We start from the raw sequence: 90,602 nt of genomic DNA, 5'->3' as shown, positions 1-90,602 counted from the left end.
CGCAACCCGCTACGAAAAGACCGATGCTTGCTTTGCCGGGTTCATCAGCCTCGTCGCCGCTTTCTTCGCTATCCGCTGATTGTAAACAGGCCCTAGAGCCGATCGTCATGCAGTCTTTCTCGCTCGCTTCCATTCCTGAAATCGTCTTCGGCAATGGCCGTCTTTCCGATCTGCCTGGCCGGATGACAAGCCTCGCCGGCAAGAATCAACCGGTGATGGTCGTTGCCGATCCGGCGATGACCTCCTTGGGCATCACGGCAAAGCTTGCAGCGCTTCTGGCCGCGGCCGGCCATGAGTCGAAGCTCTATGACGGCTTCAGTGGCGAGCCCAAATCGGATGACGTGGACCGTGCCGCGTCCCTGGCGCGCGAGGTGAAGGCGAAAGCGGTGATCGGGCTCGGCGGCGGCACGGCGCTCGACACGGCGAAGCTCGTCGCGGCCTGCACGGTCTCGGGGCGGCCGGCCGAAGCCTATCAGTTCTGCGAGACGCCCTTGCCGGCCGATCCCTTAACCCTCATTGCCGTGCCGACGACGGCGGGAACGGGTGCCGAGGTGACCCGCACCGCGATCTTCACCAATGCCGGGCATCAGAAGGTCTGGGCCTGGGGCGATGAGCTCAAGCCCCGCCTCGCTCTGCTGGATCCGGAACTGACGGTGGGCGTTCCGCCGGCGGTGACCGCGGCGACCGGCCTCGATGCGCTTGTGCATGCGATCGAGGCCTCGACCAATCGCAACCGCAGCGACGCCAACGATCTCTATTGCCACCGCGCCATCAGCCTGATCTCGGGTGCGCTCGAGCAGGCGGTGAAGGCGCCGCGGGATCTCGCCGCGCGCGGCAGCCTGTTGCTGGGGAGCTGCTATGCCGGCATTGGCATCGACAATGCCGGCACGGCGCTGGCGCATAATATCTCGCATGCCATGGCCGAATTGGCGCCGGTTCCGCATGGACGGGCGACTGGCCTTGCGATGCTCGCCACGATCGAGTGGGTGAGGGACGGCAACCCGGAGGCCTTCGCCAAGGTGGCCGGTGCCATGGCGAGTGCCGCCGACGTCGCCGCCGCCTATGAGAGCCTGGTGCGGCGGTCGGGCATCAAGATCAATCTCAGCGGTGATGGGCTCGATCTCGCCCATCCCCATCGCCTCGCCGAGCGCATGGCCTCGCCCGCCCATGCGCCGATGCGCCGGAACACCGTCCGCGAGATCAGCGACAATGACCTTCTCAGCCTGGCCGAACGCGTCTATGCGCTAGGCTAGCCATGACCAAAGACGCAGCGCCGATCTTCCGGCTGATCGAGCAGATCGATCATTATCTGGCCGACCTCACGGGGAAGGGCTTGGCTGAGGTGCGCCAGGGCATTCTCCGTTTCGGGGAAGGACCGGCGCGGGAAGGGCCGGAGCCCGCCTCGCCCGCTTGCGGCCATCTCGATGCGGCGCTTTTCTGCATGAACGGCGCCGATCCCTTGCGCCGGGCCATCAATGAGGCGAGGGCCGGGCTGCGCTGGGTCACCTATGGCGCCTATCCGCCGGAGATGATCGGCCGGCGCTTTCCGGTGGCGCATGCCTTTGCGAGCCTCATTGGCGGGGAAGGCCTCCTCCCGGCCGATGATTTCGAGCTCGGCCTGTTCCTCATCGCGCCCAAGACGCTGTATCGCGATCACCGCCACAAGGCGCCCGAGCTCTATGTGCCGTTAACCGGCCCGCACGAATGGCGTTTCGGTGCGGGTGAAAGCTGGACAGAATATCGGCCTCACACACCCATCTGGAACGAGCCGATGCAGGTCCATGCGACATTGGTGCGCGACATGCCCTTCCTTGCCCTTTTCGCCTGGACGCGCGATGTGACGGCGGATGCCGAGGTGGTCCCCGCGGCCGATTGGGCCGAGATCGAGGCCGGGCTTTGAACGACGAAATCTATGGACCGGCGACATGGATCATCGATGCGATCCGCCGATCGCTGAAGGGCGAGCACGCCCAGCATGTGAAAGCGCGCCTGGCCGAGCAGGACCTCTCGCCTTCGGCGGTGGTCGAGCCTTTGCCGCTGAGGCTGCCCGCCACGCGCTATCTGCCCGAATGCGTCGCCGCCTCGATGTTCATGAGCCCCGACGTTGCGGCAGCCCTTGCCGAGGTCGAGGAGTTCCTGCACTGGCGGCAGAATCCGAATTATTCGGATGCACTGCTGGGGGCAGGCTATATGGACAACTATGCCTACACGGAAATCATCGGCCCCAACGGCTTCTTCGCCGGCGACGATTTCCTGATGGGATTGCTGCTCTTGGGGCCTGGCGTCCATTACCGCGACCATCATCATGCCGCACCCGAGCTCTATTGGCTGCTGACGGGGCCGAGCGAGTGGCGCCGCGGCAATGGAGATTTCGAAATGCACGAGGCCGGAGACGTGATCTGGCATGAGCCCCATGTCGTCCATGCGACGCGCACCGGTGCCAGCCCGCTCCTGGCCGTCTGGGCCTGGACACGGGATGTGAGCGAGCCCGCCCGCCTCGCGGAGGTGCCATGAGCTTCGACATGGTCTCGAGCCTGCGCGCCGTCCTGGTCTTTGCCGTCGCGGCTTACGTCTTCATTGCCGCCTTCATGTATGTGACCCAGCGCAGCCATCAATATTTCCCCGGCAACCAGGGCCTCGCGGCGAACGCGGTCGGGCTCGAAGGGGTCGAGGACGTCAAGCTCGCGAGCCAGGATGGCGAGACCTTGCAGGCCTGGTATTCGCCGGCCAAGCCCGGCAAAGCGACCATTCTTTATCTCCACGGCAATGGCGGCGAGATCGCCGACCGCGCGGAGCGCTTCGCCGCCTATCAGGCTCAAGGCTTCGGCGTGTTCTTCTTGTCCTATCGCGGCTATGGCGCCTCGACCGGCTCGCCCAGCGAAACGGGTTTGGTGAATGATGCGCGCGCCGCCTATGACTGGCTGACGGCGCGAGGCGTCACCCCGCAAGAGATCATGCTGGTGGGCGAATCATTGGGGAGCGGTGTCGCGGTGCAGCTTGCCGCCGAGCGGCCGGTCAAGGCGCTGGCGCTCGAAGCGCCCTTCGCCTCTGCCGCCAATGTCGCGGCCGCGGCCTATTGGTGGCTGCCCGTGCGCCTTCTGATGAAGGACAAGTTCGATTCCTTCGCCTATATCGGCAAGATCAAGGCGCCGCTTCTCATCATCCATGGCGACCTTGATGGCGTCGTGCCTTTGAGCGAAGGCCGCGCTCTCTTCGCAGCTGCCAATGAGCCCAAGGAGATGATCGTCATTCCCGACGGCAACCATGGCTCGATCTTTTCCGCTGACACTTGGCTGCGCGAGATGCAGTTTTTCGATCGATACATGACGCGATAGGGGGCAAAAAAAGCCCGCGAGCTTGCGCTCGCGGGCTCTGGTCATGCCAGTAGAGCGACTATGCCGGCGCGATCGCCAGCGTCTCGCCGAAGATGTAGAGCGTCGGATGGATCTGGAAGCCCTGGACGCGCTTGTCGTAAGCGGCATAGACCGACCGCCACAGAGGCTGCGTGATCGGGCCGTCTTCCAGCATGATCGCTTCGAGCTCGCCCAGGATCTCGCGGCGCTTGTCGACGTCGAGCGTGCCTTCGGCCTTGCCGAGCAATTCGTCGAACTGCTTGTTCGAATAGCGCGACTCGTTCCACGGCACGCCGGTGCGATAGGCGAGCGCCAGCACCATGAAGCCGAGCGGCCGGTGCGTCCATTCGGTGAAGCCGAAGGGCACTTCCGTCCACAGTTCCCAGAACTTCGCCGATGGCAGCACGTTGATCTTGGCGCGGATGTTGCCGGCCTTCCACTGTTCCGCCATCGCCTCGACCGCCGCCTGCTCCCATGAAGGATCGGGCTTGCAGTTGATCTCGATGTCGATGCCGTCCGGATAGCCCGCTTCGGCGAGGAGCTTCTTCGCCTCGTCCGGCTTGTAGCCGAGCGGCTCGATCTTCTTGTAGTCGGGATGGACGGTGCAGACATGGTGATGCTCGGCCGGCTCGCCGACACCCTTATGCGCGATCTGCAGGCACTTCGCCGGATCGGTGGCGAGGCGCACTGCTTTGCGCACTTTCGGATCGTCGAAGGGCTTCTGCGTCATCTGCATGCGCGCGACCGCGGTCTGCGCCGTCACCACCTGGTGGATGTCGACATGCGGCAGGCCCTTATAGAGGTCGAACTGCTCGATGTTGCCCTGATAGATGCCGTCCACCTGCTTCGAGGCAAGCGCCGCGGCGACCGCCGCCGGATTGTCGCCGAGATCGATGAACTGCAACTCATCGAGATAGCCCGGCGCATCGGGACGGCGCTTGAACACCGCCTTGCGGCCGACTTCGAGCTCGACGAGCTCAAAGGATTCCGTGCCGTTCGAACCGACCTGGAAGTCGCCGTTCTCGGCCGGGTCGAGCATCAGGAACGGATAGTGGAAGAGATGCTCGGGCACCGCGACCTGCGGCTGCTGGAGATTGAGGACCAGGGTCTTCGGATCCTTGATCTCGATCGCATTGGCATCCCACAATTCGGTGGTCATCACCGGATTGCCCTTGTCGTCCTTGGTGCCGGTGTCGACCTCTTTCAGCATGTAGCCCTTCATCAGGCCGACGACCGAGGAGCCGACTTTCGGATCGAGGCAGTGCTTGATGTTCCAGGCGGCCTGTTCGGCGGTGAAGTCACCGCCCTTGTGCCACTTGGCGTCCGCCTTGATATGCAAGGTCCAGGTCTTGAGGTCTTCCGAGGCCTCCCACTTTTCGACGAGATGCGGGCGGGTCACGTTGTCGACGCCGGTGCGGGTGAGATAGCCGCAGACCTGGCGCACGACATTCGAGTCATAGACCCAGGAGAAGGTGTGCGGGTTCTGCACCTTGGGGATGCGCTGGGCGATCTTGAGAGTACCGCCTTTCGGCATGTCCTGGGCCATGGCGGGTGGTGCCAAGGGCTCACCAGTGATCTTGCCGGCCCACATATAAGCGGCGCCCGACGACATGCCGAGCAAGCTCGCATAGCGAACGAATTCGCGCCGGTCGATCTTCTTGTCCGCAAGCTGCTGCTTCAGCTTGGGAATCCAGATATGCTCTTTGTCTGACATTGGTCTTCTTCCTCCCTCCCATTTGGGGGTTTTCCAAAAGATGGTTGTGGCGCCCGTTGATCGGGCGTCTTCATTCTCAGCCGTCTGCGTACTTCTTGGATGCTATCACCGTCAAATTAATACGCAAATGGTGAATGGAATTTACGCATTGCCGGGACGTCGGGTTGCATATTTGCGGCTAGGTATGACGGGGAGGCGGCACGAAGCTGTAATAATCGCGCTCCAGGAGCTCGGCGAAGCGCAAGCTGGTCAGGTCGGCGAACTGCCGGGTGATGATCTGGACCCCGGCCGGGAGGCCCTGGGCGGTGAGCCCGATGGGGGCCACGGTCGAGGGCAGGTAGAAGCCGCCGGAATAGCCGGCCCAGAAAAGCTGATCCGTCGTCGGCACTTGCCGGCCATTGACCAGGATCGTCCGGTCATGGCGTTCGCCCTCCTGGTCATGCGGGAAAGCGGCAGAGGCCGCGGCCGGGCAGATCATGACGTCCCAGTCGTCGAAAAAGCGGTCCCACAGGAGCCGCATCTGGTGGCGGCGCTCATTGGCCATGAGCCAGGAACGGTGCGGCAGCACATTTGCCCGTGTCATGCGGGCGAAATAGCTCTCATCAGCGGGCCTGAGCTCGCTCACCCGCTTGAGATTCAGGGCAAAATCCGCATCGCTCTGGCGCCGGCTGGTCGCTGCGCGCAGCAGCTTGACATAGACGTCCATCGCCTCGACCGTGGTGAAGGCCGGCCGGGCGTCGGTCGAGAGCTTCTTCACCCGCTTGGAGAGAAACCTGACAAGCTGGCCGAGGAGATCCTGCACCGGCTGGTCGACCTCGCTCACGGGATCGCTCAGCATCACCGCCACTCGGAAGGCCTTGAACGAGGCCTCTGGCGCCGGCGGCAGCCTGAGCGTCGTCGCCCGCGCCTCGAGTGCGTCGGGCCCCGCCAGGAGCTTGAGCATCGCGGTCAGGTCCCTGGCGCTTCGCGCCATGGGGCCGGCGACGGAAATGTCGCTTCCCGCCACGATGCCGGGCAGGAACTGGCCGCGCATCGGCACGATGCCATAGGTCGGCTTGTGGCCGTAGACGCCGCAATAATGCGCCGGGTTGCGGATCGAGGCGCCGATGTCGGAGCCGACTTCGAGCGCGCTCATGCCGGCGGCGAGCGCCACGGCCGAACCGCCCGATGAGCCGCCGGGCGCGCGGGTCACGTCCCAGGGATTGTTCGTCGTGCCGTAGACGGCATTGAAGCTCTGCCAGTCGGCCAGCATCAAGGGCACGTTGGTCTTGCCGAAGATGACGGCACCCTCATCGGTAAGGCGGGTCAGCGCCACGGCATCGGATTTGGCGATGTTCGACGCGAAGCGCGGATCGCCCCAGGTGGTGGGCGTCCCGGTCCAGTCGAAGCTCTCCTTGATGGTCATCGGCACGCCGTCGAAGAGGCCCTTGGGCTTGCCCGCCTTGAGGCGCCTGTCGGCGGCGGCCGCGGCCTTGCGAGCCCGGGCGATGTCGCTGACGATGACCGCGTTGAGGGCAGGGTTGTGCTTCTCGACCCTGGCCCAGCAGAGATCGAGAAGCTCGCGAGCGCCGATCTTGCGGGTGCGCAGGAGCCGCGCCTGCTCGAGCGCCGGTCTGAATTCAACGGGAAGCTTGGCGGTCATGATCGGAAGGCTAATGTTTCGCTGTCGCCTCGGCCGCGGGGGTGGTGTCGTCGGGATCGTGCCGGCCGACCTTGATCACCGGCTCCATCGAGCGCAGCACATCGTCCGGCAAGTGGCACATGATCATATGGCCGTTGCCCATATCCTTGTTGGGCGGCATCTCGGTCTCGCAGATGGCGCCGATCTTGCGCGGGCAGCGCGTCTGGAAGGGGCAGCCCGAGGGCGGGTTCATCGGCGAGGGCAACTCGCCCTTGAGCACGATATGCTTCTTGGTGACCGATGTATCGGCGATCGGCACGGCCGAGAGCAGCGCCTCGGTATAGGGATGATAGGGCGGCGAGAAGACCTGCTCGGTGGTGCCCTGTTCCATGATGTGGCCGAGATACATGACGACGATGCGGTCGGCGAGATAGCGCACGACCGAGAGGTCGTGGCTGATGAAGACGAGCGTCGTGCGCTTCTTGCGCTGGATGTCGGTGAGGAGGCCGGTTACCGCCGCCTGCACCGAGACATCGAGGGCCGAGACCGGCTCGTCGGCGATGACGACGGCCGCCTCGCCGCCGAAGGCACGCGCGATGCCGATGCGCTGCTTCTGGCCGCCCGAGAGCTGGCGCGGCTTGCGCTGGGCGAATTCGCGCGGCAGCTTGACCATGTCGAGAAGCTCATAGGTCTTGCGCTCCGCCTCGTCGCGGTCCTTCGCCACGCCGAACTTGCGCAGGACGCGGGCGATCTGGGCGCCGACCGAATGGCTCGGATTGAGCGTCTCGAAGGGATTCTGGAACACGATCTGCAGGCTCGATATGAGGCCCGCCGGGCGCTTGCGCACCGGCATGTGGCCCACTTCGAGCCCGTTCACCAGCACTTCGCCGCCCGTCGATTCCTCCAAACCCATCAGCACTTTGGCGAGCGTGCTCTTGCCGCAGCCCGATTCGCCGACGATGGCGACGGTCTCGCCTTCGCGCGCTTCGAAATCGAGCTTCTCATTGGCTTTCACGAAGCGCGTTTTCGTGCCGGAGATCATCGCCGCGATCGAATTGTCGCGGATCTCATAGTACTTCTTCATGTTCCTGATCTGCAGCACCGGCGGCCCGGGCTCGATCGGCTCGGCCTCGAGGCCCTTGGGCCGATACTTCTTCCAGTCGATCTCGTCATAACGCACGCAGCGCGCTTCGTGGCCCGGATCGCCCTTGATGTCGAGCATCGGGATCGGCTTGTCGCAGCGCCCGGCCTGGAAGAAATCGCAGCGCGGCCCGAAGGTGCAGCCTTTCGGCCGGTCGCGCGGCAGGGGCAGTTGCCCGCGAATGGGCACCAGGGGATGGGCGAAGCGGTCGGCCCCCGGCAGCGGGATCGAGGAGAACAGCCCCCGCGTATAGGGATGGCGCATATGGTCGAAGACCTGCTTCACATTGCCGACCTCGACCGCCTGGCCCGAATACATGACGCAGATGCGGTCGCAGGTCTCGAGGATGAGGCCGAGGTTGTGCGAGATATAGATCATCGACGTCCCGAAGCGCTGCGAGATGTCCTTGATCAATTCGACCACGCCCGCCTCGACGGTCACATCGAGCGCCGTCGTCGGCTCGTCGAGCAGGAGCAGCTTGGGATTGGAGAGCAGCGCCATGGCGATGACGACGCGCTGCTGCTGGCCGCCCGAAAGCTGGTGCGGATAGGAATTCATGATGCGGTTGGGATCGGGGAGCCTGACCGCGTCCAGCACCTCGACGGCGCGCTTATAGGCGGCGTCCTCGCTGATCCCTTCGTGGATCTCGAGCACTTCAGTCAATTGGGTGCGGATGAGGAGCGAAGGATTGAGCGACGCCATCGGCTCCTGATAGACCATCGAGATCTGCGAGCCGCGGATCTTGCGCAGTTCCTCTTGCGACATGGTGCGCATGTCGCGGCCCATGAACTTGATCTCGCCGCCGGTGATGGCGCCGTTCCTGCCCATATACTGCATGATGGCGAGCGCCACGGTGGATTTGCCGCAGCCCGATTCGCCGACGATGCCGACCGCTTCGCCGGGCATGACGGTGAGGTTGAAGTCATAGACCGCAGGGACCGCGCCGGCGCGCGTGTAATAGGAGATCGAGACGTTCTTGCATTCGAGCACCGGTGTCTGGGCAGTGGTCATGGTCTCATCCTCAGTCACGCAGTGAGATTTCGCGCAAGCCGTCGGCCAGGAGATTGAGGCCGAGCACCAGCGAGCAAATGGCCAGGGCGGGCCAGACCATCGCATTGCTGGCCATGGCGCCGAAGCCACGCACCTCGGCAATCATCTTGCCCCAGTCCGGATAGGGCGGCGGCAGGCCGAGGCTCAGGAAGCCCAGCACGGCGATGGCGATGATCACATAGCCGAGGCGCAGGCAGGCATCGACGATAAGGGGGCCGCGCGCATTGGGCAGGAGCTCGACCAGCATGATGTAGAGCGGTGTCTCGCCGCGCACTTCGGCGGCGGCGATATAGTCGCGTGTCTTGAGGTCGAGCACCAGGCCACGCACGATGCGCGCCACTTGCGGCGCGGTGCCGAAAGTAATGGCCACGATGATGATGATGCCCGACACGACGGTACTGCCGACGCCGAGACTGCCGATATACTGGCCCATTGGGGAATTTGGACCGAAGTTCGTCAGGATGACGAGGAACAGCACCATCGGCGGAAAGGAGAGAAAGACATTGCCGATGAAGGAGATCACCTCGTCCCACCAGCCGCCGCGATAGCCGGCCATGACGCCGAGCAGCATGCCGACCGCATAGGCGACCACAGTGGCCAGGATCGACCAGAACAACACCAGCCGCGATCCATAGATGAGGCGCGAGAGAATATCGCGCCCCTTGTCGTCGGTGCCCAGCCAATACAGGCCACCCTCGGGAGCCGGCGACATGGCCGGCTTCAGAAGGTCCGGCGCCGATTGTGCCAGGGGATCGCGCAAAGGCATCAGATCGGCGCCGAGCGCCATGAGGATCCAAAACAGCACCAGGACGGCGCCGACCATGGCGATATAGGATTCACGCAGGAGCGCGATCGCTTTGATGAACCTCATGAGGCCGCTGGGCCTCTTGGGCATCTCGCTCGCCGGTGCTGTCACATCGCTCATGCGTCACGTCCTCAACTGAAGCGAATGCGCGGATTGAGATACGTATATCCGACATCCGAGATAAACTGTGACAGGACCGCCACAAAGACCGCCACCATGGCGCAGGCCGAGACGACATAGGTGTCGCCGAACAGGGCGGCATCGTACATGGCCTTGGCAAATCCGTCATAGGCGAAGAACACCTCCGTCACCACGATGCCGGAGAGCAGGTAATTGAGCTGCAGGATCATGACGGTAAAGGGCGCAATCAGCGCATTGCGCAGAGCATGCTTCACCACCACGCTCCGGGGCGGAAGACCCTTGAGAACGGCGGTCCGCACATATTGCGAGGTCATGACTTCAGCCATGGAGGCACGAGTCATGCGCGTGTAGTAGCCGAAGTTGAATAGCACGAGCGCGGTCACCGGCAGGACAAGTTCCTTCACGCTGAAGCCGTTGCTGAAGGACGATGAGCCCGGGAACCAGTCAAGCCAGTAGACGAAGATGGCGACGAGGAAGGTGCCGGAAGCAAACTCCGGGAACGAAGTCGTGACGACGGAGGCGATCGAGATGATGCGGTCGCGCAGTCCGCCTTCATTGATGCCGGCAAGTACGCCGAGGATCAGCGAGATGATCGCCGTGATCACGAAGACGCACAGACCGAGTATGGCGGTATTGGCGAGACGGGGCGCCAGGAATTCGAGCACCGGGCGGTTGAACTGGGCGGAAACGTTCCAGTCGCCGGTGAAGAAGCCGAACAGCCAGGTGATGTAGCGCACCGGCAGCGGGCGATTGTAGCCATTGTCCTCGAGCCACTGCAGGCGGCCTTCCATCGGCGAGTACTGACCGAGAACCCGCGCCGCAAGCGCCAGCTTGTCGCCCTCGAAAGCGAGGAACAACAGGAGCGAGATCACGATCATGATCAGGATCATCGACGCGAGGCGTCGGCCGGCCAATAACAGCATCCCTCACCCTGTCTGTTCTTGTTCTAGTTGCGAGGATGATAGAATCATTCAAAGGAGCGAAGCAAGCATTAGCGACACTCAACAGCTTAAAAGCGAAACGGCCCCGCAAATTGCGAGGCCGTCTTAACGTCAGAGCGGAACGGAAACGTCAGATCGCTTCCTTGAGCTCCTTGGCGGCGCGGAAGGCAACCTTCTTCGACGCCTTGATCTTGATGGCTTCGCCAGTGGCGGGGTTGCGACCCATGCGCGCCGGACGCCGACGGACCTGCAGGATGCCGAGGCCGGTCACGCGCACCTTGTTGCCCTTCTTCAGGTGCTTGACGACGAGATCGACGAAAGCGCCAAGGAATTCCGTGGAGGCCTTCTTCGACATCTCGTGCTTCTCGGCGAGTTCCGCTGCCACTTTCGACAGGGGAATCGTCACGACTTTCACCGCCTTATCATCAGCCATATATTTGCTCCTTGCTTGCTGAATTCGGTAAAGCGAGCCCTAGCGCATGCTTTGATTCGTGAAAACCCTTATTTTCAAGGGTTTTTGCGCCGCACGCGCTGAAAAACGCCCATTTGGCGGGCTAAATCCGCTCCTCCTCCCTCCAAGCCGGCCCTGAACCGGCCTTGCGTTCCTCGGACTCAGCTCTGGAAAAGCAGGGAAATCAGGCAAAAAAACAGCAGGGTGGAGACTATCCACCCTGCTTTCGGCACTTCGGTCGCAGGCGTGAACGGGTGATTACACCCAGGGGCAGTTGGAATTGCGGTCGCCGAAGGTCTTGCCCTGGGCGAAACGGGTGAAGGCGAAGGGCGCCAATTCGGGCACCGGCTCGCCCGAGACGAGGTGACGGGCGACCAGCTTGCCGACCCCGATCATCTTGTAGCCATGGTTGGAGTCGGCGATCATGTAGCCGTTGTCGGCGACCCAGTCGAAGATCGGCACCGAGTCCGGTGTGAAGGCGCCGATGCCACCATTGCGCCGCTGCTTGAACTGGCTGCCATAGTTCTTGAAGCGGTCGAACAGATAGGCGAGCGTCGCCATGTAATAATCCTTGAACCACGGATCCGCCTGATAGAGGTCGTTGGCGTGGCCGTAAGGATCGAGCACCGCCTTGGGGCCCATCTTGATCGGGATGGTGCCGCCCTGGACGCCAGGCGCCCCGGCGCGCTCGGCGGCATAGCGCACATACATATAGAAATGCTGGTCGGGGAACTGGTGGCCGTCCTCGGTGATGACCGGCGTGTTCATCAATTCCACATGCAGGACGGGCGGATCCTTGTCGTCGCCGGTGCGATACTTGTCGCCGTCCTTCATCAGCACCTCGCCTTCGAGCAGACGCCAGTAGGTCCACATGTCGGCGTCCTTGACGACGCCGCCGTCGGGATAGCGCATGTCGAGCTTGTCGGGGAGGCCGAGCCAGTCCCAGTGCTTGGTGATCCAGGCACCGGCACAGATCACCACCGCATCGGCCTTGATCGTGCCTTCCGAGGTGATGACGCCGGTGATGCTGCCGTTCTGCTTGTCATAGCCTTCGACCGAGATGCCGGTGAAGGAACGCACGCCCCACTGGTCGCATTTCTCCTTGAGCGCCCTGACCGCGGTATGGGTGCCGGCATAGCCCGAGGGAATCTCATGCAGCACGACATCGGCGCGCTCGACATTGAAGTCCGGCCAGATCTTCTTGAGAAAGCTCTTCGCTTCCTTGCCGACATACATGTCCGATTTGTAGCCGGCGGCATTCTGGCTCTTGTGCATCTTCTCGTAATCGGCCTGCTGGTTGCCTTCGCCGACCGACACATAGCCCACTTGCTGGAAGCCGAAATTGACCGGATCCGACTCCCACACATCGACCGAATGGCGCAAGATGTTGTGGATGGGCGAGGTCATATAGAGATTGCGCACGCAGCCGCAGGCGATGCCGGTGGCGCCGGCGCCCGGCCCCACCTTGTCGATGAGCACCACGTCCGAGCCTTTGCCCTTGCCGGATTTCTCGAGTTCCATCGCCAGGTGCCAGGCGGTCGACATGCCATGCATGCCCATGCCGACGACGACATAGGCGGCCGATTTCGGTAGATGCGCGGTGGTCATTGTTCTCTCCGTGGACTGAATAAGGTGATCACTTGATGAGGGGATGGGCGACGGGCTCTTTCGGCCGGAAGAAATAGCGCCGGAAAATCTCGCCATAGCCGTTCATGCGGTAGCCGTTGTTCTTGTCGATGAGCGCGTCGCGTTCCGAGCGGTAATAGGCCGGCAACTCGTACCAGGGCAGCCTCGGCCTGGTATGATGGGCGACATGCAGGTTGTTGTTGAGGAACAGCAACGCCCAGAAGGGCGAGGCCTCGACGATGATGGTGCGCTCGCCTTCCTTCTCGGCCGCCTGGTGCTCGCAGAAGGAGCGCACCAGCATGAGGGCGACACCCGGATAGGCGAGGAACAGCACATATTGCCAGAAAGGTATGCCGCATACCCAGAGCGCGTAGAGAAGCGTGACGGCACAGGCCGGCATATGGAGCAGCCAGGCCCGGATGATGTCGCGATCGCCCTTGATCATGGCGAGCGCCTCCGACGACCAGAAGCGGATCGAGGCGATGATCGGCCCCATGATCATGCGCCCGGCGAGCGTGTTGTTGAGCGTATAGAGCTGTTTCAGAGGCGTCGGCAGCCCGGCCCAGCGATCGGGCAGGAGGTAATAGGATTCGGGGTCGAGGCGCGGATCGGTCAGATGCTCGTCATTGTGATGGGTGAGATGCAGCTTGCGATAGCGCTGATAGGGGAACCAGAGGCTCGGATTGATCGACACCAGGAGTTCGTTGACGAGCCGGTTGCGGGTCGGATGGCCATGCAAAGCTTCATGCTGCAGCGAGCCGTGAAGGGCGATGAGATAGGCGCCAATGGGGCTCGCGACCCACCAGGGCAGGCGGGTGAAGGTCCACATCAGGAGCGCCAGGAGCGTATACATCAGGGCGATCAGCGCCACCGTCGGCCACTCTATTCTGAGCGGCTTGGCGGTTTCGATTTCGCGGGGCAGGGCCATGGATTTTTTATAGCTGCATTGGGCTTTACGGCCTATGCGATTATGCGCATAATCTGTTTATTCTGATACGCATCCGCGACTTTTGGTGACGATTGTAAACAATGCAGAAGCGCGACACCTCCGACATCTTTCGCCAGCGGCTTCTGGCGCTCATCGAGCGCTCTGGCCTGTCACGGGCACAGTTCGCGACGCGGGCGGGGCTGGATCGATCCACGCTTTCACAACTTCTATCTGACGTAAACGTAAGATTACCCAGAACCGAGACCATCGCCCGGATCGCCGCCCGGCATACGGTGTCCATCGACTGGCTTCTGGGACTTTCCCAGCAGGATCAGGTCGCCGCCGACATCGTTTCGCAACTCGCCATCGAGCCGGATGCCGGGAGCCCTGCCGATGAGCGGTTGCTGCGCTGGCATGAGGAAGCGCGGGGCTTCAAGATCCGCTATGTGCCCGCGACCTTGCCCGATCAGGTCAAGACCGAGGCGGTGATCGCCCATGAGACGGGCAGGCTCGAGGAGACGGCCGCCAAGGCCTGGGCCGGCATTGCCCGTGCCCGCATCATTCATGCCAAGCGCAGCGAGCACGAGATCGAGGTCTGCTCGGCCGTCCAGGGGCTCGACGGCTTTGCCCGGGGCGAGGGGATCTGGCGCGGCCTCGCGGCGGCCGATCGCCTGGCTCAGCTTGAACAGGCGGCACAGCTCACCAATGAACTCTATCCCGCCTATCGCTGGTTCCTGTTCGACAATCGCGAGCGCTTCTCGGTGCCCTATACGGTGTTCGGCCCCTTGCGCGCGGCGATCTATGTGGGCGACATGTATTTCGTCTTCACCTCGACCGAGCATATCCGCGAGCTCTCGCATCACTTCGACAATCTCATCCGCAATGCCCGTATCCAGCCGCATGAGACGAGCCGCTATATCCGCAAGCTGATGGACGAGGTGCGATGATCGTTTCGCTGCCCATGTATGACTGGCCGGAGATCGGCGAGGCGACCGATGCCTTCGCGCAAGGCGTTCTCAGGCATCTGGGCGGCGAAAGCCCGAGGCTCGACCGCAATCCGGACTATTTCGCGCTCTGGCGCCGGCCCGACCTCGTCTTCAGCCAGACCTGCGGCTATCCCTTCACCCATGAATTCCGCGGGCGGCTCTCCTATGTCGCGACCCCGCATTATGCCGCGCCCGGCTGCGCGGGCGCGCAGTATTCGAGCTTCGTCTTCGCCCGCGAGCGGCGCCCGCTCGCCCAATTTCGCGCCAGCCGTGCCGCCGTGAACAATCCCGATTCCATGTCGGGCATGCTGGCGCTGAAGCTCGTCTTCGCGCGCCATGCCGAGAACGGCCGCTTCTTCTCGCACGTGGTCGAAACCGGCGGCCATGTCGGCTCGATGATCGCGGTGCGCGATGGTAAAGCCGACATCTGCGCCATCGATTCCGTCTGCGTTGCGCTGGCGCGACGCTATCGTCCGGACTATCTCGAGGGCCTCGTCGAGATCGCCCGCTCGCCGATGGTGCCGGGACTTCCCTTCGTGACCGCAGCAGGACGCGATCCGGTGCGCTTGCGCCTTGCGCTCGCCAGGGCTTTTGCCGATCCCGAACTTGCCCCAGCGCGAGAGGCGCTTTTCCTCGATCGCCATTCGATCCTTGCCGAGGGCGCTTATGACCTTATTCTGGAACTCGAACGGCAGATGGAAAAAGCGGGAGGCCTGAAGCTCTCATGATCGATCTCTATACCTGGAGCACGCCCAACGGCCGCAAGATATCGATTGCGCTCGAAGAGATGGGGCTTCCCTACACGACGCATCCGATCAATATCGGCAAGGACGAGCAGTTCGCGGCCCCTTTCCTCAAGATCTCGCCCAACAACAAGATCCCCGCCATCATCGATCGCGACAACGATCAGAGCATCTTCGAGTCGGGTGCCATCCTCATGTATCTCGGCGACAAGACCGGAAAGCTCTATCCGAGCGAAGCCAAGGCGCGCATCCGCATCCATGAATGGCTGATGTGGCAGATGTCGGCCGTGGGTCCGTTCCTCGGCCGCGCGCATTATTTCCTGCACTTCAATGCCGGCAAGGCGCCCTTCGCCGATGCCTGGTTCGAGACGGAAGCGAACCGCCTTTACGGCGTGCTCGACCGGCTGCTCGAGACCCAGGACTTCATGTGCGGCGATTATTCCATCGTCGATATCGCAACCTTCCCGTGGATCGCCCGCTTCGAATGGCAGCGGATCGACCTTGGGAAATATCCCAATGTCCGACGCTGGTACCGCGCCCTCGTCGCCCGACCGGCGGTGATCAAGGGCTACAAGGTGCCCGATGCCAAGGCCGAGATCCCGCAGGCCTGATCGAGCTTAAGGCTTCGCCGGCATGAATTCATCGGGAGCAGGCCGCGTCTCGATGAAGGCATCGAGCGCTTCGCAGCGTTCGTTCAGGCGCTCGAGATTGGGATAGAGGCCCGGCGGGAAGGCTTCCGTCAGGCGCAAATTCAGATAGCCGGCGAGGCAGCCCAACGTGATGTCGGCCTGGGTGAATTTCCGGCCGAAATACCAGGGATCGCCGGCATGGGCGTCGAGATGAACAAGAGCGCCGGAGAGCTGCGCCATGCAGCGCACCGTCCATTCATGGGCGATGGTGTGGGCGGAATGGAAGCGGCGTTCATAGACGACGGCGATTGCCTTATCCATGGCGCCCGTCGCCAGCGCCAGGACCTGCAGCACGCGCCGGCGCTCATCGCCCGACCTCGGGATCAGGGCCTTTTGCGGGCCGGCCAGCTCGTCGAGATAGTCGATGATGGCGTTGCTGTCATAGAGCGTCTCGTCGCCGTCGATGATGAGCGACGGCACCCGCATCAAGGGATTGATCTCGACCATGCCGGGATGGAAGGCCGACAGCCGGTTGCGCTCGAAGCGCAAATGATAGTGATGCAGCGTCACCGCCACCCGGCGCACGAAAGGTGAGTCGAATTGACCGACGAGGATCATCAGGCAGCCTTGTCATCTGCGTCCCGGACGTCGATCAATAGCTTTTTTCCCAGCACTTCGAAAGCATGTTCGATCTTGGCGAGATTGGTTGCGTGATTGAGGTCGAGAATGCGGTCGACCTCTTGCTTGTGAATCGACATGCGCCGCGCCAGCTCCGCCTTGCGGATGCCGCTTTCCAGCATGGACCGATAGAGCAGGACCTTGACCGATGCCTGCACGGGCAGGGCCACGCGAATATCCTTTGCTTTGCCTTTTGACGGTGCAGGAATTTCTTCGCGATCCGAGATACGCGCCTCGATGGCTTCCTCGAAAGCACCCAAGGCATGAGCGAGCGCCTCCTCGCGCGTCTCCCCGAACGTGGTGAGCTCGGGAAAGTCCGGCGATGTCACAAGGAATGTGCCATTGTCGTCGGGCTTGAGGTGAACGCGATATGAGATCATTTCAAACCGAGATCTTTCTTGATCTTGTGAACGAGGCCCGTGCCCAGTTCTTTGCCCTTGCCATGAGCGGGCAATTGCGATTTTCGGTCTCCCAATCTGACGGTAATATGACCACTACCGCCTTTGTGTGTCTCAAAAGTGCAGCCTTGTTTCACTAACCAACGGCGGAACTCTGAATAATTCATCTCCCTCTCCAGCCTTAGGCCAACATTTCTGAGTGTTCTTCATTTCTGACCCACTTGGCTGAACATTAGAGATGGACGCGAATTCTCCGGCTCAGCACCCCTTAAAAGGCGCCCAAGACACAGTGTAAATCCACCTGGAAAAGCAAGTCAACATAAATGTTGACTCTCAGTTGGTGCTGAGTCTTTCCACAACTCGCTCCCGCCCGATGAGCGGCAGGAGGAGCGCGAGCTCGGGCCCGTGGTCGAGGCCGGTGAGCGCCAGGCGCAGCGGCATGAAGAGCGCCTTGCCCTTGCGGCCGGTCTCGGCCTTCACGGCTTCGGTCCAGGCTTTCCATGTATCGCCTGTCCATGGCGCCTCGGGCAGGAGGCGGGCCGCCGTCTTGATGAAGTCGCGATCCGCTTCGGCGACGATCGGCGTCACCATCCCTGAGACGATATTGTGCCAATATTGCGCATCGGCGAGGGTCGAGAGGTTGCCGCGCACGGCGAGCCAGAAGGCTTCGTCGCCGAAAGCGAGCCGGTCCTTCACCGCCGCATAAGGCAGCATGTGCAAAAGCCTGGCATTGAGACCGCGCAACTCATTCTCGTCGAAGCGGGCGGGCGCGCGCGACAGCTTGTGGAGATCGAAGCCGTCGATGAGCTCGCGATAATCGGCGCAAGGATGGATGGAATCGGAAGTGCCGAGGAGGGCGGCATGGCTCACCACCGCCATCGCCTCGAGGCCCTGCTCGCGCAAGGAGGCGATCGACAATGAGCCCAGACGCTTCGACAGGCCCTGGCCGTCGGCACCGGTCAGGAGGCTGTGATGGGCGAAGTTCGGCACCTTGCCGCCGAGCGCCTCGAAGAGCTCGATCTGCACGGCGGTGTTGACGACATGGTCCTCGCCGCGGATCACATGGGTGATGCCGAAATCGATATCGTCGACGACCGAAGGGAGCGTGTAGAGATAGGTCCCGTCCTCGCGCACCAGCACCGGATCGGAGAGGTTGGTCGTGTCGATATGCTGCGCCTTTCGAATGAGGTCGTCCCATTCGACGATGCGATGCTCGAGCTTGAAGCGCCAATGGGCCTTGCGTCCCTGCGCCTCGAGCGCTTGGCGCTCCTCCACGGTGAGCTTGAGGGCGGCGCGGTCATAGACGGGCGGCTGATGGCGGGCGAGCTGGCGCTTGCGCCTGCGCTCCAGCTCATCCGCCGTCTCATAGCAGGGATAGAGCCGGCCCGAGGCTTTGAGCTTTTCAGCCGCGGCATCATAAACGGCGAAACGCTTAGACTGATATTCGACCCGGTCCGGTGCGATGCCGAGCCAGTCGAGATCCTGGGCGATGCCGTCCGCGAATTCCTGTTTCGAGCGCTCGAGATCGGTGTCGTCATAGCGCAGCACGAAGCTGCCGCCGGATTTCCGCGCAAAAAGCCAGTTGAGGATGGCGGTGCGGCTGTTGCCGATATGAATGCGGCCGGTGGGCGAGGGCGCGAAGCGAAGGACAGGGGTCACGTCAGCCTTGATCCCGGAAACCGTTGACGATTGGATAGCGCCGGTCGCGGCCGAAATTGCGCCGCGTGATCTTGACTCCGGGTGCTGCCTGGCGGCGCTTGTATTCCGCCACGTAGAGCATGTGCTGAACGCGCTTCACCAGGGCCTCCGGATGGCCGCGCTTGACGATGTCGGCGACCGGCATCTCCGCCTCGACGAGGCAGGAGAGGATGTCGTCGAGCGCGTCATAGGGCGGCAGCGTGTCCTGGTCGGTCTGGTTCTCGCGCAATTCGGCGGTCGGCGCCTTGGTGATGATGCGTTCGGGGATGAGGTCGCGCTCAGGGCCTTTCAATCCTGCGGGACGGTTCTTGTTGCGCCATGCGGCCAGGCGATAGACCTCGGTCTTGTAGACGTCCTTGATCGGGTTGAAGCCGCCGTTCATGTCGCCATAGAGTGTCGCATAGCCGACCGACATTTCCGACTTGTTGCCGGTGGTCAGCACCATCGATCCGAATTTGTTGGAGATCGCCATCAAGATCACACCGCGGCTGCGCGACTGGATGTTCTCCTCGGTGGTGTCGCGGTTCCGGCCGTTGAACATGGGCTTGAGCGCCGAGAGGAAGCCTTCGACCGGCTCCTTGATCGGCACCACGTCGTAGCGCACGCCGAGCGCCTTGGCGCAGGCTTCCGCGTCGACGAGGCTGTCCTTGCTCGTATAGGCATAGGGCAGCATCACGCAATGAACCCGCTCGGCGCCCAAGCCGTCGACCGCCATGGCCGCGACCACGGCCGAATCGATGCCGCCCGAGAGGCCCAGCACCACCCCGGGGAAGCGGTTCTTCTCGACATAATCCTTGAGGCCGAGCACGCAGGCGAGCCAGGTCTCTTCTTCCTTTTCCGGCAGCCGGGCGATGTCGCTCTTCTCCATATGCCAGCCGCTCTCGCCGCGCGCCCATTGAGTGATAGCGATCGCCTCACCGAACATCGGCATCTGCAGAGCGAGGCTCCTGTCGGCATTGATGACGAAGGAGGCGCCGTCGAAGACGAGCTCGTCCTGTCCGCCGACCTGGTTCAGATAAGCGAGCGGCAGGCCGGTTTCGGTGACGCGCGCCACCACCAGGTTGAGCCTTGTGTCGTCCTTGTTCTGCTCGAAGGGCGAGCCATTGGGCACGAGCAGGAGCTCGGCGCCGGTCTCGGCCAGGGTCTCGCAGGATTCTTCCGTCCAGATGTCCTCACAGATCGGCACACCGAGGCGCACGCCCTTGAAGCTGATGGGACCGGGCGCCGGGCCCGCGGCGAAGACACGCTTCTCGTCGAAGACGCCGTAATTCGGCAGATCATGCTTGAAGCGCAGCGCCTCGACCTTGCCGTTGTTGAGGAGGGCGACGGCATTGTAGACGGACTTGCCTTCGCGCCAGGGCGTCCCGACCAGGATCGCAGGTCCTTCCCCCGTGTCGCGCGCGAGGTCCTCGACGGCCTCACGGCAGGCGGCGACGAAGGACGGCCGCAAGACCAGGTCTTCCGGCGGATAGCCGCAGATATAGAGCTCGGAATAGAGGACGAGATCGGCGCCCTTGTCCTTCGCTTCCTTATGGGCGAGCCTGGCCTTGGCGAGATTGGCCGCGACCGCGCCCACGGTCGGGTTGAGCTGGGCCAGGGCGATGACGAGACGGTCGGTCATGCGCCCGCTATTAGCGCAGCTCAAGAGGCTCATCAATTGATCTCGATGCGCTTCCGGCATGCTGAATCTCGTCCAGTTTTCCCCCTCTCCCATCCTTCGGACGGGAGAGGGGGGATAATCCGTAAGGGCCGGGAGGGGATGACTTATGACCAGAATCTGTGTTTTCGGCGCCGGCGCGATCGGCGGCTTTGTCGGGGCGAGGCTCGCCAGGGCGGGCGAGGCGGACGTCTCGCTGATCGCGCGCGGGCCCCATCTGGAGGCGATGAAGGCCAACGGCCTCAGGCTCAGCGAAGGCCATGAAGACCATGTCGTCCATCCCCGCGTGACCTCCGATCCGCGCGAGCTCGGCCGGCAGGATTTCATCATCCTCACCCTCAAGAGCCATGCCTTGCCCGGTGTTGTGGATGCGCTCCAGCCTTTGATCGGCCCCGATACGGCGATCCTCTTCGGCCAGAACGGCCTGCCCTGGTGGTATTTCTACAAGCAGGGTGGGCGGTTCGATGGCCGGCATCTCGAAAGCGTCGATCCCGGCGGCCTCTTGTGGAAGAGACTGGGTCCCGAGCGGGCGCTGGGCTCGGTGATCTGGCAGGCGGCCGAGATCAGAAGACCGGGCCATGTCGTTCATGTCTATGGCGATCGCATGCCGCTGGGCGAGCCCTCGGGCGAATTGACCGACCGGGTCAAGAGCTTGAGCGGACTGCTGATCAAGGCCGGGATCAAGAGCCCGGTGAAGCCTGATCTGCGCGATGAGATCTGGCTCAAATTATGGGGCAATCTGAGCTTCAACCCGGTGAGCGTGTTGACCAATGGCACGCTCGAGGGACTTGCACGCGACGAAAGCGCCAGACGCGTCCTCCGCGCCATGATGGTGGAGGCGCAAGCCGTCGGCGAGGCCTTGGATGTGCGCTTTCCCGTCGATGTGGAGGAACGGATGGACATGGCCGCCAAGGTCGGTGCCCATCGCACCTCGATGTTGCAGGACATCGATGCCGGCCGGCCGATCGAGCTCGATGCCCTTCTGGGCGTCGTCATCGAATTGGCGCAAATGACAGGCATCGCGACTCCGGCGCTGAAACTGGTATATGATCTGACTGGGTTCCGCGCCCGGCTAGGCGCTTTGGGACCATCCGACAGGAGGCAGGTGACGACATGAAACTCGACAATGAACGGCCCAGCGACAATATCGAGGATCGCCGTGGCCAGGGAGGCGGTTTCGGCTTTCCGCGCGGCGGAGGCGGTGGTGGCTTCCAGATCCCGATGGGCCGGGGTGGCGGCGGCATCAGCCTGCAGACCATCATCCTTATCGTGGCGGTCTATCTGATCGCCAAATTCGTCTTCGGTGTGGACCTCATCCAGATGATCACCGGCGGCGACCAGGTGCAGCCGCCGCCCGGGCAGCAGCAGAGCGAAACCCAATTGCCTTCCCCCGGAGGGCAATCCACCACCCAGAACAACCAGACGACCGGCAGCGGCCAGCAGACCGGGCAGCAGCAGACGACGGATGTCACGGGCGATGCCGGCAAGGACTTCGTATCCCGCGTCCTGGGCTCGACCGAGCGGGTATGGACCGACAAGTTCCAGCAGATGGGCCGGCAATATCAGAAGCCGACCCTCGTGCTGTTCAGCGGCTTCGTGCAGTCGGCCTGCGGCATGGCGCAATCGGCCATGGGTCCCTTTTATTGCCCGGGCGACCAGAAGGTCTATATCGATCTCTCCTTCTATCAGGACATGAAGAACAAGCTCGGTGCTCCCGGCGACTTCGCCCAGGCCTATGTGATCGCGCATGAAGTCGGCCATCACATCCAGAATCTCCTCGGCATCGCCGCCAAGGTGCAGCAGGCGCGCATGCAGTCCTCGCAGGAGGAGGGCAATCAGCTCTCGGTCCGCATGGAGCTCCAGGCCGATTGCCTGGCCGGCGTGTGGGCGAAGACGGCCAACGACACGAACCGGATTCTCGAGGAAGGCGACATCGAAGAGGGCCTCAATGCCGCAGCCGCGATTGGCGATGACCGCTTGCAGCGTCGCTCGCAGGGCTATGTCGTCCCCGAATCCTTCACCCACGGGTCGTCCGAGCAGCGCGTGCGCTGGTTCAAGCAGGGCATGCAGACGGGCGACATGAACTCCTGCGATACGTTCGGCACCAATCAGCTGTGAGCGGGCGCCTTCTGTCCAAAACAAAACGGGCGCCTACGGGCGCCCGTTCGCATTTTGATGGAGACTCGATCAGGCTTTGCTCATCGAATTCTTGATGAGGCCCGCGATTACCTGGAGGACTGCGCCGCCGACGCCGCCACCGACGACATTCTGAATGATGGCGCCGATGCCGCCCGTAGCGGCCGCTGCCGCCGCCGGATCAGCAGGTGGGACAGCACCCCCGGTGAGCGAGCTCAGAATCTGACCGAGAACGATGCCGCCGATGGCGCCGACGATCGAGTTGCCCGTCGAGCCGAGGCTTGAATTCTTGACCACGGCACCGCCGACATTGCCACCCACCGCACCCAAAACCAACTGAATGATAAGGCCGATCCAATCCATGACTTGACCCCTCTAATAGTTGCCCAGAGCTGCGTTACCGCAGCTGGTGGGAGTCTATACCTCTCCCGCCTGGGGTAAAGAGCGAATATCGACCCTGTGCATGAGGGGCCAAAACCTCAATAGGCGTTCTGGGTCTTAAGCAGCGCCAGCGGCGTCTTGGCGAGGATATAAAGATCGAAGCCGAGCGACCACTGGTCGATATAGTCGAGATCGTGCAGCACGCGTTGCTCGATCTTTTCCTTGGTGTCGGTCTCGCCGCGCCAGCCATTTATTTGCGCCCAGCCGGTGATGCCGGGCTTCACCCGATGGCGGGCAAAATAGCCGTCGACGACCTGCTCGTAGAGGGCGTCCTGGGCCTTGGCCTGGGTGGCATGCGGGCGTGGTCCGACGAGTGAGAGCTGACCGGTTAAAACATTGAAAAGCTGGGGTAATTCGTCAATCGAGGTCTTGCGGATAAAGCGCCCGACGGGGGTCACGCGCGGGTCGCCCTTGCTCACCAGCCGGATGGCGTTGGCGTCGCTTCGATCGGCATACATCGAGCGGAATTTATAGACCTCGATGAGCTCGTTGTTGAAGCCGTAGCGGCGCTGCTTGAACAGGATCGGTCCCTTGCTGTCGAGCCTGACCGCGAGCGCCGTCAAGGCGAGGATCGGTGACAGGACCACGATGAGGAGGACGGCGAGGCCCCGGTCCATCGTCGATTTGAGGAACGATCCCCAGCCGGTGAGCGGCCGGTCGAAGACCGCGAGCAAGGGCAGGTTTCCGAGCTGGGTATAGGCGCGCGGGCTCAATTTGAGCTTGGAGGCCTGGCCACTGATTCGGATGTCGACGGGGAGCTCCCACAGCCGTTTCAGGATCTGCAGGAGCCTCGCTTCGGCGGAGAGGGGGATGGCGACGATGATCAGATCGACCCGATGCTCGCGCGCGAAAAAGGCGAGCTCGCTGATCGAGCCTAGCTTCTTGTGGGTACCGATCGATTGCGGACTGCGGTCATCGAAACGGTCGTCGAAGAGCCCGACGATGTCGATATCGAGATCGGGCGAGGCTTCGAGCGTGGCGATAGCTTCCTCGGCTGCTTTGCCGCCACCGACAATGGCGATGCGGCGACGGAAGCGGCCGGCGCGATCGAGAGGTGCCGCCCACAAAGCGGCGATGCCGCGAGTCGCGGCAAAGTAGAGCGCGGTGAAGAGGGCCCAGGCGGTAAACCATTGCACGGGCAGATCGAGAAGCCCCGTAACCTTCGCCACGAGATGATTGAGCGCGCCGCAGACGAGACAGACGGCGAGCGATAGGGCGATGGATCTGAAACCGCTGCGCAACGAGGCAATCTCGTAGAGACCGAGGCTGCGCAAGGCGAGCATGCTGAGCAGCACCAGCTCGAGGCAGAAGAAGCCGACAAGCGCGTCGTTGTCGGGTGCAGAAGCGAGACCCGCGGTGTCGAACGTGATGGCGAGCGCGCCGAGGCCGAGGATGATGAAGTCGAACGCCTTGAGCAGGCGTTGCGCCACTTCCACATCGATATAGGGCGAGCGCGGCGTCCCCGGTCTTTCGATCATGTGATGCCCCCATTGACCTTCCTCGCAAAGAGGAATCGGATCTATCCGCGCCATATCACGACGAAAAATAAGCCGAGGTAAAAGCCTAGCGCACCGGCGAATGTCTGCGGCTCGGATGGTTCAAACGGTCTTAACGGCGGAAGCGCCGGGCCGCCAAAAGAAAGCCCCGCGAAGCGCGGGGCAAATGAAAGTCAGGTGCTGTCAGGAGACGGGGAGAGAAAATATCGGGGGGTCGATCGGCCGTCCCATCTCGATCGGCAACGTATCATTTCATGACGGGTGATTCACGTTAATCAGCCGTTAGCCTTGATGGGTTGTTAACGCATTGCGTGCGATTTTAGTGAAATCGGCGCCCTCAGGCCTCACACCTTTCGACCGATTAACACTGGGGTGAAAAGGCTCTAGTCTATGTGCCGCAGTCTTGCCATGTGGGCATGCAGTGCTTGGGGAAAAGTGTCTGAGGAGGAACAAATCGTGTCTGGACCAGCCTTAACGCGCCGTCATTTTATCGGCGGAGCCCTGGCGAGCTGTGCGTCCGCGCCGGTGAGCCTTTCCACCACGGCCGCCTGGGCCGACCAGGACCTGGACGATCCCTATCCGCTGCCGCCTTTCGACGAGAAGAAGCTGCCCAAGCAATATCGCCGGGCCGTCGTTCCCTACCAGACCCGGCATTGGCCGGGCACGGTGATCGTCAACACCGGCAGCCGCCAGCTTTTCATCGTCCTCGAAGGCCAGCAGGCCCTGCGCTTCGGCTGCGCCGTCGGCCGCGACGGCTTCCGCTGGGCGGGCCTCGCCGATGTCGGCCGCAAGGTGATGTGGCCGCGCTGGACGCCGCCCAAGGACATGATCGAGCGGAGCCCGGAAAAGGCGAAATGGAAGAACGGCATGCCGGGCGGCCCCGAAAACCCGCTGGGCGCCAGGGCGCTCTATCTGTTCCAGAACGGCAACGACACGCTCTACCGCATCCACGGCACCAACGAGCCGATGTCGATCGGCAAGAATGCCTCTTCCGGTTGCATCCGCATGCTCAACCAGGACATCATCGAGCTCTATCGCCGCGCCCCCGTCGGCAGCCGGGTCGTGGTCATGGCGGAGGGCTGGTGATGCGGAAGCCCTTGAGCGCAGTTCCCGGCTGGGCCGCGGTCGTCTTGGCCGCGGGCCTGCTTGCCGCCTGCAGCTCTTCCGACAAGAGTGTCGACACGGGGACCGGGCCGACCGTCACCGAGCCGCCGCCGACGACCGTTCCCACGGGCCCGATGAAGGCCGGCGATATCATGCGCGTCCTGTCGGGCAACAGCTTCCGCTACACCCGCCCCGTCAACCGCACCGGGACGACGACCTTCAACAGCGACGGGACCTTCAGCTACCAGGAGAGCGGCAAGGGCGAGGGGACCGGCATCTGGCAGGCGAGCGATGGATCGCTGTGCGAGGCGTTCAATCCCACGAGCTTCCTGCCCAGGGGAACCCGCACCGAATGCCATCCGTTCAAGCAGACCGCGCAAGGGGCCTATTCGGCCGGCAGCGCCACCTTCGAGCCGATGTAGGGTCGCCCTAAACCCGGCTCAATAAGCTTTGCGGTCGGCAGGTGCTTTGCAATAGCGGCGCAAGGACGGCTCCCGGCTATAGACCAGGACAATCACGGATGCGTTCATGACAGGACCACTGAGCCGGTCCGTTCCCTGCCGCAAAACCTGCTGATGTAGGTAAGGCGCCGTCCATCCAGCCAGTTCACTTCGACCACCCCTTGCGTTTGCTTTTCAATGAATGGAGGAGCGTGAACAAACCGCCGCTCGGTATACACAAACAACAATTTCCTGCCGATCAGACTGCCGTTTTCGCCAAAGAATCTGCGCAGCGATGCCGATGAAATGTCGGCGCAGCGGAACGTTCTTCCCGGGTTGGTGAAGCGGGTGGCCGCTTCATATTGCAGCCTCTTCACCGGTAGAGGCACATTCGGGAACTCTGCAAAATAAACTTTAAGACTCGGGGCGGGAACGGGAACCGTGTACATGCCATATCCTCCGAGCCGCCACGGATTTATCTGGTCAGTTGCGACCAGACGCAGGTGGATTCCGATCCAGACAGTGTGAAGGGCCAGCAGACCGACGACAGTCCATTTCCGCCACTTTGTGCTATGCAGCATAGCTCAGCACCATGTTTAGAAGGTTGGATAGACGGTAAACATCGACGGCGAGAAGGATCACGCTACCGACGAGCAACCACAAGGGCATGCCAAAGCGGAAAACGATGCAAAGCAGGGCGATGTTCAGGATCTGAAAATTCATCTCATCGGCATAGACTCCGGCTCCCAGAAGAAAACCGATCTCGATGGCGAGAAAGACGAGTGAATTCAATCCAAGCAGCAGAAGAATGCCGACAGCAAGCTGCCAGACAAGTATGAATATCGAGATCGCTCGATAATATATGCAGGGAGTAGTCGAAGTGCCGTCACACAGAAATGAAAACAATCTCTCGGTCGTTGAGCCGCCCGTGCTGAGCCACGCAATGAATGAGCCATCTACGTAGCTGCCTGCCAAGATTTTCTGGGAAAACGCGGCAAGCATCACTATCCCAAGAGTTATCCTCAGATAATAAGCATAGAGATCCGACGTCCACCAATCTTTGAACAGGAGTGCGATTGGTATGGACCAGAGTGCAAGATAGGTGTGATTGGCGAGCATGGCCCAATCCGGCAGGATCGCAAGCGCTGCTATGGCGATAAAGAGCCCGACCGCCAATCTGCTTGTGCGGGCCCATGCGGCGAGCACGGAAGACAGTACAAGCCCCGCGCCCAACACGTCGAGAGTAAACCGACCGTACAAATGCACTTTGACATATGAGCCAATCCAGAGCGGGTGTTCCTGAAAGGCCACTGATAGAATAGCCACGGTCAGCGGCACACGATATCTGGCTCCGCTCGCTTCATATAATTGTGAAAGCTTTGAAAAATACGGATTGGTTTTTGGCATTTCATCGTAGCGTTGATCTACGGTGCGGATAAACCGGCTATCCATGTTTCGCCTCAGCAATGAGGTCCTCCCAGGAACCTCGTCAATTAACCGAGAAAGACTCAACAGAGAAACACGCACGAATTGGAATGACCGACACCTCCCCTCAGTCCGATCCAGAAAGCCCGGCGGGAGGGGAGATGAATGAATGACAATGGCTGTCTTCTATTGCCGCTTGCCTGGCAATTGATATCGGCTTCTCGCGCATTCGTCCACGAGCTTATCGGGCCGGATGCTCTAACGAAGCCAATTTAACCGCGCATGCCGGTTCACATCCTTGTAGAGAAGGTAGCGGAAGCGCCCCGGTCCGCCGGCATAGCAGGCTTGCGGGCAGAAGGCCCTGAGCCACATGAAATCGCCGGCCTCCACTTCCACCCAGTCCTGGTTCAGCCGATAGACCGCCTTGCCTTCGAGCACATAGAGGCCGTGTTCCATCACATGGGTCTCGGCGAAGGGAATCACCGCGCCTGGCTCGAGTGTGACGATCGTCACATGCATGTCGTGCCTGAGATCCCGAGGATCGACAAAGCGCGTGGTCGCCCATCGACCGTCGGTGCCGGGCATGGGGTCGGGCTTGATGTCGCGCTCATTGGCGACAAGGGCCTCCGGTTTTTCGAGGCCCTCGACCGCCTCGTAGGATTTGCGGATCCAGTGGAACTTGGCGGGGCCTGAGGCCTCGTTGCGGACCGACCAACGGGTGCCCGGTGGAATGAAGGCAAAGAAACCGGGCGTCATCTCATGCCGCTTGCCTTCGATCGTCAACGCCAGGCTGCCCTCGACGACGAACAATCCCGCTTCCGCATTGCCGTCGGTTTCGGGCCGCGTGCTGCCCCCGCCGGGACCGACTTCCATGATGTATTGCGAGAAGGTCTCGGCGAAGCCCGAGAGCGACCGCGCGATGATCCAGGCCCGGGTCTTTTCCCAGAACGGCAAGGCGCTCGCCACGATATCGCGCATCACGCCTTTCGGAATGACGGCATAGGCTTCCGTGAAGGCCGCGCGGCCGGTCAGAAGCTCGCTCTGCGCCGGGTGGCCGCCGAGCGCGGAAAAGTATTTTCCGGAGGTCATTGGGGTTTGCTTTGAACGAGATCGCCAAGGGCGGTCAGAAGCGGGGCGAGCTCCGTCTCATAGCGCCGCCAGCGCTCGACCGAGCTGCTATAGATCGGGTTCCTGACCTGCTGCCGGCTGAAGGTGCGGACCGTTCGTCCCGCTTCATGGAACTTGAGGCAGGCGTCGTCCCACGGCAGCCCGATGAAGTCGATCAGCTTCCTGGCTTCGTTCTCGAAGTCCGCCGTGAGCTGCTCATAGTTCAGCTCATAGATTCTCAGGGGCACCACCGTTTTCCAATGATCCATGAGCCGCTTGTATTCGCGATAATAGAGGCCCAGATCCGTAAGGTTCCTGCTGTAGCCGTGAGCTTCATTGAGCGGATTCTGGAAGCATGACCAGCAGGTATCGACCGGATTGCGCGAGCAATGGACGATGCGCGCCTCGGGACACATCAGAGCCAGGAATGCCAGATTCTCGAAATTATGCGGTAGCTTGTCGACGACACGTTCCGCCTTGGGGGCGTGGAACTTGAGCAGGTCGACGTAATTGTCGCCCATCTCGCGCAGGCCCTTGTCCCCCAGAGCGCCGAGCGACGCCATGAACTTGCTGATATCGCGGCGAGGACCATAGTCGAGCCGATTGACGAACAGCCCGATTCGCAAGAGCTCGCCAGCTCCGCCCGCCCGGCCATGGCTGGCGATAATCTGCTCCGTGAGTGTCGTGCCCGAGCGCGGCATGCCGACGACAAGGACAGGGAGCGGGCTTGGATTTCCAACGGCGGAGCGTTCGCGGAAAAAGCCCGGAGTGACAATCTCGATGAGCCTGTCCACCCAGGCGCGGTATTTTCCGATGTCAAAACTGCCCGTGGACAGCCGGTTGGCCTGGTCGAAATGCGAAAAGGCCAGGGGATAGTTGCGTGCCCTCTCGTGAATGAAGCCGAGGGCGGTGTGGAGCCGGCTGCGTCCCTCCTCTTTGAGCTTGTCGTTTGCCAAAAGCTGCTCGATTTCGGCGGTGATCGCGGCATCCCCTTCGGGGGGAGGGTTTCGCGAGAAATAGTAATATGATCCGATGCGGTTGTTTGATCGCGACTGCCGTAGCTCTTGATAGAGCACGCTCGCCGCATCACCCTTGCCGTGGGCATCGAGGCTCTCCGCAAGCTCCCGCTTCACGTCGCTGTCACCCGGCATGATCTTGTGAAGACGCTCGAGATAGGGCAGCGCCTTTTCGGCCTTGCCGACCTCATTGTAGTATTTGCCGATAGCGAGAAGGGCCGCCGAGAGATCGGGCTTGATCGCCAGCGCCTTGTGAAGGAAAGGCAGAGCCAGTTCGATGAGATGAAGATCGATATAGAGACGCCCGAGATTGTTCAGATAATGCGCATTCTCCGGCTCCGCCTTGACGGCGAATTCGAAATGGGGAACGGCCAGTCTATTCTTGTCCTGTCGGACATAGGCGACGCCCAATATGTTATGGACGTCGGGCCTCCGCGGATTGGCCTTGAGGAGTTTGAGGGCTTCGGTCTCGGCTGCGGCAAGATCGTTACGCTCCATCAGCGAACCGATCCGCCGGATCTCGGCCACGACCGGATCCGGCCTCTTATAGGAAAACTGCGAGCCCAATTTCATCTTCATTGCAGACCGATCCGAAACCCTTGCGCGTGATGCCGGCTCCATAGAAGCCATCACGCTTTAGCAGGAGCAACCCTGTAGTCCAATCCGGAAAAAAACCAAAGGCCCCTGCAGTGATGCAGGGGCCTCTGGTAGGAGATCGGAACTCAGGAATGAGAAGCAGGAACGACCACTCCTGAGCCCGCAATCCTCAACTGCTGTTACGGGAACCGCAGATAGGTGCCGAACCACACCTGCAAGCTGTCGCCATCGTCTTCGATCCCAGCGGTGCTGCCGGGGGCATTCACGAAGTCGTTGAACTCGACATAGGTGGCGCCGAAGCCCAGCGTAACCTGGCTGACCGGATCCCAGAAGATGCCGCCGTTGAAGCCGAGCGCTTCACCACCAAGATCATAGTCTTCGTAGCCGAGGCCCAATTCCAGCCGGGTATCCTCGGACACATTGGCGATCACGCCGCCGCTGGCGCCCCAGAACTCGTCATCCGTGGTGACCGGCGAGACGTTGTTCGCATAGGACGATGTGCCTTCGCCAACCACCGCAGCCGCGTAGAAGGTGAAGCTGTCGGCGATGCCAATGGTGGCGCCGCCGCCGACCGCCCAGTCGGTCGACCCGAATTCGTCGTCCTGAAGGAGGCCGACGACCTGAGCCGTGAAGGCGTCAGACGAGTACATCAAGTAAGCCTGGAGATTCGGGATGTCCGACTTGTCTTTCTCCGTTGTCGAAGTCGTCAGCACCAGGAATGTGCCGGTGTTGCCGACGCCGTCGGTGGTCGTCACGGTGGCGACGCCGGTCTTCACGGTCGTGATATTGTCCGGATCTTCGACGGAGATCGCGAAGGCCAACGGGCCGCTCGTGAAGGTGAGGCGGAACTGCTCGTTGTTGACGTTCGACGGACCGACCGTGCGGACCGGGAGCGAGCTCACCATCCAGTCAAGGCTGGTCTGCAGAGCGCCGGTATTGTCGTTATAGCCGGCCATCAGCTCCCATTCCGGAGCGAATTTCCACCAGCCATAGGCCTTGTTCATATTGGTGGATTCGGAATAGTCCGAGAAGTTGCCGCCGCCCGAGGCTTCGAGACGGAAATAGCCGCCGACTTCGCCGACCGCCGTGTCGACCTTGCCGCGGATAAAGATACGGCCGCGATTGGCCACATCAAGCGTATCGTCGCTGTGCTTGTCGTCGATATCGGTATAGACCAGGGCGGTGCGGATTTCACCGGACACCGATACTTCCGCGACCGGAGCCGCGTCAGCCGTCGGCATGACCGAGAACGTGATACCCGAATCTTCACGCACGCGATCACCATAACGCTCAGGCAGGATACCTTCGAAGGTTCCCTGGCCGTCACGGAAGGTCAAAAGGCTGTAGCCCGACGGCGCCGACGCCTGCGGCTGAGCCTCGAGCTGCGACACTCGCGTCTGCAGAGCCTCGATCTGCGCCTTGAGATCGGCGAGATCGTCGGCTCGGGCAGCAGTGGCAGTCACGGCCACAGCCGCACTACCGAGAAGCGCCCACTTCATCATCTTCATTATGTTTCTCCCACTTCTTGGAGTGTTCAAAGCGGCCCCCCGATCCCCTACAGAAACTGGCTTGGAAGGCTGCACGACTGAATCGTGCATGGCGCTACATTCTTCTCGCTGGTCTCCAGCGTCAAGTAACCTGGGCCGCACTATGGCAGAATCTCGACAGGTGTTGCCGGTTTGCCACATATATGGATGGAGGGATTGGCAGGAGATTCCTGATTTGTTTCACTTTGGGGCGACGCTCCTAGCCCTTATCAGGCTTAAGAAATACCGAATTTAACTATGAGGAAACACCGTCGGAGGCGGGAAAAGGCCGAAGGCAGACGGCGGCCGGAATAAAACCCGTTCGGGCTAGCTTGCTGGAGCCGAAGCTCACGGTAGAGAGGCCTGCCTACGCCCTTCGAGCCCCGGCGCGGCGCGGCCTGAACCTCAAGCTGGCTCGATTCTTGACTTTGCCGGGCCTAGGACCCTATATCGCGGCACTCCTGAATAGGGCGATTAGCTCAGTTGGTAGAGCACTGTGTTCACATCGCAGGGGTCACTGGTTCGAGTCCAGTATCGCCCACCAGCCTTCGCTCGCGAAGCGTGCGAAGGCTGCCGCGCCGAAGCCCGAAGGGCGAAGGCGGGCCGGTTGCCGCGAGCTTCGGCTCGGCAAGCCAGCCCTAAGGTTCAAATGGTCTTCGGATCGGCAAGCCAGCCCTAAATTTAAAATGATCTATGTCTATGAAGTTGCGCCTGTTTTCACGAGCTTGGGCTCGGCAAGCGCCGCCCGAATCGGCTCATAGGCCTCGGAAAAGTGGCTGATCAGGGCGTCGGGCTTGAAGCTCTGGATGGGCAGGGCGGTGTAGCCGAAGGTCACGCCCAAGACCGGAACCCCGGCGGCCCTGGCCGTCAGCACGTCGGTCTCGCTGTCGCCGACGAGGAGGGAACGCGCCGTCTCGGCCCCCATCCGGCGCAGCGCCTCGCGATAGGGGGCGGGATCGGGCTTGGCGATGCCGATCGTGTCGGGGCCGACAATGGCGCTGAAATAGGTGCTGAGGCCCAGGGCATCGATCAGCTTGACCGACAGGCCTTCGAGCTTGTTGGTGCAGATGCCGAGGCCGATGCCGTCCGCCTTGAGCCGGTCCAAGAGCGCGACGCAGCCCGGAAAAGGCACGCTTTCCCTTGCGATATGGGCGCCATAATAGGCGACGAATTTCTCATAAAGGGGCTCGATATCCTGAGCGTCGAGCGGGCCTCCCGTCGCCGTGAAGCCGCGGGCGATGAGCTTGCGGGCGCCATAGCCCACGAATGCGCGCACCTGGCCGAGGGTTACTTCGTCGCGGCCGGCGCTGGTGAGGACATGATTCGTGGCGCGCCACAGATCGGGAGCGGTGTCGACGAGCGTCCCGTCGAGGTCGAAGATAACGGCTTTGTGGGTCATGATCGGTCTGGGCGCCCGGATATAGCCGTGCTCTCCCGGTCCCGGCAAGACTGTGCGTCCTGCTGCGCGCCCATGGGGCGCTTCGCAGGACTGGAGGGGAACCCTCCGAAGCTCGAGCTAGCGAAGGAGGGCACGGCAGCCATGAAAACCGCCTTTTTGCGGTTTCGGGCGCCTGTGCTAAGACGCCGCCGGCGAAAGCGTCAGGCGCTTCACAATTTACCGAACCTTCCCTAATGGCGCTGCATTGACAGGCCGGGAAGGCTCCAAAGGACAGGAGAGAGGACCCATGGATATCCACAAGACCCAGGCACTGCGCGACATCCTCAAGGACAAGTCGCTCCTCAAGGAGAAATGCTACATCGACGGCAAATGGGTTTCGGGCAAGGCTGTGATCGACGTCACCAACCCGGTGAACGAGGACGTGATCGCCTCCGTGCCCAATCTGGGTGCGGCCGAGACCAGGAGCGCCATCGAGGCGGCCGCCAAGGCCCAGAAGGCCTGGGGCTTGAAGCCCGCCAAGGAACGCACGGCGATCTTGCGCAAATGGTATAATCTGATGCTGGAGAACCAGGAGGACCTGGCCCAGATCATGACCGCCGAGCAGGGCAAGCCCTTGGCCGAATCGCGCGGCGAAGTGGTCTATGGCGCCTCCTTCATCGAATTCTTCGCCGAGGAGGCCAAGCGCATCTATGGCGAGACCATACCCTCGCCCTGGCCGACGTCCCGCATCGTCACCATCCGCCAGCCCATCGGCGTCGTCGGCGCCATCACGCCGTGGAACTTCCCCAATGCCATGATCACCCGCAAGGCGGGTCCGGCGCTCGCCGCCGGCTGCAGCTTCGTCTGCAAGCCCGCCAGCGAGACGCCGCTCTCGGCCCTGGCCCTGGGCGAACTCGCCGAGCGCGCCGGCATCCCCGCGGGCGTCTTCAACGTCATCACCGGGTCGGCCAGGCCGATCGGCGGCGAGCTGACCTCCAACCCCCTGGTGCGCATCCTGACCTTCACCGGCTCGACCGAGATCGGCAAGCTCCTGATGCAGCAATGCGCCTCGACGGTGAAGAAGGTCGGCATGGAGCTCGGCGGCAACGCGCCCTTCATCGTCTTCGACGACGCCGATCTCGATGCCGCGGTCCAAGGCGCCATGGCGTCCAAATACCGCAATGCCGGCCAGACCTGTGTGTGCGCCAACCGCATCCTGGTCCAGGACAAGGTCTATGACAAATTCACCGAGAAGTTCGCCGAAGCGGTGAAGAAGCTGAAAGTCGGCAATGGCGCCGAGCAGGGCGTCACCACCGGCCCCCTGATCAATCCCGCCGCGGTGAAGAAGGTGCGCGAGCATATCGATGACGCGGTGAAGAAGGGCGCCAAGCTCGTGACGGGCGGCAAGGAGCTCGGCGGCAATTTCTTCGAGCCGACGATCCTGCGCGATGTGACGACCGAGATGGCGGTGGCGCGCGAGGAGACCTTCGGTCCGGTGGCCCCGCTCTTCCGCTTCAAGACGGAAGAGGAGGCCATCAGGATGGCCAACGACACCGAATTCGGCCTCGCCTGCTATTTCTATGCCCGCGACATCGGCCGCATCTGGCGCGTCGCCGAGGGCCTCGAATATGGCATGGTCGGCATCAATGAAGGCATCATCTCGACCGAGGTGGCGCCCTTCGGCGGTGTCAAGGAATCAGGCATCGGCCGCGAGGGCTCGCATCACGGCATCGAGGAATTCACCGAGATCAAATACATGCTGATGGGCGGCCTCGGTTCGTAGGCGTAAGGTTAGCCGATACACGGCAATTTCTCCCTCCGCCGCCGAAGGCGGGGAGGGTGGCGCGCGGAACGCGCGACGGGTGGGGTGTCTACGCAAGGGAGGTGTCTCAAAGCAATGCAGGCAGTTCAAGCCACTCATTGGACATATCACGGCGGAGAGACCCCACCCGTCCGCCCTTCGGGCGTCCACCCTCCCCGCGCTTCGCGCGGCGGAGGGAGGTTCGACAGCGGGGCTTCATGACTCCCGATGAGCTGAAGAAGGCCGCGGCGCTTGCCGCGCTCACTCACATCAAATCCGGCATGAAGCTCGGCCTCGGCACCGGCTCGACGGCGAAGCATTTCGTCGATGCGGTGGGTGAGAAGGTCAAGCAAGGCTGGGACCTCCTCTGTGTGCCGACGTCGGAAGCCACCCGCAAGCAGGCGGAAGGCCTCGGCATAAAGCTCACGACGCTCGACGAGACGCCGGTGCTCGATTTGACCGTCGACGGCGCCGACGAACTCGATGGCCAGTTGCGCCTCATCAAGGGCGGCGGCGGCGCGCTGCTGCGCGAGAAGATCGTCGCCTCGTCCTCGCGCAAGATGATCGTCATCGCCGATGCGAGCAAGAAGGTCGAAGTGCTCGGCAAATTCCCCTTGCCGGTCGAGGTCGTGCCCTTCGGCCTGAAGGCGACGGCGATCAAGATCGACCAGGCTTTCACCTGGACCCGCAATGAGGGGAAGGTCGCCTTGCGCATGCGCGACGGCAAGTCCTTCGTCACCGACAACGGCAATGTCATTCTCGATTGCGCGCTGGGCCGCATCGAGAATGCCGACAAGCTCGCCGCGGCCCTTTCCTCCATCCCCGGCGTCGTCGATCACGGCCTGTTCATCGGCATGGCCTCGCTCGCGATCATCGCCGGTGCTGCGGGCGTCGAGACGCTCGAACGATGACGAAGTTCGATTACGACCTCTTCGTCATCGGCGCGGGCTCGGGCGGTGTCCGGGCGGCGCGCATCGCCGCCCAGCATGGCGCCAAGGTCGCGGTCGCCGAGGAATATCGCGTCGGCGGCACCTGCGTCATCCGCGGCTGCGTGCCGAAGAAGCTCTTCGTCTATGCGAGCCACTATGCGGAAGCCTTCGAGGATGCCGTGAATTTCGGCTGGACGACCGAGAAGGTCGCCTTCGACTGGCCGACCCTGGTCGCCAACAAGGACAAGGAGATCGACCGGCTCAACAAAGCCTATATCCGCAATCTGGAAGGGGCGGGGGCCGAGCTCATCATGGCGCGCGCCGCCTTCGAGGACCGCTACACGATTGCTCTTTCCGATGGCCGCCGCGTCAGCGCCAAATATGTGCTCATCGCCACCGGTGCCACACCTTTCGTGCCGCTGCATCTGCCGGGACGCGAATTCGCCATCACCTCGAACGAGGCCTTCCATCTGGAAAGCCTGCCGCAGCGCATCTGCATCGTCGGCGGCGGCTATATCGCGGTCGAATTCGCCGGCATCTTCAACAATCTCGGCGTCGAGACCGTGCTCATCCATCGCGGCGAGAAGATCCTGCGCGGCTTCGACGAGGACCTGCGCGACCATCTCACCAACGAGATGAAGAAGAAGGGCATCGAATTCCGCCTCTCCTGCGACGTCGCCCGGATCGAGCGCTCGGGCACCGGGGTGCGCGTCACCTGCAATGACGATGCGGTGTTCGGCGCCGGCCAGATCATGTATGCGACGGGGCGCATCCCTAATGTCTTAGGGCTCGAGCTGGAGAAGATCGGCGTCGAGCTCACTCCCCATTATGCGGTGAAGGTCGACGACTATTCGCGTTCGAGCGTCGACAACATCTATGCCGTCGGCGATGTGACCAACCGGCTCAACCTGACGCCGGTCGCGATCCGCGAGGGTCATGCTTTCGCCGATACGGTGTTCGGCGGCCGTGACATCAAGGTCGATCATACCAATGTGCCGACCGCCGTCTTCTCGCAGCCCGAGATCGGCACCGTCGGCATGACCGAGGCGCAAGCCCGGGCGGCTAGTCCCACGATCGACATCTACAAGACGTCGTTCCGCCCCATGCGCCATACGATCACCGGGCGCGACGAGCGCATGCTGATGAAGCTCGTGGTCGATGGCGGAACCGACAAGGTGCTCGGCTGCCATATCGTCGGGCCTGATGCCGGCGAGATGGCGCAGCTTCTCGGCATCGCCGTCAAGATGGGGGCGACCAAGGCCGATTTCGACGCCACCATGGCGCTGCATCCGACCGCCGCCGAGGAACTGGTCACCATGCGCCAGAAATGGACCGGCTGAAAAATTAGGCATCGGCTGCGACCCGGCGACACATGCCGCCGCAGCGTCATCCCACTATGCTTCGCAAAATGACCCTCGAACCGCATCCGTTGCGCGGCGCCGTTCTGGGCGAGGTGCATGCGCGCCCTTTTGCGGCCATTTCACCGCCGCTGCGCCTCCTGCATTTCGCGTTCATGACCGATGCCGAGCTCGCCCAGCGTGACCGCGCCGCCTTTGGCGAATTCGTCGCGGCGCGCGGCCATCGGGGTCCCGATGCCTCATCGAAGCATTACCGAGTCGCCTTCGCCGATTCGGCCGTGCGCTGGGAGCAGCATGCCGAATTCACGACCTATACCTGGGAGCTCGCGAGCCTCGACACGACACCCTTCGCCCGTCCGGCGGCTGATCTGCAGAAGGCCATGCTGCAATTGCCGCAGCCCGGGCCTTTGATGGTCGCGGTCGATCTCCATTTGCTCGCGCAAACGGAAGGCGACGAATGGCGCAAGGTCTTCGATCCTGCAGGCCTCGTCGCCTGCGAGACCGAGGCGGGCGATGCTCTGGTGGCGACCGATTTCCATGCCGCCCATGACGGCTTCGTGCGCATCCTCGTGCTCGACCGCGGCATGTCGCCCTTGCGCGCTGGCATCTTCGTGCAGCAGCTCCTCGAGCTCGAGACCTACCGCACCTTCTGCCTGCTCGGCTTACCCGAAGCGCAAAGACTGCAGCCGGTCGTGCGTCGCATCGAGCAGTCGCTGGGCGAGATCACCGCCGAGATGACCCGGAGCGAAGGCCTCGCCGCCAACAAGGCGCTGCTCAACCGTCTGATGGCGGTCGCGGGCGAGCTCGAGGCCGGCGCCAGCCAGTCGCAGTTCCGCTTCGGCGCCACGCGTGCCTATGCCGAGATCGTGCGCGCCCGGCTCGCCTCCTTGCGCGAGCGGCCGATCGACGGCCTCCAGACCATGACCGCCTTCATGGACCGGCGCCTGATGCCGGCGATGCGCACCTGCTTCAGCATGCAGGATCGCCAGACCGACCTGTCCTACAAGCTCATGCACGCCGCCAATCTCCTGCGCACCCGTGTCGATATCGATGTCGAGGAGCAGAACGGCAATCTCTTGAAGGCGATGAGCGAACGCACGCGGTTACAGCTCCGGCTGCAGCAGACGGTGGAGGGGCTTTCGATCGCCGCCATCAGCTACTATGTCGCGGGCCTTCTGAGCTACTTGCTCGATACCCTGCCCAAGGAGGCGCTGGGCATCGACATGAAATACGTCAAGGCCGTCATGATTGTAGCCGTCGTCACGGCTATAACCCTCATCGTTCTCAGGATCAGGCGCCGGCATGGGGAGGGTGCCCCCGCCGGGGCCATGGAATAAACTGCCTTTTGCTGCTGTATCTGGGATTAAAGGTCGAGATGAATTTCCGCGCTGATCTCACTGCCGAGATACCGTATCTGCGCCGTTTTGCCCGGGCTCTCACGGGTGATCCGGCGCTGGCGGACGATCTCGTCCAGGATTGCATCGAGCGGGCGCTGGTGAAGAGCCATCTCTATGATGCGACGCGGCCCTTGCGGGCCTGGCTCTATGCGGTGCTGCGCAACATCCATGTCAGTGGCCTCAGGCGCGAGAGGCGGGCCGGGATCGTGAAGACGGTGGACGATCTGACCGATCCCGAGGCGGCGCTGAAGCCCTCGCAGGAGGGCGAGACATTGTTCATGCAAGTGGCGGCGGCGCTCGACCGGCTGCCCGACCAGCAGCGCGAGGTGGTGGTCCTCGTGGCGCTGGAGGACATGAGTTACCGCGATGTCGCCGAGATCACCGGCGTGCCGGTGGGAACGGTGATGTCGAGATTGTCGCGGGCGCGGAGCGCGCTTAGGGAATTGATAGGCGAAGAGGCGAGACCCTCTTTGAGACGAGTGAAATGACTGAGCCTGAAAACAGCCAAGACTGGTCGTTGCACGCCTATGCCGATGGCGAGATCGCCGGGCAGGAATGCCGGGCGCTGGACGAGCGCCTGGCCAACGATCCCGAGGCGCGCGCCAAGGTCGAGGCCTGGCGGCGCCAGAAGGCCTGGCTCAAGGAAGCCTTCGATCCGGTGCTGGAGGAGACGGTGCCGCCGCAGATCAAGGTGGCGCTGCGCCACAGGCGGGGCTTCACCTTGTCGCCCGCCGCCATCGCGGCGGCGCTGGCCCTGCTGCTGCTCGGGGGCGCCGCCGGCTGGTTCGCGAGCCTCCAGGTGAACGCACCCAAGGCGATGCAATTCGCCGATCTCGCCATCGAGGCGCATGAGATCTATTCGCGCGAGAACCGCCACGCGGTCGAGGTTGCGGCCAATGACAGCGAGCACTTGACGAGCTGGCTGTCGAAGCGCGTCGGCCACAAGCTCGTCATCCCGGATCTGGCCGCGCGCGGCTACACCTTCCTCGGCGGCCGTCTCCTCGCCGCCGGCACGCAGCCTGCGGCGCAACTGATGTATGAGGACGCCAACAAGCGCCGCATCACCATCTTCCTCACCGCCAATCAGGGCGGGTCGGAGACGAAATTCGTCATCGAGGAAAAGCACGGCGTCACCGCCTGCTATTGGCTCGACGGTCCTTTGGGCTTCGTCATCGCCGGAGAGACGAGCCGCGACGACATCATGGACCTCGCCAACATGGTCTATCGGTCTTTCGAGAGCTGATGCCGGTTGCTTCGGCAAGAGGGGCGCGCGAGCGCTGTTCTCGGATACAGGGAAAATACAGGCAATTTCGCAAGAAAAGCGGGTCTGCGAAGGGCGAGGATCACTTCAGCCTTGCAATCGAGAAGTCCGGCACCGTGTCGGGCTTCACCATGACCGCATTCTGCCGGTTCTGGGTAAGTTTCCTGACCTGCGTCGTGAGCCACAGATTGAGCTCGGCGGTCGAGATGCTGCCGTCCTTCTCATAGTCGGCGCCGCCGGCGATGCCTTGGAGCAGCGCCTCGGTGAAGGCGCCGTTGTTCCAGTCGGCGCGCTCGAGCGAGAGTTCGTTGCCGCCCGACGAGGCGAACATGATGACGCCGGAATCGGCGCGCGCCATGCGGTTGACCACCGCCGTCACATCGGCCTGGGCGACATCGCCCTTGAGACTGTCGGCCGAATGGCAGGCATCGATGAAGAACATCGCCTTGCCGGCGAGCGATGAGATCGCCTCGCGGATCTCGCTTTCCCCGATCGCCGTCGAGCGCAGGTCTTCCGGATCGCCGCCGACGGGCAGGAAATAGAAACGCTGCTTGGCATCGGTGACGCCGTGCCCGGCCATGAACAGGAGGCCCACGTCCTCAGGCCCGACCTTGTCCTCGAGCCAGCCCAAAGCGGAGCGGATGTTTTCGGCGCTCGCTTCCGCATCGGTCAGGAGCTTGATCTCGGTCGCCTCATAGAGCGCACCTTTTTCAGCCGCCGTGCTTTGCGAGAAATCGCGCGCATCGTCATCGGCGAAATTGAGCTTGAGACCAGCCTTCTCATAGTCGCTGACGCCCACGAAGACGGCATAGAGCTTGCGCTTGATCTGGTCCTCGGACGGCGGGCCGGCCCATTTCAGCGTGATCCGCGCCGGCACGCTCACCGCATCGCCCTGCCTGGCGATGAGCGACACGTCGACATCGCGCGCCGGGATGGTGACGTCGAGGCTCTGCGTGTCGTCGTCGGTGACGACGGCAGCGCCGCGCTGGCCTTGCGGGCGCCCGTCGATCAGGACCTCGATCTCATCGGCAGGCTTTCCGTCGGGCGTGCGCACGCGGTAGGCGAGCGTCACCAGCGTCTCGGTGACGGAAGCGCCTTGGCCGGGATTGACGATCTCGATCACCGGGGGCAGGGCGTCGGCGATCTCCTGCTTGCGGTTCGGACGCTTCGCTTTGGCGTTGGCGGCCTTGATCGCCTCGCCTTCATCATAGGTGTTGAACACCTCGCGCACGATATCGGGCCGATAGAAGCGGTCGTGGAACTGGCTCGCCGGGAAGAAATCGGGCGTCTCGTCGACGCCGCGATTGACATGCCAGCCGATGAGGTCCTCGCCGCCCGGAGAGGCGGCGTAATAGCCCGTCGGAGTCCAGGCGATCCAGCGCTTGTCGACGGCATTGACGAAAAGCGCCAGAAGCTCGGCGCCGTCGGCGAGCCGGTACCAGCGGATCGTGCCGTCGGTGTGGGCGGCGATCAGCAGCTGATCCTTCGCCGTGATGTTGAGGCCCCAGGGGATCGAAGGCACGGCGAGCTTCCAGAGCCGCGTGCCTTTCTTGGTGTAGCGCCGGAGGGCAAAGTCGGTGCCGAGCACCAGGGTTTCGCCATCCTCCTCGATGGCGAGAGCGCGGCTCGTTTCATTCTTGTCAAGCTCAAGCGGTGCGCCGCTGATGCTCGTATCGTCCCGGCCGTTCCAATCCTCGACGGCGAGCTGGGTCACATTGGCGGGCTTGAGATCGCCTGGCGGCTGCGGGGATTCGGTGAAGCGAAGCGTCGACATGTCGAACAGCCACGGATCCAGGCCTTCTACGCCGAGGCCGAACCGCACGCGCATGCCGTCCTCACTGACGGTAAAATTGTCGCCGAGCTCGCCGCGCAGATCGGCGGCGATGCTCGTCTTGCGCAGCACGATGTCGCCATTCGCGTCATAGACGGTGAAACCGTGATTGGCATCAGAAATGGCGGCGCCGCCGCCCGGCATGGCCTTGAGATCCATCACCGTATTGGCCGCCGCATCGACGGCCAGGCGCTCACCACGGCCTTCATCGCCCCATGCGAACATTTGCATCCGCTCTTCCTTGCCGCCTCGCGTATAATAGTCGCCCGCGGCAAAGATCATCCGGCCGTCATCCGACCATGCGACGGCGGCAAGATCGCCAATATCGAGCCCGCTGGTATCCGCCTGATAGAGAAGCTTGAGACTCTTGGCGTCGAGGATATCGACGGCCATGGTGCCGACATAGCCGACCACCAGCTTGCTGCCGTCGGGCGAGAAGGCAATGCCCTCGGCCCTGTCGTTGCTGGGCGCGTAAACGCTTCCGAGCAGCTCGAGATTGGGTGAGTAAAGCCTGAGCCCGCGATCATGCGAAGTGACCGCCATCTCGCCGCTCGCGCTGAAGGCGATGCCATTCACTTGATCGCCATACTCGCTGTCGCTCAGCACTTGACGCCAATCGGTGGTGTCCCAGACGGCGATACCCGCGCGGTCCCCCAGGCCGACGGCGAGCCTTTTGCCGTCAGGCGAGAAGGTGAGCTCGTTGATAACCTGCCTATGCGGACCGAGGCGGCCCAGCAAGTGGCCGGTTATGCGGTCGAAGATATAGACGTAATAGTCGAGCGCCTCGGGATCGACATCGTCCCATCCGCCCGCCGCGACGAGCTTGCCGTCCGGGCTCAGGGCCACCGCGAAAACCTTGCCGACATCGCCGGGGGCCGTCGGGAGGCGCAGGGTCCGGAGCAGGCGGCCGTCGGGGAGGGACCAGACCCTGACCGTCTTGTCCTCGGAGCCGGTGACCAGGACCTTGCCGTCGGCGCTGACATCGAGGCGCCGGATAACGGCCGTGTGCATGCCGCCGTCGATCCGGAGCATCGGTTCTTTCGGCAGTTCGGCCGCTGGAGCGGCCGTCGCCGCGCCGATGAGGAGAAGTCCCAGTAACCGGATAAGCCACGTCATCATGCCGTCCTTGATAGCGTGAGGGGTCGGGAAATAGCCATCTCCTTGGGGCAGGATTGTGAATTGGGATTGTAAACCTAGGATGCCGCCCTTTCCCCTGGCGGCTTTCGCTGTTACAAGCCCGCCCGACAAACAATCAATTTTGACTTACGAACCGAAGATGAACGACAAGCCCGACACCCCGGCTCGCGACTATCGCGAGACCCTGTTCCTGCCCAAGACCGACTTCCCCATGAAGGCCGGCCTGCCGCAGAAGGAACCGGAAATCCTCAAGCGCTGGCAGGAGATGGATATCTTCACCCGGCTCAGGGAAGATGCGAAGGCCAAGGGCCATGAGCTCTTTATCCTGCATGACGGTCCGCCCTATGCCAATGGCAACATCCATATCGGCACCGCGCTCAACAAGATCCTGAAGGACCTGGTCGTTCGCTCGCAGCAGATGTCGGGCCGGGACGCCAATTACGTGCCGGGCTGGGACTGCCATGGCCTGCCCATCGAATGGAAGATCGAGGAGCAGTATCGCGCCAAGGGCAAGAACAAGGACGCGATACCGATCAACGAATTCCGCCAGGAATGCCGGGCTTTCGCGGAGCACTGGATGGGCATCCAGTCGCAGGAGTTCCAGCGCCTGGGCGTGGTCGGCAACTGGAAGGATCCCTACACCACCATGGCCTTCCCGGCCGAGGCCCAGATCGCCCGCGAGCTCATGAAATTCTCTGCGAGCGGACAATTGTACCGCGGCTCGAAGCCGGTGATGTGGTCGGTGGTCGAGAAGACGGCGCTCGCCGAGGCCGAGGTCGAGTATCAGGACTACACCAGCGACACGATCTATGCGAAGTTTCCGGTGGTGAAAGGGCCCAAAGATCTCGCGGGCGCTTCGGCCGTCATCTGGACGACGACGCCCTGGACGATCCCCGGCAACCGCGCCATCAGCTATTCGCCCAAGATCGCCTATGGCCTCTATGAGATCACCGCGGCGCCCAACGACAACTGGGCCAAGACCGGCGATCGCCTGATCCTTGCCGACAACCTCGCGGCCGAGACCTTCAAGGCCTGCCGCGTCGAGGATTTCAAGCGCATCGGCGATGTCGATATGGCGAAGGTCGCGACTTGCGCGCACCCGCTTAAAGGTCTGGGCTACGATTTCGCCGTGCCGTTGCTCGAAGGCGATCATGTCACCGACGATGCCGGCACCGGCTTCGTGCATACGGCACCGAGCCACGGCGCCGACGACTTCGAGGTCTGGGAAGCCAATCTCGGCAAGCTGAAGGCCTTGGGAGTCAAGACGGAGATTCCCTTCACCGTCGATGCCGAGGGCATCTTCACCGCCGAAGCGCCGGGCTTCGAAGGCAAGCGCGTGCTCACCGAGAAGGGCGAGAAGGGCGATGCCAATGAGGCGATCATACAGGCGCTTCTGGCCGCCAACGCCTTGATCGCGCGCGGCCGCCTCAAGCACCAATATCCGCATAGCTGGCGCTCCAAGAAGCCGATCATCTTCCGCAACACGCCGCAGTGGTTCATCTCCATGGGCGATGGCGAGACGGGCGGCTTGCGCGCCAAGGCGTTGAAAGCGATCGACGAGACGGAGTTCGTGCCGCCGGCCGGCCAGAACCGCTTGCGCGGCATGATCGAAGCACGTCCCGACTGGGTGATCTCCCGCCAGCGCGCCTGGGGCGTTCCGATCGCGGTCTTCGTCAACAAGGCGACCGGGCTCGTCCTCAACGATCCGGAAGTGAACGAGCGCATCGCTCAGGCCTTCGAGACCGAAGGTGCCGATGCCTGGTTCGCCGAGGGCGCGCATGAGCGCTTCCTCAAGGACCGCGTCACCGACACCGACGAATGGGAGAAGGTGAACGACATCCTCGACGTCTGGTTCGATTCGGGCTCGACCCATGCTTTCGTGCTGGAGCAGCGGCCCGATCTGCGCTGGCCGGCCGATGTCTATCTCGAAGGCTCCGACCAGCATCGCGGCTGGTTCCATTCATCGCTGCTCGAGAGCTGCGGCACCAGGGGCAGGGCGCCTTACAACACCGTCATCACCCATGGCTTCACCATGGCGGAAGACGGCCGCAAGATGTCGAAGTCGCTCGGCAACCAGGTCTTCCCGCAGGACGTGATCAAGCAGTCGGGCGCCGACATATTGCGGCTGTGGGTGGCCTCGACCGATTATGTCGACGACCAGCGCATCGGGCCTGAGATCCTCAAGAGCAACGTCGAGGCCTATCGCAAATTGCGCAACACGCTGCGCTACATACTGGGCGCCCTCGACGGCTTCGCGGAGAAGGAGCGTCTCCATCCCAAGGACATGCCGGAGCTCGAGCGCTATATCCTGCACAAGCTCGCGCAAGTCCATGCGAGCGTGCTTGAAGGCTATCGCACCTATGATTTCAAGCAGGTCGTCGCCCAGCTCATCAACTTCATGAATGTCGATCTCTCGGCCTTCTATCTCGATATCCGCAAGGATTCGCTCTATTGCGACGCGCCCTCGTCCAAGCGCCGGCGCGCCTGCCGCACGGTGATGGACCAGCTCTTCCACTGCCTCGCCACATGGCTCGCTCCCATCCTCTGCTTCACTGCGGAAGAAGTGTGGCTGTCGCGCTTCAGGGCTGAGAAGAGCTCCGTCCACCTGATGCAGTTCGCGAGACCGCCCGAGAAATGGGTCGACGCCGATCTGGCGGCGAAGTGGGACAAGATCCGCGAGGTGCGCCGCGTGATCACCGGGGCGCTCGAGATCGAGCGCCAGGTGAAGAAGACCATCGGCTCATCGCTCGAGGCGGCTCCCGAGGTCCATGTTTCCGATGAGGATTTGCTCGCGGTGTTGAAAGGCATCGACATTGCCGAGATGGCGATCACCTCCGATGCGACGCTCGTCGCGGGCGAGGGACCGGCCGATGCGTTCCGGCTCGACGATGTGAAGGGTGTCGCGGTGGTGTTCAAACCGGCAGAGGGGCGCAAATGCGCCCGCTCCTGGAAGATCACGCCGGAAGTCGGCAGCGACAAGGAGTTCCCCGATATCACGCCGCGCGATGCGGACGCGGTGCGCGAATGGCAGAAACGTCACCAGAAGAAACTTTTCGCGTGAGGCTGTGGGGGCGGCTTTCGGGCCTGGGCCTGGTTTTCGCAAGCGCGAGCTTCGCCGTCGACCAGGCCTTCAAATGGTGGATGCTGCATGTCGTCGACATCGAAGCCCGCCAGCCCATTGCCGTGCTGCCGGTCTTCGACATCGTCCTCGCCTGGAACCGCGGCATTTCCTATGGCTGGCTGTCGGACGGCTCCTGGGTTTCGCAAGGGCTCCTGATCGCGCTCGCGGTCATCATAAGCGGGGCGCTATGGACTTGGATCGCCACGGCATCGCGTCCTTTGACCGCCGCGGCCGTCGGCCTCGTTCTCGGGGGGGCGCTCGCCAATGCCTTCGACCGTGCCGTTTATGGCGCCGTGGCCGATTTCTTCTCGTTCCATATCGGCAACTTCGAATGGTACATTTTTAACCTGGCAGATGTAGCCATCGTTGCCGGGGTAGCCCTCTTGGTTTATGAATCCCTAAGCGAGGCTCGGAATAACTAGACGGTCACGGAAATGCCTGATTGCCCGGGCAAATTTCTAAAAGCCTCGCCGCACAATCCGGCAGTGAATGCGACGTTTGAAGGGAATAGCATTAACATGAACAAGGCCACTGGCCTCGCTTTGAGCCTGATGGCGGCGCTTGCCGTCGCCGGTTGCTCCGAGACGAAAATGCAGGATTTGCTGGGGTCGGGCAAAGACGCGACGCCCGATGAAAGCCAGGTTCGCATCAACCGCAATCTCTCGATGCCGCCCGATCTCAATCTGCGTCCGCCCACCGGCGAAGTGACCGAATATGGCGAGCCCAACCAGGTCGCGAGCGCCGCACCGCCGGCCCAGCCGGCGATGGACCAGGCGCAACCCTCGCCTGAGCCTATGCAGACGGCAGCCGCTACACCGCCTCAAGCTTCCGGCGCGGAACCGCCGAAGCAGGACGTCTATGAGAAATACGGCATTTCCAAAACAGGCCCTGACGGCAAGCCGAAGACGGAAACCCAGCTGCTCAGGGAGCTGCGTGCCGCGGAGATCGCCGCGAAGCGCAAGGCCAATCCGAATTACGGCACCATCTGGAACATGGGCAACGTCTTCAAGGACGAATAGCGCTCCCTGCGGACGGATCACGGAAAATTGTGTCACGATTTTCCGGCAGAATGTTGCTTAACTCACTGCCACGCATAATCGCAAAGGTACCCTTCATGAGTTTCCAGCGCCGCGGGCTGAAAGCCGCCTTCGCCGGCCTCTTCCTGCTTGCCGTCTTCGTGCGCCCGCTTCCCGCAGCGCAGCCGCTCGCCGAAACCTTCACCCTCAACAACGGCATGCAGGTCGTGGTCATTCCCGATCACCGCGCGCCCGTCGTCACCCATATGGTCTGGTACCGGGTCGGATCGGCCGATGAGCCCCAGGGCCAGACCGGTGTCGCGCATTTCCTCGAGCATCTGATGTTCAAGGGCACCACCAAATATCCGGCAGGCGCCTACAACCGCCTCATCCGCGAGAATGGCGGCGACGACAATGCCTTCACGTCTAAGGACTACACCGCCTATTTCCAGCGCATCGCCAAGGACCGCTTGGGCCTGGTGATGGATCTCGAAGCCGACCGCATGCAGAATCTCGTGCTCAAGGACGAGAATGTCCTGCCCGAGCTCAAGGTGGTGGAAGAGGAGCGCCGCGAGCGCACCGACAATGATCCTTCGAGCATCCTGGGCGAGCAGCTCGATGCCATCCTCTATCTCGTCCATCCCTATCGCAAGCCGGTGATCGGCTGGTCGACGGAAGTGCCGAACCTCACGCGCGCGGACGCCATCGCTTTCTACAAGGCGCATTACACGCCGGCCAACGCCATTCTCGTGGTGGCGGGCGATGTGACGGTGGATGAGGTGAAGAAGCTCGCCGAAGAGCATTATGGCCGGCTCACCAATACGTTCGATGTCAAGCCGCGCGAGCGGGCGAAGGAACCGGATCCCGTGGCGCCGCGCCGCGTGACGGTGACCGATGCGCGTGCCGCGTCGCCGATCGTTCAGCGCAGCTATCTCAGCGTCTCCTACGCGACGGCCGAGAAAGGCGAAGCGGAAGCGCTCGACGTGCTCGCCGAGGCGCTGGGCGGCGGCGCCACCAGCCGCCTCTACAAGAAGCTCGTGGTCGAGAAGCGCATCGCCTCTTATGCCGGCGCCTGGTATACGGGCGATGGTCTCGATTCCGGAACGTTCGGCGTCTACGGCTCGCCCGTTCCCGGCGGCAAGATCGAGCCGGTGGAGACCGAGATCGACGCGGTGCTCGCGGACATCAAGGCGAACGGCATCACCGCGGACGAGCTCAAGCGCACCAAGGCGACGCTCCTCGCCAGCAATGTCTATGCCCGCGACAACCAGGGCAATCTGGCGCGCGCCTTCGGCACGGCGCTGACCACCGGCACGACCGTCGCCGACGTGCTCGAATGGCCGGATCGCATCGCCGCGGTGAAGCTCGAGGACGTGAAGGCCGCTGCCGCAAAGGTGCTCGACATCCGGCGCTCGGTCACCGGCGTCCTCCTGCCGGCGCCCGGATCGGCGGCCGGCGGCGGTGAGCCGAGCCCGCCGTCGATCTCCAATTCCTCGCAACAATAAGCATGAGGCTCGTGATGCGCCCGCTTCGTCCTGTCCTCGGGGTCTTCGCCCTTCTCGTCATCGGCGTCCTGCCCGCAGGGGCCATCGACATCAAGGAAGTGAAGAGCAAGGCCGGCGTCACCGCCTGGCTAGTCGAGGACCACACCAATCCCTTGATCGCCATGCAGTTCGCCTTTTCAGGCGGTGCCGCTAACGATGCCAGTGGCAAAGAGGGTACGGCGCATTTCATCACCGCGATGATGGACGAAGGGGCGGGCGATCTCGATTCGGCCGCCTTCCAGGCCAAGCGCGACGAGCTCAACATGAAGATGTCGTTCGATGCGAATTTCGATCATTTCGAGGGCTCGTTCCAGACGCTGACCGACAAGCGCGACGAATCTTTCGCGCTTCTGAAGCTCGCTCTGGCCAAGCCGCGTTTCGACAAGGAGCCGCTCGACCGGGTGCGCGACCAGCTCCTGGTCGGAGCCCGCGACAATGCAGAGGATCCGGAGAAGATCTCGTCCCGCGCCTGGATGGTGAAGGCTTTTGACGGTCATCCTTATGCGCGCGAAGCGGAAGGCACTGTCAAGTCGCTGGCGACCATCACCGGCGATGACCTCAAGGCGATGCACAAGCAACTCTTCACGCGCAAGGGACTGAAGGTGGCTGTCGTCGGCGATATCGACGAGGCGACGCTGGTCCGGCTTCTGGACGAGACCTTCGGCGACCTGCCGGACACCGAACCGCCGCGGCCCGCGCCGATGATCCATGTCGCCGACAAGCCGGAGACGCAGATCATCGAGCGCGACATCCCGCAGAGCATCATCACTTTCGGCCATGACGGCATGCTGCGCTCGGATCCGGATTTCATTCCGGCCTATGTCGCAAGCTTCATACTCGGTGGCGGCGGCTTCGGCTCGCGCCTGACCGAGGAGGTGCGCGAGAAGCGCGGCCTCACTTATGGCGTCTCGATCGGCCTCTATCCCTTCGACCATGCCGGGCTTGTCTTCGGGCAACTGGGTACGCGCAACGACAAGGCGGGCGAAGCGCTCGCCGTGGTCAAGGAGACGATGAAGAAATTCGCTGAAGGTGGGCCGAGCGCGACGGAGCTCGCCGAGACCAAGACCTATCTCACCGGCTCCTATGCGCTGCGCTTCGATTCCAACGCCAAGATCGCCAACCAGCTCCTCGCCATCCAGGAGGACAATCTCGGCATCGACTATGTCAATCGCCGCAACAGCCTCATCGAGGCGGTGACGCTCGACCAGGCGAAGGCGCAGGCCAAGCGCATCTCCGATCCCGACAAGCTCATCGTCACGATCGTCGGCAAGCCGGAGGGCATCACCACGTCCTCGGCGCAGTAACAATCAGGGCTTCGGCGCGACGAAGGGATTGGTCTCGCTGGCGTTGCGGTTGGTCTCGTAGCAGCGCTCGAGCCGCGCCAGGGCGGCGGAGCTCTTGTCGAGCGGAATCCTGAGAGTAGCACCCGCACCTCTGACCTCGAGCCGATTGGCATTCCGAATTGCCTTGTTGAAGCGGTCGTCGGTCAACGCCACGCGCACCGTGTCGGCGGTCGCCGTGACGTCGGTTTTCCAGACGAGTGAGCCCGCCGCGAATTCGACCGGGTAGGTCTTGCCGTTGTCGAGCTTCCAGCGCGGCGATGTCAGCGTCAGCGAGGTGCCGGCTTGGTCGCGGGCAAACCGCGATTCAAGACCGTTGTCGACCGTGCGGCTCATCGTGCAGCGGTCGAATTTCTGCTCCTTGGTGAAGCTGGCCTCGATCCTCCATGGCCCGATGAGAACGGATTTCTCATCGCCGCCACTTTGCGCCAGTACCGGCGCGCTGAAGAGAAGAACAACCGGGAGAAAGAGCACGCGACTTTTCATGCAGACCTCCTCGAAGCCCGTAAAAGGTGAACTGCTGGCAAACCCCGCTCTGACATAAGAGCGCCGCCGGCAAAAAGTTCCCTTACCCGGATTTATTCAGGGACGAGGTGCCCCGCAAGGCGGCGTTCTCCGCTTCGAGCCTGGCGATGCGCGCCTTGAGTTGCAGCAGCACCTGCTCGACATCAGAGGCATCGATCTTCTGCGGGATATGTTGCGGGCAGTTGATGTCCCAGGCCTCGACCTCGAACAGGATGGCCTGCTCCGGCCTTGCGTCATAGGCTTCCGGCATCAGGCGCGCGACAAGCGCGTCGTCATCGGCGACGGCCCGGGCGCGTCCCCAGATCTTGACCCGCCTCCTATGCGCATAGTCCATGAGGAAGAGGAAGGCGCGGTCGTTCTCGGCGAGATTGCCGGTGGTGATATATTGCCGGTTGCCCTTGTAATCGGCGAAGCCGAGCGTCCGGGGGCCTAATATCTTGATGAAGCCCTTGGGACCGCCCCGATGCTGGGCATAGGGCTGGCCTGCCGCATTGGCGGTGGCGAGGAAGGCGGTGTCGACCCCGCTGAGGAACTGGGCCAGGTCGTCGGTCAGCTCGGTGCGGAAGCCGCCGCGCTCCTCCATGCGGGCATAGTTGGCGCGCGAGCCGCGCTTGGCCTGGATGGCCTTGATGCGCGGGGTGAAGGCGATATCGCTGGAGGGGGTGCTCATGGCCGGTAATGTAATTCTTCCCAAAACAGAGAAAATCGCTCCTCTTGACAAAAGATTATTGTCGTTATTGCAATAATCCATGGACCGATTTGATGCCATGACGGCCTTCGTCGCCGTCTGCGAGACCGAGAGCCTGACCGCCGCCGCCCGCCGCCTCGGCTTTTCGCCCTCGGTCGTGTCGCGCCAGATTGCCGCCCTCGAGGGCCGCCTGGGCACAAGGCTGTTTCATCGCACCACCCGCCAGATCAGCCTGACCGATGCGGGGGCGCGCTATCTCGAGCGGGCGCGTCGCATCTTGGCCGATCTCGACGAGGCGGAACGTGTGGCCCAGCGCGACCGGAGCGAGCCTTCGGGCCGGCTCTCCGTGACGGCGCCCCTGATCTTCGGGCGCCTGCATGTCGCGCCCTTGCTCGCCCGCTTCGCCGATCGCCACCCCCAGGTCTCGGTCGAGCTCAGCCTGTCGGACCGCTTCGTCAACCTGGTCGAGGAGGGCCATGACCTGGCGATCAGGATCGGCCATCTGCCTGACTCGCAGCTGATCGCCCGCCGCTTCGGCGAGACGCGGCGCGCCTTGGTCGCGTCACCTTCCTATCTGGCGAGAGCGGGCGTTCCTGAGCATCCGGGCGATCTGGCGCGGCACGACACGATCGCCTTCACCCCGGTGACCCCCAGCTTCGACTGGCATTTCGACGAAGAGGGGAGCGATCTGAAGGTTCGCCTGGCGCCCCGCTTCGTCACCAATAGCGGCGACACCGCGATCGCCCTCGCCTTGGACGGCGTCGGCATTGCCCGCGTCCTCTATTACCAGGTGCGGGAAGCCATCAGGGAGGGACGCCTCATCGAGGTGCTGAACCCCTTCGTGCCGGAGCCCATGCCCATTCACGCGGTCTATCCTTCCGCCCGCCTCCTCTCGGGTAAGGTCCGCGCCTTCATCGAATTGATCGATGAGATGGCGCAGTGGCATCTCGCCCGATAAACTCGGGGCCATGAGGATTCGCAGACTTCCCGAGGGCATCGCCAACCGCATCGCCGCGGGCGAGGTGATCGAGCGCCCGGCGAGCGTCGTCAAGGAGCTGGCCGAGAATTCGATCGACGCCGGCGCCCGCCAGATCGACGTCGCCTTCCGCGATGGCGGGCGCAGCCTCATCCGCGTCAGCGATGACGGCGAGGGCATGGAAAGGGGCGAGCTCGATCTCGCGGTCGAGCGCCATGCGACCTCGAAGCTTCTCGATGACGATCTCATCGATATCAGGACCTTGGGCTTCCGCGGTGAGGCCTTGCCCTCGATCGGCGCAGTGAGCCGCCTCTCCCTCGTCTCGCGCGCCAAAGAGGCGAGCGACACCTGGCGGATCGAGGTGGCGGGCGGCCGCAAGAGCGCGGCTCAGCCCGCCTCGCGCATCGACGGCACGATCGTCGAGGTTCGCGATCTCTTCTTCGCCGTGCCGGCGCGGCTCAAATTTTTACGCTCGCCGCGCGCCGAGACGGTCGAGGCGGCCGATGTGGTGCGCCGTTTGGCGCTGGCCGCCCCCACTGTCGGCTTCAGCTTCGCCTCGGAGGAGCGCGTCCTCATCGACCTTCCGGCCGAGGCCGAAGGCGATCAGGGCAGAAGGCGGCGCATCGCGCGCGTGATGGGCGATGAGGTCTTCGCCAATATGGTCGATTTCGACGGCGGCCGCGACGCGTTCAAGCTCTGGGGTCTCGCGAGCCTGCCCACTTATCACCGTGCGCAAGCGGGCCTGCAGTTCTTCTTCGTCAATGGCCGTCCGGTGCGCGACAAGCTGCTCGCCGGCGCCATTCGCGGCGCCTATGCCGATCTCCTGATGCGCGGGCGTTTTCCCGCCGTGTGCCTGTTCATCAACTGCCCCAATGCCTTCGTCGATGTGAATGTGCATCCGGCCAAGGCGGAAGTGCGCTTCCGCGATTCGGGCCTGGTGCGGGGCGCCATCGTCTCCGCCATTCGCGACGCCCTGGGCAGCAAGAGCCGCAGGACGGCGAGCGGCCTTGCTTCCGCGACGGTGAGTGCGCTTCGCCCGGTGATGCCGCGCCCTCTGTCCCGCGTCCTCGAGACCTCGTTCGCGGGCTTTGCCCCGCAAGGCGGGCTTGCCGAGGAGCAGGCGCATTTCGCCATGGACAATGTCGCTTCGGCTTCCGTGGCCGACCTGCCGGTGCTCAGCGATGACCCGCATCCTCTGGGCGCGGCGCGGGCGCAACTGCACGGTAACTATATCGTGGCGCAGACCGAGGACGGCATCATCCTGGTCGACCAGCATGCCGCCCATGAGCGCCTCGTCTATGAGAGATTGAAGGCCGAGCGCTCAGGGCACCGCATCGCCACCCAGCCCTTGCTCATTCCCGACGTGATCGATCTCGACGCCGTTTCGATCGAGCGGCTCACCAATGCTGCAGGATTGCTCGCCGAGCTTGGCCTCGTCATCGAGCCCTTCGGCGATGGCTCGATCGTGGTGCGCGAAGTGCCGGCCGCTCTTGCCGGCGGCAATATCGCGAGGCTGGTGCGCGATGTCGCCGATGATCTGGGCGAGGACTCGAGCTCGACCGTCGAGGAGCGCGCCAATCATCTCCTTGCCACCATGGCCTGTCATCATTCGGTGAGGGCCGGGCGGCAATTGCGCCCCGAGGAGATGAACGCGCTCCTGCGCCAGATGGAGCGCACGCCCAATTCCGGCCAGTGCAACCATGGCCGCCCGACCTATATCGAATTGAAGCTCAGCGATATCGAAAGGCTGTTCGGCAGGAGCTGAGCAGTCAGGCGGCCTTGCGCCGCTTCAGCCGGTGGCCGACATCGACGATCGCCTGGATGGCCGGGACGAGCTCGCGCCCGAGCGCCGTCAGGGAATATTCGACCGAGGGCGGCGAGGTCGGCATGACCTTGCGGATGACGACGCCCTTGTCCTCCAATTCATGCAACCGACCGCTCAGCACCTTGGCCGAAATCAAAGGGATATCGCTGCGCAATTCGCTGAAGCGCCGGGCTTCGCCGCTCAGATACCAGATGACATTGGGCGTCCAGGCGCCGCCCAGGAGCGCCATGCACTCGGTCAAGGGGCAGGCCGGCATCGGCGGCGGGACTTTGCTTTTTCGTCGCTTGAGCGTCATCACGAAAATTTTCCGGTTTCCGGATGGATACCTCAAAATGGCGGTTACATCAAGTTAGGGGGTTTCAAAAGGTAACCATCGTCGCCTATCTCGTGGCAGTCAATGTTCAACACGAGGACCCGATCATGAAGCTCTATTATTCTCCCGGCGCCTGCTCGCTCTCGCCCCACATCGTGCTGCGCGAGCTCGGCCTTCCCTTCGCTCTCGAACGGGTCGACATGGCGACCAAGAAAACCGCGACCGGTGCCGATTATCTTCGCGTGAATGCCAAAGGCTATGTCCCGGCGCTCGAGCTCGATGACGGCGAAATCCTCACCGAGGGTGCGGCGATCATCCAGTATCTCGCCGACCAGAAGCCCGAAACGCGGCTCACACCGCCGACCGGCAGCTTGCCGCGGGCGCGGCTGCACGAGCATCTCAATTTCCTCAGCTCCGAATTGCACAAGGCTTTCGGCCCGCTCTTCACCGCGGCAGCACCCGAGGACGCCAAGCGCAATGCGTCAAAAAATGTCGGGCGCCTCTTCGATCATTTCGAAAAACTGCTGTCCGACGGCCGCCGCTATCTTCTGGGCGAGACCTATACGATTGCCGACCCTTATCTCTTCGTGATCGCCGGCTGGGCCAAGCCCACGGGGATCGGCTTCGCCAAATGGCCCAATCTTGGCGCCTTCGTCGAGCGCATCGGCATGCGCGAGGCGGTGCAGGCGGCGCTCAAGGCGGAAGGAGGCGCGTGATGCTCGACCGTCCCCAGAATCTCGACCCGCGTTATGGCGATATTGTTGCCGCACTCTCGGATTATTTCGAGGGCCTGCATCACAGCGACACAAGCCATCTCAAGCGGATATTCCACCCTCAGGCCATTTACGCCTGCGCCACCGAAGGCACGCTGACAAGGCTTGCGATGGACGAGTACTTCCCGATCGTCGATCAAAGGCCGTCGCCGGCAAGCCGCGGCGAGCTCCGGACCGATCGCATCCTGTCGATCGAGTTCGCGGGCCCGGTGACGGCCTTCGTGCGCGCCGAATGCTCGATCGGCGTCAAACACTTCACCGACTTTCTCACCCTGGTCTGCCTCGATGGCGAGTGGCGCATCATCGCCAAGGTCTTTCATTTCGACATCAAGGAGGAGGCCTGATGCCTTATGTGAACATCAAGATCACGCGCGAGGGCGCAACGGCGGCGCAGAAAGCCCGGCTCATCAAGGGCGTCACCGATCTCCTGGTCGACATTCTCGACAAGAGCCCGGCGACGACCTTCGTGGTGATCGACGAGATTGCGCTCGAAGACTGGGGCGTGGGCGGCCTGCCGGTCGGGGAATTCCGCCGGCAGGCGCGCGGCTAGTCCTGTGCGGGCCGGTAGCGTGCGGCCGGCTGAGCGAGCGACAGATTGGGCGCTAAGGCATTGCGCGCCGTCTCGAAGGCGTCCCAATCGGCGCTGTCGGGCAGGGCCGGAATGGTGACGAACTCGCCCTGCGCGAGCCCCGCCAGTGCCGCATCGACCATGTCTTCGGTCGACATCACGATCTCCTTGGGCAGGTTGCTTACGGGGAAGCCGGCGTTGTCCCACAGATTGGTCGCGGTGGCGCCGGGCAGGACCGCCTGGACGCGAATACCTTTATCGGCGAGCTCGTTCTCGAGCGACTGCGAGAAAGCGAGCACGAAGGCCTTGCTGCCGGAATAGACGCCGTTGAGGAGCTTGGGATTGATGGCGACGATCGAGGCGATGTTGATGATGGTGCCTGAACCTCGCGCCACGAAGGCCGGGGCCGCGGCATAGGCAAGCCGGGTCGGCGCCGTCACATTGAGCGCGATCATCCGCTCCATCTCATCGACATTGGATTGCAGCAGCGGCGTGACCGCGGCGATGCCGGCATTGTTGACGAGGAGCGTGATGCTCTGGTCGGATTTCAGGACCGCCTCGACGCGGGCGAGGTCGTGGCGCTCAGTGAGGTCGGCGGCGAGCGTCTCGATCGAGCGTCCGCTGGCATCGGTCAGCCGCTTGGCGATCTCCGTGAGGCGGTCGGCGCTGCGCGCGACGAGGATGAGGTCATAGCCGGCCTTGGCCAGGCGGTCGGCGTAGATGGCGCCGATGCCTGAGGAGGCGCCGGTGACAAGGGCCGTGCCCTTGGGGGTGGGGGTCGTCATGAGAGGGCTCCTTCCGCCGGCAACTGCGCCGGCAGGAGCTCACATGGGACCTGGAAGTGGTGTCTTGAATGACATATATACCACCTTTCAGGACATTGTGAGGTCTCATGCTCCGCATCGGTTTTGTCCTTTCCTCGGGCTTCCAGGCGATGAGCCTCGCCGCTCCGTCGGCCTTTGAGCTCGCCAATGTGAGCGCCGGCGAGACGCTCTATGACATCCATCTCTTGTCGGAGGAGGGAGGGCCGCTGCCGAGCTCGCTCGGCGCCAAGGTGGACACAAGGGCCTTCGCGGGCGGGGCCTTCGACACGCTGATCGTCGGCGGCTTGCTGAGCCCTGCGCCCTCGAGCGCAGGGCTGCTGGCGCTGTTGCGCGAGGCGCTGCCAAAGACCCGGCGCATGGCCGCCATTTGCACGGGCGCCTTCATCCTGGCCGAGGCGGGCCTGCTCGATGGCCGGCGCGCCACCACCCACTGGGCCTTCGCGCGCGACCTGCAGGCGCGCTTCCCGCGCGTGAAGGTCGAGGAAGACCGCATTTTCATCATCGACGGTGCGGTGTGGACGTCGGCCGGCATGACCGCCGGCATCGACCTGGCGCTCGGCATGATCGAGAAGGATTTCGGCCTGGAGCTCTCCCGCTTGGTCGCGCGCAAGCTCGTCGTCTATCACCGCCGCGCCGGCGGCCAGTCGCAGCATTCGGTCTTGCTCGAGATGGATGCCAAATCCGATCGCATCCAGACGGTGCTGACCTATGCGCGGCGCAACCTGCGGAAAGAGTTGAGCGTCGAGGAGCTGGCGAAAGTGGCCCATCTGAGCCCGCGCCAATTCAGCCGCGCTTTCCGGGCGGAGACCGGACAGTCGCCCGCCAAGGCGGTCGAGCATCTCAGGGTCGAGGCGGCGCGATTGATGATGGAAGAGAGCCGGCATCCGATCGATGTGGTGGCGGCCGAGGCCGGCTTTGTCGACCGCGAGCGCATGCGCCGTGCTTTCCTCCGGGCCTTCGGCCAGCCACCGCAAGCCATCAGGCGCACGGCTTTCACCCCGGCCTAAGCCTGGCGCGCGATGAGGATCTGCGTCTCGCCATAGACGCGGCGGTCGATCTCGGCGAGCTCGGGCGGAGAGGCGAGCTCCGCCCGCTCGGCTTCCTCGATCACGACGATGGCGCCGTTGTTGAGCCATTGGCCCTCGACCAGCGACGCGAGCGCCTTCGTGCCGAGACCCTTGTTGTAGGGCGGATCGGCGAAGACGAGATCGAAGCCCGGCTGCGGTGCGGCGGGGCCGAGCCGCGCCGCATCGCGCCGCCAGATCTTGCATTGGCCGATGACGCCGAGCGCATCGGCATTGCGCCGGATGATGCCGCGCGCCTCGGCCGAGTCATCGACGAACTGGCAGAATCTGGCGCCGCGCGACAGGGCCTCGAGCCCCATCGCCCCGGTGCCGGCAAAGAGGTCGAGGACGCGGGCCCCCTCGATCGTGAAATCCTGAATCCCATGCGCCAGGATGTTGAAGATCGCTTCCCTGACGCGGTCGGATGTCGGCCGCGTCGCTTGCCTCTTGGGGCCTTGGAGGCCGTGACCTTTGAATTTTCCGCCGACGATGCGCATGAGGGCGGTTCCTACAGGCTGCGGCGGATTTCGGCTATGCCGAAGAAGACGAGGAAGCTCCCCGCCAGGCGGTCGATCCACAGCCGGACCCGCCGCCCGAGCGCATGGCGGAAGGCCGTCACGCAGGCGACGATGAAGCACCACCAGAGGAGCGAGCCCAAGGTGACGCCGCCGACCGTCGCCAAAGCGCTCACCGGCTCGAAGCCCGCTTTCGGCGCCAGCGCCGCGAAGATCGCGGCGAACATGATGATGGTCGGGGGATTGGTAAGGGTGAGCAGCAGCGAGCCCCAGAAGGCGCGCCCCGTCGAGGCGGCAGTGGGCATAGCGGCCGGGGCGCCGTCGTCACCGTTGCGCCAGAAGGTCTTGAGCCCGAGATAGAGCAGGAAGAGGCCGGCCGCGAGATGCAGCGGCCGGTCATAGGCCAGCATGAAGGCCGAGATGCCGGTGAGGCCGAGCGCCGCGACGGCGGCATAGAGCCCGTCGCCCGCGGCGATGCCGAAACCGGTCGCGAGGCCATGACGCCAGCCGATCGTGAGGCTGCGGCGCATGCACAGGATGCTCATCGGTCCGACCGGGGCCGCGACCGCGAGGCCGAAGCCCATGGACTTGATGAAAATGGGAAAAAGGCTTGCAAGGTCAGTCATCGAACTCTCCTGAAAATCAAAGCGGGGAGGTCATGACTCATGAAAAAGCCCCGCCGGGTTGAAAGGCGGGCACTGAAGCGGGATGGGGAAATCTTAAAGGATGGTCCTCGTCATCACGCGCAAGGGAGCGCACGCCGGTTGTTGCCGGACGTTTGTTGCGTGATGGCGGGTTTCAGTTTCATGGGCGGGCCCATAGCACAATGGGTGGCACAATCAAGCCCGGCCGCGGTTTGCCGTCTTGGCCTCGGTCCGGCGCTGCTCGGGCTTTGGCGCGGGTGCGGAAACCTTCCGTCCCAGTTGTTCGCTGAGCACGCGCGCCGGCACTTCCGCCACTTGGCCGCGTTCGAGCTCGCCGAGCTGGAAGGGACCGAAGGAAGTGCGGATCAGCCGATTGACCTGGAGTCCCAGATACTCGCAGATCTTCTTCACCTCGCGGTTCTTGCCCTCGCGGATGGCGATGGTGAGCCAGGCATTGTCGCCCTGCATCTTGTCGATCTCTGCCTCGATCGGCCCGTAATGCACGCCCTCGATGGTGACACCGCCCTTGAGCTTGTCGAGCGCCTCAGGATCGGGCCGGCCATAGGCGCGCACCCGATAGCGCCTGACCCAGCCGGTCGCCGGCAGCTCGAGGAGCCGGGCGAGCTCCCCGTCATTGGTCAGGAGCAGCAGGCCCTCGGTATTGATGTCGAGCCGGCCGATCGAGATCACTCGCGGCAATTGCTCGCGCAAGGCATCGAAGACGGTGCGCCGGCCTTCGGGATCCTTGTGGCTGGTCACCAGCCCGGCGGGCTTGTGGTAGCGCCACAGCCGGCTCGACTCCTTCTGCGGCAAGGGCTTGCCGTCGACCAGGACCACGTCCTGAGGTGTGACATTGATGGCGGGCGAGGCGAGGACCTTGCCATTGAGCCTGACACGTCCTTCGGTGATCAGCCGCTCGGCATCGCGCCTGGAGCACAGGCCGGCCCTGGCGATCGCCTTGGCGATGCGTTCCCCCTCAAAGGCGCTTTCCTTGACCATCTGACACCTTTCGCGTCTTGTGGGGCAAGCATGAAGCACGATCAACCGCCAGATCCGATGTCGCTGGCTTTTGCCGAGGCCGAATCAGCCGGCGGGCGCGGCGAAGTCCCCATTGGCTGTGTCATTGTCGATCAGTCGGGCAATGTGATGGCAAAAGCCGGAAATCGCACGATCGAGCTCAAAGATCCGACGGCCCATGCCGAGCTTCTCGCCATTCGCGACGCCGCGGCGAGGCTCGGCAGCGAAAGGCTCGCGGGCTGCGATCTTTATGTGACGCTCGAGCCTTGCGCCATGTGCGCCGCCGCCATCTCCTTCGCCCGCATAAGGCGGCTCTATTTTGCCGCGGGCGACGAAAAGATGGGCGGCGTCGAGCATGGGGCGCGGTTCTTCAACCAGCCCACCTGCCATCACGCCCCCGAGGTCTATGGCGGCTTGAGCGAGGCGCGGGGGCAGAAGCTGCTTCGGGCGTTCTTCCAGGAGCGCCGTAAATAGGGTGCACCGTCGCCACCTTGAATCGCTTTCTCAGACGTCTGGTCCAAGTGATTCGTTTGATTCGTGATTCCATCGCGGCGGCCTTGCGCCTTGACGTTGCGGTTCCTTGACCGTCCGGTCTCTTTCGCGTTTGTTGTGCGCACGTCCTTCTGCCCACCCGCGAGGATTGAACGATGCCGCAAGCTTCATCGCCCGACATCCACATCGTGTTGTTTCGCAAGCCCGGCAAGACCGGCATGACGGCGCTCTGCCGCAGGATCGGCCTCAAGAGCGCGCGGGCAACGGCCAAGGCGCAGCGGCCGCAGACGGCGCAATTCGCCAATGAGGCGGGCGTCGAAGCGACCCTGTTCCAGCTCCTGGGCGTGGCCGTCATCCGCGCGCGGCCCGAGCAAGTCGCCCGCATTGCGCGGCTGGACGAGGTCGAGGCGGTCCTGCCCAATCTCAGGCGTACCGTTCCGCGCCCGAGGCGCGGCCCAGGCGAGGTCCGCCCCGAGGCCCGCTTCGAGGACACGGCGACCTTGACCTGGGGGCTCCAGGCGATCGGCATCACTCCGCAAGCGAAGCTCACCGGCAAAGGCGTGCGCGTCGCGGTGCTCGACACCGGCATCGATCTCGATCATCCCGATTTTCAAGGGCGCCTCGTGCGCAAGAATTTGCGATCCTTCGTGACGGGGGAAGCGGTCCAGGACAGCAACGGCCATGGCACTCACGTGGCGGGCACGCTGGCGGGCCCCAGCGAAAGTGCTTCCGGGCGACGCTATGGCGTGGCGCCCGGCGTCACGCTCCTGGTCGGCAAGGTCCTCAACAGCGAAGGCGAGGGCTTCGATGATGGGATCATCAATGCCATCCAATGGGCGATCGAGCAGAAGGCGCGCATCATCTCGATGAGCCTCGGCTCGAAGCGCGCGGTGGATGAGCCCTATAGCCCGCTCTATGAGCGTATCGCCGAGCGCGCCTTGCAGGCCGATCCGGGCACGATCATCGTGGCCGCCGCCGGCAATGACAGCGACCGGCCGGCGATGACGGCCCCGGTCGGCAATCCGGCCGCCTGTCCCTCGGTCCTGGCGGTGGCCGCCTGCGACCAGGCGCTCGCGGTGGCGCGCTTCAGCTCGGCCGAGATGGACGGCATCGGCGCCGTCGACCTGACCGGGCCCGGGGTCAATATCTATTCGGCCGCGCCGGGCGGGGGCTATGAGGCCTATGCGGGAACCTCCATGGCCACCCCGCACATTGCTGGCATCGCCGCTCTGTGGCTCGAGCACACGCCGAAGATGACGGCGAGCGAACTCTGGGATAGACTGAAGATCAGCGCTCAGACGCTGGGCCCCGCCGCCGATTTCGGCGCCGGCCTCGTTCGCGTGCCAGGTGCTGAAAGCGGTGCTGTGTCATGACCAGGATCGTGAGAATCCATATCGGGGTGAGCCGCGAGCTCCAGGTCAAGCTCGAAGCGGGCAGCATCACGGTCACCGACTTCACCCACGCCATCGGCTTGAGCAAGGTCGATACCGGCAAGCTCAAGGATTTCGGCATCCTGACCGGCGAGGCCGAAGCGGAGCGCCTCGACGATATCCGCAAGCGCACCGGCATTGATTTCGTCGAAGAGGACCGCTCGCGCCGGGCGATGTAGCGCGAGGCTCGGGTCCGGCTTGAATCACTCTCTGAGCGGATCGTCCTAAGTGATTCTTTCGATTCGCAATTCCAGCGCCCGCTTGAGCTCGTCCTTGGCCTTCGACGCCGCCTCGATCATTTCCGAGATGCGGAAGAAGTCGTTGGCCATGAAGCCTTCGATCGGCGGGTTGATATAGATGTCGGGCGGGTTCTGCTGCCGGCGCAGCACGGCGATCTGATGGAACATGATCAGCATCGAGCCGACGGCGAGCTCCATATTGCTGTGATGGGCGCGGCGCGGCTGGCGCAGGCGCCCGGTCACGTCGATGGCGACGACGAGATCGCTGCCCGGCCGGACATGGTCGAAAGGCACCGGGTTGGTGATGCCGCCATCGACATAGAGCCGGCCGTCGATGGTGGGCGCCGAAATGAGGCCCGGTATGGCGATCGAGGCGGCGACAGCCCGGCACATCGGCCCCGAGGAGATGACGTGCTCGCGCCGCTCGGCGAAATCGGTGGTTACGATCTTGAGCGGGATCTCGGCGTCCTCGACATGCTTGGCGACACCGTCGGGAAAGATGAAGCTGGTGAGCTGCTCGCCATCGATCAGGAGCGAGGTGAGGCTCTTTCGTTGCAGGAGGTCGCGCAGCCGCGCCCCTTTGACGCCGAACAGATATTTGGCGGCCTGCACCCGGTTGGCGAGGATATGGCGGGCATGATCGCCGATGTCCTTGGCGGGAATGCCGGACGCATAGGCGGCCCCCACCAAAGCGCCGAAGCTGCAGCCGGCGATGACGGCGGGCTTGATCCCCATCTCGTCGAAGACTTCGAGCATGGGGATGTGGGCGAGACCGCGCGCCGCACCGCCGCCGAGCGCCAGACCTATTCTAGGTGCGCTCATGTGCCGGCCTTTTCCGCGAAGCGTAAGGCCGTCTCGGCCAGAGGACGGACTTCGCTCGCCATGAGGGCGGCATTGCGATTGGCGGCCGTGCCGTCGCGCACGCGCCCGACAATGCCCTGCAGGATGGCGGCGATGCGGAAGAAATTATAAGCAAGATAGACATTGAGATCGGGAATGCCGTCGCGGCTCGTGAGGGAGCAATATTCCTCGATATAGGCGTCGATCCCGGGAATTCCAGGGTCGTGCTCATGGCCGAGGAGCGAGCCCACACCCGCCCCGCGCTCCGATTTCGGCATGAACCACATCATGAGATGATAGGTGTAATCGGCGAGGGGATCGCCAAGGGTCGCGAGCTCCCAGTCGAGCACCGCAGCGACCTGGGGCTCGTCGGCAGCGATAATGCAATTGTCGAGGCGGAAATCGCCATGCACGATGGCCGCGCCCGACTGCCTGGGGCAGGCCCCGGGCAGCCATTCCATGAGCCGCTCCATCGCCGCGATCCGTTCCGTCGCCGAGGCGCGATACTGCTCCGACCAGCGCTTGATCTGGCGGGCGACATAGTCCTCCGGCTTGCCGAAATCGGCAAGCCCGGTGCGCGCCGGATCGATGCTGTGCAAGCGTGCGATGGTCCGGTTTAGGGAGGCGAAGAGCCTGCTCCGTTCTTCCGCGGTGAGGCCCGGCGCCCAGGGCTCCCAGAATACCCGGCCCGCGACATGCTCCATCACGAAGAATGCCGTGCCGATGACGCTTTCATCGGTGCAATAATGAAGCGGGCGCGCCACCGGAAACCCTTCCGCCGCGAGCGCCGATGTCACCCGGTATTCGCGGTCGATGGCATGGGCCGAGGGCAGGAGCGAACCCTGCGGCTTGCGCCTGAGGACATAGCGGCCGGAGGCCGTGGTGATGAGATAGGTCGGGTTCGACTGTCCGCCCTTGAACTGCTCGACGGCGACCGGCCCGCGAAAGCCCGGAATATGGACCGCGAGATAGGGAAGGAGGCGGTCGGGAATGTCGCCCGCCGGGCGCGTGCCGGAAAACGCCTCCTGGCGATCGAGCTTCTGCGCCGTCACGTCTTGCTGGCCTTGGCGAGGAAGGGCAGAAGGTGATCGAGGGTGGCCTGCGGATTCTCCTCTGGCAGGAAATGTCCGCCCGGGACCACGCCCGTCGTGACCGATCTGGCCCAGCCCGACCAAACGGAATCGAGGCCGGTCATCTGGGTCGGAATACCGGTATCGCCCCACAGCACCAGGAGCGGGCAGTCGATCTTGCGGCCCTGGGCCCGGTCGGCCTCGTCATCGGCCAGATCGCAGGTCTGGCCGGCGCGATAGTCGTTGCAGGTCGCTTGGACATGCTCGGGGGTCGAGAAATGCAGGCGATATTCGGCGAGCGCCCGGGGATCGAAGGCGCTCAGGTCCTTCGCCTTGGTCCAGCGCGCCATGGTGTAGTCGAGAAAGCCGATGGGCGCCGTCTCGATGAGCATCTCCGGCAAAGGGTGCGGCTGCGCCAGGAACAGCCAGTGATAGGTCTTCATCGCCATCGTCACGGAGAAATTATGCCACATGTCGAATGTCGTCATGATGTCGAGAAGGGCGAGGCCGGTGACGGTCTCAGGGTGATCGAGCGCCAGCCGATAGGCGACGCGCGCTCCGCGGTCATGGCCCAGGATCGCAAAGCGCTCATGACCCAGGCCGCGCATCAAGGCGATCATATCTTCGGCCATCACACGCTTGGAATAGGGCCGGTTGTCGGCGCTGTTGGCAGGGCAGGACGAGAAGCCATAGCCCCTGAGATCGGCTATGACGCAACTGTAGCTTTCCATGAGCCGAGGCGCCACCCTATGCCACATCGAATGGGTCTGCGGATAGCCGTGGAGGAGAAGCAGCGGCGGCCCGCTGCCGCCGATGCGGGCGAAGATTTCGGCGCCGCCGGTATCGACGCGATGCTCGCGTGTATGGGGAAAGAGATCCGACATCGGCAACGCTCCTCGAGACTGGACTGATCCTATTCTTGGCCGAACCAGGCGTGCGGCTCAAGCCTCTCGCGCGACGCTGAAGATCTCCTGCATACCGGCAATGTCGCGCAATTCATGCGCGCCGAGGCTCACGAAGGCCGATGCCGAGCCCTTCGCAAAGGCCTCCGAAATGACGATGTCCTGGTCGAGCGTCTTGGCGATCTCGAGCAGGCGGCTGGTCGCGTTGACGGCGGGGCCGATGGCGGTGAAGTCGAGGCGTTTGCGGCTGCCGATATTGCCATAGGCGATCTCGCCCGCACCGAGGGCAAGATGGAACTTAAGCGGCGCGAGCTGCGCCTTCGGTCGTTCGTCATTGAGCGCGGCGATCCTTCGCCTCGCATCGAGGGCGGCATCGAGCGTCGCAGCATAGGGCAAGGCTTCTCCTTCACCAGCCGGGAAGATCGCGAGCAGCGCATCGCCGATGAATTTGAGGACCTCGCCGCCCTTGGGTTCGATCGCCGCCACCAGCGCGTCGAAGAAGTCGTTGAGCGTCGCCAGCACATTCGCCATCGGTTGTGTTTCGGAATAGCGCGTGAAGCCCCTCATGTCGGCGATCAGGATCGTCGCGGTGATCATCTCGGGGCGTCCGCGCTCGACCGCGCCGTCATAGATCCGGGCGGCGCTGCGCCGCCCGACATAGGTGGTGAGGAGGTCGATGGCGATCTTCCTCAACACATAGCGCTCGGCGCAGGGTGCGAAGAGGAGGGTGGCTTCATCGAGCAGCGCGATCTCGCGTTCCGTGAAGCCTCCGGGCTTCAGCGTGGCGAACGAGATATTGGCGACCCGTTGACGGTCGAGAAAATGCAGCGGGGCTATGTAGTAATCGGTGGCGCCCATTTGCCGCAAGTCTTCGAGGAACGGCATATCGTCAGCCGGCGCATCGAGCCTTCTGCGATAGGGCTGACCCGTCTCATCGACGATCGGGCCCGGACTGCCGCCATAATCGGTGCCGCGCGGCATGAAGCGGGTCGAGACTTCATGCGCGAGCCAGCGAATCTGCGATCCGTCGATTTCGGGATCGAGCATCTCGAGACCGAGCGAGGAACGCCAGAGCGGCAGGCCGAGACTGACCAGCTTCTCGCACAACAGCCGGTGCAGATCGGCGACCGTCATCTCGCTGGTCGCCGTCTTGATCAGCCAATCGGCAAAATCGCTCGAAAGTCGCATGCTGAGACTAGATCACGCACGTTTGTCTGCTGCCGGGCGAAAGCAGGGTGAGCCTATCAGACGTCAGGCGGGAGGATCACCACCCGCGTTCCAAGCTCCACACGATCATAGAGATGGATCACCTCGATATTCAGAAGACTGATGCACCCCGCCGTGCTTCTCTTTCCGATGAGGTCAGGCTTGTACGCCCCATGAATGCGGATGACCGTATCGACATCACCCTGATAGAGATACAGGGCGCGTGCACCCATCGGATTGTTCTTGCCGCCGGGCATGCCATGAATCCACTTAACGATTTTCGGATGCTCCGCTATGTGCTCCGGCGTGGGCACCCAAACCGGCCATTTTTCTTTGCGCTTGATCTCGGCCGCGCCATACCAGGTCCTGCCTGCCTTCCCCACGCCGACGCCGTAGCGCGTTGCTTTCCCACCCTCCTGCACATGAAAAAGGTAGCAACGCTTGGTATCCACGACCACAGTGCTCGGCGGCTCTTTCGTTTCATAGTCTACAGTCTGCCGACGGAACTCTTGGGGAATTTCCCGAACATCGGATTCGAAGACGGGGTGCGGCTCATCCAAAAGGTCCCCCCGCGGTTGGCAACCGGGAAGGACCCCGGCGGCAAGCGCGGACATCACCAATGTGCGACGTGAAATCAATATCGCCCCTCTTCCCTTGGGAGAGGTTCAATCCTAATCCGACACTCGCGCTTAATCAATATGGAAGCGCGCGGAAGTCGAGCAATGTCGGCTTATCGCCAAGCCCTGACCCTACGTGACTCAAGCATCCTCCGCTAGAGAATAGACCTGCTGTTCGCCCGACACGTCGCGCAGTTTGTGAAGGCCGAGGCTTGGGAATTCGCGGCCGGCCGCGCGCACGAAATTCTCGGAAATGACGATGTCGCAGTTGCGCTTCTTGGCGATTTCCAAGAGCCGGCTGGTATGGTTGATGACGGGGCCGATGGCTGTGAAGTCGAGCCTGGTCTTGCTGCCGATATTGCCATAGGCGATTTCGCCGACATTCAGCGCCAGGCCGAATTTAAGCAAGGTGCGGCCGGCCTTGGCGCGCTCCGCATTGAGCGCCGCTATCCGCCGTCTCGTGTCGAGGGCGGCGGCGATGGCCGGCGCGCAGGGCAGTGCCTGCTTGTCGGCGGCCGGGAATATCGCGAGCAGGGCATCACCGATGAATTTCAGGACCTCGCCGCCATGCGGTTCGATCGCCGCCACCAGCGCGTCGAAGAAGTCGTTCAATGTCGAAAGCACATTGTCGATCTGATGCGTGTCCGAATAGCGCGTGAAGCCCCGCAAGTCGGCGATCAGGATCGTCGCGGTGATGATCTCGGCCTTGCCGCGGTCGAGCGCGCCGTCATAGACCTTCATGGCGCTGCGGCGCCCGACATAGGTGGTGAGGAGGTCAACGGCGATCTTCTTGAGCACGCGCCTTTCGGCATAGGGGGTCAGGAGCAAGGCGGCACGGGTGAGGTCGGTGATCTCCTCATCGGTGAAGCCGCCCGGCCTTTGTGTGGCGAAGGAAACATGGGCCGTCCGCTGCTGGTCGATGAAGGCCAGGGGCACGATATAGTAGTCGGTGGCGCCCGCCTGGCGCAGATCTTCGAGGAGCGGCATGTCGCCGATCGGCGCGTCGAGGCGGCGGCGATAGGGCTTGCGCGTATCATCCACGACCTTCGCCGGGCTGTTGTCATAGTCCGATAGATCATAGCTGCCGCGCGGCACGGTAAGCATCTTCGTTTCATGCTCCACCCAGCGAAACTGCGAGCCCTCGATCTCGGGGTTCAGCAATTCAAGGCCGAGCGACGAGCGCCACAGCGGAAAACCGAGGCTGACAAGCTTGTCGCAGAGCTCGCGATGCAGCTCAGCCACAGTCTTCTCACCGATCGCCGTCTCGATCAGCCAATCAACGAATTCGCCACTGAGCGGCAACTCCGCCTCCGTTAGATTGTCACTGCCGCCATGTTACGACGCCCGCCAGCCGATGTCGCGGCGGCAGAAGCCTTCCGGCCAATCGATGAGATCGACCGCCTGATAGGCGCGGGTCTGCGCTTCGGCGACCGTGCGGCCGAGCGCCGACACATTGAGGACGCGGCCGCCATTGGCGATGAGCTTGCCGTCCTTCAGCGCCGTACCGGCGTGAAAGATCTCGACGTCGTCTCCGTGCGCGGCCGCGTCGAGATTGCGGATCTCGCTGCCTTTCCCATAGGCGCCGGGATAGCCCTTTGTCGCCATGACGACGCTGAGCGCCGCCTCGTTGCGCCAGCGCACCGAGACCTTGTCGAGCGTGCCGTCGGCGGCGGCCAGGAGAAGCGTCAGGAGGTCGTCCTTGAGCCTGAGCATCAGCACCTGGCATTCCGGATCGCCGAAGCGGACATTGTATTCGATGAGCTTGGGCCCGCTTTTGCCGATCATCAGGCCGGCGAACAGCACGCCCTTGAAGGGATGCCCGCGCTTGTGCATGCCGGCGACCGTCGGCCGGATGATCTCGGCCATGACGCGCTCGCTCATCTCGGGCGTCATGATAGGGGCGGGCGAATAGGCGCCCATGCCGCCGGTATTGGGCCCGGTGTCGCCGTCGCCGACGCGCTTGTGATCCTGCGCCGCCGCCAGCGCTACCGCATGCTCGCCGTCACAGAGGGCGAAGAAGCTCGCCTCCTCGCCTTCCAGGAATTCCTCGACCACGCATTCGGCCGCGCCGAACTGGCCGGCGAAGATATCATCGATGGCCTTGAGCGCTTCCTCCGTCGTCATGGCGACGGTGACGCCCTTGCCGGCAGCAAGCCCGTCGGCCTTGATCACGATCGGCGCGCCTTGCACCTTCACATAAGCTATCGCTTCCGCGCGATCGGTGAAGCGGCCGTAGCTTGCCGTCGGGATATCGAACTCGGCGCAGAAATCCTTGGTGAACCCTTTCGAGCCTTCGAGCTGGGCCGCGGCCTTGGATGGACCGAAGACCTTGATCCCGGCTGCCTCAAGGTCATCCGCAATGCCAGCCACCAAAGGCGCTTCCGGTCCCACCACCACGAAATCAATTCGTTGCGTGCGACAAAACGACATTACCGCCTGATGGTCGGTGATATCGATCGCCACACATGTGGCATGTTGCGCGATGCCGGGATTGCCAGGTGCGCAATAGAAATCACCCAAAAGCGGGCTTGCGGAAATGGCCCAGGCGAGAGCGTGCTCGCGACCGCCGGAACCGAGAAGAAGAAGATTGAGTGGCGTCATTGGGGCATCCTTGTGGCCCTTGTCCTATGGCGAGATTCATCTTCCGTGCAAAGTTCAATTTGTCGGAACAGGAGGGAGCAGCCACCGTTAGCTCATACGGGATGGCGTTTCCAATGGAGGAACAAAATGTTCAAGCGACCTCTAGTCAAGCCTATGCTCGGCGCGGCGGCGCTTATTGCGTTGGGCGCTCTCCTTCCTGTTTCCAGCGCCAATGCGGGACCAGCGTCCTGCTCGGCCTATGCGCGTGACGTTGCAGCGTCCGAGGCGCCGCGTCGCGGATTGATCGACGGCGTCGTCATCGGCACGCTCGATACGGTGTTCACCGGTGGCGCCGGCGCAGATCATCGCTATCGCCGCATTTACAACGAAGCCTATAGCGAATGCATGGATCGTGATCGTGTCGCTTATGTGCCGCGGGCGCGCGCCGTGATCAAGCAGTACCGCGCCGAGCCCACCGTGGTCTCGAATTACCGGACCCAGCACGTCGTCGTCAGCGAGCGTCCGGAAGTCGGCAGCGAAGATTGGGTGGCCTATTGCTCGGCCAAGTATCGCTCCTTCGATCCTGATACCGGCACATATGTCAGCTATGAAGGTGAAACCGTGCCGTGCCGTTAGGCAACTATCATGATTGACATGGCTTCGTGACCCGGCAAGTGTCGGGTCATGATCGACCATGACCCCGATACCGGTGAGATTCGGGAGGCGCAGAAAGCCAATGTCGCCGAATTCACCGTCTCCGAGATTTCCTTCGCGCTCAAGCGCACGCTCGAAGACTCATTCGGGCATGTGCGGGTGCGCGGGGAAATTTCGGGTTTTCGAGGAGCCCATTCCTCGGGCCACTGCTATTTCAGCCTGAAGGACCAGGGCGCGCGCATCGACGCCGTGATCTGGCGCAGCGCCTTCATGCGGCTCAAATCCAAGCTCCAGGAAGGCCTGGAAGTGATCGCCACCGGCAAGATCACCTCCTATCCGGGCAAGTCCTCCTATCAGATCATCGTCGACCATCTCGAGCCCGCCGGTGCCGGCGCCTTGATGGCGCTGCTCGAGGAGCGCCGCCGCAAGCTTGCCGCCGAAGGCCTGTTCGATTCCGAACGCAAGAAAGCCATACCCTTTTTGCCGCGCCTCATCGGCGTCGTGACCTCGCCGACGGGTGCCGTCATCCGCGACATCCTGCATCGCCTCAATGACCGCTTTCCGCGCCACGTGATGGTATGGCCGGTCCGGGTGCAAGGCGAGACCTCGGCCGCGGAAGTGGCGGCCGCCATCAGGGGCTTCAACGCCATGGCGCGGAAGCCCGATCTTCTCATCGTGGCGAGGGGCGGCGGCAGCCTCGAGGACCTGTGGGGCTTCAACGAGGAGATCGTCGTGCGCGCCGCGGCGGAAAGCACCATCCCCCTGATATCGGCGGTCGGGCACGAGACCGATTGGACGCTCATCGATCATGTCGCCGATATGCGCGCGCCGACGCCGACGGCCGCCGCCGAGCGCGCCGTGCCGGTGCGCGCCGATCTCCTGGCGCAAATCGCCTCGTTCTCGGCCCGCCACGAGCGCGGCGCCAGGCGGCTGATGGATGAGCGGCGCACGCGCGTCAGGGCGGCCGCCCGCGCTTTGCCGCGTCCCGACGACATACTGGCTCTGGCGCGCCAGCGCTTCGACAACACCTCGGGACGCCTCAAGGCGGCGCTCGCCCGGAACACCTTGCTGCACCGGCGCGATTTCGAAGGCTGGTCGGCGCGTCTGACGCCGGTTTCGCTCAGGCGCAATCTCGCCGAGCAGTCGCGCCTCCTGGCGCGCCATGGCGCGCAGCTCAATCGCGATCTGCGCCGTGCCGTCGAGCAGCGCCGCACGATGCTCAACGCCAACGCCAAGCTCCTGGCGTCGCTCTCCTACAAGTCCGTCCTGCAGCGCGGCTATGCGCTGATTCGCAATGAGGTGCGCATACCCTTGCACGCCGCATCGCAAGTCAAACCCGGACAGGAATTGCGCATCGAATTCCAGGACGGCGAGATCGCCGCCCAGGCCAGCGGTCCGCCGCCTCCGCCCAAGGCCGCAAAAACGCGTGAGGGCGGGCAAGGGTCATTGTTCTGACAGGATCGGCAGGCTAATTGATGAGGACATGAACAGGCACGAATCCTTCCTCCCGCGCGGCCGCCAGGCGAAGATCCGCTATCTCGACGCCGACTTCCAGGTGCTGAGCGAAGGCGATCACGTGATTTGCGCGGTGACGGGCATGCCGATCAAGATCGAGCAGCTGACCTATTGGAGCGTGGCGCGCCAGGAGCCTTACATCTCCGCGGAAGCGGCCTTCCGCCGCCTGCTCGAGACGGAATTCAGATAAAATACTTGAGAAACGGGCGCACGGCTCTCAGCGTGTCATCGCGAAAGATGACCGCCACGTTGAGGGTCAGGAACAGCACGCGCATGAAGTGGACCGTGGCGGGCCGGAGCGGCCGATCCTTGACGATTTTCGCATAGAGCCAGAAGAGCAGGAACCCGCCATTGACGATGGCCAGCAGCATCCATAGCGGCGGACGCCCCTGCTGAAAATAAACCAGGAGCGTATCCCATTGAGATTGAACGAAAATGTCTTTCATATTGGGACTGCGGCTTGTCGCTTTGGCAATTATGCCGGAGAAGGTTTAATGATCTTTGGCAAGGCTACGCAAAACTGGCGCGAGGCCGCCAGGCTGTGTATAAGCCGCGGGCCCTCGGGCGGGATTTCCGAGGGGTTAAGTGGAGTTGAGAATTATGGCGAAGGCCTGGACACCTGGCGCATGGCGCAATCTGCCGGTCATGCAGCTGCCCGTTTATGACGATCTTGCCAAGCTCGCGGAGGTCGAGAAGCAGCTTGCGGGCTATCCGCCGCTGGTTTTTGCCGGCGAGGCCCGGAAACTCAAGCGCAAGCTCGCCAAGGTCTCGGAAGGCAAGGGTTTCCTGCTCCAGGGCGGCGACTGTGCCGAAAGCTTCGCCGAGCATTCCGCCGACAATATCCGCGATTTCTTCCGCGTCTTCCTGCAGATGGCGGTCATCCTGACCTTCGCCGGCGGCCAGCCGGTGGTGAAGGTCGGCCGCATCGCCGGACAGTTCGCCAAGCCCCGCACCCAGCCGACCGAGACGGTGAACGGGCGCGAGCTCCCGATCTATCGCGGCGACATCGTCAATGATTTCGCCGGCACGCCGGAAGCGCGCCGCCCCGATCCCGAGCGCCAGATCATGGCCTATCGGCAGTCGGCGGCTACCTTGAATTTGCTCCGCGCGTTCGCCCAGGGCGGCTATGCCAATCTCGAGCATGTCCACAAATGGACGCTCGGTTTCCTGAAGGACGGACCGGCCTGGGAGCGCTATCAGGCGCTGGCCGACCGTATCACCGAGGCCTTGGGCTTCATGCGCGCCTGCGGCATCAATCCCGACACCGCGCCGCAACTGCGCTCGACCGAGTTCTTCACCAGCCACGAGGCGCTGCTCCTGGGTTACGAGCAGGCGCTGACCCGCATCGATTCGACGAGCGGCGACTGGTACGCGACGTCGGGCCATATGCTGTGGGTCGGCGACCGCACCCGCCAGCCCGACCATGCCCATGTCGAGTTCTGCCGCGGCGTGAAGAACCCGATCGGTCTCAAATGCGGGCCGTCGCTGACACCCGACGATCTGATCCGGCTGATCGACCTGCTCAATCCCGACAATGAATCGGGCAGGATGACGCTCATCACCCGCTTCGGCGCCGACAAGGTCGACAAGCATCTGCCCGAACTCATCCGCGCGGTGAAGCGCGAGGGCCGCATCGTCGTGTGGTCCTGCGATCCGATGCATGGCAACACCATCAAGTCGCGCTCGGGCTACAAGACCAGGCCCTTCGACCAGGTGCTCACCGAGTTGCGCCGCTTCATGGCGGTGCATCAGGCCGAAGGCACCCATGCCGGCGGCATCCATGTCGAGATGACCGGCAAGGACGTCACCGAATGCACGGGCGGCGTGCGCGCGCTGTCGGACGAGGACCTCAACGACCGCTACCACACGTTCTGCGACCCGCGCCTCAATGCGGCGCAGGCGCTGGAACTGTCTTTCCTGGTGGCCGAGGAGCTGAAGAAGGAGCAGGCGCTCCATCCGCGCGCCGATGACGACGAGGCGGCGGAAGCGGCGGAGTAGATCAGAGCGCGCCGTGCCGGTACCATTTTGCTCGCGGCGGCCCACCATCGATGCTGCGAATTCGTATGGTCCCCAGGATGCTCGGTTCGAAATTGCGGGCATTGACGGCGATGTGTTTCTCGCGGCGCGGCGAAGCATACTCGTAGTACATGACCGTGCCGCAATGCGAGCATCGAACGAAGCGGCGGATCTTCCGGCCCCACATATACTTGTCGAGCGCCTTTCCCCTGGCGGCGACCTTCACGTTTGCAGCTTTGTAGTAAGCCCATAAAGCGCCATATCGCCGGCAGATCGAGCAATCGCAGGCGGTAAGGCTGCGAGGGCTTTGCGGGACCGTGAGCTTGACGTCGCCACAATGGCAGACGGCGATGAGCATAGGTTGAGCCTCTTCATGTCCTAGACAACTGATCGATGAGGATTCATTTTTTACAATTATATCAATATCTTGATAGTGATGCCACGGGGTCGCTGGTGTTATGCCGCAGGCTGCGGCTGCTCGTGTTGCAAGGGGATCGGGTTGGATAGGCAAAGGCTAATCAATGCTTCAGTAAGGCATAATTTTCATAAGGCCGTCCCTGCGTGACACTGGGCTTAAGCGGCGAAGTCCGCCACGGGGAGGGAAATCCAAGTCATGGATGACCTATAATACGACCTCTGACTTTGGCGCTGGCGCACCCTGTGGCGACAGCTATCGTGCTTCGTCTGAGGGCAAATCGAAAGGCAAATCAAAGCCTGCGGTCGTTGCCGATACGCCAACGATCGAACCGTCTCTACAAGAAACAAGGAGGAGGAAACGAAAATGTTGAAAGCAATCATGCACAAGATAGGGCTCGCGGCGCTGTCGGCGGTTGCGGGCCTTTCGATGCTGGCCACGGCCGAGGCCGGAAACATGCGCCTCGGCATGACCACGTGGGTTGGCTATGGTCCCCTGTTCCTGGCGCGGGACAAAGGCTTCTTCAAAGAGAACGGGCTCGATGTCGATCTTCGCATCATCGAGGATGCCGCACTTTACATGGCCGCTATTGCCGCGGGCGAGCTCGACGGCAATGCATCGACCATCGACGAGATCATGAAGTACCGCTCGCCGCAATTCTGCTTCAAGGCCGTGCTGGCGCTGGATGACAGTCATGGCGGTGATGGCGTGCTCGTGCGTGAGGGCGTCAATTCCCTCAAGGACCTCAAAGGCCAGCAGGTCGGCATGAATGAAGGTTCGGTCTCGCAATTCTGGTTCAATATCCTGCTGACACGCGAAGACATGAAAGAAACCGACCTGCAGATAACGAACATGACGGCCGACGATGCCGCTGCGGCGTTCATCGCAGGCCAGATCCCCGCGGCGGTGACCTGGGAGCCGCATCTGTCGCTGGTACGCACGAAGAAGCAGGGAAAGGTCCTGATCGATTCCTCGCAAACACCCGGCCTGATCGTCGATGTCGTAGCGCTGACATGTGACTACATCCAGAAGAACCCGAAGGATGTCGAAGCTCTCCTCAAGGGATTCTACAAAGCCGTCGAATTCATCAAGACCAATCCTGACGAGGCCTACGCCATCATGGCCAAGGGTGTCGGCGGCTATCTCGAGAAGCCCGAGGATTTTGCTGAAGCCGCTAAGGGCGTGCGCTTCTACGACCAGCCTCGAAATATCGAATTCTTCGGCACGCCGGAGAAGGGCGAGGCCAAGGATCTGATGGAGCTCGGCAACAAGATCTGGGGCGGATTCCAGAAGATGAAGATGACGATCACCTATGCCGATCTGGTCGACACTTCCTATATCAATTCGAAATAGAGCTGGTCATACTGGGGCGGGTTCTGCGATGTTCGTCGCGGAACCCGCTTCGTATTTCGCCATCCGTGAAAGCCATGAGCAAGAAGCGCTCCCTGCTTCAGACTTTCCTGATCCCATTCGGTGAAATCCCGGCATCGGCCGCCGTGGTCGCGGGCGCCGTGATCTGGATCCTGGTGTTCGGCTTCTGGGCATTCGCCACCTATGGCGGCTACGTTGCGGACATGTTCCTGCCGGTTCCGGATGCGGTCATCCGGCGCGGCATTGCCTTGGCGTCCGATGGTACGTTGTTCGTGCATATGTGGTCGAGCATCAAGGTCGTGCTGCTCGGCTTCCTTGTTTCGGCTGCGATCTCGGTGCCGCTTGGGCTCTATATGGGGACCTACAAGATCGTGCAGGCGATGCTCGAACCCATGGTGAATTTCATCCGCTATTTGCCGGTCACCTCCCTGGTGCCGCTGTTCATCCTGTGGATCGGCATCGGAATCGAGCAGCGCATCACCGTCATATTCTTCGGCACTTTCTTTTCGCAGCTGGTCATGATTTCGGACGAAGCGCGCGCCGTGTCGCGCGACCTGCTCAATGCCAGTTATACCCTCGGTACCAAGCGCAGCGAGGCGGTTTGGCACGTGATCTTCCCGGCGGCGCTCCCCGGCATCATCAACACGTTGCGCGTCACCATGGGATGGGCCTGGACCTATCTGGTGGTTGCCGAGCTGGTAGCGGCCAATAGCGGGCTCGGCTTCATCTCGCTCAAGGCCATGCGCGGTTTCCAGGTCGATACGATCTTTCTGGCCATCGTGCTGATCGGCCTGCTCGGCCTTGTGTCCGATCTCTTCTTCCGCTTCCTCAGGCGACGGCTGGCGCCGTGGGCGGCGTGACATGAGGGCATTGAAAGGCAGCCTGTCGATCAGCAACGTTTCGCTCATCTACGGTGCAGGGGCCAAGAGTGTGCTGGCGCTGGATGGCATATCCTTCGAGGTGCGGGCGAACGAATTCACGGTCATCGTCGGCCCGTCGGGCTGCGGAAAATCGAGCCTCCTCTACATAGCCGCTGGCCTCACCGAAGCGACTTCCGGTCACATCGATGCCGGCGGCAAGATGGTGACGGAGCCCGGCGCCGATCGCGGCATGGTCTTCCAGGCCTACACGCTCTTCCCCTGGCTGACGGTGCGCAACAATGTCGAATACGGCTTGCGGCGCAAGGGCGTTGCTCCCCTCGAGCGAAACAAGATCGTCGACTACTATCTGGGTGAGATCGGCCTCGCGGCCTTTGCCGATCACTTTCCGAAGCAGCTGTCGGGCGGCATGATGCAGCGCGTGGCGATCGCCCGCGCTCTCGCCAACGATCCCGACATACTGTTGATGGACGAACCTTTCGGGGCGCTCGACAGTCAGACGCGACATGCCATGCAGAAGCTGCTTTTGCGGGTCTGGGAACACGCCCAGAAAACCGTGGCCTTCGTCACCCATGATATCGACGAAGCCATCCTGCTGGGTGACCGGGTCATCGTCATGACGGCACGGCCCGGCAAGGTGAAGGCCGATATCCGGATCGACATCCCGCGCCCGCGTGACCCTGAGATCATGCTCGAGCCGGAATTCATTGCGATCAAGCGCCGGATCATCAACGAGCTTCGCGACGAGATCGACGAGACGCATTGAGGGGGTAGTGATGCGCGATCCACGCTACGACATACTCTTCGAGCCGGTCCGCATCGGACCGGTGACAACTAAAAACCGCTTCTACCAGGTGCCGCATTGCAACGGCATGGGTTACCGTGATGCGACCGCGCTCGCCACGATGCGCGCGGTGAAGGCGGAAGGGGGATGGGGTGTCGTCTGCAGCGAGCAGGTGGAGATCCACCCGACGGGCGACATCGCCCCTTTCATCGAGTTGCGCAACTGGGACGAAAGCGATGTCGCGATGCTCGCGCGCATCGCCGAAGCCACCCATGCGAAAGGCGCGCTCGCGGGCCTGCAACTCGCCCATAACGGCATGAATGCGCCCAATCTCTATTCGCGCGAGATCCCGATCGGGCCCGTCGATCTCCCCGTCTTCTCGATCCTCAATGATCCGGTTCAGGCGCGCGCCATGGACAAGGACGATATCCGCAATCTCAGACGCTGGCACCGCAACGCGGCGCTGCGCGGCAAGCGGGCAGGATACGACCTCGTCTATGTTTATGCCGGAAAGCTGTTCGGCGGCGCCATGTTCTTCCTGTCGCGGCGCTTCAACACGCGCGGCGACGAATATGGTGGCAGTCTCGAGAACCGCGCGCGCCTGCTCAAGGAGCTGATCGAAGACACGAAGGACGCGGTCGGCGACAGGATGGCGGTTGCCTGCCGCATATCGGTCGACGAGCTTCTCGGCGAGGAAGGTCTGCATGCCGCCGAAGCGCGCGACATCATCGCGCATCTGGCGGAGCTTCCCGATCTCTGGGACCTGACGCTGTCGACCTGGGACAATGACAGCCAGACGTCGCGCTTCGCGGAGGAGGGGTATCAGGAGCCTTTCATCACCGGCATCAAGCCGCTCACCTCCAAGCCTGTCGTCGGCGTGGGCCGGCTCACCTCGCCCGACTACATGGTGAAGCTCATCCGTTCCGGCATTCTCGATCTCATCGGCGCGGCGCGCCCTTCGATCGCCGATCCGTACCTGCCCAACAAGATCAAGGAAGGCCGCATCGACGACATCCGCGAATGCATCGGCTGCAATATGTGCGTCGCGGGCGATCACACGATGAGCCCGAGCCGCTGCACGCAGAACCCGTCCTTCGGCGAGGAATGGCGGCGCGGCTGGCATCCCGAGCGGATAAATCCCGCAACGTCGCGTTCCTCGGTCCTGGTCGTCGGCGGAGGTCCCGCGGGCCTTGAAGCCGCCATGATGCTCGGCCGGCGCGGCTATGAGGTGACGCTGGCGGAAAAATCCCGGTCGCTCGGGGGAAGATTGGTCGAGGAACGGCGGCTTCCGGGCCTCGCCGCCTGGGGCCGTGTGGCGGACTATCGCGAGGGCCAGATCGACAAGCTTTCGAATGTCACGGTCTATCGTGAGAGCGACCTGACCGCGGACGATATAATCACCTTCGGCTGCGATCACGCGGTGATCGCCACGGGGTCGACATGGCGACGGGACGGCGTGGCGCGCTATCTGCTGAAGCCCGTGACCGTGGCGGAAGGCGCGGATGTGCTGACCCCCGATGACCTGTGGAGCGGCGCGCGGCCGCGCGGCAGGCGCGTTGTCGTCTATGACGACGATCACTATTACATGGGAGGGGTGCTTGCCGAATTGCTCGTGTCGGAAGGGCGTGATGTGACGCTGGTGACGCCCGCTCCCGACGTGTCCAACTGGATGCGCAACACCATGGAGCAATTCCGCGTCCAGGCCCGGCTTCTGCAGTTGGGCGTGAAGATCATCACGCAGCACGGCCTGGCGGCCATCGGCATGAAGGCTGTGGAAGCGGCCTGCGTCTTCACCGGGCGGCTGACGAGCATCGAAGCGGATGCAGCAGTACTGGTTACGGCGCGTCTGCCGCACAATGCGCTGCTCAAGGATGTCAAGGCGCGGATGGCCGAAGGCGCTTCGCTCAAGTCCATAACGGTGATTGGCGATGCCGCGGCGCCGGGCACGATTGCGGCGGCGGTATTCGCGGGTCGCCGCTATGCCGAGGAGCTGGAGGTGGTGCGCGATGCTGATGCGCCGCTTTTCAGGCGCGAGGTGACGCAACTGGCGAAAGGGCCGCTGCCCTGGACAACGCCTGCGTGAAGGCGCGCATCGCCGTGGCGATGAGCAGGTTATTGCTGTTGCATCTCGACCGCGCGCATTGGGGTCTGGCGCTTTGAGGCAGCATGGTAGGCCAGGTATTTGCGCTGCGTGGCTATCCGGTCCGCCAGATGTTTGGCGTCGTGCCACACACCCCAGATGAAGCTGGACGCTCTTCGCGACAGCCATGGCAGCCCGAGGAAATAGATCCCGGGCTCGGCGGAAACACCGCGCTGATGCTTAGGCCGGCCTTGCGCGTCGAAGGCGTCAACCTTCAACCAGCTATAGTCGGCAGCAAAGCCTGTTGCCCAGATGATCGTGGTCACGCCGGCTTCCTGCAGGTTCAGCTCGAGAATCGGATTGGTCACGCATTCCGGATCCGGTTCGATCAGGCGCGCTTCGGGCTCGAACGGAAGGTCGAGGCCGTTGCGGGCCGCATAGGCGTCGGCTTCGTCCAACAGCGACAAATAGTTCGCATCACCGCGCGCAATATTGTCCGCAAGATCCGGCGCGAAGGTCATCGTACCGTTGGTGTAGGATTTGGTCAGGCCGACAAGCGTCATGCCCCGCGCGGCAAGGCGCCGGAAGTCGACCGTCTGGCCGCCATGGGCGCCGCTGACCGCGATCGTGACATGCTCTTTGCCGGCTTCCCGGATCTCGGCGTCCCACTTGCCGAGAACGCCCAGCCACCAGCAAAAGTCCAGTCCACGATAGGCCCGCGGCGGGCGTTCATGCGGACCGACCGAGAGATAGACCCGTCTTCCCGCCTGGACGAGCTCGTCGGCGATCTGGGTCCCTGAGGATCCGGCCCCGACCACCAGCACTGCACCCCCTGGCAACTGACGGGGATTGCGGTAGGCGCTGGAATGGATCTGAAGGACACCTGCCGCCTCGGGAACAAGGGATGGGATGATGGGGCGTTGGAAAGGTCCCGTGGCCGCAACGACGTTGTTGGCCTCGATCGCACCACCCGACGTCTCGATCCGAAAGCCAGGCCGGCCGACGTTCTTCTGCACAAGCGTCACCTCTACACCGCAGCGGACGGGGGCGGCGATCTGCCTTGCGTAGGCGACAAAATAGTCCGCGACCTTCTCCTTGGGGGCGAAGGCATCGGGATCGATATCGGCGAATTCCATGTTCGGAAACCGATCATGCCAGGCTGGACCATTGGCAACCAACGAATCCCATCTTTCCGAGCGCCACCGCTCGGCAATGCGATGCCGTTCGAGGACCAGATGAGGTATGCCGTGTTTGCTCAAATGCTCGCTCATGGCCAAGCCCGCCTGGCCACCGCCAACGACAACTGTATCTACGCATTCGATTGCCAATTTGCGTCCCTTGGGAGCCTCCTGAGGCTTTCGCCGATAGGAAGATGCTCTTCTGTCAATGTAAGCGAGGGACGGGCCCCTCGGAAATTACGATTTCATGGGGCAGTGGTTAGCTTATCCCGATACTGGATTGGGCCTAATTATGGTCTTTGGTGCCTTCGATCTTCCGGCGATTATGGATTCATATGCTCGCGGCACGTCGTCCAGCGTAATCTCGGCATCCAAGATTGCAGAAAAGTCATTGGAATATTCCTGGCAGGCCCTGATGGCCCCCGGCAATTCGTCATTGAAGGCGTGACAGCCCGTCAGCCTGATCTCCTTTTCCACGAGGAGGTTGGCGCTGATGCTTAAATCACCAGAGCCCAGCCCAACCAGGGCTATCGCGCCACCGCCAGGCATGATGTGCACCAACTGCGAAACGACCGGAGGTGATCCGGTAGCATCGATTGCAAAGCGCGGAAGGTCTCGCGGCTGCGTGGCCGCCTGGAGATCGATCACTTGACCGGCTGTGATCCGCGCCACCAGGCTCGCACGATCCGGGGATTTGTCTGCAAGCAGCAAACGATGCCCGCGATGTCGAGCCAGGATACCGCAAATGGCACCAATGGGGCCGCAGCCAACGATCAAAATGGCCGAGTCCGCAGGGGCTGCCAGGCGTTTGAGCGTATGCAATGCGACCGCGGTCGGCTCCGCCATCGCGAGCACTCTTGCGTCCGCAAATTCGTCCACCTTGTGGAGCAATGCGCAATCGAGGACGACCTCCTCGGCAAATCCTCCATCGACAACCTCACCCACGAACCCCAGTTTTTCACAGATCTGGGGATAACCCTCCACACAATTTCTGCACCGGCCGCAAACGACACGACTGTCAGCGACCACCCGGTCTCCGACGCGAAGCGACAAAACGGAATCGCCAACCTGAGTTACGATGCCGGCGAATTCGTGTCCGGCAGTCGACGGGCTCCTTGAAATCCATTGGCCGGTGCGAAAGTTGTGAATGTCCGAACCACAGATGCCGGCTGCCAGAACCCTGACCCTGACCTCAAGCGGAGCGAGCACATCGGGCGCTTCGATTTCTTCCACCCTGAGATCGTTCTTCGAGTAGAGTCTGACAACCTTCATGTTGTGGCCTCTTCCAAATTGCGCGAAGCGGCCCTGGCGTCGTGGAATTTTGCAAGTGCGCTATGGCGCAGCCAGGGCCGGTTCCTTGCGCATCTCATGCCAGATATGGCCGGCGACGGCCAGAAGCACGATGATGCCGCCCGCGAGCGTATAGGGGCTCGGCACTTCACCGAAAACGAGCCACACCCAAAAAGGGGCGAGGGGCACGTCGAGGGCAGTGAGCAGCGTCGCCTCGGCGGCCGGGATCATGCGCGAGCCGAGACTGAACAGCACGAGGCCGAGTGCGCTCTGGGTCACGCCGAAAAGCGCCAGCATGGCAAGGTCGAAGGACGAGACGTCGAAGGGATCCGAGAACCAGAAGGCGACGATGGCGGTGATCCAGGCCGAAAGGCCGAGCGCCGGCATGATCGGGATGTCGCGCTTCCAGCGCAAGATGACGGCCATCAGCGCCATGGTGAGGGTCATCAGGAAGGCGACGAACTGGCCCAGCAGGCTGCCGCCATAGCGTGCGCCGGTCAGCATGACCACCACGCCGACAACCGCGAGCAGGCTCGCCGCGAGCACGCTCCACGAGGCTTTCTCGCGCAGGATGAGCCAGGCGACGCCCGCGGTGACGAAGGGCACGGTGGCATAGATCACATAGACATCGGCGACCGTCGTCAGCATGAGCGAGCCGATGAAGGCGATCATGCCGAGCCCGCAATTGAGGGCCAGGAGCAGACCCATGCCGCCGAGGCTCGCATAGGCCGCGATGACCTTGCCGCGGTGATGGACCGCCGTCATCACCAGGAAAGCGAGGCCGCCGAAGACGCCGCGCCAGAACAGGATCGTCCAGACGTCTTCATCGATGAGGCGGGTGAAGAAGCCGGCGGTCGACCAGGCGACGGCCGAAAGGCTGACCAATATCCAGCCCAGATATCGCTGATTCTCATCGCTGCGCATGCGGTGCAGTATCCCGCATCGGGCTGCCAGACCGTGTCAGGATCAGACGGGCGGCGGCAAAGCCCGTCTGGGCCTCATTTCGGTGAGGATATGGCCGAAGAGCGCCAGCATGACGATGCCACCGCCGATAAGCACGGTCCCGGCCGGCACTTCGCCGAGGAAAAGCCAGACCCATAGAGGCGTGAAAGGAACTTCGAGCGCTGCGATCAAGGTCGCTTCGGCGGCCGGGATCTTGCGCGACCAGATGGCATAGAGCACGAGGCCGGTCGCATTCTGCACGATGCCGAAGAGCGCGATGAGGAGAAGGTCCTGGCCGGTGACCGACAAGGGAGAGGCAAACCAGAAGGTTATCGAGGAGCACATCCAGGCGGAAAGCGCCATCGCCGGCAGCATCGGCACATCCTGATGCCGCCGCATGATCGTCGTCATCCCGGCCATGCCGAGCGTCATGAAGACGGCGAGGCCTTTGCCGAACAGGCTTCCGTCCCATGAGGCATCCTTGAGCATGATCCCAACGCCGGCGAGGGCGACGACCCCGGCGATGAGCGTGCTGAGACTCGGCACTTCGCGCAGGACGAAGAAGGCAAGGGCGGCCGTCATGAACGGCACGGTCGCATAGATGATCAGCGCCTCGGCGATGGTGGTGAAGCGCATCGATCCGATGCCTGAGATCATGCTCATGGCGGACAGGGCGGCCACCGCGAAGACCGGCGCCGACAGGCTTTTCAGCCGCATCAGTCCCGCTTTGCCCTCGAGCAAGAGATAGACGAGCAGCACCGCGGAGCCCGAGAAGACGCCGCGCAGGAACAGCATGGTCATGAGATCGGTGGTGATGAGCCGCACGAAGATGCCGCCGGTCGACCAGAACAGAGCGGCAAGCGCCACCAGCGCCAGGCCAAGGCGGTGGTGCGCGACGGCATCCCTGTTCAAGTGAAGGGCATCGCTGCTCATGCGGTTTGCCTGGCTTTGAAGAGGTTGAGGGTGTTGGCGCCCAGGATGAGCAGGGTGCCGATGATCGAATAGAAGTCGAAGCCTTCCCGATAGATCCAGTAGCCGACGAGCACGGTCAAGGGCACGCGCAGGAAGTCCAGGGGGGTCACGATCGTCATGTCGGCGAGCGAGATCGCCTTCGACAGGCAGTAATGCGAGAAGGTGCCGGCGAGGGCGACCACCGCGACCCATACCCAGTTGTGCGGCTCTGGCCATTTCCACACGAGGTAGGCCGGCACCGCGCCGATCACCGTCTGGATCAGGAACATCAGGAAGATGACGGTGAGCGCCGAATCCGTGCGGGTGATGATTTTGGTCATCGCGACCGAGATGGCGAAGCCGACCGCCGCCAGGAGCGCCACGGCATGGCCTTCATCGATATGCGCGGTACCCGGCTTGACGATGAGCAGGATGCCGACGAAGCCCAGCGCAATGGCCGTGAGCTTGAAGCGGTTGAGCTTCTCGCCGAGGAACAGGGCGGCGATGAGGGCGCCCCAGATCGGCATGGTGAATTCGATCGCGACGACCTGGGCGAGCGGGATGAGGGCGAGCGCCATGAACCACGAATACTGCGCGCCGTAATGCACGATGTTGCGGACGATATTGAGCCTGAGATTGGTGAAGCGGCCGCTGAAACCGCCGTAATAGAGGACGATCGGGGTGAGGATCGCGACCGCGATCACGCTGCGGAAGATCATGGTCACGAAGACCGGGATATCGTGACCGAGCTCGCGGCCGGCGACGCTGAGCGCAAGTGTATTGACAAGCCATCCTCCCATCCAGATGGCCGCTTGTGCTGTCGACTGCTGCGGCAAGCCCGATTCTCTCCTGTTTCAGCGACCTTAAGGGGGAAATTCAAGGCCCGGCTAGGGCCGAAAGGTCATATCAACCCTGCGGAACTGGTCAGGCTTGACGGGAGGGGACAGTTCGGCCATTTTGCCAGCCCATGACAACCGCCCGGAAATATGCCGTTCACATGTGCGGCATTATTATTTGCACCTAGCGCACAAACGCTGGCTGGCGGCCGCTTTTCCTCAATTTCGATCAAAGCGATCCTCCGGGCCGGCAAGCCCCAGAGAAGCTTATGGCCACCCTGAAACTTTACAATACCCTGACCCGAGCCAAGGACGTCTTCAAGCCGATCGATCCCAAGGCGATCCGCATGTATGTCTGCGGCCCGACCGTCTATGACTATGCCCATATCGGCAATGCCCGGCCGATCATCGTCTTCGATATGCTGTTCCGGCTCTTGCGCCATCTCTATGGCGCCGAGCACGTCACCTATGTGCGCAACATCACCGACATCGACGACAAGATCAATGCCAAGGCCAAGGAAGAAGGCGTCGCGATCGGCGAGCTGACGAGCCGCACGACGCACCAGTTCCATGAGGATATTGCCGCTCTCAACGTGCTTGAGCCGACGCATGAGCCCCGCGCGACCGGCACGATCCCTGAGATCATCACCATCATCGAGAAGCTGATCGCCACGGGCCATGCCTATGTGGCGGAAGGCCATGTGCTCTTCGACGTGCCCTCGATGAAGGATTACGGCAAGCTGTCGCGCCGCCCGCTCGACGACATGATCGCCGGCGCCCGCATCGACGTGGCGCCCTACAAGAAGGGCGAGATGGATTTCGTCCTGTGGAAGCCCTCAGGCCCCGATCTTCCGGGCTGGGACAGCCCGTGGGGCAGGGGCCGGCCCGGCTGGCATATCGAATGCTCGGCCATGTCGTGGAAGCATCTGGGCGAGACCTTCGACATCCATGGCGGCGGCATCGACCTCATTTTCCCGCATCACGAGAACGAGGTGGCGCAGACGCGCTGCGCCTTCGGCCTCAAAGTCATGGCCAATGTCTGGATGCACAACGGCTTCCTGCAGATCGACGGCCAGAAGATGTCGAAGAGCCTCGGCAATTTCCTGACCATCAACGAGCTGCTCAAGGATTGGCCGGGCGAGATCCTGCGCTTCAACATGCTGCGCACCCATTACCGCCAGCCGATCGACTGGACGGTGAAGGGACTCGAGGAGAGCCGCCGCATCCTCGACGGCTTCTATAATTCCGCCTCAGCACGCCTCACCGAGGATGTGCGCTTCTCGCCCGCCGTGCTCGAAGCCCTGTGCGACGACCTCAACACGCCGCGCGCCATTGCCGAGCTGCATACGCTCGACCGGCCGAATTTCCAGGCGGAGCTCGGCGCGACGCTCAATGCGCTGGGCTTCACCGGCAAGCATGTCGAGGACAAGGCCGCCAAGATCGATGAGCACAAGGTCAACGAGCTGATCGCGGCGCGCCTCAAAGCGCGTGGCGCGCGCAATTGGGCCGAGAGCGACCGGCTCAGGAACGAGCTCGACGCTTTGGGCGTCGTCGTCATGGACAACAAGGACGGCACGACGAGCTGGGAGGTGAAGCGATGACACGCGAGCGCCTCTATCTCTTCGACACGACCTTGCGCGACGGCCAGCAGACGCCGGGCGTCGATTTCTCGCTCGAGGACAAGCTCGTGGTCATGGGCATGCTCGACGGGCTCGGTCTCGACTATATCGAGGGCGGCTATCCGGGCGCCAACCCGACCGACACGGCGCTCTTCGCCGAGGACCGGCCGACCCGGGCGACCTTCACCGCCTTCGGCATGGTGAAGCGGCCGGGCCGCTCGGCGTCCAACGACCCGGGCCTCCAGGATATCTTGCGCGCCAAGGCCAAGGCGATCTGCTTCGTCGCCAAATCCTGGGACTATCATGTCCGCGTCGCGCTCGAGACCACGAATGAGGAAAATCTCCTCACCATCCGGGAATCGATCGAGAATGCGAAGCTGCTCGGACGGGAAGTCCTGCTCGATTGCGAGCATTTCTTCGACGGCTTCAAGGCCAATCCGGACTATGCGCTGAAAGTGGCGAAGACCGCCTATGACGCCGGCGCCCGCTGGGTGGTGCTGTGCGACACCAATGGCGGGACCTTGCCGCGGGAAGTCGGGGAGATCGTGCGTGCCGTGACCAAGACCGTTCCGGGCGATCACCTCGGCATACATGCCCATAACGACACCGAGCAGGCCGTCGCCAACTCGCTGGCCGCGGTCGAGGCGGGGGTGCGCCAGGTCCAGGGCACGCTCAACGGCATCGGCGAGCGCTGCGGCAACGCCAATCTCGTGTCGATCATCCCGACGCTCGTGCTCAAGAAGGAATTCGCCGATCGCTTCGAGACCGGTGTGACGATAGACAAGCTCGCGACCCTGACCCATGTCTCGCGGGCCTTCGACGAGCTCTTGAACCGCAACCCGAACGGCCAGGCGCCCTATGTGGGCCGGAGCGCCTTCGCCACCAAGGCCGGCATCCATGCCTCGGCCATCGTCAAGGAGCCCGAGACCTACGAGCATGTGACGCCGGACAGTGTCGGCAATCGCCGCCGCGTGCTGGTCTCCGACCAGGCGGGCAAGTCCAATCTTCTGGCCGAGCTTGGGCGCATCGGGCTTAGCGTGGACAAATCCGATACGCGGCTCGATGCGCTGCTGCGCGAGGTGAAGGAACGGGAAGCGCAAGGCTATGCCTATGACGGAGCGGACGCTTCCTTCGAGCTTCTGGCGCGCCGCATGCTCGGCACCGTGCCGCATTATTTCGACGTGCTCTCCTTCCGCGTCATCGTCGAGCACCGGCACAATGCGCTGGGCGAGCTCGTCACCGTGTCGGAGGCGGTGGTCAAGGTTAAGGTCGATGACGAGGTGTTCATCAATGCCGGCGAAGGCAATGGCCCGGTCAACGCGCTCGACGTCGCCTTGCGCAAGGACCTCGGCAAGTATCAGCGCTTCATCGACGATCTCGAGCTTGCCGACTTCAAGGTGCGTATCCTCAACAGCGGCACGGGAGCGACGACCCGGGTTCTGATCGAAAGCCGTGATGGCCAGGGCAATCGCTGGTTCACCGTCGGCGTGTCGCCCAACATCGTCGATGCCTCCTTCCAGGCCTTGTCGGATTCGATCGTCTTCAAACTGCTGCGCGAACAGGTGGCCCTGGCGGCCTAAAGGCGTGCGCGCCAAACATGCGACCCATGCCGTGTTCCGGGTGGTCCACGAGGCCAAGGCCCGGTAAACCGCCATCATGTCCGCCATCGATCGGCCTGCCTTTGCCGACGGCCCTTCCGAGGCCAGAAAGGGCGTCGCCTATTGCGTGGCAGCCCATGTCGTCTGGGGCGTCATGGCCTACTATTTCAAGCTCATCGAGGACGCATCGCCGGTCGAGATCGCGGTTCATCGCGGCCTGTGGTCGATCGTCGTCGGGCTCGCCGTCATCTGGCATCTGGGGCAGTTCGACAATGTCCGCCGCGCCATGGCCAATCCGCGCATTCTCCTGACCTTGTGTTTCACCGGCTTGCTGATCCTCTTCGGCTGGAGCTTCTATATCTGGGCGATCCAGCATGGCCGCACCATCGAGGCGACCCTCGGCTTCTATGTCAACCCGCTGATGAATGTCGTGGCCGGCGCCTTGTTTCTGGGCGAGCGCTTCAGCCGTCTTCAGCTGGTCGCCATCATCCTCGCGGTCGTCGCGGTTCTGATCCAGACCATTGCCTCAGGGATAGTGCCCTGGCTCGGCCTGATGCTGAGCGCGAGCTTCTGCCTCTACGGCCTTATCCGCAAGACCACGCCGGTCGGCGCCACCGAAGGCTTCTTCATCGAAGTGCTGGTGATTTTCGTGCCCTCGCTCGCCATGGCATTCTGGCTCGACAGCACCGGCGAGGCGAAGTTCCTGACGACGCCTTTCTACACGCTGATGCTGATGGGCTGCGGCGTCCTGACGGCGGTCGCGCTTCTGTTCTTCGCCGCGGCCATCAAGCGCATCCGCTATTCGACCGCGGGCCTGCTGCAATATATCTCGCCCTCGCTCGTCTTCCTCACGGCTGTCTTCATCTTCGGCGAGCCGATGGACGGCTGGCGCTGGTTCGCTTTCGCTCTGCTCTGGGTGGCGCTTGCCATCTATTCATATTCGGCCCTCGAGCAGATGCGCGAACCCGCCCCGGCGTAAGGGTGCACCTTATACATGTGACCCATGCCGTGTTCCGGGTGGTCCGAGAGGCCTTATCCCGGTAAACCCGCCGCCCATGTCCGCCATCGATCAGCCGATTTCCTCCACGAGCCTTTCCGAGGCCAAGAAGGGGATCCTCTATTGCATCACGGCCCATATCTTCTGGGGCCTGATGGCCTATTACTTCAAGCTGATCGACAAGGTCTCGCCGGTCGAGATCGCGGTGCATCGCGGCCTGTGGTCGCTCGTCATCGCCTTTGCCGTCATATGGTTCCTCGGCCAGTTCGACGATGTGCGCCGCGCTCTGGCGAAGCCGCGGATTGTCGCGACCCTGACGCTGACAAGCTTTCTGATCGTCTTCAACTGGGGCTTCTACATCTGGGCCATCCAGAACGGGCGCACCATCGAGGCGAGCCTTGGCTACTACATCAATCCGCTTCTCAATGTGGTTGTGGGCGCTCTGTTCCTGGGCGAGCGCTTTACGCGCACGCAACTGGTCGCGATCGCGATCGCGGTCACCGCGGTGGTGATCCAGACGATCGCGCTCGGCGTCGTGCCGTGGCTCGGCCTGATGCTGGGGGCTACCTTCTGTCTCTATGGCTTCATCCGCAAGACGGTCGATGTCGGTGCGACGCAAGGCTTCTTCATCGAGGTGCTGATCCTCTTTCTCCCCGCTCTCGCTGTCGCGCTGTGGATGGGAGAAACCGGACAGGCGGCATTCCTGACGACGCCCTTCTATACGCTGATGCTGATGGGCTGCGGCGCGCTCACGGCGGGGGCGCTCCTGTTCTTCGCCGCGGCGATCAAGCGCATCCGCTACTCGACCGCTGGACTGATGCAATATATCTCGCCCTCGCTCGTCTTCCTCACCGCGGTGTTCATCTTCGGCGAGCCGATGGATTTCTGGCGCTGGCTGTCCTTCGCCATGCTCTGGGCGGCGCTCGCCATCTATTCATATGCGGCGATCCGCACAGGCCGCAGGCTCGAGGTCGCCGAGGAGCCGGCGCAAGCTTAATCATGTGGTGCCGATGCGAGTACGATTCATACGCTTGACAGGTGGCTCTTTGTAGTTTACAAACTACATGCGTGATCGAGCTCAGGCAGACCGAGATTTTCCAAAAGTGGAGAACGAAGCTTAAGGATCAACGTGCTCGGGCGATGATCGCGTCCCAACTTGATCGTCTCGCTCAAGGAAATGCCGGCGATGTGCAGCCGGTCGGGGAGGGGATCAGCGAATTGCGCATCCACTATGGCGCCGGCTATCGCATCTATTTTCAGAAGCGGGGCGAGTTCATCATCATACTGCTTTGTGGTGGTGACAAGAGCACGCAGGCCAAGGACATCAAGACGGCGAAGCGCTTGGCTGAGTCATTGAAGGAGTAAATATGAGCCGAACACGAGCGCAAAAACTGACTGCCTATGATCCGGCTGAGGACCTCAACTCAGATGAAGCAATTGCCGTGTTCATGGAAGAAGCATTCAAGACCGAAGATGTAGGCTACATCGCGCACGCGCTTGGTGTGGTCGCTCGCGCCAAAGGCATGGCGCAGATCGCGAAAGAGACAGGGCTTTCCCGTGAGCAGCTCTATCGTTCTTTCAGTGAAAACGGCAATCCGACGCTGAAAACGACGATTGCAGTCATGAAGGCGTTGAGAATGGAGCTGACAGCGAAAGCTCATGTCTGAGTCCTCACTCGGCGATCAGTGCAGGGCGCTACCCTGGAATAGCCAATCGGCAGAGTCTCTGGACGCCGGCTATCGCGTCAGGCCTGCAGCGCCTGCCGCAAGGCGGCGAAGCGCTTGCGATATTGTGCCGGCGTGATGCCGGTCTTGCGCCGGAACAGGCGGCTGAACGAGCTCGAATCCTCGTAGCCCACCTCATGTGCCACCGCCTCGATCGAGAGGTCGGTCGTCTCGAGAATCTGCTTGGCTTCCTCGAGCCGCAGCGATTGCACATAATCCATGGGCGACCGCCCCGTGGCCCGGGAGAACCGCCGGTTGAAGGAGCGCTCGGGCAGGCCGCTCATCTCGACCATGGTGGCGACCGGCGTGCCTTGTTTGTAGTTGTCGGCGAGCCATTCCTGGCATTTGGCGATCTGGGCATCGCTCGCCTGCTTGGCCGTGACCAGTCCCGCATAGGGAAGTGTGCCGGCATCGTGCCAGTCGAGCAGATACACCTTCGCGACCTCGACGGCGGCGCCTACGCCGATAAAGCGAGCGATGAGAAACAGCGCGAGATCCTGGAAGCTGGTGCCGCCGCCGCTCATGAAGATGCGCTGGTCGTTGCCGCTGACGACCAGCGTGCGGCCGGCATGCACGCGGATGCGCGGATACATCTTGGCCATGGCCTCGCAGAAGCCCCAATGCGTCGTCGCATCCTGATCGTCGAGGATGCCGGCTTCGGCAAAGAGGAGCGCGCCGGAGCAGG

Annotated in this window: 88 protein-coding genes, 1 tRNA gene and 1 pseudogene (1 of these 90 running past the window's edge); 46 read left to right on the top strand and 44 right to left on the bottom strand. The window is 62.9% G+C overall.

Features of this window, described 5'->3' with window-relative positions; all coding sequences use genetic code 11:
- Nucleotides 1-107 precede the first annotated feature (107 nt).
- From DS839_RS22345 to DS839_RS22330, 4 genes are read left to right on the top strand one after another with little or no spacing between them, the layout of a single operon-like run.
- Nucleotides 108-1,253 carry an iron-containing alcohol dehydrogenase gene (locus DS839_RS22345; protein ID WP_162918727.1) on the top strand — a complete coding sequence of 382 codons (1,146 nt, stop codon included), beginning with the start codon at nt 108-110 and terminating at the stop codon, nt 1,251-1,253.
- Nucleotides 1,254-1,255: 2 nt separating this feature from the next.
- The gene (locus DS839_RS22340; protein WP_119272685.1) at nt 1,256-1,900 is read left to right on the top strand and encodes a dimethylsulfonioproprionate lyase family protein; all 645 of its coding nucleotides are present in this window, start codon (nt 1,256-1,258) and stop codon (nt 1,898-1,900) included.
- A complete protein-coding gene (locus DS839_RS22335; RefSeq protein ID WP_162918726.1) occupies nt 1,897-2,514 on the top strand; it encodes a dimethylsulfonioproprionate lyase family protein in 618 nt (205 codons plus the stop codon). The genes DS839_RS22340 and DS839_RS22335 overlap by 4 nt, the downstream gene beginning before the upstream one ends.
- Nucleotides 2,511-3,335: an alpha/beta hydrolase gene (locus DS839_RS22330; RefSeq protein ID WP_119272683.1), complete on the top strand. Its 825-nt coding sequence runs from the start codon at nt 2,511-2,513 to the stop codon at nt 3,333-3,335. Before DS839_RS22335 ends, DS839_RS22330 begins: the two co-directional genes overlap by 4 nt.
- A 58-nt stretch (nt 3,336-3,393) precedes the next feature.
- On the opposite strand, the gene DS839_RS22325 is transcribed toward DS839_RS22330, so the two are convergent.
- The 8 genes from DS839_RS22325 to DS839_RS22290 all read right to left on the bottom strand — a co-directional run bounded on the left by DS839_RS22325 (nt 3,394) and on the right by DS839_RS22290 (nt 13,771).
- The gene (locus DS839_RS22325; protein WP_119272682.1) at nt 3,394-5,067 is read right to left on the bottom strand and encodes an ABC transporter substrate-binding protein; all 1,674 of its coding nucleotides are present in this window, start codon (nt 5,065-5,067) and stop codon (nt 3,394-3,396) included.
- A 178-nt stretch (nt 5,068-5,245) separates the two neighbouring features.
- Nucleotides 5,246-6,709 carry an amidase gene (locus DS839_RS22320; protein ID WP_119272681.1) on the bottom strand — a complete coding sequence of 488 codons (1,464 nt, stop codon included), beginning with the start codon at nt 6,707-6,709 and terminating at the stop codon, nt 5,246-5,248.
- Between the two features lie 10 nt (nt 6,710-6,719).
- Entirely contained in the window at nt 6,720-8,840 is a 2,121-nt protein-coding gene (locus tag DS839_RS22315) for a dipeptide ABC transporter ATP-binding protein (protein WP_119272680.1), read from the bottom strand.
- 10 nt (nt 8,841-8,850) lie between these two features.
- Nucleotides 8,851-9,804 carry an ABC transporter permease gene (locus DS839_RS22310; RefSeq protein WP_368911834.1) on the bottom strand — a complete coding sequence of 318 codons (954 nt, stop codon included), beginning with the start codon at nt 9,802-9,804 and terminating at the stop codon, nt 8,851-8,853.
- A gap of 11 nt (nt 9,805-9,815) precedes the next feature.
- Complete coding sequence (locus DS839_RS22305) at nt 9,816-10,739, bottom strand: ABC transporter permease (RefSeq protein WP_368911833.1); 924 nt, start codon at nt 10,737-10,739, stop codon at nt 9,816-9,818.
- A gap of 157 nt (nt 10,740-10,896) precedes the next feature.
- Complete coding sequence (locus DS839_RS22300; RefSeq protein ID WP_119272678.1) at nt 10,897-11,199, bottom strand: HU family DNA-binding protein; 303 nt, start codon at nt 11,197-11,199, stop codon at nt 10,897-10,899.
- Nucleotides 11,200-11,475: 276 nt separating this feature from the next.
- Nucleotides 11,476-12,825, bottom strand: coding sequence for an NAD(P)/FAD-dependent oxidoreductase (locus tag DS839_RS22295; RefSeq protein WP_162918725.1), 1,350 nt, complete (start codon nt 12,823-12,825; stop codon nt 11,476-11,478).
- Nucleotides 12,826-12,853: 28 nt separating this feature from the next.
- Nucleotides 12,854-13,771: a fatty acid desaturase gene (locus DS839_RS22290; RefSeq protein WP_119272676.1), complete on the bottom strand. Its 918-nt coding sequence runs from the start codon at nt 13,769-13,771 to the stop codon at nt 12,854-12,856.
- 101 nt (nt 13,772-13,872) lie between these two features.
- On the opposite strand from DS839_RS22290, the gene DS839_RS22285 reads away from it, so the two are divergent.
- Genes DS839_RS22285 through DS839_RS22275 form a run of 3 tightly spaced genes read left to right on the top strand, consistent with a single transcriptional unit; the run spans nt 13,873 to nt 16,111 of the window.
- Nucleotides 13,873-14,718 (top strand): helix-turn-helix domain-containing protein, encoded by an 846-nt coding sequence (locus tag DS839_RS22285; protein WP_119272675.1) that lies wholly within the window; start codon nt 13,873-13,875, stop codon nt 14,716-14,718.
- Nucleotides 14,715-15,485: a phosphate/phosphite/phosphonate ABC transporter substrate-binding protein gene (locus DS839_RS22280; RefSeq protein WP_119272674.1), complete on the top strand. Its 771-nt coding sequence runs from the start codon at nt 14,715-14,717 to the stop codon at nt 15,483-15,485. The genes DS839_RS22285 and DS839_RS22280 overlap by 4 nt, the downstream gene beginning before the upstream one ends.
- On the top strand, nt 15,482-16,111 hold the full coding sequence (locus DS839_RS22275; protein WP_119272673.1) for a glutathione S-transferase family protein: 630 nt from the start codon (nt 15,482-15,484) through the stop codon (nt 16,109-16,111). Before DS839_RS22280 ends, DS839_RS22275 begins: the two co-directional genes overlap by 4 nt.
- Nucleotides 16,112-16,117: 6 nt before the next feature.
- Here the strand turns inward: DS839_RS22275 and DS839_RS22270 are convergent, their stop codons facing one another.
- From DS839_RS22270 to DS839_RS22250, 5 genes are all read right to left on the bottom strand, one after another.
- Complete coding sequence (locus DS839_RS22270) at nt 16,118-16,747, bottom strand: glutathione S-transferase family protein (RefSeq protein WP_119272672.1); 630 nt, start codon at nt 16,745-16,747, stop codon at nt 16,118-16,120.
- A complete protein-coding gene (locus tag DS839_RS22265) occupies nt 16,747-17,187 on the bottom strand; it encodes a type II toxin-antitoxin system HicB family antitoxin (protein WP_119272671.1) in 441 nt (146 codons plus the stop codon). The genes DS839_RS22270 and DS839_RS22265 overlap by 1 nt, the downstream gene beginning before the upstream one ends.
- Nucleotides 17,184-17,372 carry a type II toxin-antitoxin system HicA family toxin gene (locus DS839_RS22260; RefSeq protein WP_119272670.1) on the bottom strand — a complete coding sequence of 63 codons (189 nt, stop codon included), beginning with the start codon at nt 17,370-17,372 and terminating at the stop codon, nt 17,184-17,186. Before DS839_RS22260 ends, DS839_RS22265 begins: the two co-directional genes overlap by 4 nt.
- 166 nt (nt 17,373-17,538) lie before the next feature.
- Nucleotides 17,539-18,864 carry a glutamate--tRNA ligase gene (gene gltX / locus DS839_RS22255; RefSeq protein ID WP_119272669.1) on the bottom strand — a complete coding sequence of 442 codons (1,326 nt, stop codon included), beginning with the start codon at nt 18,862-18,864 and terminating at the stop codon, nt 17,539-17,541.
- A 1-nt stretch (nt 18,865) separates the two neighbouring features.
- Nucleotides 18,866-20,524, bottom strand: a complete 1,659-nt coding sequence (locus DS839_RS22250; protein WP_119272668.1) for an NAD+ synthase — start codon at nt 20,522-20,524, stop codon at nt 18,866-18,868.
- A 145-nt stretch (nt 20,525-20,669) separates the two neighbouring features.
- On the opposite strand from DS839_RS22250, the gene DS839_RS22245 reads away from it, so the two are divergent.
- On the top strand, nt 20,670-21,677 hold the full coding sequence (locus DS839_RS22245) for a 2-dehydropantoate 2-reductase (RefSeq protein WP_119272667.1): 1,008 nt from the start codon (nt 20,670-20,672) through the stop codon (nt 21,675-21,677).
- Nucleotides 21,674-22,678: a KPN_02809 family neutral zinc metallopeptidase gene (gene ypfJ / locus DS839_RS22240; protein WP_119272666.1), complete on the top strand. Its 1,005-nt coding sequence runs from the start codon at nt 21,674-21,676 to the stop codon at nt 22,676-22,678. The genes DS839_RS22245 and ypfJ overlap by 4 nt, the downstream gene beginning before the upstream one ends.
- Nucleotides 22,679-22,747: 69 nt before the next feature.
- Here the strand turns inward: ypfJ and DS839_RS22235 are convergent, their stop codons facing one another.
- Both DS839_RS22235 and DS839_RS22230 read right to left on the bottom strand, forming a co-directional pair.
- Nucleotides 22,748-23,059 carry a hypothetical protein gene (locus tag DS839_RS22235; protein WP_119272665.1) on the bottom strand — a complete coding sequence of 104 codons (312 nt, stop codon included), beginning with the start codon at nt 23,057-23,059 and terminating at the stop codon, nt 22,748-22,750.
- 116 nt (nt 23,060-23,175) lie between these two features.
- Nucleotides 23,176-24,615: an undecaprenyl-phosphate glucose phosphotransferase gene (locus DS839_RS22230; protein ID WP_368911832.1), complete on the bottom strand. Its 1,440-nt coding sequence runs from the start codon at nt 24,613-24,615 to the stop codon at nt 23,176-23,178.
- 474 nt (nt 24,616-25,089) lie between these two features.
- Here DS839_RS22230 and DS839_RS22225 point away from each other — a divergent pair, with 474 nt between their 5' ends.
- Both DS839_RS22225 and DS839_RS22220 read left to right on the top strand, forming a co-directional pair.
- Nucleotides 25,090-25,719 carry a L,D-transpeptidase gene (locus tag DS839_RS22225; RefSeq protein ID WP_368911831.1) on the top strand — a complete coding sequence of 210 codons (630 nt, stop codon included), beginning with the start codon at nt 25,090-25,092 and terminating at the stop codon, nt 25,717-25,719.
- Entirely contained in the window at nt 25,719-26,159 is a 441-nt protein-coding gene (locus DS839_RS22220; RefSeq protein WP_119272662.1) for a hypothetical protein, read from the top strand. Before DS839_RS22225 ends, DS839_RS22220 begins: the two co-directional genes overlap by 1 nt.
- Nucleotides 26,160-26,263: 104 nt before the next feature.
- Here the strand turns inward: DS839_RS22220 and DS839_RS22215 are convergent, their stop codons facing one another.
- The 5 genes from DS839_RS22215 to DS839_RS22195 all read right to left on the bottom strand — a co-directional run bounded on the left by DS839_RS22215 (nt 26,264) and on the right by DS839_RS22195 (nt 31,830).
- Complete coding sequence (locus tag DS839_RS22215; RefSeq protein WP_119272661.1) at nt 26,264-26,626, bottom strand: hypothetical protein; 363 nt, start codon at nt 26,624-26,626, stop codon at nt 26,264-26,266.
- 121 nt (nt 26,627-26,747) lie between these two features.
- On the bottom strand, nt 26,748-27,629 hold the full coding sequence (locus tag DS839_RS22210; protein WP_119272660.1) for a hypothetical protein: 882 nt from the start codon (nt 27,627-27,629) through the stop codon (nt 26,748-26,750).
- 231 nt (nt 27,630-27,860) lie between these two features.
- Complete coding sequence (locus tag DS839_RS22205) at nt 27,861-28,691, bottom strand: bifunctional allantoicase/(S)-ureidoglycine aminohydrolase (RefSeq protein WP_119272659.1); 831 nt, start codon at nt 28,689-28,691, stop codon at nt 27,861-27,863.
- Nucleotides 28,688-30,304 (bottom strand): tetratricopeptide repeat-containing sulfotransferase family protein, encoded by a 1,617-nt coding sequence (locus DS839_RS22200; protein WP_162918724.1) that lies wholly within the window; start codon nt 30,302-30,304, stop codon nt 28,688-28,690. The genes DS839_RS22205 and DS839_RS22200 overlap by 4 nt, the downstream gene beginning before the upstream one ends.
- A 197-nt stretch (nt 30,305-30,501) precedes the next feature.
- A complete protein-coding gene (locus tag DS839_RS22195; RefSeq protein ID WP_119272657.1) occupies nt 30,502-31,830 on the bottom strand; it encodes a porin family protein in 1,329 nt (442 codons plus the stop codon).
- A 486-nt stretch (nt 31,831-32,316) separates the two neighbouring features.
- On the opposite strand from DS839_RS22195, the gene DS839_RS22190 reads away from it, so the two are divergent.
- A tRNA-Val gene (locus DS839_RS22190) sits at nt 32,317-32,392 on the top strand.
- Between the two features lie 153 nt (nt 32,393-32,545).
- On the opposite strand, the gene gph is transcribed toward DS839_RS22190, so the two are convergent.
- Nucleotides 32,546-33,247 carry a phosphoglycolate phosphatase gene (gene gph / locus DS839_RS22185; protein ID WP_119272656.1) on the bottom strand — a complete coding sequence of 234 codons (702 nt, stop codon included), beginning with the start codon at nt 33,245-33,247 and terminating at the stop codon, nt 32,546-32,548.
- 286 nt (nt 33,248-33,533) lie between these two features.
- On the opposite strand from gph, the gene DS839_RS22180 reads away from it, so the two are divergent.
- From DS839_RS22180 to DS839_RS22155, 6 genes are all read left to right on the top strand, one after another.
- Nucleotides 33,534-35,009: an NAD-dependent succinate-semialdehyde dehydrogenase gene (locus DS839_RS22180; RefSeq protein ID WP_119272655.1), complete on the top strand. Its 1,476-nt coding sequence runs from the start codon at nt 33,534-33,536 to the stop codon at nt 35,007-35,009.
- Nucleotides 35,010-35,245: 236 nt separating this feature from the next.
- Nucleotides 35,246-35,938, top strand: a complete 693-nt coding sequence (rpiA, locus tag DS839_RS22175; protein WP_119272654.1) for a ribose-5-phosphate isomerase RpiA — start codon at nt 35,246-35,248, stop codon at nt 35,936-35,938.
- A complete protein-coding gene (gene gor, locus DS839_RS22170; RefSeq protein ID WP_119272653.1) occupies nt 35,935-37,296 on the top strand; it encodes a glutathione-disulfide reductase in 1,362 nt (453 codons plus the stop codon). Before rpiA ends, gor begins: the two co-directional genes overlap by 4 nt.
- A 68-nt stretch (nt 37,297-37,364) precedes the next feature.
- Complete coding sequence (locus tag DS839_RS22165; RefSeq protein ID WP_119272709.1) at nt 37,365-38,651, top strand: DUF3422 family protein; 1,287 nt, start codon at nt 37,365-37,367, stop codon at nt 38,649-38,651.
- 38 nt (nt 38,652-38,689) lie between these two features.
- Nucleotides 38,690-39,199, top strand: a complete 510-nt coding sequence (locus DS839_RS22160; RefSeq protein WP_119272708.1) for an RNA polymerase sigma factor — start codon at nt 38,690-38,692, stop codon at nt 39,197-39,199.
- Entirely contained in the window at nt 39,196-39,954 is a 759-nt protein-coding gene (locus DS839_RS22155; RefSeq protein ID WP_162918723.1) for an anti-sigma factor family protein, read from the top strand. The genes DS839_RS22160 and DS839_RS22155 overlap by 4 nt, the downstream gene beginning before the upstream one ends.
- 100 nt (nt 39,955-40,054) lie before the next feature.
- Here the strand turns inward: DS839_RS22155 and DS839_RS22150 are convergent, their stop codons facing one another.
- Nucleotides 40,055-42,922: a caspase family protein gene (locus DS839_RS22150; RefSeq protein ID WP_119272651.1), complete on the bottom strand. Its 2,868-nt coding sequence runs from the start codon at nt 42,920-42,922 to the stop codon at nt 40,055-40,057.
- A 157-nt stretch (nt 42,923-43,079) separates the two neighbouring features.
- Here DS839_RS22150 and ileS point away from each other — a divergent pair, with 157 nt between their 5' ends.
- From ileS to DS839_RS22125, 5 genes are all read left to right on the top strand, one after another.
- Nucleotides 43,080-46,001 (top strand): isoleucine--tRNA ligase, encoded by a 2,922-nt coding sequence (ileS, locus tag DS839_RS22145; RefSeq protein WP_119272650.1) that lies wholly within the window; start codon nt 43,080-43,082, stop codon nt 45,999-46,001.
- Nucleotides 45,998-46,483 carry a signal peptidase II gene (gene lspA / locus DS839_RS22140; RefSeq protein ID WP_368911830.1) on the top strand — a complete coding sequence of 162 codons (486 nt, stop codon included), beginning with the start codon at nt 45,998-46,000 and terminating at the stop codon, nt 46,481-46,483. Before ileS ends, lspA begins: the two co-directional genes overlap by 4 nt.
- Before the next feature lie 96 nt (nt 46,484-46,579).
- On the top strand, nt 46,580-47,080 hold the full coding sequence (locus DS839_RS22135) for a hypothetical protein (RefSeq protein WP_119272648.1): 501 nt from the start codon (nt 46,580-46,582) through the stop codon (nt 47,078-47,080).
- A 95-nt stretch (nt 47,081-47,175) separates the two neighbouring features.
- A complete protein-coding gene (locus DS839_RS22130; protein ID WP_162918722.1) occupies nt 47,176-48,582 on the top strand; it encodes a M16 family metallopeptidase in 1,407 nt (468 codons plus the stop codon).
- Nucleotides 48,583-48,596: 14 nt separating this feature from the next.
- Nucleotides 48,597-49,925: a M16 family metallopeptidase gene (locus DS839_RS22125; RefSeq protein ID WP_162918721.1), complete on the top strand. Its 1,329-nt coding sequence runs from the start codon at nt 48,597-48,599 to the stop codon at nt 49,923-49,925.
- Between the two features lie 3 nt (nt 49,926-49,928).
- Here DS839_RS22125 and DS839_RS22120 read toward each other — a convergent pair whose 3' ends face one another.
- Both DS839_RS22120 and DS839_RS22115 read right to left on the bottom strand, forming a co-directional pair.
- Entirely contained in the window at nt 49,929-50,447 is a 519-nt protein-coding gene (locus tag DS839_RS22120) for a hypothetical protein (protein WP_119272645.1), read from the bottom strand.
- An 82-nt stretch (nt 50,448-50,529) separates the two neighbouring features.
- Nucleotides 50,530-51,156 (bottom strand): pyridoxamine 5'-phosphate oxidase family protein, encoded by a 627-nt coding sequence (locus DS839_RS22115; protein ID WP_119272644.1) that lies wholly within the window; start codon nt 51,154-51,156, stop codon nt 50,530-50,532.
- Nucleotides 51,157-51,235: 79 nt separating this feature from the next.
- Between DS839_RS22115 and DS839_RS22110 the strand changes: the two genes are divergently transcribed.
- Entirely contained in the window at nt 51,236-52,132 is an 897-nt protein-coding gene (locus DS839_RS22110; protein ID WP_119272643.1) for a LysR family transcriptional regulator, read from the top strand.
- Between the two features lie 10 nt (nt 52,133-52,142).
- Complete coding sequence (gene mutL, locus DS839_RS22105; protein WP_119272642.1) at nt 52,143-53,915, top strand: DNA mismatch repair endonuclease MutL; 1,773 nt, start codon at nt 52,143-52,145, stop codon at nt 53,913-53,915.
- Between the two features lie 4 nt (nt 53,916-53,919).
- Here mutL and DS839_RS22100 read toward each other — a convergent pair whose 3' ends face one another.
- A complete protein-coding gene (locus DS839_RS22100) occupies nt 53,920-54,270 on the bottom strand; it encodes a winged helix-turn-helix transcriptional regulator (RefSeq protein ID WP_119272641.1) in 351 nt (116 codons plus the stop codon).
- Nucleotides 54,271-54,395: 125 nt separating this feature from the next.
- Here DS839_RS22100 and gstA point away from each other — a divergent pair, with 125 nt between their 5' ends.
- From gstA to DS839_RS22085, 3 genes are read left to right on the top strand one after another with little or no spacing between them, the layout of a single operon-like run.
- A complete protein-coding gene (gene gstA / locus DS839_RS22095; RefSeq protein WP_119272640.1) occupies nt 54,396-55,004 on the top strand; it encodes a glutathione transferase GstA in 609 nt (202 codons plus the stop codon).
- Nucleotides 55,004-55,405, top strand: coding sequence for a nuclear transport factor 2 family protein (locus DS839_RS22090; RefSeq protein WP_119272639.1), 402 nt, complete (start codon nt 55,004-55,006; stop codon nt 55,403-55,405). Before gstA ends, DS839_RS22090 begins: the two co-directional genes overlap by 1 nt.
- The gene (locus DS839_RS22085; RefSeq protein ID WP_119272638.1) at nt 55,405-55,611 is read left to right on the top strand and encodes a tautomerase family protein; all 207 of its coding nucleotides are present in this window, start codon (nt 55,405-55,407) and stop codon (nt 55,609-55,611) included. Before DS839_RS22090 ends, DS839_RS22085 begins: the two co-directional genes overlap by 1 nt.
- Here DS839_RS22085 and DS839_RS22080 read toward each other — a convergent pair.
- The gene (locus tag DS839_RS22080; RefSeq protein WP_119272637.1) at nt 55,608-56,414 is read right to left on the bottom strand and encodes an SDR family NAD(P)-dependent oxidoreductase; all 807 of its coding nucleotides are present in this window, start codon (nt 56,412-56,414) and stop codon (nt 55,608-55,610) included. The genes DS839_RS22085 and DS839_RS22080 overlap by 4 nt on opposite strands.
- A 107-nt stretch (nt 56,415-56,521) precedes the next feature.
- Here DS839_RS22080 and DS839_RS22075 point away from each other — a divergent pair, with 107 nt between their 5' ends.
- Nucleotides 56,522-57,460 (top strand): GlxA family transcriptional regulator, encoded by a 939-nt coding sequence (locus tag DS839_RS22075; protein WP_119272636.1) that lies wholly within the window; start codon nt 56,522-56,524, stop codon nt 57,458-57,460.
- On the opposite strand, the gene rsmD is transcribed toward DS839_RS22075, so the two are convergent.
- From rsmD to DS839_RS22060, 3 genes and pseudogenes are all read right to left on the bottom strand, one after another.
- Nucleotides 57,457-58,014, bottom strand: a complete 558-nt coding sequence (gene rsmD / locus DS839_RS22070) for a 16S rRNA (guanine(966)-N(2))-methyltransferase RsmD (RefSeq protein WP_119272635.1) — start codon at nt 58,012-58,014, stop codon at nt 57,457-57,459. The two genes, DS839_RS22075 and rsmD, sit on opposite strands and share 4 nt — an antisense overlap.
- An 11-nt stretch (nt 58,015-58,025) precedes the next feature.
- On the bottom strand, nt 58,026-58,658 hold the full coding sequence (locus DS839_RS22065; protein WP_119272634.1) for a LysE family translocator: 633 nt from the start codon (nt 58,656-58,658) through the stop codon (nt 58,026-58,028).
- A gap of 219 nt (nt 58,659-58,877) precedes the next feature.
- Nucleotides 58,878-59,675 (bottom strand): annotated as a pseudogene (locus DS839_RS22060) (pseudouridine synthase); the annotation flags it as partial.
- Between the two features lie 30 nt (nt 59,676-59,705).
- On the opposite strand from DS839_RS22060, the gene DS839_RS22055 reads away from it, so the two are divergent.
- From DS839_RS22055 to DS839_RS22045, 3 genes are all read left to right on the top strand, one after another.
- Entirely contained in the window at nt 59,706-60,167 is a 462-nt protein-coding gene (locus DS839_RS22055) for a nucleoside deaminase (RefSeq protein ID WP_368911829.1), read from the top strand.
- 173 nt (nt 60,168-60,340) lie between these two features.
- Complete coding sequence (locus tag DS839_RS22050) at nt 60,341-61,558, top strand: S8 family serine peptidase (RefSeq protein ID WP_119272632.1); 1,218 nt, start codon at nt 60,341-60,343, stop codon at nt 61,556-61,558.
- On the top strand, nt 61,555-61,794 hold the full coding sequence (locus tag DS839_RS22045; protein WP_119272631.1) for a hypothetical protein: 240 nt from the start codon (nt 61,555-61,557) through the stop codon (nt 61,792-61,794). The genes DS839_RS22050 and DS839_RS22045 overlap by 4 nt, the downstream gene beginning before the upstream one ends.
- Before the next feature lie 45 nt (nt 61,795-61,839).
- On the opposite strand, the gene DS839_RS22040 is transcribed toward DS839_RS22045, so the two are convergent.
- The 7 genes from DS839_RS22040 to purD all read right to left on the bottom strand — a co-directional run bounded on the left by DS839_RS22040 (nt 61,840) and on the right by purD (nt 69,090).
- Nucleotides 61,840-62,676, bottom strand: a complete 837-nt coding sequence (locus tag DS839_RS22040) for a patatin-like phospholipase family protein (RefSeq protein WP_119272630.1) — start codon at nt 62,674-62,676, stop codon at nt 61,840-61,842.
- Complete coding sequence (locus DS839_RS22035) at nt 62,673-63,746, bottom strand: phosphotransferase family protein (protein WP_119272629.1); 1,074 nt, start codon at nt 63,744-63,746, stop codon at nt 62,673-62,675. The genes DS839_RS22040 and DS839_RS22035 overlap by 4 nt, the downstream gene beginning before the upstream one ends.
- On the bottom strand, nt 63,743-64,648 hold the full coding sequence (locus DS839_RS22030) for an alpha/beta fold hydrolase (RefSeq protein WP_119272628.1): 906 nt from the start codon (nt 64,646-64,648) through the stop codon (nt 63,743-63,745). The genes DS839_RS22035 and DS839_RS22030 overlap by 4 nt, the downstream gene beginning before the upstream one ends.
- 57 nt (nt 64,649-64,705) lie before the next feature.
- Nucleotides 64,706-65,854, bottom strand: a complete 1,149-nt coding sequence (locus DS839_RS22025; RefSeq protein ID WP_119272627.1) for an adenylate/guanylate cyclase domain-containing protein — start codon at nt 65,852-65,854, stop codon at nt 64,706-64,708.
- A gap of 56 nt (nt 65,855-65,910) precedes the next feature.
- Nucleotides 65,911-66,432, bottom strand: a complete 522-nt coding sequence (locus DS839_RS22020) for a L,D-transpeptidase (RefSeq protein ID WP_162918720.1) — start codon at nt 66,430-66,432, stop codon at nt 65,911-65,913.
- 198 nt (nt 66,433-66,630) lie between these two features.
- Nucleotides 66,631-67,791: an adenylate/guanylate cyclase domain-containing protein gene (locus tag DS839_RS22015; protein ID WP_119272625.1), complete on the bottom strand. Its 1,161-nt coding sequence runs from the start codon at nt 67,789-67,791 to the stop codon at nt 66,631-66,633.
- Nucleotides 67,792-67,824: 33 nt separating this feature from the next.
- On the bottom strand, nt 67,825-69,090 hold the full coding sequence (gene purD, locus DS839_RS22010) for a phosphoribosylamine--glycine ligase (protein ID WP_119272624.1): 1,266 nt from the start codon (nt 69,088-69,090) through the stop codon (nt 67,825-67,827).
- Between the two features lie 126 nt (nt 69,091-69,216).
- Here purD and DS839_RS22005 point away from each other — a divergent pair, with 126 nt between their 5' ends.
- The 3 genes from DS839_RS22005 to DS839_RS21995 are packed head-to-tail and all read left to right on the top strand — an operon-like array spanning nt 69,217 to nt 71,428.
- Nucleotides 69,217-69,705: a BA14K family protein gene (locus tag DS839_RS22005; RefSeq protein ID WP_162918719.1), complete on the top strand. Its 489-nt coding sequence runs from the start codon at nt 69,217-69,219 to the stop codon at nt 69,703-69,705.
- A gap of 48 nt (nt 69,706-69,753) precedes the next feature.
- Entirely contained in the window at nt 69,754-71,178 is a 1,425-nt protein-coding gene (gene xseA, locus DS839_RS22000) for an exodeoxyribonuclease VII large subunit (RefSeq protein WP_119272623.1), read from the top strand.
- Nucleotides 71,179-71,206: 28 nt separating this feature from the next.
- Nucleotides 71,207-71,428, top strand: coding sequence for a DUF2093 domain-containing protein (locus tag DS839_RS21995; RefSeq protein WP_119272622.1), 222 nt, complete (start codon nt 71,207-71,209; stop codon nt 71,426-71,428).
- Here DS839_RS21995 and DS839_RS21990 read toward each other — a convergent pair.
- A complete protein-coding gene (locus DS839_RS21990) occupies nt 71,421-71,684 on the bottom strand; it encodes a hypothetical protein (RefSeq protein ID WP_119272621.1) in 264 nt (87 codons plus the stop codon). The genes DS839_RS21995 and DS839_RS21990 overlap by 8 nt on opposite strands.
- Before the next feature lie 154 nt (nt 71,685-71,838).
- On the opposite strand from DS839_RS21990, the gene DS839_RS21985 reads away from it, so the two are divergent.
- Nucleotides 71,839-73,236 carry a class II 3-deoxy-7-phosphoheptulonate synthase gene (locus tag DS839_RS21985; protein ID WP_119272620.1) on the top strand — a complete coding sequence of 466 codons (1,398 nt, stop codon included), beginning with the start codon at nt 71,839-71,841 and terminating at the stop codon, nt 73,234-73,236.
- 1 nt (nt 73,237) lies between these two features.
- On the opposite strand, the gene DS839_RS21980 is transcribed toward DS839_RS21985, so the two are convergent.
- Entirely contained in the window at nt 73,238-73,612 is a 375-nt protein-coding gene (locus DS839_RS21980) for a GFA family protein (RefSeq protein WP_119272619.1), read from the bottom strand.
- Nucleotides 73,613-74,035: 423 nt separating this feature from the next.
- Between DS839_RS21980 and DS839_RS21975 the strand changes: the two genes are divergently transcribed.
- The 4 genes from DS839_RS21975 to DS839_RS21960 all read left to right on the top strand — a co-directional run bounded on the left by DS839_RS21975 (nt 74,036) and on the right by DS839_RS21960 (nt 78,785).
- Nucleotides 74,036-75,022: an ABC transporter substrate-binding protein gene (locus DS839_RS21975; protein WP_119272618.1), complete on the top strand. Its 987-nt coding sequence runs from the start codon at nt 74,036-74,038 to the stop codon at nt 75,020-75,022.
- A gap of 74 nt (nt 75,023-75,096) precedes the next feature.
- Nucleotides 75,097-75,900: an ABC transporter permease gene (locus DS839_RS21970; protein WP_119272617.1), complete on the top strand. Its 804-nt coding sequence runs from the start codon at nt 75,097-75,099 to the stop codon at nt 75,898-75,900.
- Between the two features lies 1 nt (nt 75,901).
- Nucleotides 75,902-76,684 carry an ABC transporter ATP-binding protein gene (locus DS839_RS21965; protein ID WP_119272616.1) on the top strand — a complete coding sequence of 261 codons (783 nt, stop codon included), beginning with the start codon at nt 75,902-75,904 and terminating at the stop codon, nt 76,682-76,684.
- Nucleotides 76,685-76,694: 10 nt separating this feature from the next.
- Nucleotides 76,695-78,785 (top strand): oxidoreductase, encoded by a 2,091-nt coding sequence (locus DS839_RS21960; RefSeq protein WP_119272615.1) that lies wholly within the window; start codon nt 76,695-76,697, stop codon nt 78,783-78,785.
- Nucleotides 78,786-78,814: 29 nt separating this feature from the next.
- Here the strand turns inward: DS839_RS21960 and DS839_RS21955 are convergent, their stop codons facing one another.
- The 5 genes from DS839_RS21955 to DS839_RS21935 form a co-directional block, all read right to left on the bottom strand.
- Entirely contained in the window at nt 78,815-80,110 is a 1,296-nt protein-coding gene (locus tag DS839_RS21955; RefSeq protein ID WP_119272614.1) for a flavin-containing monooxygenase, read from the bottom strand.
- A 114-nt stretch (nt 80,111-80,224) separates the two neighbouring features.
- Nucleotides 80,225-81,232: a zinc-dependent alcohol dehydrogenase gene (locus tag DS839_RS21950; RefSeq protein WP_119272613.1), complete on the bottom strand. Its 1,008-nt coding sequence runs from the start codon at nt 81,230-81,232 to the stop codon at nt 80,225-80,227.
- A gap of 60 nt (nt 81,233-81,292) precedes the next feature.
- Nucleotides 81,293-82,174, bottom strand: coding sequence for a DMT family transporter (locus tag DS839_RS21945; protein ID WP_119272612.1), 882 nt, complete (start codon nt 82,172-82,174; stop codon nt 81,293-81,295).
- A gap of 42 nt (nt 82,175-82,216) precedes the next feature.
- Nucleotides 82,217-83,125, bottom strand: a complete 909-nt coding sequence (locus tag DS839_RS21940) for a DMT family transporter (RefSeq protein WP_119272611.1) — start codon at nt 83,123-83,125, stop codon at nt 82,217-82,219.
- Nucleotides 83,122-83,979 (bottom strand): DMT family transporter, encoded by an 858-nt coding sequence (locus tag DS839_RS21935; RefSeq protein WP_368911828.1) that lies wholly within the window; start codon nt 83,977-83,979, stop codon nt 83,122-83,124. Before DS839_RS21935 ends, DS839_RS21940 begins: the two co-directional genes overlap by 4 nt.
- 269 nt (nt 83,980-84,248) lie before the next feature.
- Between DS839_RS21935 and cysS the strand changes: the two genes are divergently transcribed.
- The 6 genes from cysS to DS839_RS21905 all read left to right on the top strand — a co-directional run bounded on the left by cysS (nt 84,249) and on the right by DS839_RS21905 (nt 89,860).
- Nucleotides 84,249-85,580, top strand: a complete 1,332-nt coding sequence (gene cysS / locus DS839_RS21930) for a cysteine--tRNA ligase (RefSeq protein ID WP_119272610.1) — start codon at nt 84,249-84,251, stop codon at nt 85,578-85,580.
- Nucleotides 85,577-87,178 (top strand): citramalate synthase, encoded by a 1,602-nt coding sequence (gene cimA / locus DS839_RS21925; protein ID WP_119272609.1) that lies wholly within the window; start codon nt 85,577-85,579, stop codon nt 87,176-87,178. The genes cysS and cimA overlap by 4 nt, the downstream gene beginning before the upstream one ends.
- Nucleotides 87,179-87,254: 76 nt before the next feature.
- Nucleotides 87,255-88,175: an EamA family transporter RarD gene (rarD, locus tag DS839_RS21920; protein ID WP_119272608.1), complete on the top strand. Its 921-nt coding sequence runs from the start codon at nt 87,255-87,257 to the stop codon at nt 88,173-88,175.
- 76 nt (nt 88,176-88,251) lie between these two features.
- Complete coding sequence (gene rarD / locus DS839_RS21915) at nt 88,252-89,190, top strand: EamA family transporter RarD (RefSeq protein WP_119272607.1); 939 nt, start codon at nt 88,252-88,254, stop codon at nt 89,188-89,190.
- A gap of 71 nt (nt 89,191-89,261) precedes the next feature.
- On the top strand, nt 89,262-89,558 hold the full coding sequence (locus tag DS839_RS21910; RefSeq protein ID WP_119272606.1) for a type II toxin-antitoxin system RelE/ParE family toxin: 297 nt from the start codon (nt 89,262-89,264) through the stop codon (nt 89,556-89,558).
- 2 nt (nt 89,559-89,560) lie between these two features.
- Complete coding sequence (locus DS839_RS21905; protein ID WP_119272605.1) at nt 89,561-89,860, top strand: addiction module antidote protein; 300 nt, start codon at nt 89,561-89,563, stop codon at nt 89,858-89,860.
- A gap of 77 nt (nt 89,861-89,937) precedes the next feature.
- Here the strand turns inward: DS839_RS21905 and DS839_RS21900 are convergent, their stop codons facing one another.
- On the bottom strand, nt 89,938-90,602 hold the 3' portion of the coding sequence (locus tag DS839_RS21900) for a GlxA family transcriptional regulator (protein WP_119272604.1). Its footprint extends 373 nt past the window's final position; the window shows 665 of its 1,038 coding nt (coding positions 374-1,038); its start codon lies beyond the right edge, outside the window; its stop codon occupies nt 89,938-89,940.

The organism is Taklimakanibacter deserti (genome assembly GCA_003574785.1).
Note: the sequence above shows the minus strand (reverse complement) of the source record. Positions and strands in the feature narration are given on the sequence as shown.

Bases quoted from the DNA above. Each gene is read 5' to 3' on its own strand.
- DS839_RS22065 (WP_119272634.1), bottom strand. From the start codon at position 58,658: ATGACTGACCTTGCAAGCCTTTTTCCCATTTTCATCAAGTCCATGGGC.
- DS839_RS21905 (WP_119272605.1), top strand. From the start codon at position 89,561: ATGAGCCGAACACGAGCGCAAAAACTGACTGCCTATGATCCGGCTGAG.
- DS839_RS22215 (WP_119272661.1), bottom strand. From the start codon at position 26,626: ATGTACACGGTTCCCGTTCCCGCCCCGAGTCTTAAAGTTTATTTTGCA.
- DS839_RS22300 (WP_119272678.1), bottom strand. From the start codon at position 11,199: ATGGCTGATGATAAGGCGGTGAAAGTCGTGACGATTCCCCTGTCGAAA.
- DS839_RS22090 (WP_119272639.1), top strand. From the start codon at position 55,004: ATGCTCGACCGTCCCCAGAATCTCGACCCGCGTTATGGCGATATTGTT.
- DS839_RS22085 (WP_119272638.1), top strand. From the start codon at position 55,405: ATGCCTTATGTGAACATCAAGATCACGCGCGAGGGCGCAACGGCGGCG.
- DS839_RS21970 (WP_119272617.1), top strand. From the start codon at position 75,097: ATGAGCAAGAAGCGCTCCCTGCTTCAGACTTTCCTGATCCCATTCGGT.
- DS839_RS22345 (WP_162918727.1), top strand. From the start codon at position 108: ATGCAGTCTTTCTCGCTCGCTTCCATTCCTGAAATCGTCTTCGGCAAT.
- DS839_RS22195 (WP_119272657.1), bottom strand. From the start codon at position 31,830: ATGAAGATGATGAAGTGGGCGCTTCTCGGTAGTGCGGCTGTGGCCGTG.
- DS839_RS22270 (WP_119272672.1), bottom strand. From the start codon at position 16,747: ATGATCCTCGTCGGTCAATTCGACTCACCTTTCGTGCGCCGGGTGGCG.
- DS839_RS22150 (WP_119272651.1), bottom strand. From the start codon at position 42,922: ATGATGACGTGGCTTATCCGGTTACTGGGACTTCTCCTCATCGGCGCG.
- DS839_RS21965 (WP_119272616.1), top strand. From the start codon at position 75,902: ATGAGGGCATTGAAAGGCAGCCTGTCGATCAGCAACGTTTCGCTCATC.
- DS839_RS22310 (WP_368911834.1), bottom strand. From the start codon at position 9,804: ATGAGCGATGTGACAGCACCGGCGAGCGAGATGCCCAAGAGGCCCAGC.
- DS839_RS22075 (WP_119272636.1), top strand. From the start codon at position 56,522: ATGCTCCGCATCGGTTTTGTCCTTTCCTCGGGCTTCCAGGCGATGAGC.
- DS839_RS22030 (WP_119272628.1), bottom strand. From the start codon at position 64,648: ATGTCGGATCTCTTTCCCCATACACGCGAGCATCGCGTCGATACCGGC.
- rarD (WP_119272608.1), top strand. From the start codon at position 87,255: ATGTCCGCCATCGATCGGCCTGCCTTTGCCGACGGCCCTTCCGAGGCC.
- cysS (WP_119272610.1), top strand. From the start codon at position 84,249: ATGGCCACCCTGAAACTTTACAATACCCTGACCCGAGCCAAGGACGTC.
- DS839_RS22315 (WP_119272680.1), bottom strand. From the start codon at position 8,840: ATGACCACTGCCCAGACACCGGTGCTCGAATGCAAGAACGTCTCGATC.
- DS839_RS22155 (WP_162918723.1), top strand. From the start codon at position 39,196: ATGACTGAGCCTGAAAACAGCCAAGACTGGTCGTTGCACGCCTATGCC.
- DS839_RS22025 (WP_119272627.1), bottom strand. From the start codon at position 65,854: ATGCGACTTTCGAGCGATTTTGCCGATTGGCTGATCAAGACGGCGACC.
- DS839_RS22160 (WP_119272708.1), top strand. From the start codon at position 38,690: ATGAATTTCCGCGCTGATCTCACTGCCGAGATACCGTATCTGCGCCGT.
- purD (WP_119272624.1), bottom strand. From the start codon at position 69,090: ATGACGCCACTCAATCTTCTTCTTCTCGGTTCCGGCGGTCGCGAGCAC.
- DS839_RS21960 (WP_119272615.1), top strand. From the start codon at position 76,695: ATGCGCGATCCACGCTACGACATACTCTTCGAGCCGGTCCGCATCGGA.
- DS839_RS22180 (WP_119272655.1), top strand. From the start codon at position 33,534: ATGGATATCCACAAGACCCAGGCACTGCGCGACATCCTCAAGGACAAG.
- DS839_RS21995 (WP_119272622.1), top strand. From the start codon at position 71,207: ATGAACAGGCACGAATCCTTCCTCCCGCGCGGCCGCCAGGCGAAGATC.
- DS839_RS22210 (WP_119272660.1), bottom strand. From the start codon at position 27,629: ATGGATAGCCGGTTTATCCGCACCGTAGATCAACGCTACGATGAAATG.
- DS839_RS22130 (WP_162918722.1), top strand. From the start codon at position 47,176: ATGAGTTTCCAGCGCCGCGGGCTGAAAGCCGCCTTCGCCGGCCTCTTC.
- DS839_RS22100 (WP_119272641.1), bottom strand. From the start codon at position 54,270: ATGACGCTCAAGCGACGAAAAAGCAAAGTCCCGCCGCCGATGCCGGCC.
- gph (WP_119272656.1), bottom strand. From the start codon at position 33,247: ATGACCCACAAAGCCGTTATCTTCGACCTCGACGGGACGCTCGTCGAC.
- DS839_RS22275 (WP_119272673.1), top strand. From the start codon at position 15,482: ATGATCGATCTCTATACCTGGAGCACGCCCAACGGCCGCAAGATATCG.
- DS839_RS21950 (WP_119272613.1), bottom strand. From the start codon at position 81,232: ATGAAGGTTGTCAGACTCTACTCGAAGAACGATCTCAGGGTGGAAGAA.
- DS839_RS22250 (WP_119272668.1), bottom strand. From the start codon at position 20,524: ATGACCGACCGTCTCGTCATCGCCCTGGCCCAGCTCAACCCGACCGTG.
- DS839_RS22125 (WP_162918721.1), top strand. From the start codon at position 48,597: ATGCGCCCGCTTCGTCCTGTCCTCGGGGTCTTCGCCCTTCTCGTCATC.
- DS839_RS22220 (WP_119272662.1), top strand. From the start codon at position 25,719: ATGCGGAAGCCCTTGAGCGCAGTTCCCGGCTGGGCCGCGGTCGTCTTG.
- DS839_RS21945 (WP_119272612.1), bottom strand. From the start codon at position 82,174: ATGCGCAGCGATGAGAATCAGCGATATCTGGGCTGGATATTGGTCAGC.
- ileS (WP_119272650.1), top strand. From the start codon at position 43,080: ATGAACGACAAGCCCGACACCCCGGCTCGCGACTATCGCGAGACCCTG.
- DS839_RS22280 (WP_119272674.1), top strand. From the start codon at position 14,715: ATGATCGTTTCGCTGCCCATGTATGACTGGCCGGAGATCGGCGAGGCG.
- gor (WP_119272653.1), top strand. From the start codon at position 35,935: ATGACGAAGTTCGATTACGACCTCTTCGTCATCGGCGCGGGCTCGGGC.
- DS839_RS22005 (WP_162918719.1), top strand. From the start codon at position 69,217: ATGTTCAAGCGACCTCTAGTCAAGCCTATGCTCGGCGCGGCGGCGCTT.
- cimA (WP_119272609.1), top strand. From the start codon at position 85,577: ATGACACGCGAGCGCCTCTATCTCTTCGACACGACCTTGCGCGACGGC.
- rarD (WP_119272607.1), top strand. From the start codon at position 88,252: ATGTCCGCCATCGATCAGCCGATTTCCTCCACGAGCCTTTCCGAGGCC.
- DS839_RS22320 (WP_119272681.1), bottom strand. From the start codon at position 6,709: ATGACCGCCAAGCTTCCCGTTGAATTCAGACCGGCGCTCGAGCAGGCG.
- DS839_RS21940 (WP_119272611.1), bottom strand. From the start codon at position 83,125: ATGAGCAGCGATGCCCTTCACTTGAACAGGGATGCCGTCGCGCACCAC.
- DS839_RS21975 (WP_119272618.1), top strand. From the start codon at position 74,036: ATGTTGAAAGCAATCATGCACAAGATAGGGCTCGCGGCGCTGTCGGCG.
- DS839_RS22205 (WP_119272659.1), bottom strand. From the start codon at position 28,691: ATGACCTCCGGAAAATACTTTTCCGCGCTCGGCGGCCACCCGGCGCAG.
- DS839_RS22200 (WP_162918724.1), bottom strand. From the start codon at position 30,304: ATGAAGATGAAATTGGGCTCGCAGTTTTCCTATAAGAGGCCGGATCCG.
- ypfJ (WP_119272666.1), top strand. From the start codon at position 21,674: ATGAAACTCGACAATGAACGGCCCAGCGACAATATCGAGGATCGCCGT.
- rpiA (WP_119272654.1), top strand. From the start codon at position 35,246: ATGACTCCCGATGAGCTGAAGAAGGCCGCGGCGCTTGCCGCGCTCACT.
- DS839_RS22115 (WP_119272644.1), bottom strand. From the start codon at position 51,156: ATGAGCACCCCCTCCAGCGATATCGCCTTCACCCCGCGCATCAAGGCC.
- DS839_RS22045 (WP_119272631.1), top strand. From the start codon at position 61,555: ATGACCAGGATCGTGAGAATCCATATCGGGGTGAGCCGCGAGCTCCAG.
- DS839_RS22285 (WP_119272675.1), top strand. From the start codon at position 13,873: ATGCAGAAGCGCGACACCTCCGACATCTTTCGCCAGCGGCTTCTGGCG.
- DS839_RS22120 (WP_119272645.1), bottom strand. From the start codon at position 50,447: ATGAAAAGTCGCGTGCTCTTTCTCCCGGTTGTTCTTCTCTTCAGCGCG.
- DS839_RS21990 (WP_119272621.1), bottom strand. From the start codon at position 71,684: ATGAAAGACATTTTCGTTCAATCTCAATGGGATACGCTCCTGGTTTAT.
- gstA (WP_119272640.1), top strand. From the start codon at position 54,396: ATGAAGCTCTATTATTCTCCCGGCGCCTGCTCGCTCTCGCCCCACATC.
- DS839_RS22230 (WP_368911832.1), bottom strand. From the start codon at position 24,615: ATGATCGAAAGACCGGGGACGCCGCGCTCGCCCTATATCGATGTGGAA.
- DS839_RS22245 (WP_119272667.1), top strand. From the start codon at position 20,670: ATGACCAGAATCTGTGTTTTCGGCGCCGGCGCGATCGGCGGCTTTGTC.
- DS839_RS22050 (WP_119272632.1), top strand. From the start codon at position 60,341: ATGCCGCAAGCTTCATCGCCCGACATCCACATCGTGTTGTTTCGCAAG.
- rsmD (WP_119272635.1), bottom strand. From the start codon at position 58,014: ATGCGCATCGTCGGCGGAAAATTCAAAGGTCACGGCCTCCAAGGCCCC.
- DS839_RS22260 (WP_119272670.1), bottom strand. From the start codon at position 17,372: ATGAATTATTCAGAGTTCCGCCGTTGGTTAGTGAAACAAGGCTGCACT.
- DS839_RS22330 (WP_119272683.1), top strand. From the start codon at position 2,511: ATGAGCTTCGACATGGTCTCGAGCCTGCGCGCCGTCCTGGTCTTTGCC.
- DS839_RS22040 (WP_119272630.1), bottom strand. From the start codon at position 62,676: ATGAGCGCACCTAGAATAGGTCTGGCGCTCGGCGGCGGTGCGGCGCGC.
- DS839_RS22340 (WP_119272685.1), top strand. From the start codon at position 1,256: ATGACCAAAGACGCAGCGCCGATCTTCCGGCTGATCGAGCAGATCGAT.
- xseA (WP_119272623.1), top strand. From the start codon at position 69,754: ATGATCGACCATGACCCCGATACCGGTGAGATTCGGGAGGCGCAGAAA.
- DS839_RS21985 (WP_119272620.1), top strand. From the start codon at position 71,839: ATGGCGAAGGCCTGGACACCTGGCGCATGGCGCAATCTGCCGGTCATG.
- DS839_RS22325 (WP_119272682.1), bottom strand. From the start codon at position 5,067: ATGTCAGACAAAGAGCATATCTGGATTCCCAAGCTGAAGCAGCAGCTT.
- DS839_RS22265 (WP_119272671.1), bottom strand. From the start codon at position 17,187: ATGATCTCATATCGCGTTCACCTCAAGCCCGACGACAATGGCACATTC.
- DS839_RS22055 (WP_368911829.1), top strand. From the start codon at position 59,706: ATGAAGCACGATCAACCGCCAGATCCGATGTCGCTGGCTTTTGCCGAG.
- DS839_RS22080 (WP_119272637.1), bottom strand. From the start codon at position 56,414: ATGACGACCCCCACCCCCAAGGGCACGGCCCTTGTCACCGGCGCCTCC.
- DS839_RS22290 (WP_119272676.1), bottom strand. From the start codon at position 13,771: ATGGCCCTGCCCCGCGAAATCGAAACCGCCAAGCCGCTCAGAATAGAG.
- DS839_RS22135 (WP_119272648.1), top strand. From the start codon at position 46,580: ATGAACAAGGCCACTGGCCTCGCTTTGAGCCTGATGGCGGCGCTTGCC.
- DS839_RS22110 (WP_119272643.1), top strand. From the start codon at position 51,236: ATGGACCGATTTGATGCCATGACGGCCTTCGTCGCCGTCTGCGAGACC.
- DS839_RS21980 (WP_119272619.1), bottom strand. From the start codon at position 73,612: ATGCTCATCGCCGTCTGCCATTGTGGCGACGTCAAGCTCACGGTCCCG.
- DS839_RS22295 (WP_162918725.1), bottom strand. From the start codon at position 12,825: ATGACCACCGCGCATCTACCGAAATCGGCCGCCTATGTCGTCGTCGGC.
- mutL (WP_119272642.1), top strand. From the start codon at position 52,143: ATGAGGATTCGCAGACTTCCCGAGGGCATCGCCAACCGCATCGCCGCG.
- DS839_RS22235 (WP_119272665.1), bottom strand. From the start codon at position 23,059: ATGGATTGGATCGGCCTTATCATTCAGTTGGTTTTGGGTGCGGTGGGT.
- DS839_RS22165 (WP_119272709.1), top strand. From the start codon at position 37,365: ATGACCCTCGAACCGCATCCGTTGCGCGGCGCCGTTCTGGGCGAGGTG.